The organism is Mesorhizobium sp. P3_A2, from assembly GCF_056403115.1.
Window position 1 is genome coordinate 284,721 of sequence record NZ_JBFUGC010000005.1, and the last position, 113,536, is coordinate 398,256.

At 63.0% G+C, this 113,536-nt stretch carries 106 protein-coding genes and 1 other RNA gene (2 of these 107 only partly in view); 65 read left to right on the forward strand and 42 right to left on the reverse strand.

Annotation, left to right across the window (positions count from 1 at the left end; all coding sequences use genetic code 11):
* The 7 genes from AC1DXM_RS14230 to AC1DXM_RS14260 form a co-directional block, all read right to left on the reverse strand.
* Positions 1–693 carry the 5' portion of a 2-hydroxyacid dehydrogenase gene (locus AC1DXM_RS14230; protein ID WP_477233617.1) on the reverse strand. Its footprint begins 249 nt before the window's first position, so only the first 693 of its 942 coding nucleotides appear in the window; the start codon lies at positions 691–693; its stop codon lies beyond the left edge, outside the window.
* A gap of 39 nt (positions 694–732) precedes the next feature.
* The gene (locus tag AC1DXM_RS14235) at positions 733–2,361 is read right to left on the reverse strand and encodes an ABC transporter ATP-binding protein (protein ID WP_477233618.1); all 1,629 of its coding nucleotides are present in this window, start codon (positions 2,359–2,361) and stop codon (positions 733–735) included.
* On the reverse strand, positions 2,358–3,497 hold the full coding sequence (locus AC1DXM_RS14240) for an ABC transporter permease (RefSeq protein WP_477233619.1): 1,140 nt from the start codon (positions 3,495–3,497) through the stop codon (positions 2,358–2,360). The genes AC1DXM_RS14235 and AC1DXM_RS14240 overlap by 4 nt, the downstream gene beginning before the upstream one ends.
* Positions 3,497–4,594, reverse strand: coding sequence for a microcin C ABC transporter permease YejB (locus AC1DXM_RS14245; RefSeq protein ID WP_352587065.1), 1,098 nt, complete (start codon positions 4,592–4,594; stop codon positions 3,497–3,499). Before AC1DXM_RS14245 ends, AC1DXM_RS14240 begins: the two co-directional genes overlap by 1 nt.
* A 30-nt stretch (positions 4,595–4,624) precedes the next feature.
* Positions 4,625–6,493: an extracellular solute-binding protein gene (locus AC1DXM_RS14250; RefSeq protein ID WP_477233620.1), complete on the reverse strand. Its 1,869-nt coding sequence runs from the start codon at positions 6,491–6,493 to the stop codon at positions 4,625–4,627.
* Positions 6,493–8,370 carry an extracellular solute-binding protein gene (locus tag AC1DXM_RS14255; protein WP_477233621.1) on the reverse strand — a complete coding sequence of 626 codons (1,878 nt, stop codon included), beginning with the start codon at positions 8,368–8,370 and terminating at the stop codon, positions 6,493–6,495. The genes AC1DXM_RS14250 and AC1DXM_RS14255 overlap by 1 nt, the downstream gene beginning before the upstream one ends.
* Before the next feature lie 152 nt (positions 8,371–8,522).
* A complete protein-coding gene (locus tag AC1DXM_RS14260; protein ID WP_477233622.1) occupies positions 8,523–9,182 on the reverse strand; it encodes a c-type cytochrome in 660 nt (219 codons plus the stop codon).
* Positions 9,183–9,373: 191 nt separating this feature from the next.
* Between AC1DXM_RS14260 and AC1DXM_RS14265 the strand changes: the two genes are divergently transcribed.
* Positions 9,374–10,102, forward strand: coding sequence for a 3-deoxy-manno-octulosonate cytidylyltransferase (locus AC1DXM_RS14265; protein ID WP_477233623.1), 729 nt, complete (start codon positions 9,374–9,376; stop codon positions 10,100–10,102).
* Positions 10,103–10,111: 9 nt separating this feature from the next.
* Positions 10,112–10,975 (forward strand): prephenate dehydratase, encoded by an 864-nt coding sequence (locus AC1DXM_RS14270; protein WP_112560690.1) that lies wholly within the window; start codon positions 10,112–10,114, stop codon positions 10,973–10,975.
* Here AC1DXM_RS14270 and AC1DXM_RS14275 read toward each other — a convergent pair.
* The 3 genes from AC1DXM_RS14275 to AC1DXM_RS14285 form a co-directional block, all read right to left on the reverse strand.
* Entirely contained in the window at positions 10,972–11,277 is a 306-nt protein-coding gene (locus AC1DXM_RS14275; RefSeq protein ID WP_192249856.1) for a Dabb family protein, read from the reverse strand. The two genes, AC1DXM_RS14270 and AC1DXM_RS14275, sit on opposite strands and share 4 nt — an antisense overlap.
* 22 nt (positions 11,278–11,299) lie before the next feature.
* Positions 11,300–12,241, reverse strand: coding sequence for an NAD(+) diphosphatase (nudC, locus tag AC1DXM_RS14280; RefSeq protein WP_477233624.1), 942 nt, complete (start codon positions 12,239–12,241; stop codon positions 11,300–11,302).
* A gap of 149 nt (positions 12,242–12,390) precedes the next feature.
* Positions 12,391–12,810 carry an HIT domain-containing protein gene (locus tag AC1DXM_RS14285; protein WP_477233625.1) on the reverse strand — a complete coding sequence of 140 codons (420 nt, stop codon included), beginning with the start codon at positions 12,808–12,810 and terminating at the stop codon, positions 12,391–12,393.
* Between the two features lie 158 nt (positions 12,811–12,968).
* Between AC1DXM_RS14285 and ffs the strand changes: the two genes are divergently transcribed.
* The 12 genes from ffs (at position 12,969) to AC1DXM_RS14345 (ending at position 24,515) form a co-directional block, all read left to right on the forward strand.
* An RNA gene (gene ffs, locus AC1DXM_RS14290) (signal recognition particle sRNA small type) lies at positions 12,969–13,065 on the forward strand.
* Between the two features lie 205 nt (positions 13,066–13,270).
* Positions 13,271–15,088, forward strand: coding sequence for a DNA polymerase III subunit gamma/tau (locus AC1DXM_RS14295; protein WP_477233626.1), 1,818 nt, complete (start codon positions 13,271–13,273; stop codon positions 15,086–15,088).
* Between the two features lie 30 nt (positions 15,089–15,118).
* On the forward strand, positions 15,119–15,442 hold the full coding sequence (locus tag AC1DXM_RS14300) for a YbaB/EbfC family nucleoid-associated protein (RefSeq protein WP_112560695.1): 324 nt from the start codon (positions 15,119–15,121) through the stop codon (positions 15,440–15,442).
* 216 nt (positions 15,443–15,658) lie between these two features.
* Positions 15,659–16,627: a cell wall hydrolase gene (locus tag AC1DXM_RS14305; RefSeq protein ID WP_477233627.1), complete on the forward strand. Its 969-nt coding sequence runs from the start codon at positions 15,659–15,661 to the stop codon at positions 16,625–16,627.
* Positions 16,628–16,724: 97 nt separating this feature from the next.
* Positions 16,725–17,330, forward strand: coding sequence for a recombination mediator RecR (gene recR / locus AC1DXM_RS14310; RefSeq protein ID WP_477233628.1), 606 nt, complete (start codon positions 16,725–16,727; stop codon positions 17,328–17,330).
* Between the two features lie 28 nt (positions 17,331–17,358).
* Positions 17,359–18,636 carry a lytic murein transglycosylase gene (locus AC1DXM_RS14315; protein WP_477233629.1) on the forward strand — a complete coding sequence of 426 codons (1,278 nt, stop codon included), beginning with the start codon at positions 17,359–17,361 and terminating at the stop codon, positions 18,634–18,636.
* Positions 18,637–18,915: 279 nt separating this feature from the next.
* Entirely contained in the window at positions 18,916–20,553 is a 1,638-nt protein-coding gene (locus tag AC1DXM_RS14320; RefSeq protein WP_477233630.1) for an ABC transporter substrate-binding protein, read from the forward strand.
* A gap of 18 nt (positions 20,554–20,571) precedes the next feature.
* The gene (locus tag AC1DXM_RS14325) at positions 20,572–21,633 is read left to right on the forward strand and encodes an ABC transporter permease (RefSeq protein ID WP_477233631.1); all 1,062 of its coding nucleotides are present in this window, start codon (positions 20,572–20,574) and stop codon (positions 21,631–21,633) included.
* On the forward strand, positions 21,630–22,550 hold the full coding sequence (nikC, locus tag AC1DXM_RS14330; protein WP_477233632.1) for a nickel transporter permease: 921 nt from the start codon (positions 21,630–21,632) through the stop codon (positions 22,548–22,550). Before AC1DXM_RS14325 ends, nikC begins: the two co-directional genes overlap by 4 nt.
* Entirely contained in the window at positions 22,547–23,392 is an 846-nt protein-coding gene (locus AC1DXM_RS14335) for an ABC transporter ATP-binding protein (protein ID WP_477233633.1), read from the forward strand. The genes nikC and AC1DXM_RS14335 overlap by 4 nt, the downstream gene beginning before the upstream one ends.
* The gene (locus AC1DXM_RS14340) at positions 23,389–24,138 is read left to right on the forward strand and encodes an ABC transporter ATP-binding protein (protein WP_477233634.1); all 750 of its coding nucleotides are present in this window, start codon (positions 23,389–23,391) and stop codon (positions 24,136–24,138) included. Before AC1DXM_RS14335 ends, AC1DXM_RS14340 begins: the two co-directional genes overlap by 4 nt.
* A 134-nt stretch (positions 24,139–24,272) precedes the next feature.
* Positions 24,273–24,515, forward strand: coding sequence for a hypothetical protein (locus tag AC1DXM_RS14345; RefSeq protein WP_477233635.1), 243 nt, complete (start codon positions 24,273–24,275; stop codon positions 24,513–24,515).
* 11 nt (positions 24,516–24,526) lie between these two features.
* Here the strand turns inward: AC1DXM_RS14345 and AC1DXM_RS14350 are convergent, their stop codons facing one another.
* Genes AC1DXM_RS14350 through AC1DXM_RS14360 form a run of 3 tightly spaced genes read right to left on the reverse strand, consistent with a single transcriptional unit; the run spans position 24,527 to position 29,828 of the window.
* Positions 24,527–27,622, reverse strand: coding sequence for an efflux RND transporter permease subunit (locus AC1DXM_RS14350; RefSeq protein WP_477233636.1), 3,096 nt, complete (start codon positions 27,620–27,622; stop codon positions 24,527–24,529).
* The gene (locus AC1DXM_RS14355; RefSeq protein ID WP_477233637.1) at positions 27,619–28,704 is read right to left on the reverse strand and encodes an efflux RND transporter periplasmic adaptor subunit; all 1,086 of its coding nucleotides are present in this window, start codon (positions 28,702–28,704) and stop codon (positions 27,619–27,621) included. The genes AC1DXM_RS14350 and AC1DXM_RS14355 overlap by 4 nt, the downstream gene beginning before the upstream one ends.
* The gene (locus AC1DXM_RS14360) at positions 28,701–29,828 is read right to left on the reverse strand and encodes an efflux RND transporter periplasmic adaptor subunit (RefSeq protein ID WP_477233638.1); all 1,128 of its coding nucleotides are present in this window, start codon (positions 29,826–29,828) and stop codon (positions 28,701–28,703) included. The genes AC1DXM_RS14355 and AC1DXM_RS14360 overlap by 4 nt, the downstream gene beginning before the upstream one ends.
* Positions 29,829–30,084: 256 nt before the next feature.
* On the opposite strand from AC1DXM_RS14360, the gene AC1DXM_RS14365 reads away from it, so the two are divergent.
* The gene (locus tag AC1DXM_RS14365) at positions 30,085–31,362 is read left to right on the forward strand and encodes a 4-aminobutyrate--2-oxoglutarate transaminase (RefSeq protein WP_142868528.1); all 1,278 of its coding nucleotides are present in this window, start codon (positions 30,085–30,087) and stop codon (positions 31,360–31,362) included.
* 118 nt (positions 31,363–31,480) lie between these two features.
* Here the strand turns inward: AC1DXM_RS14365 and AC1DXM_RS14370 are convergent, their stop codons facing one another.
* Positions 31,481–32,734: an NAD(P)/FAD-dependent oxidoreductase gene (locus AC1DXM_RS14370; RefSeq protein WP_477233639.1), complete on the reverse strand. Its 1,254-nt coding sequence runs from the start codon at positions 32,732–32,734 to the stop codon at positions 31,481–31,483.
* A gap of 494 nt (positions 32,735–33,228) precedes the next feature.
* Here AC1DXM_RS14370 and AC1DXM_RS14375 point away from each other — a divergent pair, with 494 nt between their 5' ends.
* From AC1DXM_RS14375 to trmB, 18 genes are all read left to right on the forward strand, one after another.
* Positions 33,229–34,521 (forward strand): imelysin family protein, encoded by a 1,293-nt coding sequence (locus AC1DXM_RS14375; RefSeq protein WP_477233640.1) that lies wholly within the window; start codon positions 33,229–33,231, stop codon positions 34,519–34,521.
* Positions 34,522–34,581: 60 nt separating this feature from the next.
* Positions 34,582–34,893 (forward strand): (2Fe-2S)-binding protein, encoded by a 312-nt coding sequence (locus AC1DXM_RS14380; protein ID WP_477233641.1) that lies wholly within the window; start codon positions 34,582–34,584, stop codon positions 34,891–34,893.
* Complete coding sequence (bfr, locus tag AC1DXM_RS14385; RefSeq protein ID WP_142868533.1) at positions 34,859–35,344, forward strand: bacterioferritin; 486 nt, start codon at positions 34,859–34,861, stop codon at positions 35,342–35,344. The genes AC1DXM_RS14380 and bfr overlap by 35 nt, the downstream gene beginning before the upstream one ends.
* A 12-nt stretch (positions 35,345–35,356) precedes the next feature.
* Positions 35,357–36,958 carry a di-heme oxidoreductase family protein gene (locus tag AC1DXM_RS14390; RefSeq protein WP_477233642.1) on the forward strand — a complete coding sequence of 534 codons (1,602 nt, stop codon included), beginning with the start codon at positions 35,357–35,359 and terminating at the stop codon, positions 36,956–36,958.
* Positions 36,958–38,031 (forward strand): imelysin family protein, encoded by a 1,074-nt coding sequence (locus AC1DXM_RS14395; RefSeq protein WP_477233643.1) that lies wholly within the window; start codon positions 36,958–36,960, stop codon positions 38,029–38,031. The genes AC1DXM_RS14390 and AC1DXM_RS14395 overlap by 1 nt, the downstream gene beginning before the upstream one ends.
* A gap of 2 nt (positions 38,032–38,033) precedes the next feature.
* Positions 38,034–39,140: a DUF1513 domain-containing protein gene (locus tag AC1DXM_RS14400; protein ID WP_477233644.1), complete on the forward strand. Its 1,107-nt coding sequence runs from the start codon at positions 38,034–38,036 to the stop codon at positions 39,138–39,140.
* 106 nt (positions 39,141–39,246) lie between these two features.
* Positions 39,247–39,924: a tRNA (adenosine(37)-N6)-threonylcarbamoyltransferase complex dimerization subunit type 1 TsaB gene (gene tsaB / locus AC1DXM_RS14405; RefSeq protein WP_477233645.1), complete on the forward strand. Its 678-nt coding sequence runs from the start codon at positions 39,247–39,249 to the stop codon at positions 39,922–39,924.
* Positions 39,924–40,418, forward strand: coding sequence for a ribosomal protein S18-alanine N-acetyltransferase (gene rimI, locus AC1DXM_RS14410; RefSeq protein ID WP_477233646.1), 495 nt, complete (start codon positions 39,924–39,926; stop codon positions 40,416–40,418). Before tsaB ends, rimI begins: the two co-directional genes overlap by 1 nt.
* A gap of 27 nt (positions 40,419–40,445) precedes the next feature.
* The gene (gene olsA, locus AC1DXM_RS14415; protein ID WP_477233647.1) at positions 40,446–41,246 is read left to right on the forward strand and encodes a lyso-ornithine lipid O-acyltransferase; all 801 of its coding nucleotides are present in this window, start codon (positions 40,446–40,448) and stop codon (positions 41,244–41,246) included.
* A gap of 62 nt (positions 41,247–41,308) precedes the next feature.
* Positions 41,309–42,718: a tRNA (N6-isopentenyl adenosine(37)-C2)-methylthiotransferase MiaB gene (gene miaB, locus AC1DXM_RS14420; protein WP_477233648.1), complete on the forward strand. Its 1,410-nt coding sequence runs from the start codon at positions 41,309–41,311 to the stop codon at positions 42,716–42,718.
* Positions 42,719–42,801: 83 nt separating this feature from the next.
* The gene (locus AC1DXM_RS14425) at positions 42,802–43,794 is read left to right on the forward strand and encodes a PhoH family protein (protein WP_477233649.1); all 993 of its coding nucleotides are present in this window, start codon (positions 42,802–42,804) and stop codon (positions 43,792–43,794) included.
* An 18-nt stretch (positions 43,795–43,812) separates the two neighbouring features.
* On the forward strand, positions 43,813–44,319 hold the full coding sequence (gene ybeY / locus AC1DXM_RS14430; RefSeq protein ID WP_477233650.1) for an rRNA maturation RNase YbeY: 507 nt from the start codon (positions 43,813–43,815) through the stop codon (positions 44,317–44,319).
* A gap of 28 nt (positions 44,320–44,347) precedes the next feature.
* Positions 44,348–45,439, forward strand: a complete 1,092-nt coding sequence (locus AC1DXM_RS14435) for a hemolysin family protein (RefSeq protein WP_477233651.1) — start codon at positions 44,348–44,350, stop codon at positions 45,437–45,439.
* A gap of 10 nt (positions 45,440–45,449) precedes the next feature.
* A complete protein-coding gene (locus tag AC1DXM_RS14440; RefSeq protein WP_477233652.1) occupies positions 45,450–45,920 on the forward strand; it encodes a VOC family protein in 471 nt (156 codons plus the stop codon).
* Between the two features lie 86 nt (positions 45,921–46,006).
* Positions 46,007–47,599, forward strand: a complete 1,593-nt coding sequence (lnt, locus tag AC1DXM_RS14445) for an apolipoprotein N-acyltransferase (RefSeq protein WP_477233653.1) — start codon at positions 46,007–46,009, stop codon at positions 47,597–47,599.
* A gap of 137 nt (positions 47,600–47,736) precedes the next feature.
* Positions 47,737–48,156: a helix-turn-helix domain-containing protein gene (locus AC1DXM_RS14450; RefSeq protein ID WP_477233654.1), complete on the forward strand. Its 420-nt coding sequence runs from the start codon at positions 47,737–47,739 to the stop codon at positions 48,154–48,156.
* 204 nt (positions 48,157–48,360) lie between these two features.
* Positions 48,361–49,626, forward strand: a complete 1,266-nt coding sequence (gene metK / locus AC1DXM_RS14455) for a methionine adenosyltransferase (RefSeq protein ID WP_112566418.1) — start codon at positions 48,361–48,363, stop codon at positions 49,624–49,626.
* Positions 49,627–49,646: 20 nt separating this feature from the next.
* Positions 49,647–50,348, forward strand: a complete 702-nt coding sequence (trmB, locus tag AC1DXM_RS14460; protein ID WP_477233655.1) for a tRNA (guanine(46)-N(7))-methyltransferase TrmB — start codon at positions 49,647–49,649, stop codon at positions 50,346–50,348.
* 38 nt (positions 50,349–50,386) lie between these two features.
* On the opposite strand, the gene AC1DXM_RS14465 is transcribed toward trmB, so the two are convergent.
* On the reverse strand, positions 50,387–50,551 hold the full coding sequence (locus AC1DXM_RS14465; RefSeq protein ID WP_436246063.1) for a hypothetical protein: 165 nt from the start codon (positions 50,549–50,551) through the stop codon (positions 50,387–50,389).
* A 206-nt stretch (positions 50,552–50,757) separates the two neighbouring features.
* On the opposite strand from AC1DXM_RS14465, the gene AC1DXM_RS14470 reads away from it, so the two are divergent.
* From AC1DXM_RS14470 to AC1DXM_RS14525, 12 genes are all read left to right on the forward strand, one after another.
* Entirely contained in the window at positions 50,758–51,003 is a 246-nt protein-coding gene (locus AC1DXM_RS14470; protein ID WP_352555318.1) for a CopG family ribbon-helix-helix protein, read from the forward strand.
* Positions 51,000–51,287: a type II toxin-antitoxin system RelE/ParE family toxin gene (locus AC1DXM_RS14475; RefSeq protein WP_436257950.1), complete on the forward strand. Its 288-nt coding sequence runs from the start codon at positions 51,000–51,002 to the stop codon at positions 51,285–51,287. The genes AC1DXM_RS14470 and AC1DXM_RS14475 overlap by 4 nt, the downstream gene beginning before the upstream one ends.
* A 251-nt stretch (positions 51,288–51,538) precedes the next feature.
* Positions 51,539–52,171: a ribosome maturation factor RimP gene (gene rimP, locus AC1DXM_RS14480; protein WP_477233656.1), complete on the forward strand. Its 633-nt coding sequence runs from the start codon at positions 51,539–51,541 to the stop codon at positions 52,169–52,171.
* A 51-nt stretch (positions 52,172–52,222) separates the two neighbouring features.
* Positions 52,223–53,818 (forward strand): transcription termination factor NusA, encoded by a 1,596-nt coding sequence (gene nusA, locus AC1DXM_RS14485; RefSeq protein ID WP_477233657.1) that lies wholly within the window; start codon positions 52,223–52,225, stop codon positions 53,816–53,818.
* 38 nt (positions 53,819–53,856) lie between these two features.
* Positions 53,857–54,507, forward strand: a complete 651-nt coding sequence (locus tag AC1DXM_RS14490; protein ID WP_477233658.1) for an RNA-binding protein — start codon at positions 53,857–53,859, stop codon at positions 54,505–54,507.
* The gene (infB, locus tag AC1DXM_RS14495; protein WP_112566400.1) at positions 54,504–57,068 is read left to right on the forward strand and encodes a translation initiation factor IF-2; all 2,565 of its coding nucleotides are present in this window, start codon (positions 54,504–54,506) and stop codon (positions 57,066–57,068) included. Before AC1DXM_RS14490 ends, infB begins: the two co-directional genes overlap by 4 nt.
* A 171-nt stretch (positions 57,069–57,239) precedes the next feature.
* Positions 57,240–57,659: a 30S ribosome-binding factor RbfA gene (gene rbfA, locus AC1DXM_RS14500; protein ID WP_352555306.1), complete on the forward strand. Its 420-nt coding sequence runs from the start codon at positions 57,240–57,242 to the stop codon at positions 57,657–57,659.
* Positions 57,659–58,630 (forward strand): tRNA pseudouridine(55) synthase TruB, encoded by a 972-nt coding sequence (gene truB / locus AC1DXM_RS14505; RefSeq protein ID WP_477233659.1) that lies wholly within the window; start codon positions 57,659–57,661, stop codon positions 58,628–58,630. The genes rbfA and truB overlap by 1 nt, the downstream gene beginning before the upstream one ends.
* 44 nt (positions 58,631–58,674) lie before the next feature.
* The gene (gene corA / locus AC1DXM_RS14510; protein ID WP_477233660.1) at positions 58,675–59,769 is read left to right on the forward strand and encodes a magnesium/cobalt transporter CorA; all 1,095 of its coding nucleotides are present in this window, start codon (positions 58,675–58,677) and stop codon (positions 59,767–59,769) included.
* A 96-nt stretch (positions 59,770–59,865) separates the two neighbouring features.
* On the forward strand, positions 59,866–60,240 hold the full coding sequence (rpsO, locus tag AC1DXM_RS14515; RefSeq protein WP_477233661.1) for a 30S ribosomal protein S15: 375 nt from the start codon (positions 59,866–59,868) through the stop codon (positions 60,238–60,240).
* Between the two features lie 278 nt (positions 60,241–60,518).
* Positions 60,519–62,666 carry a polyribonucleotide nucleotidyltransferase gene (gene pnp, locus AC1DXM_RS14520; protein ID WP_477233662.1) on the forward strand — a complete coding sequence of 716 codons (2,148 nt, stop codon included), beginning with the start codon at positions 60,519–60,521 and terminating at the stop codon, positions 62,664–62,666.
* A 74-nt stretch (positions 62,667–62,740) separates the two neighbouring features.
* Entirely contained in the window at positions 62,741–63,754 is a 1,014-nt protein-coding gene (locus tag AC1DXM_RS14525) for a class I SAM-dependent methyltransferase (RefSeq protein WP_477233663.1), read from the forward strand.
* Between the two features lie 33 nt (positions 63,755–63,787).
* On the opposite strand, the gene AC1DXM_RS14530 is transcribed toward AC1DXM_RS14525, so the two are convergent.
* The 4 genes from AC1DXM_RS14530 to fabA form a co-directional block, all read right to left on the reverse strand.
* The gene (locus AC1DXM_RS14530; protein ID WP_477233664.1) at positions 63,788–65,341 is read right to left on the reverse strand and encodes a putative bifunctional diguanylate cyclase/phosphodiesterase; all 1,554 of its coding nucleotides are present in this window, start codon (positions 65,339–65,341) and stop codon (positions 63,788–63,790) included.
* 305 nt (positions 65,342–65,646) lie between these two features.
* The gene (gene fabI, locus AC1DXM_RS14535; RefSeq protein ID WP_203277812.1) at positions 65,647–66,459 is read right to left on the reverse strand and encodes an enoyl-ACP reductase FabI; all 813 of its coding nucleotides are present in this window, start codon (positions 66,457–66,459) and stop codon (positions 65,647–65,649) included.
* Between the two features lie 31 nt (positions 66,460–66,490).
* Positions 66,491–67,711, reverse strand: a complete 1,221-nt coding sequence (fabB, locus tag AC1DXM_RS14540) for a beta-ketoacyl-ACP synthase I (protein ID WP_477233665.1) — start codon at positions 67,709–67,711, stop codon at positions 66,491–66,493.
* Between the two features lie 123 nt (positions 67,712–67,834).
* A complete protein-coding gene (gene fabA / locus AC1DXM_RS14545; protein ID WP_023669566.1) occupies positions 67,835–68,350 on the reverse strand; it encodes a 3-hydroxyacyl-[acyl-carrier-protein] dehydratase FabA in 516 nt (171 codons plus the stop codon).
* A 242-nt stretch (positions 68,351–68,592) separates the two neighbouring features.
* Between fabA and irrA the strand changes: the two genes are divergently transcribed.
* Positions 68,593–69,024, forward strand: a complete 432-nt coding sequence (gene irrA, locus AC1DXM_RS14550; protein WP_477233666.1) for an iron response transcriptional regulator IrrA — start codon at positions 68,593–68,595, stop codon at positions 69,022–69,024.
* Positions 69,025–69,094: 70 nt separating this feature from the next.
* Positions 69,095–69,454: a DUF4260 domain-containing protein gene (locus AC1DXM_RS14555; protein ID WP_477233667.1), complete on the forward strand. Its 360-nt coding sequence runs from the start codon at positions 69,095–69,097 to the stop codon at positions 69,452–69,454.
* 18 nt (positions 69,455–69,472) lie between these two features.
* On the opposite strand, the gene AC1DXM_RS14560 is transcribed toward AC1DXM_RS14555, so the two are convergent.
* The gene (locus tag AC1DXM_RS14560) at positions 69,473–70,030 is read right to left on the reverse strand and encodes an SH3 domain-containing protein (RefSeq protein ID WP_112560553.1); all 558 of its coding nucleotides are present in this window, start codon (positions 70,028–70,030) and stop codon (positions 69,473–69,475) included.
* Between the two features lie 157 nt (positions 70,031–70,187).
* Here AC1DXM_RS14560 and AC1DXM_RS14565 point away from each other — a divergent pair, with 157 nt between their 5' ends.
* On the forward strand, positions 70,188–71,189 hold the full coding sequence (locus AC1DXM_RS14565; protein WP_112560544.1) for a 2-hydroxyacid dehydrogenase: 1,002 nt from the start codon (positions 70,188–70,190) through the stop codon (positions 71,187–71,189).
* A 12-nt stretch (positions 71,190–71,201) separates the two neighbouring features.
* Here AC1DXM_RS14565 and AC1DXM_RS14570 read toward each other — a convergent pair whose 3' ends face one another.
* The 11 genes from AC1DXM_RS14570 to AC1DXM_RS14620 form a co-directional block, all read right to left on the reverse strand.
* Positions 71,202–71,615, reverse strand: a complete 414-nt coding sequence (locus tag AC1DXM_RS14570) for an aconitase X swivel domain-containing protein (protein ID WP_477233668.1) — start codon at positions 71,613–71,615, stop codon at positions 71,202–71,204.
* Positions 71,612–72,865, reverse strand: coding sequence for an aconitase X (locus AC1DXM_RS14575; protein WP_477233669.1), 1,254 nt, complete (start codon positions 72,863–72,865; stop codon positions 71,612–71,614). The genes AC1DXM_RS14570 and AC1DXM_RS14575 overlap by 4 nt, the downstream gene beginning before the upstream one ends.
* The gene (locus AC1DXM_RS14580) at positions 72,862–73,350 is read right to left on the reverse strand and encodes a GNAT family N-acetyltransferase (RefSeq protein ID WP_477233670.1); all 489 of its coding nucleotides are present in this window, start codon (positions 73,348–73,350) and stop codon (positions 72,862–72,864) included. The genes AC1DXM_RS14575 and AC1DXM_RS14580 overlap by 4 nt, the downstream gene beginning before the upstream one ends.
* Before the next feature lie 4 nt (positions 73,351–73,354).
* The gene (locus AC1DXM_RS14585; protein WP_477233671.1) at positions 73,355–74,110 is read right to left on the reverse strand and encodes a molybdopterin-synthase adenylyltransferase MoeB; all 756 of its coding nucleotides are present in this window, start codon (positions 74,108–74,110) and stop codon (positions 73,355–73,357) included.
* A gap of 31 nt (positions 74,111–74,141) precedes the next feature.
* A complete protein-coding gene (gene recF, locus AC1DXM_RS14590) occupies positions 74,142–75,287 on the reverse strand; it encodes a DNA replication/repair protein RecF (protein ID WP_477233672.1) in 1,146 nt (381 codons plus the stop codon).
* 60 nt (positions 75,288–75,347) lie between these two features.
* The gene (dnaN, locus tag AC1DXM_RS14595; protein WP_023669575.1) at positions 75,348–76,466 is read right to left on the reverse strand and encodes a DNA polymerase III subunit beta; all 1,119 of its coding nucleotides are present in this window, start codon (positions 76,464–76,466) and stop codon (positions 75,348–75,350) included.
* A gap of 357 nt (positions 76,467–76,823) precedes the next feature.
* Positions 76,824–78,368, reverse strand: a complete 1,545-nt coding sequence (dnaA, locus tag AC1DXM_RS14600; protein ID WP_477233673.1) for a chromosomal replication initiator protein DnaA — start codon at positions 78,366–78,368, stop codon at positions 76,824–76,826.
* An 847-nt stretch (positions 78,369–79,215) separates the two neighbouring features.
* Positions 79,216–79,482: a 30S ribosomal protein S20 gene (gene rpsT / locus AC1DXM_RS14605; RefSeq protein WP_023681995.1), complete on the reverse strand. Its 267-nt coding sequence runs from the start codon at positions 79,480–79,482 to the stop codon at positions 79,216–79,218.
* Positions 79,483–79,721: 239 nt separating this feature from the next.
* Positions 79,722–80,495 carry an enoyl-CoA hydratase gene (locus AC1DXM_RS14610; RefSeq protein WP_477233674.1) on the reverse strand — a complete coding sequence of 258 codons (774 nt, stop codon included), beginning with the start codon at positions 80,493–80,495 and terminating at the stop codon, positions 79,722–79,724.
* 142 nt (positions 80,496–80,637) lie between these two features.
* Positions 80,638–81,528, reverse strand: coding sequence for a bifunctional DNA-formamidopyrimidine glycosylase/DNA-(apurinic or apyrimidinic site) lyase (mutM, locus tag AC1DXM_RS14615; protein ID WP_477233675.1), 891 nt, complete (start codon positions 81,526–81,528; stop codon positions 80,638–80,640).
* On the reverse strand, positions 81,521–82,762 hold the full coding sequence (locus AC1DXM_RS14620) for a phosphopentomutase (protein ID WP_477233743.1): 1,242 nt from the start codon (positions 82,760–82,762) through the stop codon (positions 81,521–81,523). The genes mutM and AC1DXM_RS14620 overlap by 8 nt, the downstream gene beginning before the upstream one ends.
* Positions 82,763–82,938: 176 nt before the next feature.
* Between AC1DXM_RS14620 and AC1DXM_RS14625 the strand changes: the two genes are divergently transcribed.
* A complete protein-coding gene (locus tag AC1DXM_RS14625; RefSeq protein ID WP_477233676.1) occupies positions 82,939–83,895 on the forward strand; it encodes a phosphate/phosphite/phosphonate ABC transporter substrate-binding protein in 957 nt (318 codons plus the stop codon).
* A gap of 10 nt (positions 83,896–83,905) precedes the next feature.
* Here the strand turns inward: AC1DXM_RS14625 and AC1DXM_RS14630 are convergent, their stop codons facing one another.
* The 3 genes from AC1DXM_RS14630 to AC1DXM_RS14640 all read right to left on the reverse strand — a co-directional run bounded on the left by AC1DXM_RS14630 (position 83,906) and on the right by AC1DXM_RS14640 (position 85,753).
* Complete coding sequence (locus AC1DXM_RS14630) at positions 83,906–84,526, reverse strand: TadE/TadG family type IV pilus assembly protein (protein ID WP_477233677.1); 621 nt, start codon at positions 84,524–84,526, stop codon at positions 83,906–83,908.
* Positions 84,527–84,562: 36 nt separating this feature from the next.
* Positions 84,563–85,177: a TadE/TadG family type IV pilus assembly protein gene (locus AC1DXM_RS14635; RefSeq protein ID WP_246501494.1), complete on the reverse strand. Its 615-nt coding sequence runs from the start codon at positions 85,175–85,177 to the stop codon at positions 84,563–84,565.
* Positions 85,178–85,330: 153 nt separating this feature from the next.
* Positions 85,331–85,753: a pilus assembly protein N-terminal domain-containing protein gene (locus AC1DXM_RS14640; RefSeq protein WP_352555265.1), complete on the reverse strand. Its 423-nt coding sequence runs from the start codon at positions 85,751–85,753 to the stop codon at positions 85,331–85,333.
* A gap of 354 nt (positions 85,754–86,107) precedes the next feature.
* Here AC1DXM_RS14640 and AC1DXM_RS14645 point away from each other — a divergent pair, with 354 nt between their 5' ends.
* The 9 genes from AC1DXM_RS14645 (at position 86,108) to AC1DXM_RS14685 (ending at position 95,227) form a co-directional block, all read left to right on the forward strand.
* Positions 86,108–86,278, forward strand: coding sequence for a Flp family type IVb pilin (locus AC1DXM_RS14645; RefSeq protein WP_477233678.1), 171 nt, complete (start codon positions 86,108–86,110; stop codon positions 86,276–86,278).
* Positions 86,279–86,427: 149 nt separating this feature from the next.
* Entirely contained in the window at positions 86,428–86,946 is a 519-nt protein-coding gene (locus AC1DXM_RS14650) for an A24 family peptidase (protein WP_112560528.1), read from the forward strand.
* A 197-nt stretch (positions 86,947–87,143) separates the two neighbouring features.
* The gene (cpaB, locus tag AC1DXM_RS14655) at positions 87,144–87,959 is read left to right on the forward strand and encodes a Flp pilus assembly protein CpaB (RefSeq protein ID WP_477233679.1); all 816 of its coding nucleotides are present in this window, start codon (positions 87,144–87,146) and stop codon (positions 87,957–87,959) included.
* The gene (locus AC1DXM_RS14660) at positions 87,956–89,500 is read left to right on the forward strand and encodes a type II and III secretion system protein family protein (protein ID WP_477233680.1); all 1,545 of its coding nucleotides are present in this window, start codon (positions 87,956–87,958) and stop codon (positions 89,498–89,500) included. Before cpaB ends, AC1DXM_RS14660 begins: the two co-directional genes overlap by 4 nt.
* A gap of 13 nt (positions 89,501–89,513) precedes the next feature.
* A complete protein-coding gene (locus AC1DXM_RS14665) occupies positions 89,514–90,251 on the forward strand; it encodes a CpaD family pilus assembly protein (protein WP_477233681.1) in 738 nt (245 codons plus the stop codon).
* A 51-nt stretch (positions 90,252–90,302) separates the two neighbouring features.
* Positions 90,303–91,586: a CpaE/TadZ family protein gene (locus tag AC1DXM_RS14670; protein ID WP_376775146.1), complete on the forward strand. Its 1,284-nt coding sequence runs from the start codon at positions 90,303–90,305 to the stop codon at positions 91,584–91,586.
* 29 nt (positions 91,587–91,615) lie between these two features.
* Positions 91,616–93,127: a CpaF family protein gene (locus AC1DXM_RS14675; RefSeq protein WP_477233682.1), complete on the forward strand. Its 1,512-nt coding sequence runs from the start codon at positions 91,616–91,618 to the stop codon at positions 93,125–93,127.
* A 29-nt stretch (positions 93,128–93,156) separates the two neighbouring features.
* Positions 93,157–94,170, forward strand: coding sequence for a type II secretion system F family protein (locus AC1DXM_RS14680; RefSeq protein WP_192256891.1), 1,014 nt, complete (start codon positions 93,157–93,159; stop codon positions 94,168–94,170).
* 40 nt (positions 94,171–94,210) lie between these two features.
* The gene (locus AC1DXM_RS14685) at positions 94,211–95,227 is read left to right on the forward strand and encodes a type II secretion system F family protein (RefSeq protein ID WP_192256893.1); all 1,017 of its coding nucleotides are present in this window, start codon (positions 94,211–94,213) and stop codon (positions 95,225–95,227) included.
* A 107-nt stretch (positions 95,228–95,334) separates the two neighbouring features.
* On the opposite strand, the gene AC1DXM_RS14690 is transcribed toward AC1DXM_RS14685, so the two are convergent.
* Positions 95,335–96,156, reverse strand: coding sequence for a tetratricopeptide repeat protein (locus AC1DXM_RS14690; RefSeq protein ID WP_192256917.1), 822 nt, complete (start codon positions 96,154–96,156; stop codon positions 95,335–95,337).
* A gap of 242 nt (positions 96,157–96,398) precedes the next feature.
* On the opposite strand from AC1DXM_RS14690, the gene AC1DXM_RS14695 reads away from it, so the two are divergent.
* From AC1DXM_RS14695 to pdeM, 5 genes are all read left to right on the forward strand, one after another.
* On the forward strand, positions 96,399–97,760 hold the full coding sequence (locus AC1DXM_RS14695) for a leucyl aminopeptidase family protein (RefSeq protein WP_477233683.1): 1,362 nt from the start codon (positions 96,399–96,401) through the stop codon (positions 97,758–97,760).
* A gap of 70 nt (positions 97,761–97,830) precedes the next feature.
* Positions 97,831–98,181: a MarR family winged helix-turn-helix transcriptional regulator gene (locus AC1DXM_RS14700; RefSeq protein ID WP_142868371.1), complete on the forward strand. Its 351-nt coding sequence runs from the start codon at positions 97,831–97,833 to the stop codon at positions 98,179–98,181.
* Between the two features lie 26 nt (positions 98,182–98,207).
* A complete protein-coding gene (locus tag AC1DXM_RS14705; protein ID WP_477233684.1) occupies positions 98,208–99,068 on the forward strand; it encodes a C40 family peptidase in 861 nt (286 codons plus the stop codon).
* 241 nt (positions 99,069–99,309) lie between these two features.
* Positions 99,310–101,856, forward strand: a complete 2,547-nt coding sequence (locus tag AC1DXM_RS14710) for a ligase-associated DNA damage response DEXH box helicase (RefSeq protein ID WP_477233685.1) — start codon at positions 99,310–99,312, stop codon at positions 101,854–101,856.
* 1 nt (position 101,857) lies between these two features.
* The gene (gene pdeM / locus AC1DXM_RS14715; protein ID WP_477233686.1) at positions 101,858–102,574 is read left to right on the forward strand and encodes a ligase-associated DNA damage response endonuclease PdeM; all 717 of its coding nucleotides are present in this window, start codon (positions 101,858–101,860) and stop codon (positions 102,572–102,574) included.
* 3 nt (positions 102,575–102,577) lie between these two features.
* Here the strand turns inward: pdeM and AC1DXM_RS14720 are convergent, their stop codons facing one another.
* Positions 102,578–103,549: a quinone oxidoreductase family protein gene (locus AC1DXM_RS14720; RefSeq protein ID WP_477233687.1), complete on the reverse strand. Its 972-nt coding sequence runs from the start codon at positions 103,547–103,549 to the stop codon at positions 102,578–102,580.
* Positions 103,550–103,643: 94 nt separating this feature from the next.
* Here AC1DXM_RS14720 and AC1DXM_RS14725 point away from each other — a divergent pair, with 94 nt between their 5' ends.
* The gene (locus AC1DXM_RS14725) at positions 103,644–104,516 is read left to right on the forward strand and encodes a LysR substrate-binding domain-containing protein (protein WP_477233688.1); all 873 of its coding nucleotides are present in this window, start codon (positions 103,644–103,646) and stop codon (positions 104,514–104,516) included.
* A 7-nt stretch (positions 104,517–104,523) separates the two neighbouring features.
* Here the strand turns inward: AC1DXM_RS14725 and AC1DXM_RS14730 are convergent, their stop codons facing one another.
* The 3 genes from AC1DXM_RS14730 to AC1DXM_RS14740 are packed head-to-tail and all read right to left on the reverse strand — an operon-like array spanning position 104,524 to position 109,129.
* Positions 104,524–105,462 carry a dimethyl sulfoxide reductase anchor subunit family protein gene (locus AC1DXM_RS14730; protein ID WP_477233689.1) on the reverse strand — a complete coding sequence of 313 codons (939 nt, stop codon included), beginning with the start codon at positions 105,460–105,462 and terminating at the stop codon, positions 104,524–104,526.
* Between the two features lie 5 nt (positions 105,463–105,467).
* Entirely contained in the window at positions 105,468–106,202 is a 735-nt protein-coding gene (locus tag AC1DXM_RS14735) for a 4Fe-4S dicluster domain-containing protein (protein ID WP_477233690.1), read from the reverse strand.
* Positions 106,199–109,129 (reverse strand): molybdopterin oxidoreductase family protein, encoded by a 2,931-nt coding sequence (locus tag AC1DXM_RS14740; RefSeq protein WP_477233691.1) that lies wholly within the window; start codon positions 109,127–109,129, stop codon positions 106,199–106,201. Before AC1DXM_RS14740 ends, AC1DXM_RS14735 begins: the two co-directional genes overlap by 4 nt.
* Before the next feature lie 278 nt (positions 109,130–109,407).
* Between AC1DXM_RS14740 and AC1DXM_RS14745 the strand changes: the two genes are divergently transcribed.
* The gene (locus tag AC1DXM_RS14745) at positions 109,408–110,310 is read left to right on the forward strand and encodes a LysR substrate-binding domain-containing protein (protein WP_477233692.1); all 903 of its coding nucleotides are present in this window, start codon (positions 109,408–109,410) and stop codon (positions 110,308–110,310) included.
* 80 nt (positions 110,311–110,390) lie between these two features.
* On the opposite strand, the gene AC1DXM_RS14750 is transcribed toward AC1DXM_RS14745, so the two are convergent.
* From AC1DXM_RS14750 to AC1DXM_RS14760, 3 genes are all read right to left on the reverse strand, one after another.
* A complete protein-coding gene (locus AC1DXM_RS14750) occupies positions 110,391–110,894 on the reverse strand; it encodes a hypothetical protein (RefSeq protein WP_477233693.1) in 504 nt (167 codons plus the stop codon).
* 456 nt (positions 110,895–111,350) lie between these two features.
* A complete protein-coding gene (locus AC1DXM_RS14755; RefSeq protein ID WP_477233694.1) occupies positions 111,351–112,607 on the reverse strand; it encodes an Hsp70 family protein in 1,257 nt (418 codons plus the stop codon).
* Between the two features lie 175 nt (positions 112,608–112,782).
* Positions 112,783–113,536, reverse strand: partial view of a TIGR02186 family protein gene (locus AC1DXM_RS14760; protein WP_477233695.1) — the 3' portion only. Its footprint extends 38 nt past the window's final position; the window shows 754 of its 792 coding nt (coding positions 39–792); the start codon falls outside the window, past its right edge — the gene reads right to left on this strand; it ends in the stop codon at positions 112,783–112,785.

A 113,536-nucleotide genomic window follows, 5' to 3' on the forward strand; every position in this document is an offset into this window, starting at 1 on the left:
CAACCGGCCGCGCCCGGCATTGATCAGCACCGAGCCGCCAAGGCCATTGCGCTTGCGAAGTTCCTTCAGCACCCCGTGATTGATGATGCCTTGCGTGTCCGGTGTCAGCGGCAACAGCACCACCAATATGTCGGTGGCGTTGAGGAAGGGGATCAGCCCGGCCTCGCCGGCATAGGTCGAGACGCCTTTCATGGTTTTGTCGTTGCGCGACCAGCCATTGACGGCAAAGCCGAGCGACAACAGTACCGACGCGGCCGCACGGCCGAGATTGCCGAGGCCCATAATGCCGACCGAGATGTCGCCGGCCGGCCGTTGCGGCGGTTCGTGCCAGATCTTCTTCGGCTGCTGCGCGCGATAGAGCATGCCCTGGCGGTGATGGTCGAGCACACGCCAGACGACATATTCAGTCATGTATTGGGTAAGATTGTCGGCGACCACCTTGACGATCGGCACGTCGGGCAGGCCGGGATCGGCGAAGATGTGATCGACGCCGGCGCCGATCGAGAAGATGGCACGCAGATTGGGCAGCGACTTCAGGAGGTTCGGCTTCTGCTTCCACACCACCGCATAGGTGATCGACGGGTCCGAAGCACCCTCCGGCTCCAGGACCACCTCGCGTTCCGCCGACAGCAACTCGCGCCAGCGCTGCGGATGAAAGCCGGTGACGGCAAGCAGGATTTTGCCTTTTTCCATTTGCGGATTTTTCTTCCCTGTTAGTCCAGCCTGAACCCGTTATTCGCTGACGATGCCGACCGGCGCCGTCTCGATCCTGAACGCGGCCGAGATCAGCGCCTTGGTATAGTCGGTCTGCGGCCGCTCGAAAATCTGTTCGGACGGGCCAGCCTCGACGATCTTGCCATTGCGCATGACGATGACGTCGTTGGCAAGGGCGCGAATGACTTTCAGATCGTGGCTGATGAACAGATAGGCAAGGTCGAGCTTGGCCTGCAGATTGCGCAACAGGTCGACCACTTGCGCCTGCACGCTCATGTCGAGCGCCGAGGTTGGCTCGTCCAGCATGACGAAGCGCGGATTGAGCACCATGGCGCGCGCAATGGCGACGCGCTGGCGCTGGCCGCCGGAGAATTCATGCGGATAGCGGTTCCTGGTCGCGGGATCGAGCCCGACCTCCTTCAGTACGGCGACAACCTTGTCGTCGCGCTGGTCGGGCGAGAGTTTCGGCTCGTGGATCTTCAACCCTTCCTCGATGATTTCCGACACCGACATGCGCGGGCTGAGCGAGCCGAACGGGTCCTGGAAGACGATCTGCAATTCGCGTCGCAGCGGCCGCATGGCGTTGAACGACAACTGGTTGATATCGCTGCCGTTGAACTGGATGGTGCCGGTCGACGAGATCATCCGTGCCAGCGCCAGGCCGAGCGTCGTCTTGCCGGAGCCGGATTCGCCGACGACGCCAAGCGTCTGGCCGGCGCGCACGGTGACATCGATGCCGTCCACCGCCTTCACATTGTCGACGGTGGTGCGGAAGAAACCCTTCTTGATGGGGAACCAGACCTTGATGTCCTTGCCGGTCATGACAGGCTTGGCGGCATCGTTGGCGGCCGGCGGCTTGCCTTTCGGCTCGGCCGCCAGGAGGTGCTTGGTGTAGGCGTGCTGCGGGTTGGCGAAGATCTCCTTCGTCGGCCCGGTCTCGACGATCTTGCCCTTGGTCATCACGCAGACGCGGTCGGCGATCTTCCGGACGATGCCGAGATCATGGGTGATGAACAGCATCGACATGCCCTTGCGGCTCTTCAGCCCCGCCAGCAATTCGAGGATCTGCGCCTGCACGGTGACGTCGAGCGCCGTCGTCGGCTCGTCGGCGATCAGCAGTTCCGGCTCGTTAGCCAGCGCCATGGCGATCATGACGCGCTGGCGCTGGCCGCCGGACAGCTGATGCGGATAGGCGTCGAGGCGTTTTTCCGGCTCGCGGATGCCGACCTCGTTGAGCAACGCCAGCGTCCGCGCCTTGGCTTGGCGGTCGCCCATGCCCTGATGCAGCGCCAGGATCTCGACGATCTGCTGCTCGATCGTGTGCAGCGGATTGAGCGAGGTCATCGGCTCCTGGAAGATCATGGTGATCTTGTTGCCGCGCACGCTGCGCAACTGCTTTTCGTTCATCGCCAGCAGGTCGGCGCCCTGGAACAGGATCTTGCCCGAGGGATGGCTGGCGGTCGGATAAGGCAAGAGCTTCAGCACCGACAGCGCCGAGACCGATTTGCCGGAACCGGATTCGCCGACCAGCGCCACCGTCTCGCCCTTGGCGAGATCGAAGGAAATGTGATCGACAGCGATCGACTCGTTGCCGCCTTGGGTGAAGGCAACGCTGAGATCGCGGACGGAGAGCAGGACCTCGCTCATCGGAACGCCTTGCGCGGATCGAACGCGTCGCGCGTCGCTTCACCGATGAACACCAGCAGCGAGAGCATCAGCGAGATGACCACAAAGCCGGATATGCCAAGCCAGGGGGCATTGAGGTTGCTCTGCGCCTGTTTTAGGAGTTCGCCGAGCGAAGCGGTGCCTGGCGGCAGGCCGAAGCCGAGATAGTCGAGCGAGGTCAGCGTTGAGATTGAGGCGCTGACCAGGAAAGGCATGAAGGTCAGCGTCGCCACCATGGCGTTGGGCAGAAGATGTCGCAGCATGATGGTCCGGTTGGACACGCCGAGCGCGCGGGCCGCATTGACATATTCGAAGTTGCGGGCGCGCAGGAATTCGGCGCGCACCACGCTGACCAGCGACGTCCAGGAAAACAGCAGCATCAGCCCAAGCAGGATGAAGAAGCCGGGCGGCAGGATGGCGGCAACGATGAGCAGCAGATAGAGCAGCGGTATCGCTGACCAGATTTCTATGAAGCGTTGAAACAGAAGGTCGGTCCAGCCGCCGAAATAGCCTTGCAGCGCGCCGGCCGCGACGCCGATCACCGACGAGCCCGCAGTCAGGATCAGTCCGAACAGAACGGAAATCCTGAACCCGTAGATGATGCGCGCCAGCACGTCGCGCGCCTGGTCGTCGGTACCCAGCCAGTTCCAGTTGCCGACAATGCAGTCGGGATCGGCAGCGCCCTGCGGATACTGGCTGCATCGCTTTTGCGCGTCGTATTCCCACGACGGTTTTGCCGGTGCGGCGTCGGGGATCGCATTGTTGACAGTGCGGTAGGAATAGCGGATCGGCGGCCAGATCATCCAGCCATTGGCGTTGATCTCGTCGCGGATGACCGGGTCGCGATAGTCGGTGACGGCGTAGAAGCCGCCGAATTTTTCTTCCGGGTAGGCGACCGCCACCGGGAACAGGATCTCGCCCTTGTAGTAGGCGACGATCGGCCTGTCGTTGGCGATCAGTTCGGCAGACAGCGACAGCACGAACAGAGCGAGGAATATCCACAACGACCAGTAGCCGCGCCTGTTGGCCTTGAAGTTCTGCCAGCGCCGCCGGTTGAGCGGTGACAGCCAGGGTCGCGCGATCCTTGTCCGTGTCGTCTCGGCTGCGGCCTGCGTCATCAGACGTCTCTCCGCTCGAAATCGATGCGCGGATCGACCCATGTGTAGATCAGGTCGGACAGCAGCGTCACGAACAGGCCAAGCAGCGAAAATATATAGAGGTTGGCGAACACCACCGGATAATCGCGCGCCAACACGGACCTGAAGCCGAGCAGCCCGAGACCGTCGAGGGAAAAGATGTTCTCGATCAAAAGCGATCCGGTGAAGAAGGCCGAGATGAAGGCAGCGGGAAAGCCGGCAATGACGATCAGCATGGCGTTGCGGAACACATGTCCGTAGAGCACCCGTCGCTCCGACAGGCCCTTGGCGCGCGCCGTCACCACATACTGTTTGCGGATCTCTTCCAGGAAGGAGTTCTTGGTCAGCAGCGTCGTCGTGGCGAAGGCCGACAGCACCAGCGCCGTCAGAGGCAAGGTCATGTGCCAGAAATAATCGACGATCTTGTCCGGCCACGACAATTGGTCCCAATTGTCGGAGACGATGCCGCGCAGCGGGAACCAGTCCCAGAACGAGCCGCCCGCGAAAAGCACCATCAGCAATATGCCGAACAGGAAGGCCGGTATGGCATAGCCGATGATGATCACGCCGCTGGTCCAGACGTCGAAGGCGGAGCCGTCCTTGACCGCCTTGCGGATGCCGAGCGGTATCGAGATCAGATAGGACAAAAGTGTGATCCACAATCCGAGCGAGATCGATACCGGCATTTTCTCCAGGATCAGGTTGAGCACCGAGATGTCACGGAAATAGCTGTCGCCGAAATCGAAGCGCGCATAGTTCCACAGCATCATGCCGAAGCGTTCGAGAGGCGGTTTGTCAAAGCCGAACTGCTTTTCCAGCTTCTTGATGAATTCCGGGTCGAGCCCTTGCGCGCCGCGGTACTTCGAGCCGACATCGCCGGCAACATCGAAATTACCGCCACCTCCTGCATCGCCACCGCCGCTGCCGAGACGGTCGCTGCCGCCCTGGTTGGTCAGGCTGGCGATGACCTGCTCGACCGGTCCGCCCGGTGCGAATTGAGTGACGACGAAAGCGACCGCCATGATGCCGAACAGGGTCGGGATCATCAGCAGGATGCGTCGCAGTATGTAGGCGCCCATCAGGCCGCCAGTCCTGCGCGAACGGTCATGTCAGGCTTTGCCAATTTTTGCCGCCTTGCCCTTGTCGACCCACCACAGCGCTTCGACCGGAAAGCCGAAATCGGGTTTCCGGTCGGGAAAACCGAACATATCCCAATAGGCGCTTCGGTGATTCGCCAGGAACCAACTTGGAATCCAATCGCGTCGTGCACGCAAGACCCGGTCGAGCGCGCGCATGGCAATTGTCAGGCTTTCGCGATCCTCGGCGGCGCCTGTGGCGTCGACCAGGGCGTCGATCGCCGGGCTCGACGTTCCCGGCAGATTGCGTGTGCCCGACAGGGTGGCGGCTCGCGAATGAAAAAACAGTTCCAGATCGTCACGGGTTGGCGTGGCGCCGAAAATGAAGGCAGCCGAAATGAGGTCGTACTCGAACGAATTCTGTCGCAGCTGATACTGCGCCGCATCGACTAGCCGGATCGAGGCATCGATGCCGACCGCCTTCATGTTTTCGATCCAGGGAGAGTAGACCTGTTCGAAAACCTGGTCGTCGACCAGGAACTCTGCCGATAGCCGCCCGCCCTTGTCGTTCACGACGAAATCGCCGGAGCGTTTCCAGCCGGCCTCGGTTAAAAGCTTGGCCGCCTTGCCAAGCAATCGGCGGTCACGGCCGGAGCCGTTCGATACGTCTTGGATCACGGCTTCACCAAAAGCCTCAGCGGGGATCTGATCTCGCAGCGGTTCGAGAAGAGCCAGCTCTTGCGGAGACGGCAAGCCTTCGGCACGAAAATCGGATTGCTCGAAGCAGGATTGCGAGCGCTCATAGGAGCCGTAAAAGAAATTGCGCCGTGTCCATTCGAAGTCGAAGCAGAGGCCGATCGCCTGGCGCACGCGCGAATCGCGGAACTGCTCGCGCCGCTGGTTGACGGCAGTGGCCTGCATGGAGGGCATGGTTTCAGCCGGGAATTCGTGCTTCACCACCTTGCCGGCAATGAAAGCGGGGAAGTCGTAGCCAGTCGCCCAAATGCGGGAGACGGCTTCCTCCTTGTAGAGGATTTCTCCCTTCTTGAACGCCTCGAAGGAAGCGTTGCGGTCCTGATAGAACTCGACGCGGATGCGACCGAAATTGTTCTGGCCGCGATTGACCGGCAGGTCGTTGCCCCAATAGTCGGCCACGCGCTCATATTCGATCCACGCCCCCGCCGACCAGCGACCGACCTTGTAGGCGCCTGACCCCAGCGGCGGGTTCATCTGCGAGGAATCGAACGGGTTGGCAGTATAGAAAGCCTTTGACAGGATCGGGAATGCGACGACGTTGAGGATGGTGCGGCTTGTCTGCTTGCCGGAAAATTTGAGCTGCAGCGTGTGGGTATCCACGGCAATCGCGTCATCCAGATGCGTCAGTGTCAGCGAAAAGTCCGGATGCCCCTTGTCCTTGAGTAGCTTGAAGGTGAAGGCGGCGTCTTCAGCGGTAAGCGGCGTGCCGTCATGGAAACGGGCTTGCGGGCGCAGCGAGAAGGTGAAACCGTTCCGGTCGTCGGAGATCGTCACGCCGTCGGCGATCAGCCCGTAGACGGCGTCAGGCTCGTCATATGCCCTCACCATCAGCGCGTCGAAGCACATCTCCATGCGCTGCGGCGAATCGCCCTTGGGCACGAAACAATTCAGCGTGTTGAAGGTCAGCGGCGTCTGGTTCCAGCCCCAGGTGCGTGGCAGGAAATTGAAGGTGCCACCTTGCGGCGCATCGACATTGACATAGTCGAAGTGGGTGAAGTCCGGCTTGTACTTGAGGTCGCCGAAGGCCGACAGCCCGTGCAGTTTCACGCCGGTCGGGCTGGCGGCGAAAGCCTTGCCCGGAAGCAACGCAGCAGCGGCCGCGGCGCCACCGAGGGCCAGAAAGTCGCGGCGAGGAAGCACCGCCATCAATTGCCGCCCTTGTACTTGGCGGCCAGCGCTTTTTCCTTGTCCGCATCGATCCACCAGGAATCGATGTCGGCGCCACGGTAGCCGGGCTGCTTTTCCGGGATGCCGAACTTGTTCCAGTAAGCGAGCCATACCACCGCGCGATAGTATTGCGGCACGACATAGTAATTCCACAGCAACACGCGATCGAGCGCATGCGTGGTGGCGACGAGGTCATCGCGGTCCGTGGCAAAAATGATACGGTCGACAAGGTCATCGACGACCGGGTTCTTGATGCCGGAATAGTTGCGCGATCCCGGTGTGTCGGCTGCTTTCGAACTCCAGAAATCGCGCTGCTCGTTGCCGGGCGATTCCGACTGCTGAAGCTGCCCTGTGATGACGTCATAATCGAAATTTCTGACGCGGTTCGTGTACTGGCTCGGGTCGACGATGCGCAATGTCGCATCGACGCCGATCTTGCGCAGATTGGCGATCCAGGGGCTGGAGATGACCTGGTCGGTTTCACCCGAGCCGAGGATTTCAAACTTGAATGGCTCGCCGGTCTTGGCGTTGACCATCTTGCCGCCCTTGATCAGCCAGCCGGCCTGGGCGAACAGGTCGACCGCCTGCTTCAGATACTTGCGCTCGGCCTGCGGCGAATCGTAGACCGGCAGCTTGAATTCCTGGGTGAACAGTTCGGGCGGCAGCTTGTCGCGGTACTTCTCCAGGATTTCCAGTTCCTTGCCTTGCGGCAGGCCGCTCGAGGCCAGTTCCGTGCCCTGGAAATAGCTGTGGGTCCGGCTGTTGAAACCGAAGAACAGCGTGCGGTTCATCGATTCGAAATCGAAGGGGTAAGTGAGCGCAGCCCTGACCAGACGATCGGCAAACAGCTTATGTCTCTGGTTGAGCATGAAAGCCTGCATCGGCTCGGGCGAGGTGGTCTTGAATTCTTGCTTGATCACGTCGCCGGCCTTGATCGCTGCGAAATCGTAAAACGTCGCCCAGCGCTTCGAGCTGTTTTCCGGCTTGATGTCGTCAAGCCCCCCCTTCTTGAACGCCTCCCAGGAGGCGTTGTCGTCAAGAATGTAGGTGAAATGCTGGGTGTCGAAATTCTCACGGCCGATTTTCACCGCCAGCTTGGCGCCCCAATAATCGGGCACGCGCTGCCAGACGATCTCCGAGCCGGCTTTGAAGCTGGCGATCTTGTAGGCCGCCGAGCCTAGCGGCGGTTCCAGAGTCCCCTTGGTGATGTCTCGCTTCTTGCCGTTGGCGTCGGTGCCTTCCCACCAACGCTTGGGCAGCACGACGAGGTCGCCAAGGATCTTGGGCAGCTCGCGATTGCCCTTCTGGTCGAAATGAAACTCGACCTCACGGTCCGAGACCGCGACGGCGTCGGTGACGTTTTCGAAATAACGACTGTACATCGGGCTGTTGGCCTTCAGCACATGGAACGACCAGATCACGTCCTCGGTGGTTATCGGCTGCCCGTCATGCCATTTCGCGCGTGGGTCGAGCCGGTAGATGGCCGAGGAATAGTCGGTCGGGTATTTGTAGGCATCGGCGATGAGCGGGTGGCTGACGCTGCCTTCGTCAGTCGCCTGATCCATCAGCGTGTCGTAGAGCAGGCCGCCGCCAAATGGCTGCAGGCCGGCCGCCGGCGAGCCCTGCACGATGTAGGGATTGAAGCTGTCAAATGTGCCGGAAACGACTGAATTGTAGGTTCCGCCCTTCGGCGCGTCCGGGTTCACATAATCGTAGCGTTGGAAATTCTCGCCATATTTGGAGGGACCGATCAGCGAAGAGGTGGTGTGCCATTCATCCGGGAAGGCTGCCTGCAGGCCGCCTGCGAGGGTGGCCACAACCAGAAAGGATCTCAGAAGCGTACGGCCAACCGTCATGCGTTCTCCTCTTCGCGATGCCCGGCAATCCTAGATGATTTGACGCCGGAGAAAACCGCCATGAGCCGGCTTTGTCGCCGCATATGCGATTTTCCTAACAGAAAAGCCGGGCTGAACCCGGCTTTTCTGAGGTCATCGAGATGACAATTCGGTTATTTGGCAGGCGCCGGAGCCGGTGCTGCGGGAGCGGCACCTTCAGCCGGCTTCGCCGGAGCGGCACCCTCGGCGGGCTTGGCCGGCGCCGTCGCATCAGCGGCGGCACCTGGGGTCGGCAGCGGCTTCGGGCTGTCCGACAGCGTGCGCAGATAGGCGATGACGTTAGCGCGGTCCTCGTCCTTCGGCAGGCCGGCAAAGCCCATCGCCGTACCCTTCACGAATTTCTTCGGCGAGGTGATGAAGTGGTTGAGGTTGTCATAGGTCCACTTCTCGGCGCCGCCCTTGGAAAAGTCCTTCATGCCGGCCGAATAGCCAAAACCCTCATGCTCGGCGACGGGGCGGTCGACGATGTCCCAGAGGTCCGGGCCGACCTTGTTCGGGCCGCCCTTTTCGCCGGAATGGCAGGCCTGGCATTTCTTGAACACGGCCGCACCCTGCTCGACATTGGCGGTGGCCAGCAGGTCGGCGATCGGCTTGGCCTCCACGGCAGGTCCGGCGCCACCGCCCTCAGCGGGCTCGGTCGCCTCGATGGCGTAGCCGGGCTTCTCGGGCGTGGGCGAGGCAAACAGCGCGTCAGACACCAGGCCGACCGAGAAAACGACGAAACAAGTTCCGAGCAATCCGGCGAGCAGCTTGTTGACTTCGTTGGAATCCATGCGCCCCTTGCTCCCTTTTCCGGCGGACCGATCGTCCACTCCGTCCGTCGGTATCGTGACCCGCCCCGTCGAGCCGGTCAAATCGGGCGGAAACTAGGTCTTTTGCTCCAGCGTTGCAACACCTATAAGGGCGCTTCCAGTGAGACCTTTTGCCACTTTTCCCATCGTCTTTTCAAACGCCAGCAGCCCCGATGTCCACGCTCATCCTGATCCCGGCCCGCATGGCCTCGACGCGCCTGCCGGGCAAGCCGCTGGCCGATATAGCCGGCGCGCCGATGATCGTGCATGTCGCCCGCCGCGCCGCCGAGGCCGGGCTTGGCCGGGTGGTGGTGGCAACCGACACGCAAAGCGTGGCCGAGGCGGTGCGCGCGCACGGTTTCGAGGCGGTGATGACGCGCATCGACCACGAATCCGGCTCCGACCGCATTTTCGAGGCGCTGACCGCGCTCGATCCCGGCCGCAAGGTCGAAACCATCGTCAATGTACAGGGCGACCTGCCGACCATCGATCCCGCAATCATCGGCGCGTCGCTGCGCCCGTTCGAGAACAAGGCGGTCGATATCGCCACGCTCGGCGTCGAGATCGTGCGCGACGAGGAAAAGACCAATCCCAATGTCGTCAAGATTGTCGGTTCACCGCTGTCGGCGACGCGGCTGAAGGCGCTCTATTTTACCCGCGCCACCGCGCCCTGGGGCGAGGGGCCGCTCTATCACCATGTCGGTCTCTACGCCTATCGGCGCGCCGCACTCGAACGCTTCGTGGCGCTGAAACCGTCGCCGCTGGAGCGGCGCGAGCGGCTGGAGCAGCTGCGGGCGCTGGAGGCCGGCATGCGCATCGACGCCGAGATCGTGCAATCGCTGCCGCTTGGCGTCGACACGCCGGAAGACCTCGAACGCGCCAGAACCATCCTTTCAACCTGAGACATCGGCATGCCTGAAAAGACCAACAGAATATCCTTCCAGGGCGAGCCCGGTGCCAATTCCGACACCGCCAGCCGCAACATGTTCCCGTCGATGGAACCGTTGCCGTGCCCGACCTTCGAGGATGCCTTCAACGCGGTCGAGACCAACAAGGCCGACCTCGCCATGATCCCGATCGAAAACACCATCGCCGGCCGCGTCGCCGACATCCACCATCTGTTGCCGGAATCGAAACTGCACATCGTCGGCGAATATTTCCTGCCGATCCATTTCCAGCTGATGGTGCTGCCGGGCGTCAAGCGCGAAGAGATCAAGACGGTGCACAGCCACATCCATGCGCTGGGGCAGTGCCGCAAATACATCCGCAAGAACGGCTGGAAGCCGGTGGTCGCCGGCGACACCGCGGGTTCGGCCAAGCTGGTTTCCGAGCTCAAGGACCGCACCATGGCCTCGCTCGCGCCCGCACTTGCCGCCGAGCTCTACGGCCTCGACATTATCGAGAAGAATGTCGAGGACACCGACTCGAATGTCACCCGTTTCGTCGTGCTGACCAAGAACAAGCAGTGGGCCGAGCGTCCCTCGGCCGACACCAAGATGATGACGACTTTCATCTTCCGCGTCCGCAACGTGCCGGCTGCGCTCTACAAGGCCATGGGCGGCTTCGCCACCAACGGCATCAACATGACCAAGCTGGAGAGCTACCAGCTGGGCGCTTTCACCGCGACGCTGTTTTACGCCGACATCGAAGGCCATCCCGACGATCCGCTGGTCAAGCTGGCGCTCGACGAACTGCGCTTCTTCTCGCGTGAAGTGCGCATCCTGGGTGTCTATCCCGCGAGCGAGTCGCGCGAGCAGTGGAAGGTCGCGGACTAGACCAAAAGTGCCAGCGGCACGTAGTCGATTTCCATGAAGGTCGCGACTTCCGGCACCCAGCGGTCGCGCACGAAGGCGACGTGGTCGGGATGCTCATTGTATCTGGTGTAGGCCGCCTGATCCGCGAACTCCATCGAGAAGCCGAAGTGATAGTCGTTCTTGGGACTGACCTGCCGCAGCGGCTCGAAATGGGTAACGCCCTTGATCGCGCTGAGAATGCGCTTGGCGTCGGAGAGGAACCGTTTTTCCTCCAGCGAGTACTGCGGGTGCTTCAGGGTGAAAACCACGGTGTGACGGATCATTTCTTGCTCCCGTTATCCCTATTTACTCGCTGTCGACCCAGGCGCGGATCAAATGATGCGCGATGGCGCCTTTCGGCGGCGTCACCAGATTGTCCTTGTGCGTCCTCTCCAGCATAGAACGCACCTCGTCGCGGAAAAACCAGCGGCAGTCCTCCAGCTCGTTGAGGTCGGCCTGGATGTCCTCGTTGAGCGGTTCGCCGAAACAGCCGATCATCAGCGAATAGGGGAATGGCCAGGGCTGGCTGGCATGGTAGACGACGCGGCCGAGCCTGATGCCGGCTTCCTCCAGCGTCTCGCGGCGCACCGCGGCCTCGATCGTCTCGCCCGGCTCGATGAAGCCGGCAAGCGCCGAATACATTCCCGGCCCGAAATGCCGGCCACGGCCGAGCAGGCATTTCTCCCGTGTCGCCGTCAGCATGATCGCCACCGGATCGGTGCGCGGAAAATGCTCGGTGCCGCAGTTGGGGCAGTGTCGCTTGTAGCCGCCGGCACGCATTTCGGATTCATGGCCGCATTTGCTGCAGAAGCGATGGCTGGCATGCCAGGCAAGCAGCGCCGCCCCTTGCGCCAGCGCGCCCGCCGCCGCTTCATCGATCAGCCCCTGCATGTAGACCGAGCGATAGTCGATGGCCTTGATGGTCTCCGGCAGCTGTTCAGGATCGAGGCCGACCGGCACGGCAAGCACCGGGTTGCTCTCGGCAAAGCCGAGCAGCACGCCTTGCGCGAAGGACGGCTGCAGCAACTCGCTGTCGGCGACATCGAACCAAGGGTCGAAGTTGCCGTCGCTGAGTTTCAGATAAAGCCGGCCGCCATGCATCGGCAAAAGCCGTGCCGTCGGGTCGGCCAGCGCCTTTTCGACGGAATCATCGGCGCGGGTCTCGGATTGCCGGTCGATAGTGTTGCCGGCAAAACCGACGAACTGGCTCGGCTCGCGCAAGGGCGCGTCAAACAGGCGAAAGGTCATGGAGGCTCGAAGGTCTAGAGCATGATGCCGAAAAGTGTGAAACGGTTTTCGGACGACATCATGCTCTCTTTCTTTGATTAGAGGCGGATTCAGATTTCAGGCCGAACAGACCTGAAATCATCCGCCTCAGGGATGGACACGAGCGCAGTTTATAGCGCCGCCTTTATCTGTTGCGCAAACCGGCGGATTTCGGAGCGTTGATAGGGTTCGCGCATGCCGTGCCCCCATACTGGACCCGGCCAGCCCGGATCGCCTTCCGAGCGGGCGATGACATGGACATGCAGTTGCCGCACGACGTTGCCGAGCGCGCCGGTGTTGATCTTCGTGCAGCCGGTGGTCCTTTTCAGCGCCTGCGCCACCATATTGGTCTCGAAGGTCAGCATCGCCTGGTCGAGCGGCGTCATGTCGTGGATTTCCTCGATGCCGGGCCGCTGCGGCACCAGGACAAGCCATGGCCAGCGGCGGTCGTTCATCACTCTGAGTTCGCACAGGCCGAGCCACATCAGCTGCTCGCTGTCCGCCTCCAGCCTGGAGTCGAGCGTGAATCCGGCCTTGAGGCCCGGCAGCATTGGCGTTTCCCTTGCGTTTCTCGCATTATTTCCCAAACTCAGAACGCTAGAGCGGCTGCACGGGGGCTGCAAGCGATTCATTGAGCGGCGGAGCTCAAGGGTGCCCGATTCTCAATGCACCCTTGCATTTCATCGCTGAATTGCCGATATGGAATGCGGGAGGTTGGTGGTGGACGATCCACTCGCCAACCGGGTCAGGTCCGGAAGGAAGCAGCCCTAACGAGCCCGGAACGGGTCATTGTTCCAGCCTCCCACCTCATCGGCCACTCTCGCGACATTGACGACGCATTGCAGCGCGGGCGAGACTATTGGAGCAATTCCAGGGAAAGTGTGAGCGGTTTCCCGTCCGGAATTGCGTTAAAGCAAGGGGATAGAGCGGTCTGCCGTTTTCAGAAAACGGTGAAACGCTCTAGCAGGAATCGGCCACCTCCGACGCGGCCTTTTGGAGCTTTACGGGCGAATGAGCGAAGCCGGAAATTCGGGCCCAGAAAACCTGGATAAGCAAAAGGCCGCCGCCTATCGTGTGCTGGCGCGCAAGTACCGTCCGGCGAATTTCTCCGAACTGATCGGCCAGGAGCCGATGGTCCGCACCCTGACCAACGCTTTCTCCACCGGCCGCATCGCCCAAGCCTGGATGCTGACCGGCGTGCGCGGCGTCGGCAAGACGACCACGGCGCGTATCCTGGCGCGGGCGCTCAACTACAAGACGCCGACAGTCGACCAGCCATCGGTCGACCTTGCCGTCCTGGGCGAGCATTGCCAGGCGATCATGGAAGGCCGCCATGTCGACGTCATCGAGATGGACGCCGCCTCCCATACCGGCATTGACGACATCAGGGACATTATCGAGCGCGTGCGCTATGCCCCGGTGTCGGCGCGCTACAAGGTCTACATCATCGACGAAGTGCATATGCTCTCCACCCAGGCCTTCAACGGCCTGTTGAAGACGCTGGAAGAGCCGCCGCCGCACGTCAAATTCATCTTCGCCACCACCGAAATCCGCAAGGTGCCGATCACCGTCCTGTCGCGCTGTCAGCGCTTCGATTTGAGGCGCATCGATGCCAGCGCGCTGGTCGCGCATCTGTCGTCCATTGCCGGCAAGGAAGGCATATCGGTCGACGACGACGCGCTGGCGATGATCGCGCGCGCCGCCGAAGGCTCGGCCCGCGATTCGCTGTCCATCCTCGACCAGGCGATCGCCCATGGCGGCGGCGCCGTCAGTGCCGAGGCGGTACGCGCCATGCTGGGGCTCGCCGACCGCGCTCGCATCGTCGACCTGTTCGAACATGTGATGAAGGGCGATGTGGCAGCCGCCCTTGCCGAATTCCGCAACCAGTACGATACGGGCGCCGATCCGGCCGCGGTGCTCACCGATCTGGCCGAATTCAACCACCTCGTCACCCGGCTGCGCTTCGTGCCGACGGCTGCCGATGACGCCTCCCTTTCCGAGGACGAGCGCCGGCGCGGCGCCGACTTCGCGAGCACGCTGTCGGTCAAGGTGTTGTCGCGGACCTGGCAGATGCTGTTGAAAGGCATCCCAGAGGTGCAGTCTTCCAACCGCCCAGTCAGCGCTGGCGAAATGGTGCTGATCCGGCTGGCGCATGCCGCCGACCTGCCAACCCTGGACGAGGCGCTGAAATCGCTGGAGAGCGGCGCTTCCGTCTCGAGTGGCACGCCGCGTCCGAACGGTGCGCCGACGAGCCCAGGCAATGGCGGCGGCGCAAGTGCCGTGGCGCAGACGCGGATGCCGTCGCCCGGCAGCGGCGCGCAGACGATGCGCCTGGTCGAGCCCGAACCGCTGCCGGCCAGCTTCGTTGCGCCCCCGGAGCCGGTCGTTGAGACGCCCCCTGTGCCGGTGAAATCGCTGGCCGACATCGTCGCCCTTGCCGACCAGCAGCGCGACATGGCGTTCAAGGTGCAGGTCAAGCGCTGCGTGCGACTGGTGCGCATCGAACCCGGCCGCATCGACGTCAGCCTGACCGACGATGCGCCGAAGATGCTGCTCAACGAGCTGACCGCCAAGCTGCGCGCCTGGACCGGCCGCAACTGGCTGGTGTCGCTGTCGAAGGAAGAAGGCGGCCAGACGCTGGCCGAGATGGAATCGACAAAGCGCGAGACCGCTTTCTCCGATGCGAAAAGCGATCCGGCGGTCGCCGCCATCCTGGCGCGCTTTCCCGGCGCCAAGATCATCGACGTGCGCATTCCCGACGCGCCGGAAGTCGACACGGACAAGGCCGAAGTGCCGGTCGAGCCACCGGGCGACGACGACGAAACCTGACCACAGCACAAATCCGAAAAGGACCCGACCATGAAAGATCTTCTCGGCCTGATGGGCAAGGCGAAGGAAATGCAGGCCAAGTTCCAGGCCATGCAGGACGAGATCGCCACGCTTGAAGCGAGCGGGCAGGCCGGCGGCGGCCTGGTCAGCGTCACCCTGACCGGCAAGTTCGAAATGAAGTCGCTGAAGATTGATCCGTCGCTGTTCAAGGAGGACGATGTCGAGATCCTCGAAGACCTGCTTCTGGCCGCCCACAATGACGCCAAAAATAAGGTCGAGCAGATCATGCAGGAGAAGACCAAGGCGCTGACGGCAGGCTTGCCGATCCCGCCCGGAATGAAATTGCCGTTCTGAGCCGGCTTCACCAGTTAATTGATTATGAACGGAAATCGGCTGCCGAGGCTATTGTTAAGACTTTCCCCGGCTTTGCTCACGCGGACATATCGGGCCATTTATAAAGTTTTACCTATGCTGCACGAATGCTAATCCTTTAGCCATCTTTTTGCCTTTAAGAGTCTCATTCTTGCCACATCCTGGGACGGGCGGCATCTGGAAAATGAGGCACTTTTGTTGATCGCCACGCGATGGAAGACGCCGCTGTTGCTCGGCATCATCTTCTCCCCTTTGTTCCTGGCGGGTTGCAGCCAGACCACTTCTTCTCACGGAATGTCGGTCGCCAGCCTGACCGACGCCATCACGCCCAGCTTCCTCTCAACGCGCGCCTACCGCAACACGCCGAAGGAGAAGGAATGCCTGGAGCGGGCGATGTTCTTCGAGTCCAACCGGTCGAGCCGCGACGGCATGATCGCCGTCGGCACGGTGGTGATGAACCGGCTGCGCTCCGGCAACCATGGCAGCACCATTTGCCAGGTGGTGGGCGAACCGGGCCAGTTCGCGCCCGGCGTGATGACGCGGCCGATGAATTCCAAGGCAATGCCTGATGTCGAGGAAGCTGCCGACGCCGTGCTCAAGGGCGAGCGCAAGGCCAAGCTGAAGAACACGATGTACTTCCACACCGCCGGCCTGAAGTTCCCCTACAAGAACATGCACTACACCATGGTCGCCGGCGGCAATGCTTTCTACGAGAAGCGCGGCCGCAACTGGCAGCCGCTGCCGGATGAACCGACGACCATGGTTGCTTCAGTGACGCCGCGCGCGCCCGTGGCTGAAGCGCCGGTGCAGGTGGCTTACGCCGAGCCGGTGGTCAAGACTATTGTCCGTCCCGATCCGGCCAAGCAGGCCGCAGCTTCTCGCACGGCCAAGGCAATCGCCGCTCCGGCCGAGCAGACCTATGTGACGGCTGCCGTAGCCCCAGCGAAGGGCGGTCGCGTCGCGATAAAGCAGACCGAAGTGGCGATGCAGGAGCCGATGGCCGAGCCCGATGCCTCGCGGTTCGGTGGCACGCTGAACGCCCGCTACATCACCACGGTACCTTCGGCGACGCAGGAAGCGTCGATGGGCTTCCAGTCGACGCCTGAGAACACCGACGCCATCGGCGCGATGATTGCCGACCAGACCCGGCCGCTCTCGGCATATTGAGGCCAGCTGCATTTTCAGAGCCCGCCATGGCAGCATGGCGGGCTCTGTGCGTATGCGGCATGTTTCAAAGCGCGCCGAAAAATCCTAGATCAGTGCGATGTCCAAGCGAATCGCCGGTCCCGAGATCGAACGCCTGATCCAGCTCCTGGCCAAGGTGCCGGGGCTCGGGCCGCGTTCGGCCAGGCGCGCGGCACTGCACCTCATCAAGAAGAAGGAGCAGCTTTTGTCACCGCTCGCCGCCGCCATGGCCGAGGCGGCCGACAAGGTGCGCATCTGCACGACCTGCGGCAATGTCGATACGTCAGACCCCTGCATGATCTGCACCGATCCGCGCCGCGATGCCTCAACGCTGATCGTCGTCGAGGATGTCTCGGATCTCTGGGCGTTGGAGCGGGCGGCGGCGATGAACGTGCGCTATCACGTGCTCGGCGGCACGCTGTCGCCGCTCGACGGCATCGGTCCAGAACAGCTCAACATCCGCTCGCTGGTCGACCGCGTCGCCGGCGGCGAGGTCAAGGAGGTCATTCTCGCCGTCAACGCCACGGTCGAGGGCCAGACGACGGCGCATTACCTGACCGACCAGCTCTCGGGTTTCGAGGTCAAGGTGACACGGCTCGCCCATGGTGTGCCCGTTGGCGGCGAGTTGGACTATCTCGATGAGGGTACACTGGCCGCGGCGTTGCGATCGCGGACGGCGTTTTGACGCAATTGGGCGGGAGGGTGCTGCTGAGATGACTGCATTCCTTCGCGCCCGCGCGACAGAGCGCGGATCTTTCAGATTGGCGCTTGTTACGCTTCTCGCATCCGTTATCGCCCTGCTTTTTGTAGCTCCCGCCTCCGCCGCCAAAATCGACGACCAGTTCCGCGCCTGGCTGCAGACCGACCTCTGGCCCGAAGCAAAAGCCAAAGGCATCTCCAAATCTACCTTCGATGCCGCCTTCGACGGCGTGAAGCCGAACCTCAAATTGCCCGACCTCGTCCTACCCGGAGAAAAGCCCAAAACCCCGCAAAAGCAGCATCAGGCCGAGTTCGGCTCGCCCGGTGCCTATTTCGCCGAAAAAACGGTGCGCGCCGTCACGTCAGGTGGGCGAACGCGCGAAGCGGCCAATGCCAAGACGCTGGCTGCTATCGAGAAACGCTACGGCGTGCCGGGCGAGGTGCTGCTGGCGATCTGGGGTCGCGAGACCGGCTTCGGCGCCGCGAAAATGCCTTACGACGCGTTCGAGGTGCTCGGCACCAAGGCGTTTATGTCGACCAAAAAAGACTTCTTCCGCACTGAAGTGCTGGCCGCACTCGAAATCGTCGAGCGCGGTCTGGCCCCTGTCGGCGCCATGAAATCGTCATGGGCCGGCGCGCTCGGCCAGCCGCAATTCATGCCGACATCGTTCCTGAAGCATGCCGTCGATTTCGACGGTGATGGCCACCCCGACATCTGGAATTCGACCCCGGACGTGCTGGCCTCGATCGCCAACTATCTCGTCCATTATGGCTGGGTGAAGGGTCGCGGTTGGGGTTTCGAGGTCACGGTTCCGGCAAGCGTTTCCTGCTCGCTCGAAGGTCCCGATCAGGGCAAGAAGATCTCAGCCTGGGCGGCGCTGGGAATCAGCCGCGTCGGCGGCAAACCGTTTCCGGGCAGCGAACTGAAAGCCGAAGGTTTTCTGCTGATGCCGGCCGGGCGCAGCGGCCCGGCCTTCATCGCGACGCCCAACTTCTACGTACTGAAGGAATACAACACCAGCGACCTCTACGCCCTGTTCATCGGCCATGGCGCCGACCGCATTGCTCACGGTGATGCCGACTTCGCCGGCAAATGGGGTCCGGTCGGTGGCCTGCACCGTTCCGACATCGCCGCCTTGCAGCGGGCGCTGGAGGCCAAGGGCTACGATGTCGGCAGCGCCGACGGTCTGCCCGGCTTCAAGACCCGCCGCTCGATCGGCAGCTGGCAGGAAAAGAACGGCCGCGCCGCCACCTGCTTTCCCAACGCCGATCTGGTCGCCGCGATAAAATAGCACTCAATAAAATAGCACTGACAAGAGCAGTTTTTTCCGGATCGGGCGCTGCAATTGGCCGGGCCATGCTTCGACGTCCGTCGCTCATTCCGCTCCAATATGCCGGCTCATAAAATGCCCGTTGCCGGTTGGAGAGCTGCCGGATAGGGTGTTGACCAACTGGACAAAAACCAACACGGTAAGAGGTCGAACGGCCGTTCTTCGGCCTCGAAAAAAGAACACTGCAGCCCTGAGCCGGGAACTCGGGGTCAACAATCAACAAACCAGGGAACAATCATCATGATGCTCGAAAAATTTGCTCTGCGCTCTCGTACCTTGCTCGCGGGCGCGGCGTTGTCGGCCTTGCTCGTAGCGCCGGCCTTTGCCGTGACGCCCGCCGACACGCTGGTCGAAGGTTTTGCCATCGATGACATCATTTCGATGGATCCGGGCGAGGCGTTCGAGCTGTCGACCGCCGAGGTCACCGGCAACACCTATGATCTGCTGGTCCGTCTCGATCTCAGTGACACCTCCAAGGTCAAGGGCGACCTCGCCGAGAGCTGGACCGTTTCCGACGATGGCCTGGTCTATACGTTCAAGCTCAAGCCCGGCCTGAAATTCGCCTCCGGCAATCCGATCACGGCGGCCGACGTCGCCTACTCCTTTGAGCGCGCCGTCAAGCTGGACAAAAGCCCGGCCTTCATCATCGGCCAGTTCGGCATCAGTGGCGACAACGTCACCGACAAGGCCAAGGCGGTCGACGATGCGACGTTCCAGTTCACCGTCGACAAGGCCTATGCGCCGAGCTTCGTCCTGAACTGCCTGTCGGCAACGGTTGCTTCCGTGGTCGATGCCAAGCTGGTCAAGGAACATGTCGCTGCGGTCACGCCGAGCGCCGACTACAAATATGACAACGACTTCGGCAACGCCTGGCTGAAGACCGGCTATGCCGGCTCCGGCGTCTTCAAGCTGCGTGAGTGGCGGGCCAACGAGGTCGTCGTTATGGAGCGCAACGACAACTACTATGGCGAGAAAGCCAAGCTTGCCCGCGTTATCTACCGCAACATGAAGGAAAGCTCCGCGCAGCGCCTGGCGCTTGAAGCCGGTGACATCGACGTCGCCCGCAATCTCGAGCCGAACGATCTCGACGCCATCGCCAAGAACGCCGATATAACGACCACCGCCGCGCCGAAAGGCACGGTCTACTACATCAGCCTCAACCAGAAGAACCCGAACCTGGCCAAGCCCGAAGTGCGCCAGGCGTTCAAATATTTGGTCGACTACGATGCGCTGAGCACGACCATCCTCAAGGGTATCGGCGAGATTCACCAGTCCTTCCTGCCCAAAGGTGACCTGGGCGCCGTGGACGAAAATCCCTTCAAGCTCGACGTCGCCAAGGCCAAGGAATTGCTGGCCAAGGCCGGCCTGCCGGACGGTTTCAGCGTCACCATGGACGTACGCACGGGACAGCCGACCACCGGCATGGCGGAATCGATCCAGCAGACGCTGGGCCAGGCCGGCATCAAGCTGGAGATCATCCCCGGCGACGGCAAGCAGACGCTGACCAAATACCGCGCCCGCAATCACGACATCTATATCGGCAATTGGGGCCAGGATTATTTCGATCCGAATTCCAACGCCCAGACCTTTGCGTCGAACCCCGACAATTCGGATGCCGGCAAGTCGCATACGCTCGCCTGGCGCAACTCCTGGGACATTCCGGAGCTGACCAAGGAAACGGAAGCTGCACTGCTGGAGAAGGACGCGGGCAAGCGTGCCGATATGTACAAGGATCTGCAGCAGAAAATCCTCGACACCAGCCCCTTCGTGATCATTCACCAGCAGCTCGAAGTGGCCGGCCTGCGTAAGAACCTCAAGGGCTTCGCGCTCGGCCCGAGCTTCGATAGCAACTTCGTCGGCCCGGTCTCGAAAGAGTAATGCCCACGGGCGCGCCGTATGAGCGCGATTGAAAACCAAAGCGGGCGCGGCAGCGCCCGCGCCTTCGCTATTGCATCGGCGATCGGCCGTTTCCTGGTCATCGCGGTCACGACCTATCTTGGCCTGCTCGCCGTGACCTTCTTCATTGGCCGCGTCATCCCGATCGACCCGGTGCTGGCGGTGCTGGGTGACAGGGCTCCTCTCAATGTGGTCGAGCGCACCCGCCGCGAGATGGGCCTCGACCTGCCGCTGATCGAGCAGTTCTACATCTATGTGAAGAATGCGCTGAACGGGAATTTCGGCACCTCGGTGTTGACCACCAATCCGGTGATGACCGACATCCGTCGCGCCTTTCCGGCAACCATCGAACTGGCGACTTTGGGAACGCTGATAGGCTCGTTGATCGGCGTGCCGCTCGGCGTACTGGCAGCGGTAAAACGCGGCAGCCTTATCGACCAGATCGTACGCGTCATCGGCCTGATCGGCTATTCCGTGCCGATCTTCTGGATCGGGCTTCTGGGACTCGTCCTGTTCTACGCCAAGCTGCAATGGGTGGCTTTCCCGGCCCGCCTCGACGTCGTCTACGAATACACCTTCACGCCGATCACCGGCTTCTATCTGCTCGACGCCGCGATGCAGGGGCAATGGGATGTCTTCTACGACGCCTACCGCCACATCATCCTGCCGGCCTCGCTGCTCGGCTATTTTTCGCTCGCCTATATCAGCCGCATGACGCGCTCCTTTATGCTGAACGAGCTGTCGCAGGAATACATCGTCGCCGCGCGCGCCAAGGGCCTGTCGGAAACGCGCATCATCTGGGGCCATGCACTGCGCAACGCGGCAGTGCCGATGGTCACGGTTATCGCACTCTCCTATGCCGGGCTGCTCGAAGGTTCGGTGTTGACAGAGACGGTGTTCTCCTGGCCCGGCATCGGCCTCTACATCACCAATTCGCTGCAGAACGCCGACATGAACGCCGTGCTTGGCGGCACCATCGTCATTGGTTCGGTGTTCATCGGCATCAATCTCCTGTCCGACGTGCTCTACAAGGTGCTTGATCCGAGGACGAAGGTCCGATGAGCGCCGAGGTAATCCAGACCCGACGTGACTGGCTGCTCAGCGAGCGGCCGGCCTCACGCATGCAGGCAAGGCTCGGCCGTGCCTATGTCGCCTGGCGGCGCTTTTCCGCCAACCGGCTGGCGTTTCTCGGCCTGTTGATCATCATCGCGCTGCTGGTCGTCGCCGCCTTCGCCGATGTGCTGGCGCCCTATTCGCCGACCGTTGGCGATTTGAAGAACGCGCGTCTTTTGGCGCCGAGCGCGGCGCACTGGTTCGGCACCGACGATCTCGGGCGCGATATCTATTCGCGCATCCTCTATGGCTCGCGCTGGACGCTCTATGTCGTCATCCTCGTTGCCATCATCGCCGCGCCCATCGGCCTGCTGGTCGGCACCGTCGCCGGCTATGCTGGCGGCTGGACCGATGCGATCCTGATGCGCATCACCGACATCTTCCTCGCCTTCCCCAAGCTGATCCTGGCGCTGGCCTTTGTCGCCGCACTTGGTCCCGGCATCGAGAACGCGGTGCTGGCCATCGCCATCACCTCGTGGCCGCCTTACGCCCGAATCGCCCGCGCGGAAACGCTGACCGTGCGCAACTCCGATTACATCAAGGCGGTGCAATTGATGGGTGCCTCGCCCTTCCGCATCGTGCTGCGCCACATCATGCCGCTCTGCATCTCCTCGCTGATCATCCGGGTGACGCTCGACATGGCCGGCATCATCCTCACCGCCGCCGGCCTCGGCTTCCTTGGCCTCGGCGCGCAGCCGCCGCTGCCGGAATGGGGCACCATGATCGCATCGGGCCGCCGCTTCGTGCTCGACCAGTGGTGGGTGGCCGGCGCGCCGGGCTTCGCCATCCTGATCGTCAGCCTCGGCTTCAACTTGCTTGGCGACGGTTTGCGCGACGCGCTCGATCCAAGGAGCGGGGACCAATGAGCGGCGCGACAGGCACATTGCTGGAGGTCGACGACCTGCGCGTCGATTTCCCGACCCGCACCGGCCTTGTCCAGGCGGTGCGCGGTGTCTCCTTCTCGCTCGGCCGCGAGCGGCTCGGCATCGTTGGCGAAAGCGGTTCCGGCAAGTCGCAGACCGGCCGCGCCATCATGGGTCTGACCCCGCCGCAGGCCCTTGTTTCGGCGACGAAGCTCGCCCTCGACGGCATCGACCTTCTGGCCATGCCGGCCCGCCAGCGCCGGGCGCTGCGCGGCAAGCGCATCGCCATGATCCTGCAGGATCCGAAATATTCGCTCGACCCGGTGATGAGCATCGGCCGCCAGATCGTCGAGACGCTGCGCACGCATGAGAAGGTCTCCAAGGCCGAGGCCCGCGAGCGGGCGCTGGCCATGCTCGAAGCCGTTCAGATCCGCGATCCCTCGCGTGTCTTCGACCTGCATCCACACGAGGTCTCCGGCGGCATGGGCCAGCGCGCCATGATCGCCATGATGCTGATCGCCGGGCCGGAACTGATGATCGCCGATGAGCCGACCTCGGCGCTCGACGTCACCGTGCAGCTTGACGTGCTCGGCATCCTCGACCGCCTGGTCAGCGAGCGTGGCATGGGCCTGATCTTCATCTCGCACGATCTGCGGCTTGTTGCGTCTTTCTGCGACCGCGTCATCGTCATGTATGCCGGCAAGGTGGTCGAACAGCTCAAGGCCTCGGAATTGCGCGACGCCCAGCATCCCTACACGCGCGGCCTGCTCAACTGCATGCCCAGGATCGGCTACGAACGCCATCCGCTGCCGGTGCTCGACCGCAAGCCGGAGTGGGCCGCATGACTCCAGCCATTTCCATCGACGGGCTGGAGGTGGTGTTCGACCGTTTTCGCGCGCTGAAGGGTGTCAGCCTCGAAGTGCAATCCGGTGATTCCTTCGGGCTGGTCGGCGAGAGCGGTTCCGGCAAGTCGACGCTGCTGAAAGCCATCGCCGGTCTCGTGCAGGCTAAATCCGGCACCATCACCGTCAACGGCAAGACGCTGGGAGCGCGTCGTGACAAGGCGTTCTACCGCGAGGTGCAGATGGTCTTCCAGGACCCCTATGGTTCGCTGCATCCGCGCCAGACCGTCGACCGCTTGTTGCAGGAGCCGCTCGCCATTCACGGCTTTGCCGACGGCGAGCAGCGCATCCAGCGCGCGTTGGATGAGGTCGGCCTCGGCAACGGCTTCCGTTTCCGCTACGCGCACCAATTGTCAGGCGGCCAGCGCCAGCGCGTCGCCATTGCCCGCGCCTTGATTCTCGAACCTTCGATCCTGCTGCTCGACGAGCCGACCTCGGCGCTCGACGCTTCGGTGCAGGCCGAAGTGCTCAACCTTCTGGAAGAGGTCCGTCGTCGACGGAAGCTGACCTTCCTGATGGTCAGCCACGACCTCGCCATAATCACCCATATGTGCGAGCGGCTGATGGTGATGCAGAGCGGCGAGGCGGTAGAGAATCTCACCGCGAGCCAGTTGATCGGGCATCGCGTGACCAAGGATTATACGCGCAACCTGTTGAGGGCCTCAGAGGGGTTTGTGAGAACCGCTTGAATTCACTCCTTCCTGCGCATGGCCAACGGCATTCAGGGGTTCCTATGGAGGATTGGAAATTCGAAGACCCACCCAATGTCGCGGTGTTGTCGGACAAGAGCATATTCAAACGTGGCGACTGAATCGCATACGTTGTGCATGAAGCTGATGACGACGATAACTACAACGATGAAGGTGGCAGTTGGCAATTTCATAGCAGCGACAAGCAAAATCGGGATGAACGCGAGATAATGCTCGTCAGCCTCCAGAATGTGGTTCAGCGGGATGAGAGCATCCTGGAATTGGCCGATTTGCCAAAAGGCTGGCATGCTTGGCGTACTTCAAAATTGTCCCCCTGGCAGCGCGCCAGATCAGTACCCTCCAACGACAACGAGTGATGCAGCGAGCCTTAAGTCGAGCTTTGCGCCAGTTCGCCGTTCTCCAGAACGGATGGCTCGTCCCCCACCTTAGGCTCCTTGATCCGGAACCAGGTCACATAGAGCGCCGGCAGGAACAGCAGTGTGATCGCGGTGCCTGCGATGATGCCGCCCATCATGGCGTAGGCCATCGGCCCCCAGAACACTTCGCGCGCGATCGGTATCAGCGCCAGGCTGGCGGCTGCCGCCGTCAGCGCGATCGGCCGCATCCGGTGCTCGGTCGCCTCGATCACCGCCGCCCAGCGGTCCTTGCCCTCGGCGACCAGATCCTCGATCTGCACGATCAGGATGACCGAGTTGCGGATCAGGATGCCGATCAGCGCCAGCACGCCGAGGATGGCGACGAAGCCGAGCGGCGCGCCGCTCGGCACCAGGGCCGCGACCACGCCGATCAGCCCCAGCGGCGCCACCGCCACGACCAGGAACAGGCGCTGGAAGCTTTGCAGCTGGATCATCAGGATGGTCGCCATGACGAACAGCATCAGCGGCACGACGGCGGCGATCGGTCCCTGGCTCTTGGCGCTTTCCTCGACCGAGCCGGCAGTTGCGACCGAATAGCCGGGCGGCAGCTTGGCGATGAAGGCGTCGACCGACGGCTTCAATTCGTTGACGACGGTTGCCGGCAGCACGTCGCCGACCAGGCCGGCGCGCACGGTGATGGTCGGAATGCGGTTGCGCCGCCACACCGTCGGCTGTTCGAGGTCGTAGCGGAAGTTTGCCACCGCCGCGAGCGGGATCGCCTCGCCATTGCCGGTCGGCAGCTGCATGTTCTGCAGCGTGTCGATCGAACCGCGTTCGGCCTCGCGTGAGCGGGCGATGACATTGATCAGATAGGTGGCGTCGCGCACCTGGGTGATGGTGGCGCCACCGACCGTGCTGTTCAGCGCACTGGCGATGTCGGAGGAGGTGATGCCGAGCTGGCGCGCCTTGTCCTGCAGCACATCGACCCTCAGCACGCGCTGCGGCTCATTCCAGTCGAAAGTCGGCGCCGCCAGCTTGGTATTGACCGAGATCAGGCCGGCAAATTGCTGCGCCAGATCGCGCACCTTCTGGATGTCGGGTCCGCCGATGCGGTATTGCACCGGGCGCCCGACCGGCGGCCCGAGTTCGAGCGGCTTGACGAAAGCGTCGGTGCCGACGAACTCCTCGCGCAGCAGCTTCTCCAGCTGCGGCTTGATCCGGTTGCGCGCCTCGATGCTCTTGGTGACGATGACCGTCTGGCCGAAATAGGGATTGGCCGGCTGCACGTCGAAGGCAAGCAGGAAGCGCACCGCGCCCTGGCCGATATAGGACGAGAAATGGTCGACGTCGGGATTGCCGGCCAGCGCCCGGCCTTCGAAGCGCTCGATCTGGTCGCGCGTCTCGGTGACCGACGAGTTCTGCGGCAGATTCCAGTCGACAATCAGCTCAGGCCGGTCCGAAGGCGGGAAGAACTGCTGCTGGACAAGGCCGAAGCCGGCGATTGAGCCGGCAAACAACAATACCGTGACGAAGATCGTCAGCCAGTGGTGTCGCACCGAGCCCACGAGCACGCGCCGGAACAGGCTGGTGAAGCGTCCCGGTTGCTCGTGCTTTTGCTTCATCGTCGCCGGCAGGATGGTAACGCCGAGCAGCGGTGCGAACAGCACCGCCACGATCCATGACACCAAAAGCGAGACCGCGATAACGACGAACAGCGTAAACGTGTATTCGCCGGCGGCGCTGTTGTTGAGGCCGATCGGGATGAAGCCGGCGACCGTCACCAGCGTGCCGGTCAGCATCGGGAAGGCGGTCGATGTGTAGACATAGGTCGCCGCCTTGCGCAGATTGTCGCCGACCTCCAGCCGCGCCACCATCATCTCGACCGCAATCATGGCGTCGTCGACCAAAAGGCCGAGTGCGATGATCAGCGCCCCGAGCGAAATGCGCTGCAGCGAGATGCCGAGATAGGCCATGACCGTGAAGGTGATGGCCAGCACCAGCGGGATCGACAGTGCTACGACGAAGCCGGCGCGCATGCCGAGGCTGATGAAGGACACGGCAAGCACGATGGCGACGGCCTCGGCCAGCGCCCGGGTAAAGCCCGAAACGGCTTCCTCCACGATCACCGGCTGGTCGGCGACCAGATGCACGCCGACGCCAACCGGCAGGTCGGCCAGCACCTCGTCCATCTTCTTCTCAAGCGCCGCGCCGAATTCGAGCAGATTGGCATTGGGCTTCATGCCGATGGCGAGCCCGATGGCATCCTGGCCGTTGAAGCGGAAAAGTGCCGTCGGCGGGTCTTCATAGCTGCGCCGGATCGTTGCCACATCGCTCAGCCGGAAGAAGCGGTCATTGACGCGCAGATTGATGCCGCGCAGGCTCTCCTCGGAGGTGAACTGGCCACCGACGCGCACGCTGACGCGCTCGGGTCCGGATTCGACGACGCCCGACGGGGTGATGGCGTTCTGCGCTTGCAGACTGGCCACGATCGCCTGCTGGTTGAGGCCGAGGGCTGCGATCTGGCGGGTCGAGAATTCGAGATAGATGGCTTCGTCCTGGGCGCCGACCAGATCGACCTTGCCGGCATTGGGCACAGTCAGGATCTGGGTCCTGACATCCTCGACATAGTCGCGCAACTGGCGCGGCGTCAGCCCGTCCGAGGTGAAGGCGTAGATATTGCCGAAGACGTCGCCGAAGCGGTCGTTGAAGAACGGCCCCTGCACGCCTTGCGGAAATTGGGGCGCGATGTCGTTGACCATGTTGCGCACCTGGGTCCAGTTCGGCACAACATCGCGCGCCTTGGTGGTGTCCTTCAGGTTGACGAAGATGACGGTCTTGCCGGCGGTGGTGACCGAGCGGGTGAAGTCGAGGCTGTCCAGTTCCTCGAGCTTCTTTTCGATGCGGTCGGTGACCTGCCGCACCGTCTCGTTGACCGAGGCGCCCGGCCAATTGGCCTGGACGATCATGGTCTTGATGGTGAAGTTCGGATCTTCCTCGCGGCCGAGATTGAGGTAGGCGAAGATGCCGGCGACGACGAAGACCAGCATGAAGTACCAGACCAGCGAGCGGTGGTTGAGAGCCCAGTCGGAGAGGTTGAACCCCTTCATGACGCCCCTCCTTGTGGAGTCTTGACCTTCTGGCCCTCCACCAGGCTGTGGACGCCGGCGGTGACGACGCGCATCCCGGCCTCAAGTCCTTCGGCGACGATGAAGCTGGCGGCGCCCTTCGAGGCGATCTTGATGTCGCGCGTCGAGACGCTCGACGTCTTTTCATCGACGATCCAGACCTTGTCGCCGCCATTCTTCTGCAGCAGCGCCGACAGCGGCAGCTCGATCGTCGGCGCCACCTTAGCCACCCGTGTCGCCGTCACCGTCGAGCCGAGCCGGAAGGCCTGCGGCGGATCGGTGAGCGTCAGCTTGACGCGGCGGCTGCGGGTCGAACTATCGGCCTGCGGCGCGATCTCGCGCAGCGTGGCCTCGGTCTGGATCGACGGCAGCGATTGCAGGATGACGCCGAACGGCGTGCCGACAGCCAGATCGCCGATCAATTGGTCGGGAATGTCGACCACCGCTTCGCGCAAATCCGAGCGCGCCACGGTGACGATGGTCTGGCCCGCCGAAACCGTCTGGCCGACCTCGGCGCCGGTGGCGGTGACGACGCCGTCGAAGTCCGAGAACAGCCTTGCATAGCCAAGCTGCTCCTGCGATTTGGCAAGCGCTGCCTTGGCCCGCTCGACGCCGGCTTCGGCCGCTTGCCTCGCCTGCTGCGCGGCATCGAAGACGGCCTGCGAGGTGTTAGCCGCGGCGAGCAACTGGCGCTGGCGGTCCTCGCTGGCGGCGGCGTTGGCGAATTGCGCCTCGGCATTGGAGAGTTCGGCCTTTGCCGCCTGTACGGCAAGCTCGAGCGCCGTCGGATCGAGCGTGGCGATCGTCGTGCCCTTGCTGACGATGTCGCCGACCTTGACGTCGCGCGAGACGACGCGGCCGAGCAGGCGGAAGGCGAGGTCGGCGCTGACCTGCGGCTCGATGGAGCCGGCAAAGCCGAAGGTCTGCGTCGTCTGCGGCTCGATCACCATCGACAGCACCGGCCGGATGATCTCGGGCGGCCTTTCCTCTGACTTCGAACAGGCTACGAGCATCGCAACTGAAAACAGAGCGGGCACGAGAAGCAGGATGCGCAGCCGCCTCATTGTGCTGCTCCCGAGATTTCAACCGTCTGCCCGGGACTGAGCAGCTGGCCGCCCGCGGTGACGACGCTTTGTCCGGCCTCCAGCCCCTTGTCGACGACAACCACGCCGGAATCGAAGGCCAGCACATTGACCAGGGCTGTTGTCACCGCCTTGGTCGAGGGATCGACAATCCAGACAGCCGGCTTGCCCTCGATCGAGGTCAGCGCCTGCCAGGGCAGGATGACGGCCTTCGCCGACCTGGCGTTGACCGAGCCGATGACCGTGGCGCCGAGCGGCATGCCTGCCGGCGTGTCGGCAATGCCGACCTTGACCCGGACCGACCCCGAAGCCGGATCGACCGCGGGGGAGACTTCGCGCACCTTGCCCAAGGCCTTCACCTGCGGGTCGGCAAGCAGCGTGATCGTCACCGAGGGCGATGGCGCCGTTTTGGCGACCAGCGTTTCCTGGACATTGAACACCGCATCGCGGTCACCGTCCTCGGCGACGGTGAAGACCGTCTGTGCCGCCTGCACCACTTGCCCGGATTCGACCTGCCGAGCGGTGATGACGCCGGCAGCGCCCGCCTTGAGCTCGGTGAAGGACAGGTTCTCTTTGGCGTTGGAAAGCGCGCTCTGCGCCTGGTCGACACTGCCTTGCGCCACCTTCTGCGCCTGGTCAGCGGCATCATAGTCCCGCCTGGTGGTAAAACCCTGGGCAAGCAGGGTTTTCTGCCGTTCGAAGGTGGCGGCCGCCTGGGTCAGTTGCGCCTGCGCGGCGTCGAGATCGGCTTGCGCCGAGCGCAAATCGGATTCCTGTTCTTGCGGATCGATGCGGGCGAGCACGGCGTCCTTGTCGACATGCTGGCCGACATCGACAAGCCGTTCGGCGACGCGGCCGCCGACACGGAACGACAGATTGTTCAGCGTGCGCGCCGCGATCACGCCTGTCAGCGAGCTCCTCGGCGCATAATCGGCCATCGCCACCGTCTCGGTGCGCACCATGATCGGCAGTTTCTTGGCCGCCTCCTGCTTCTGGCAGCCGGCCAGCAGCAGCGGCACCATCGCACAGGCGAGAAGGATCGGAGAAAACGAAAGAAGGCCTGAGGCCGGGCGCTGCGGGGCGGACGATGTCGCGTTTCTGCTCATAGGGTCCCTCACCGATCCGGAACGTTCATAACGGGTGAGCTGTCCCAGACATCGGGAGGATAATCGATCCGAAGGAAAAGGAAACCGATCTCGTACGCGTATCGGTCAGCGGATCAGGACCTGTCGACGTGCCGCGCACCGACGGCAGGCCCAATCGCCGGACGACGGTGCCGACTTGAGGAAAACGTGAAATAAGGCCAGAAGAGGCTCGAGACCTGTCAAGCAAGAGCGGGCGCCAGCCCGGCGAGGGATGACCATGAAGAACGCAGCCATTTCCGAACGCAAGAACCAGTCGATTTCCCGCGGCGTCGGCATGACGACGCAAATCTATGCCGATCGCGCGGAAAATTCTGAGATCTGGGACGTCGAAGGCCGCCGCTACATCGATTTCTCCTCCGGGATCGCCGTCGTCAACACTGGCCATCGCCACCCCAAGGTGATCGAGGCGGTCAAGGCGCAACTCGACCGCTTCACCCACACCTGCCACCAGGTGGTGCCCTATGAGAGCTATGTCAGGCTGGCCGAACGGCTGAACGCCATGCTGCCCGGCAAGTTCGAAAAGAAGACCATCTTCGTCACCACCGGCGCCGAGGCGGTGGAGAACGCCATCAAGATCGCCCGCAACGCCACCGGCCGCCAGGCCGTCATCGCCTTTGCCGGCGGCTTCCATGGCCGCACCTTCATGGGTATGGCGCTGACCGGCAAGGTCGTGCCTTACAAGGTCGGTTTCGGCGCCATGCCGGGCGACGTCTACCATGCGCCGTTCCCGGTTCCGCTGCACGGCGTGTCGGTCGCGGATTCGCTTGCCGCACTCGACAGGCTGTTCAAGGCCGATGTCGATCCGGCCCGCGTGGCCGCCATCATCATCGAGCCGGTGCAGGGCGAGGGCGGCTTCTATGACGCGCCGCGCGAGTTCCTGACGGCGCTGCGCAAACTCTGCGACCAGCACGGCATGCTGCTGATCGCCGACGAGGTGCAGACCGGCTTTGCCCGCACCGGCAAGATGTTCGCGATGGATCATCACGAGGTCGCGGCCGACATCACCACCATGGCCAAGAGCCTGGCCGGCGGCTTCCCGCTGGCGGCGGTCACCGGCCGCGCCGAAATCATGGATGCGCCCGGCCCCGGGGGCCTCGGCGGCACCTATGGCGGCAGCCCGATCGGTGTCGCTGCAGCACACGCCGTGCTCGACGTCATCGAGGACGAGAAGCTGTGCGACCGCGCCAACACGCTCGGCGCCCGGCTGAAGCAACGGCTGCAGGCGATCCGTGACGACGTGCCCGAGATTGTCGATATAAGGGGCCTCGGCTTCATGAACGCGGTCGAATTCAACGACGTCAAGAAAGGCCTGCCGTCGGCTGAGATCGCCAACGCCATTCGGCTGAAGGCGCTCGACAAGGGCCTGATCCTGCTGACCTGCGGCGTCTACGGCAACGTCATCCGTTTCCTCGCCCCGATCACCATCCAGGACAACGTCATGAACGAGGCGCTCGACATCCTGGAAAGCTCGATCCGCGAAGTCTGCGCGGCCTAGCGCTTACCCTCCCCCTCGTGGGGAGGGTCGCTGCGAAGCAGCGGGGCGGGGGGGCGGCGCCACGCCCCCAACCCGGACCTACCGTCCGACCTCCCCACAAGGGGGAGGTAAAGAGGCGTCAGCCCGCAGCCCTTGCCGGCTCATCCTGCTGGAACGCCGCCAGCGCAGCCTTCAGCCCATCAGGCCCTTCCGCCACCGTCTGCGGCGTTGGCGAAAATCCCGCGCCGAGCATCTTGCGGCCGAGCATGTGGTCGCCGGGGCGATTGACCGATTCGATGCCGAGTAGCCGTTTGCCGGCATAATGGTAGATTGAGAATTTGTTGTCGGCGAGGTTGCCCAGCACGACATGGCTGTCGCCGCCCGATGTCAGTCCGACCATCTGCAATTTCATGTCGCCGATGTCCGACCAGAACCACGGCACGGCCGAATAGCTCTCGGCATGGCCGGTGACGGTGCGCGCGGCAAGCCGCGCCTGGTCGGTGGCGTTCTGGACCGATTCCAGCCGCACGTCGCCGCCGGTCGACCAGTGGCGGTAGGAGGCAGCGTCGCCGACGGCGAGAATGTCTGGCACTGAGCTGCGCATCTGCTGGTCGACGCGGATGCCATTGGCGACAGTCAGGCCGGCGGCCCCAGCCAGCTCGACATTCGGCACTGCGCCGATGCCGACAATCACCATGCGTGCCGGCAGCCTTTCGCCGGTCGAAGTGACGGCGGTTGAGACATGGCCGTTTTCGCCCTCCAGCCTGGCAATCGTGGTGCCGGTGAGGATGCGCACGCCCAGCGCCTCCAGCCGCTGGCGGACATGGCTCGCCACCACCGGCGCCACCGCCCGGCCGAGCAATCGGTCGACGGCTTCGACCACGGTGACGTTGCGACCGGCGGCCCTCAGCGTCGCCGCGATCTCCAGTCCGATGAAGCCGCCGCCGAGAATGACGACATCGTCGCTCTGCGCACTGAGTTCGCGGATCAGCCGCGCATCGGCGATCGAGCGCAGCGACAGCACACCCGAGAGGTCCGCGCCCGGCAGCGGCAGAAGCCGCGGCCGCGAACCGGTGGCCAGGATAAGGCGGTCGAAGGCAAGCACGCCACCGCCTGCTATGTCCAACCTGCAGCCGGCCGTATCGATACTGTCGATTCGGATGCCCGGCCTGAAGTCGATGGCGCTGCCGGTATAAAAAGCCTCGCCGCGCAAGGGCTGCGGCTTGGCCTCGGCATCCTTGATGAAGGTCTTCGACAAAGGCGGCTTGTGGTAGGGCAGTTCGTTCTCGTCGCCGATCAGCACGACCGGTCCGTCATAGCCTTCCTCGCGCAGGCTGGCGGCCGCTTGCACGCCCGCATGACCCGCACCGACAATGACGATACCATTCTTCATCGCAACCCGAATTCCTGTTTCAAATCTAGAGCATGATGCCGAAAAGTGTGAAGCGGTTTGCGGACGACATCATGCTCTTTGATTGTGAGCCGTTCCGCCAGATGGCGATTGTCTGCCGCCGTCGCAAGAGCCCAGCTCCGGGTCGCACCCGGAATGGTCGTCTGTCAATCTCGGTGTCTCTCACCTTGGCTGCTGGCGATACGATTTAAAGTTGATAATCCTAGTTTAGAATAATTCTAAACTGTTGTTTCAATTGAATTTTCTGGGGTTAGCCAGTTGACTTCCGGCGCCGCCATCGTTTTATGGAGGCTCGCGCGTCAGCGCATCCCTTTGATGTTTGGGCCTTGAACCCGTTCGATTGGAGGCATTTGGTGTCTTTCTTCCGTGAGCCGCGCAGCGGTGCGGCATCCGTTGTGTCCTATGGCATGCCTATGTCCGGGCACCGCCTGGCACGCGCGCCTTTTACCGAATTCCCTTTGAATTGGAGAATGATGATGACAGCACGATATGGCGGCAGGCTGGCTGCGATCGGTGCCACGGCAATGTTGACGGCGGCGGTTTTCATCCTGCCGGCCAAGGCGGCGGAGACCGACGCCAAGGCGGTCATCAAAACCTATTCCGACATCGCGCTGGCCAAATACGAGGATTCGCTGACCACCGCCCAGGCGCTCGACAAGGCTGTCGACGCGCTGCTCGCCAACCCGTCGGCCGATACGCTCAACGCCGCCCGCGATGCCTGGAAGGCGTCGCGCGTGCCTTACCAGCAGACCGAGGTGTACCGCTTCGGCAACAAGATCGTCGACGACTGGGAAGGCAAGGTGAACTCCTGGCCGCTGGACGAAGGCCTGATCGATTATGTCGCCAAGAGCTATGGCACCGAGTCCGATGCCAACGCGCTCTACACCGCCAATGTGATCGCCAACAAGGAAATCGAGATCAACGGCAAGAAGGTCGACGCGTCGAAGCTGACGCCGGAATTCCTCTCCGGCACGCTGCAGGAAGCCGGCGGCATCGAAGCCAATGTCGCCACCGGCTATCACGCCATCGAGTTCCTGCTCTGGGGCCAGGACCTGCACGGCACCGGCCCGGGCGCCGGCGAGCGGCCCTACACCGACTATGACCTGAAGAACTGCACCGGCGGCAATTGCGACCGCCGGGCGCAGTATCTGAAGTCGGCCAGCGACCTGCTGGTCTCCGACCTGCAGGAGATGGTCAGCAACTGGAAGGAAGACGGCGCGGCCCGCAAGAACCTCGTCGACGGCCAGCCGAACGCCGCCATCTCGGTGATCTTCACCGGCATGGGCTCGCTGTCCTACGGCGAACTGGCCGGCGAGCGCATGAAGCTCGGCCTGTTGCTGCATGATCCGGAAGAGGAGCACGACTGCTTCTCCGACAACACCTACAACTCGCATCTCTATGACGCGATCGGCATCCGCGCCGCCTATCTCGCCAGCTACACGCGCCTCGACGGCACCGTCGTTTCAGGCCCATCGGTGCACGACATGGTGAAGGCAGCCGATCCGGCGATCGACAAGGAGCTGTCCGACAAGCTCGATGTTTCCGTCGCCAAGATGGAGGCGATCAAGGCGCGGGCCGTGGCCGGCGAGGCCTATGACCAGCAGATCGCCGAGGGCAACACCGAAGGCAACGCCACGGTGCAGGCGGCAATCGACGCGCTGGTCGACCAGACCAAGTCGATCGAACGCGCCGTTGGTGCCTTGAAGCTCAACAACATTGCTTTCGAAGGTTCCGACAGCCTTGATGCACCGGAGAAGGTGTTCAAGTAGCACCTCAACCAACCACTAGCCAAACGGCGCGGAGGAGGCGCCGTCAGCCAGAGCCAATCGATGCTGATCTGCCATTGCAACATCATCACCGAAAAGGAGATTGAGCAGACGATCGTCGATCTGCTGGATCAGGATCCCTGGCAGCTCATCGTGCCGGCGAAAGTCTATCACACGATGCAAAAGCGCGGTCGCTGTTGCGGCTGCTTCCCAAATGTGGTCGAAACGATCATTCGGGTCACCGAAAATTACCACGCCCGCTCGGAGGCGAGCGGTGCCGACATCGTTTCACATCTGGATCGCGTTAGAGGCCTGCGCGTCCAATACGGGAGCAGAACCCATGAAAGGCGAAAAGCAGATCATAGAGCGGCTTAACGAGGCTCTTTTTCTGGAGCTCGGCGCCGTCAATCAATACTGGGTGCATTTCCGTCTGCTGGAGGATTGGGGATACGCCAAGCTGGCAAAGAAGGAACGCGCCGAATCGATCGAGGAAATGCACCATGCCGACCGGCTGGTGGCCCGTATCATCTTCCTCGAAGGCCACCCCAATCTGCAGTCCGTGGCGCCTTTGCGCATTGGCCAGAACGTCAAGGAAGTGCTCGAATCCGATCTTGCCGGCGAATATGACGCGCGCACCGCCTACAAGCGTTCGCGCGAGATCTGTGAAGAAGCAGGCGACTACGTGACGATGAAGCTGTTCGAGGAATTGCTGGCCGACGAGGAAGGTCATATCGACTTCCTCGAAACGCAGCTCGACCTGCTGGCCTCGATCGGCGAGGAAAAGTACGGCCAGCTCAACGCCGCATCGGCGGACGAGGCGGAGTAGGATCATGCGGGAATGCGGCGTCTCCTAGATTTTCCGCGCCGCTTGCGGCGGGCTAACGGCTCGCTGCTCCTCAAAAATCCGCGATACCAGCCGTTTCGCGGGCTTTCGGTTGCCATCCTTGCGATTGTTTCGGCCCCGGCGCTGGCTGGTGCTGTGGACCCGGACGGCCTCGCCACCAGCCGCACCGATCTGACGCCGAAGGATCAGGCGCGTGTCCTTGCGGTTACACGGCCGACCACGGACTTCTCCAAGCCAGAATCCTTCGAAACGATGCAAGGCGGCGCCGGCACCTCGCGCAAGCAGGTCGCCCGCGACGCCTTCTCTCAACCCTCAGAAAACATCACCTTCGAGGAAGAGGGCAATTTCAAGCTCGGCAATGCGCTTTTTCGCAAGAACTGGGTGTCGTCGCCGTCTTCGACCCAGGCGTCGGATGGTCTCGGGCCGCTGTTCAACGAGCGTGCCTGCCAGAATTGCCATCTGAAGGATGGCCGCGGCCGCCCGCCAGCAGCCGACAGCCGCACCACCTCGATGTTCCTGCGGCTGGCGCGCGACGCGAGCACGGCTGAGGAGAATGCCGAGATCGCCGGATACAAGGTGCTGAACTTCCCCGACCCGGTCTATGGCACGCAGTTGCAGGAACTGGCGGTCCCTGGCCTCAAGGGCGAAGGCCGCATGCATGTCGACTATGGCGATGAAAAGGTTGCGCTTGGCGACGGCACCGTCGTTTCGCTGCGCAAACCGAGTTATGCCATCGATGGTCTTGGCTACGGCCCGCTCGACCCCCACACCACACTGTCGCCGCGGCTGACCCCGCCGATGATCGGCCTTGGCCTGATCGAACAGATCGCACCGGCGGATATTCTTGCCCACGCCGATCCGGACGACCGCGATGGCGACGGCATTTCCGGCAAACCCAACATCGTGCGCGACGTCAGCAACGGCGAACTGACACTCGGCCGCTTCGGCTGGAAGGCGCAAACCGCCTCGATCCGCCAGCAGGCGGCGGATGCCTTTGACGGCGATATCGGCATTTCGACGCCGGAAGAGCCCAACCATTGGGGCGATTGCACCACGGCCGAAAAGGCCTGCCTCGCCATGCCGAACGGTGTCCAGAAGCGGCTCGGTACTGTCGAGGCGCCGTCGCCGGTGATGGACCTTGTCACTTTCTATTCGCAGAACCTTGCCGTGCCAGCGCGGCGCGATGTCGGCGATCCCGCAGTGCTCGCCGGCAAGAAACTGTTCTATGACATGGGCTGCATCTCCTGCCACACGCCGAAATTCGTCACCAAGCGCGGCACGCCCAACAAAGCGCAAGCCTTCCAGCTGGTCTGGCCTTATTCCGACTTCCTGCTACACGACATGGGTCCCGGTCTCGCCGATGGCCAGGTCGTTGGCGAGGCGACGGGCAGCGAATGGCGCACACCGCCGCTCTGGGGCATCGGGCTCACCAAGACGGTCAACGGCAACAGCTTCTTCTTGCATGACGGGCGTGCGCGTACGCTTACCGAAGCTATCCTCTGGCACGGCGGCGAGGGGCAGAAGGCGCGCGACCGCTTTGCCGCTACCGATGCGGCCGACCGCGATGCTCTCATCAAATTCCTGGAGTCACTCTGATGCTGAAGCGCTTTTTGCCTGCTCTCGCTCTTGCGCTGGTCGTGTCTTCCCCGGCGTCAGCGTCGGTAAAAGCCTCCGACGTCATCCAGCGCGCGATCGACGGCTTTGTCCGTCCCACCTATGCCGGCCTGCATGACCATACCAGTAGCCTGGCCAAGGCCATGGACACGCTTTGTCAGGCGCCCTCGCAGGGCAATCTCGACGCCGCGCATGCCGAATTCTCGGGCACGGTCGCAGCCTGGTCGTCGGCCGAAATCATCGGCTTCGGGCCGATCAAGGAGAACAACCGGCTGGAGCGCATGCTCTACTGGCCGGACCGCAAGAGCATCGGCCTGAAGCAGGTGCAGGCCGCTCTGGCCGCCAAGGACCCGACCGCCCGCGACCCGGCGCAGCTGGCAGGCAAGAGCGTCGCCATGCAGGGGTTAGGGGCGCTGGAGTTCGTGCTCTATGGCGATGGCTCCGAGGCACTCGCCGGCGAGGACGATCCCTATCGCTGTGCCTATGGCGCGGCGATTGCCAACAATATCGAGACGATGGCCGCCGACGTCGACGCAGCCTGGAAAAAGCCGGACGGCTTTGCGGCGCTGTGGGCCAATCCGGGACCTGACAACGCGCTCTATCGCGACGGCACCGAAGCGGTGACCGAACTGGTCGGCGTCTTCATCAATGAGCTGGAGATGGTCCGAGACGTGCGCCTCAAGGGCTTTCTCGGCGCCAAGCCGGATGCAGACAAGCCTAGGCAGGCGATCTTCTGGCGCTCGCAGAACACCGGCCTGTCATTAGCCGGCAATCTCTCAGGCATCGACACGCTGTTTGAGGCCTCGAAACTCGGCGACGCGCTGCCGGAGGATGCACGCTGGATGGCGGAATCGATCCATATCCAGCTGGTCAACGGCGTCGCCACCGCGAAGTCGGTTCAGGGCCCGATCGACAAGGCGCTCGCCGATCCGGTTGAGCGCGAAAAGCTCGAGCATTTCGCGCTGATCACCTCCAGCCTGTCAGGCTTGATCGGCACCAGGTTGACGGCCGAATTCGGCCTGACCGCCGGCTTCTCCTCGCTCGACGGAGACTGATCATGAGGACGCCACTGATCGATCGCCGCGATTTTCTGAAGGCCGCCGGCGCTGGCTTCGTGGCGGCAATGGCGCCGCCGGCCTGGGCAAATACGCTCAGCACGGATGCGGTCTTTGCCACCGCCTTCGTCAAGCGCGATGGCAGTTTTGGTGCGGCTGTGCTGTCGGAAGCCGGCAAGCTACTGCATGCGATCGACCTGCCCGACCGTGGCCACGACGTCACCTTCGATCCGGTATCGAAGCGCTCCGTGGTCTTCGCCAGGCAGCCCGGCACCTTCGCCGTGGTCTTCGACCACACCGGCCGCGAAGCGCCGCAGACCATTGCCAGCATCACCGGTCGGCACTTCTTCGGCCATGGCGCGTTCTCGGCCGATGGGGCGCTGCTCTACGCCACCGAGAATGATTTCGACAATGCCGCCGGCGTCGTCGGGATCTACGACGCACGCGCCAAATTCAGCCGCATCGGCGAGTTCCCGACCTATGGCATGGGGCCGCACGAGCTTCTGCTGCTTGGCGACGGCAGGACGATCGCCATCGCCAATGGCGGCATCGAGACCCATCCGGACTATGGCCGCGCCGAACTCAACATTGCGACGATGAAGCCGTCTTATGTGCTGGTCGACCGCATCACCGGCGACCTCATCGAAAAACACGAACTGCCGGCTTCCCTGCACCAACTGTCGATCCGCCACATGGATGCCGATGCGTCCGGCACCATCTGGTTCGGCTGCCAGTATCGTGGTCCAGGCACCGACCGTCCGTTGCTGGTCGGCCGCGCTGCCCGTGGCAAGGACCTGCAGCTGATCGACATGCCGCAGGACGTGCTGTCCGGCTTCAAGAACTATATCGGCTCGGTCGCGGCCAATCCGGTTGCCGGAACGGTCGCGGTGTCGTCACCGGAAGGCAATTCGCTGGCCGTGATCGACGCCGCCAGCGGCAAGATCGTCGCCACCAAGGTGCTGGTCGAGGTCTGCGGCCTGGCACCCGACGGCCCGGGCTTCATGGCGACGACAGGTGCTGGCGAAATCATCGAAGGCAGCGGCACGACGCGCTCCGAGCCCGATTATGTCTGGGACAACCACATGCTGCGCATCGCGCCGGCGGCGTAAGCCGTCCGGCCTACGCCGAAGCGAAGCCGCTTAACAATTTATGCGCTGGCTCTTGCGGCGGCGCGCCATGGCGGGCAGAGGGAGACTGTTTTTCGAACCGGTGCCCATGAAACTGCTCGCCATCGACTGTGCCGCCAATCTCTGCGCCGCCTGCGTCTACGATGCAGTGGCTGGCAAGGAACTCGGCCGCTCGGTACTCGATCTCGGCAAGGGCCATGCCGAACACCTGATGGCCGTCATCGACCAGGCGCTGAAGGCAGGCGGAACCGGCTATGCCGGCCTTGGCGCTGTCGCCGTCTCGGTCGGCCCGGGCTCGTTTACTGGCCTGCGTGTCGGTGTGTCGGCGGCGCGCGGCCTGGCGCTGGCGCTGAAAATCCCGGCGATCGGCGTGACGACGCTGGAAGCGTTGGCGGCAGAAGCAAGCGCGGCATTCCCCGGCCGCCCGGTCCTGGCCGCGCTTGATGCCGGCCGCGAGGAGATCCATGCCGCATTTTACGATGCGGAAGCGATTTTGCGCTATGGTCCTGCGGTGACCACACTTGCGCAAGCTGCGGAAATGGCGGCGGACAATCGTCCGGTGCTTGCCGGCACGGCGGCTGAGCAGATCGCCGCGGCGGTCGGACGCACCTTCGATATCGGCCCGACATCGGCCACTGCCGACATTGCGATCTACGCCCGGTTGGCGGCTGCCAAGCCTGAGGGGGAAAGGCCGAAACCGCTTTATTTGCGCGGCGCCGACGCCAAGCCGCAGGCGGGGTTCATTTTATCGCGGCAGGACAAATAATGCGCATTCCCTTCCTCCAGCCGCGCCGCAGGGACTATGCGCTCGAACCGCTGACCATCGCCGACAGCCCATCGGTGTCGGCGCTGCATCGCGAGGATTTCGTCCGGCCGTGGACCGATGGTGAGTTCGCCGCGCTGCTCGAGCAGGACACCGTGTTCGGCTATGCCGCGCGTGAGATCGGCCAGGGCGCCAAGCCGCCGGTCGGCTTCGTGCTGGCCAGGCTTGCTGCCGGCGAAGGCGAGATCCTGACCGTGGCGGTGGAGCGCTCGCATCGCCGCCAGGGGCTCGGCTGGCAGTTGATGGACGCGGTGCTGCGCGAACTGCATGCGCAGCGCGCCGAGGCGCTGTTCCTTGAAGTCGACGAGACCAATGTCGCCGCCATCGCACTGTACCGCCGGCTCGGCTTCCGCCAGGTAGGCCACCGCGCCAATTATTACCGGTCGACCGAACATGGCCCGACCGGCGCGCTTGTCATGCGCCGCGATCTCCGCTAGCGCAGAACGCGGGACAAGGTCAGGCGCATGATTGGAAAAATCAGGATTTTCCTGGCGCTGAGCCTCGTTGTCGTCGGCTCGCTGGTCCTTGTGCCGCTGCAACTGCTGTCGATGAAGACCGGCATCTGGCGCGAAACCGTCATTCTGAAGGTCTGGCACAGACTTATTGTGCGGACGCTCGGCCTGCGCATCCACGTCAAAGGCGCATTGTCCAGCCAGCGCCCGCTGCTGGTCGCCTCGAACCATATCTCCTGGACCGACATCATGGTGCTCGGCTCTTTTGCCGATGTGACGTTCATCGCCAGGGCGGACATGGAAGGCTGGCCGCTGATCGGCTGGCTGTCGAAACTGCAGCGCACCGTCTTCATCGAGCGCGAGCGCAAGCGCACAGCGGGCGACCAGGCCAGCGAAATTGCCAGCCGCATGGCCAAGGGCGATGCCATGGTGCTGTTTGCCGAGGGTTCGACCGGAGATGGCAACACCATCCTGCCGTTCAAGAGCACCTTGTTCGGTGCCGCCTCGATGGCCATTTCGGAAGGTGCGGCCGAACAGGTCTTCATCCAGCCGCTGGCGATCGCTTATACACGGGTGCACGGCGTGCCGCTCGGCCGCCGTCATAGGTCGATCGCCGCCTGGATCGGCGATCAGGACCTGATGCCGCATCTCAAGGTGCTGATGGCTGAGGGCGCGCTCGACGTCGAAGTGCATTTCGGCGAGCCAATCGTCTTTTCCAAGGGCTCGAACCGCAAGGAAACGTCCAGGCTGATGGAACGCCAGGTGCGCGCGATGATGCAGGCGGCACTCGCCGACCCCCACCCGAGCCGCTAGGCGGTAGAGCCCCGGCCAGAATCGTCTGTTTTTTGTCACGGAAAGGCGTTAGAAGCCGCCAGATGGATTTGAACACGATAGAGCGGAACGACGCTGACATCGCCGCACAAAGCGCTGATGCAGCGTCCGCCCCGGCCAAAAAGGTCTTCGTCAAGACCTATGGCTGCCAGATGAATGTCTATGATTCACAGCGCATGACCGATGCGCTGGCCGCCGACGGCTATACCGCGACCGACACCCTCGCCGAGGCCGACCTGGTGCTGCTCAACACCTGCCACATCAGGGAGAAGGCGGCCGAAAAGGTCTATTCCGAACTCGGCCGCATTCGCGACATGAAGGCCGAACGCGCGGCAGCAGGGCGCGAAATGCTGATCGGCGTCGCTGGCTGCGTGGCGCAGGCCGAGGGCGCGGAAATCATCCGCCGTTCGCCCGCCGTCGACCTTGTCATTGGCCCGCAGACCTATCACCGGTTGCCCGACGTGCTGGCGCGGGTGCGCGGCGGCGAGAAGATCGTCGAGACCGAATACGCCATCGAGGACAAGTTCGAGCACCTGCCGCAGCCGAAGCGCGCCGAAGTCATCAAGCGCGGCGTCACCGCCTTCCTCACCGTTCAGGAAGGCTGCGACAAGTTCTGCACCTTCTGCGTCGTGCCCTACACCAGGGGCTCGGAAGTGTCGCGGCCGGTGGCGCAGATCGTCGCCGAAGCCGAGCGGCTGGCCGAAGCCGGCGTACGCGAGGTGACGCTGCTTGGCCAGAACGTCAACGCCTGGCACGGCAAGGGCGAGGACGGCTCGGAATGGGGCCTTGGCCGCCTGCTGTTCCGGCTGGCAGAGATCCCCGGCCTGGCGCGGCTGCGCTACACCACCAGCCATCCGCGCGACATGGACGACGAACTGATGGCCGCCCACCGCGACCTGCCGGCGCTGATGCCCTATCTGCATCTGCCGGTGCAGTCGGGGTCCGACCGCATCCTCAAGGCGATGAACCGCAGGCATACGGCAAGCCACTATCTGGCGCTGCTCGAGCGCATTCGCGCCGCCCGCGGCGATATCGCGCTGTCCGGCGACTTCATCGTCGGCTTCCCCGGCGAGACCGACGCCGATTTCGAGGCGACAATGGAACTGGTGCGCCAGGTGAACTACGCCTCGGCCTTTTCGTTCAAATATTCGCCGCGCCCCGGCACGCCTGGCGCCGATATGCCCGATCATGTGCCGGAAGCGGTCAAGGATGAGCGCTTGCAACGGCTGCAGGCCCTCTTGCTGAAACAGCAGCAAGATTTCGGCCTGAGCCTGGTCGGCAGCACCATCGATACGCTGATCGAGAAGCCCGGCCGTCAGGCCGGCCAGAAGGTCGGCCGCTCGCCCTGGCTGCAGCCGGTTATTGTTGATGAAAAGGCCGGCGAAATCGGTGACATTATCCGGGTGCGAATCACGAAGACGGGCTACAATAGCCTGTTCGCCGAATTGGCCTGATGGCCTCGGCAGATGAGGAGAGACGGTTGAGCGCTGCTGAAGTGAAGACTCTGCCCCAGAACCAGACATCCGGGGCCTCTGACATGGCGCACATCGTTCTGACTTTCGACAACAACAAGCTTGCCAGCGCCCTGTACGGCCAGTTTGACGAGAACCTGGCCAGGCTCGAGCAGAAGCTCGGCGTCGACATCCGCTCACGCGGCAACCAGTTGACCATCAAGGGTTCGGCCTCGGCGGCCGAGCAGGCGCGCCGCGCGCTCGACAATCTCTATGGCATTCTCCAGAAAGGCACCGATATTGGCCAGTCCGACGTCGACGGCGCTGTGCGCATGGCCATTGCCGCCGACGACCAACTGACGCTGCCGACGCTGGAGCGCAAGGGCAAGGTCTCGGCCGCTCAGATATCCACCCGCAAGAAGACCATCTATGCCCGTTCGCTCAACCAGGACGCGTATATGCGGGCGCTGGAGCGCTCGGAACTGGTGTTCGGCATCGGCCCCGCCGGCACCGGCAAGACCTATCTGGCGGTGGCGCATGCGGCGATGCTGCTCGAACGCGGCATGGTCGAGCGCATCATCCTGTCGCGCCCGGCGGTCGAGGCCGGCGAGCGGCTGGGCTTCCTGCCCGGCGACATGAAGGAAAAGGTCGATCCATATCTGCGGCCGCTTTATGATGCGCTGTACGACATGATGCCGGCCGACAAGGTTGAGCGTGCCATTGCTGCCGAAGTCATCGAAATCGCGCCGCTCGCCTTTATGCGTGGCCGCACGCTGGCGCATGCCGCCGTCATCCTCGACGAGGCGCAGAACACCACGCCGATGCAGATGAAGATGTTTCTGACCCGCCTCGGCGAGAATTCGCGCATGATCGTCACCGGCGATCCGACGCAGATCGATCTGCCTCCAAGCACCAAATCGGGCCTCGTCGAAGCCTTGCGTGTCCTTGACGGCGTGGCCGGTGCGGTAACCGTGCGCTTCAACGATGTTGACGTCGTTCGCCATCCGTTGGTGGCGGAAATCGTTAGGGCCTATGACCGCGACGCCAAGCTGTCGCGCGGCCTCGGCGCCGAGAGCTGATCATGACGATGCGGGCTCATGCCTGAAGATATAAAGACTGGCGGCGGGGACAGTTCGGTCCCCGTCGAGATCGATCTGTCGGTCGAGGCAGGCGATTGGCCCGGCGAGGCGGCGCTGACCCTGCTGGTCGACCGCGCCGTCTTGGCTGCCTTTGCCGAAACTGGTGCCGCCGGTCATTCCGAGCTCAGCATCGTCTTTTCCGACGATGCCCATATCCGCACCCTTAATGCCGGCTGGCGCGGCAAGGACGAGGCGACCAACGTCTTGTCTTTCCCGGCTTTTCCGTTCCCCAAGGGCGGCAAGCTGCCGCCGATGCTGGGCGATATCGTGCTAGCGTCCGAGACGGTGACGCGCGAAGCGGCTCTGGAAGAGAAGCCCTTCGAGAACCATATCACCCATCTCGTCATCCATGGCCTTCTGCATTTGCTGGGCTACGATCACGAGACCGATGCAGAGGCCGAGGAGATGGAAGCCATCGAGCGCGCAGCGCTTGCAAGGCTTGCCATTCCCGATCCCTACACGTAATGACAAAAGACCAATTGACCGGACGACGATGAACGACAAACCAGAAACTGCCGCCCGCCCCGAGGCTGGCAGTGCGACCAAGCCTTCCGATACAACGGAAGAGGGATCGAGTCCGAGTACCATCACCGGCGGCCCCGCTTCTGGTAGCATTGCCAGCGAGCCATCGCCTGCCGGTCCGTCTCTGTTCGACCGCGTTTTGGGCCTGTTCCGGCAGCGCAACGGCACCAGCCTGCGCGAGGAAATCGCCGGCGCGCTTGCCGAAACGACAAGCGATGCCGAGTCTTTTTCGCCCGGCGAACGCGCAATGCTCAACAACATCCTGCGCCTGCGCGAAGTGCGCGTTGAGGACGTTATGGTGCCGCGCGCCGACATCGAGGCGGTCGAGATCACCACGACTTTGGGCGATCTGCTCGGCCTGTTCGAGCAATCCGGCCATTCGCGCATGCCGGTCTATTCCGAGACGCTCGACGACCCGCGCGGCATGGTTCACATCCGTGACGTGCTGGCGCACATCACCAAGGTCGCCCGCGTCAAGAAGGGCAGGACATCGAGGAAGACGCCGGCAACGACGCTTCTCGACCTCGCCCAGGTCGATCTCCGACGCACCATCGGCGACCTCAATCTGATCCGCCCGGTGCTGTTTGTGCCGCCCTCCATGCTTGCCTCCGATTTGATGGGTCGCATGCAGACAACGCGCACCCAGATGGCGCTGGTCATCGACGAATATGGCGGCACGGATGGCCTGGCCTCGCTGGAAGACATCGTCGAAATGGTCGTCGGCGATATCGAGGACGAGCATGACGAAGACGAGCCGCTGATCACCCAGACCGGCGAGGGCGTCTTCGTCGTCGACGGCAAGGCTGAGATCGACGAGGTCGCCAAGATGATCGGCGAGGACTTTACCGCCGGCGAACATGGCGAATATGTCGACACCATTGGCGGCATGATCTTCAACACGCTGGGCCGCGTGCCGGCGCGTGGCGAAGTAGTCCAGGCGATACCCGGCTTCGAGTTCCACGTGCTCGATGCCGATCCGCGCCGCGTCAAGCGGGTGCGCATCGTCCAGAACCAGAAAGGCGAGCGCCGCCGCCGCGCCACCGCTCGCACCGAGCAGGCCTGATTCGCGCCGCATGACGGTCGAAGACCCGTTCAAGCACACCACGTTCGGTTCCGGGGTTTTCTATAGGGATCCAAGGGCTGCACTGATCTGGCTTGAAGCCGCTTTCGGTTTCGAACCGAGCATGGTGGTCAGCGACGCCGACGGAAGGCTGGTCCATGCCGAAATGCGCTTCGGCGACGGCTACATCATCGTCGATTCAGAATGGACCGATCACGTCGCCAGCCCGGCTTCGGTCGGCGGCAAGAACACCCAGTCGGTCCGTGTGCGCCTGAAAGACGGCCTGGACGCGCATTGCGAACGGGCGAGGGCGGCCGGAGCCGAGATAGTCGAGGCGCCTGCCGACCAGTTCTACGGCGAGCGCCAGTATCGCGCCCGCGACCGCGAAGGCCATGTCTGGACCTTCACCCAGACCTTGCGCGCCGTTTCGCGCGAGGAGGCCGAGCAACTGAGCGGCTTCAGCATAGAAGGCTGGCACCGGTAACATCAGATCGCGCTTATCGATGTTTGGAGCACGGCGCGCAGCCTGATAAATCTTGGCTCCTGATTCGCACGACCTGGGAAGTCTGCATGGAGCGCCTAGCCGGCCGGATAATTCTGCTTTGGGGCTGGCGGCGTGCGCTTGTGGCGTTTCTCGCCGGCGCGCTGGCGGTGCTCGCCCAGGCGCCTTACGATTTCTTCGCCGTCTGTTTCGTCTCGTTTCCGCTGCTGGTCTGGCTGCTCGACGGCGCCACCGGCGAGGCTTCCGACAGCTGGCTCAGGCGGCTGCGACCAGCCTTTGCCATCGGCTGGTGGTTCGGCTTCGGTTATTTCCTCGCCGGCCTGTGGTGGATCGGCGAAGCGCTTCTGGTCGAGGCTGACAGTTTCGCCTGGGCCTTGCCCTTCGCGGTCGTCGGCATTCCTTTGGCGCTGGCGTTTTTCTACGGTTTCGCCACCGTCGTCGCGCGGCTGTTATGGACCAACGACATCGGCCGCATCGCCGCCCTTGCCTTTGCTTTCGGCCTGACCGAATGGCTGCGCGGCTTTCTGTTCACCGGCTTTCCCTGGAATGCCGTTGGCTATGCGGCGATGCCCGTACCGTTGTTGATGCAAAGCGTGTCGGTGACCGGCATGATCGGCATGAACGCGCTGGCGGTCTTTGTCTTTGCAATGCCGGCTCTGCTCGCCGCACGCCGGCATGTGCGCCTCGGACTGATATTGCTTGCCGCTCTCGTCGCCGCCCATGCCGGCTTCGGCTATTTCAGGCTGGCGGCTCCCGACAAGCCGGCAACGCACAATCTCGATGTCCGCATTGTGCAGCCGGATGTCGATCTCAGCGAGAAGTGGGACGCTTCGGTGCGCGACCGCATCTTCGCGACCATGATGGGCCTGTCGGCCGCAGCGCCGGATCCCGGTCACAACAAGCCGCAGCTGATCCTGTGGCCGGAGACCTCGGTGCCGTTCCTGTTCACCGAGCGCCCTGATGCGCTGACCGCGCTCGGCGACATGCTGCAGCCCGGGCAGATGCTGATTGCCGGCGTCGTGCGCGAGGAGGGCGGATCGGGGGCCGAGACCGGCAGCCGCTACTACAATTCAGTGGTGGCGATCGACGACAAGGGCGAGATTGCCGACGCCGTCGACAAGGTCCATCTGGTGCCCTTCGGCGAGTATCTGCCGTTCTCCGGTCTGCTCAGCCGCTTCGGCATCGAACAATTGGTCGCCGGGCCGATGAACTTTGCCGCCGGCAATGAGCGCCACCCGATCGTCTTGCCCGGCGGCATAAGCGCCTTGCCGTTTATTTGCTACGAGGTGATCTTTCCCGATCTGGTGGCGGTTGACGCTACGTCATCCCAGCTTATTGTGAATGTCACCAACGACGCCTGGTTCGGCGACACGCCCGGGCCGTACCAGCATTTCAGGCAGGCGCAGATTCGTACGGTGGAAAATGGATTGCCCCTGTTGCGCGCAGCCAACAACGGCATTTCGGCCGTTGTCGATACGCGCGGACGCATCGTCGACGCCCTGGCGGTCGATGCGCGCGGCGCCATCGACGTGCGGGTGCCCATCTCCGGGCAGGCCTTCATCTCCGCCGGTCAACGGCGCATTAACGGAATGCTGATCATGTTCCTGTTTGCCGTGATCGCCCTCGGCTTGAACGTAAGGCAACGGCTACGGGTGAATTGACAGTCGACACATTAGAAACTCATACTGTTCCCGCCTAATTTTCTCGAAGTCGGTTGGTGTTTCTGTTGGGGCAGTTGGCTCCGGCTTCGTTTGGGCGAGAAAAATAGAAAAAGCCGGAAAAATTCGGCGAGGAAAAAATGACAGAAGAAAACAAGAAAAAACCGAATCCGATCGACATCCATGTCGGAAGTCGCGTCCGGCTTCGGCGCAATATGCTTGGAATGAGCCAGGAAAAGCTGGGTGAAAATCTCGGTATTACGTTTCAGCAGATCCAAAAATATGAAAAGGGAACGAATCGCGTCGGCGCCAGCCGTCTGCAGGCAATAGCCTCGATACTCAGCGTGCCTGTCGCCTTCTTTTTCGAGGATGCGCCAGGGCAGGAGCCGGTGGGTAACAGAGGATTTGCCGAGGACGCTTCGATGGCTTTCGCCGTCGAATTCTGCGGCAGTCCGGAAGGACTTCAGCTCAACCGCGCCTTCGTCAAGATAGCGGATGCGAAGGTGCGCCGCCGGATCATTGATCTGGTGAAATCCCTTTCTGCCGAAGATGCCGAGTGATCCGGTGCGTCGATTGACCCATTGGCCGGAGTAGCCCAAGGGCTCGACTGCCGGCGGCGCCAAGCCGCCGGTGGTACAAGATATATTGCTGCGACATTCATGCCAGAACCGCGGCACCGCTTGACGAGCGGCGCCCGGCACCGTTAACACGTGGCGCGCCAAAATCGGCAGCCCTGCCGATCGTTTTTTCAAGAGGGGACACCCGTGACGCGGCAGAACTACTTCTTCACCTCGGAATCCGTTGCCGAGGGTCATCCCGACAAGGTTTGCGACCGCATCTCCGACGAGATCGTCGATCTGGTCTATCGCGAGGCCAAGAAGACCGGCATGGACCCGTGGAAAGTCCGCGTCGCCTGCGAGACTCTGGCCACCACCAACCGTGTTGTCATCGCCGGCGAGGTCCGGGTTCCCGAGACGCTGCTGAAGAAGGACAAGCAAGGCAACATCCTGATGGATTCCGCCGGCCACCCGGTCGTCAATCCGGCCAAGTTCAAGTCGGTCGCCCGCAAGGCGATCCGCGAAATCGGCTACGAGCAGGCCGGCTTCCACTGGAAAACGGCAAAGATCGAGGTTCTGCTGCACGGCCAGTCGCCTGACATCGGCCAGGGCGTCGACAACGCCGCCGACCGCCAGGGCGAGGAAGGTGCCGGCGACCAGGGCATCATGTTCGGCTATGCCTGCCGCGAAACGCCGGACCTGATGCCGGCGCCGATCTATTACAGCCACAAGATCCTCGAATTGCTCGCAGCCGCCCGTCACGAAAACAATGGCGAGGCCGGCAAGCTCGGTCCAGACGCCAAGAGCCAGGTCACCGTCCGCTACATCGACGGCAAGGCGGCGGAAGCGACGCAGATCGTGCTGTCGACCCAGCATCTCGATGCGAGCTGGGATTCCAAGAAGGTCCGCAAGGTCGTCGAACCTTATATCCGCGAGGCGCTCGGCGACCTCAAGATCGCCGACGATTGCATGTGGTACATCAACCCGACCGGCAAGTTCGTCATCGGCGGCCCGGATGGCGACGCTGGCCTGACCGGCCGCAAGATCATCGTCGACACTTATGGCGGCGCGGCCCCGCATGGCGGCGGCGCTTTCTCCGGCAAGGACACCACCAAGGTCGACCGTTCCGCTGCCTATGCGGCGCGTTACCTCGCCAAGAATGTCGTGGCGGCCAAGCTCGCCGATCGCTGCACCATCCAGCTTTCCTACGCCATCGGCGTTGCCCAGCCGCTGTCGGTCTATGTCGACCTGCACGGCACCGGCAAGGTCGACGAGGCCAAGCTCGAGGAAGCGCTGCGTACCGTGATGGACTTGTCGCCGTCCGGCATTCGCAGGCATCTCGACCTCAACAAGCCGATCTACGCCAAGACCTCGTCCTACGGCCATTTCGGCCGCAAGGCCGGTCGTGACGGGTCCTTCTCCTGGGAGAAGACCGATCTGGCCAAGGCGCTCAAGGACGCGGTCGCCGCCTGAGGGCGGCGCGCGACCCAGCCATGGATACAAAGGAAAGGCGGAGCCGGGCGACCGAAGGGTTCTTCGGCCGCCGGCACGGCAAGACCATTCGCCCGCAGCAGGCGGCCGCGCTGGAAAGCGGTCTTGGCGCCTATGGCCTCGACCTCTCCGCCGATGCGCCGGCAGAGCTGCGCACGCTGTTCGCAGCGGATGTTTCAACGGTTGGGCTGGAAATCGGCTTCGGCGGTGGCGAGCATCTGCTGTATCGGGCCACGGAGGCCCCGGCGACAGGCTTCATCGGCGTCGAGCCGTTCGTCAACGGCATGGCCAAGCTGATGATGGCGGTGCGGGAAAAGCCGCTCGCCAATCTTCGCGTTCACAATGACGACGCCACACGGCTGCTCGATTGGTTGCCTCAGGACTCGCTCGACGGCATCGACCTGCTCTACCCCGATCCCTGGCCGAAGAAAAAGCACTGGAAGCGGCGCTTTGTCAGCCCGCTCAATCTCGATCGGTTCGCGCGCGTCCTGAAGCCGGGCGGAAAATTCCGCTTCGCGTCCGACATCGACACCTATGTCAACTGGACCTTGTTGCACTGCCGGGCGCATGGCGCGCTCCTGTGGCAGGCTGAGGACGCGGCCGACTGGCATCGGCCCTATGAGGGCTGGCCGGGAACACGCTACGAGGCAAAAGCCATTCGCGAGGGCCGGCGGCCCGCCTATCTCACTTTCGTCAGGAAATAGTCCGAGGCGGGACCAACGGTCCCGCATCCGCTTCAGACTTAAAAACGGCCGATCTTGTCGAACGCGGTCGGGTCCATGCCGAGCCGGCGCAAATCGTTGGCGCGCGGCTTGCGGCCGGCTTCGACGGCCCGCGAGGCGGCAACGGCGCTGCCGAAGAGGGCAAAAGCGTCGCCGATGGCGGAAAACACAGTGCGGTTGTTCATTGTCTTGACCTTTCGCGCGCCACCGCGCGCCATCTCGGTTTGTGCAGTGCAACATAGATAGGGATGCGGCGTCTGAAATCACAGGGCCGTTACCGCATAGGCGGCATGCGCCCCGCGCAATGCGACCGTCTATAGCAATTGACGAACCGGATTGGTTCCATCACATTCAATGTGAACCAGATTGGGTTCATGAAATGGAGGCGCCGATGGCTGCTTTTACGGTACGACTCTCTGATGAGACGGCAGCCAAGCTTGACCAACTGGCGGGTAAAGTTGACCGCTCCCGCTCCTACGTCGCGGCTCAGGCGATCGAAGACTACGTTGCCAGGGAAGAATGGCAACTTGCAGAGATCGAGGCTGGGTTGGGCGAGGCCGACCGCGGTGAATTTGCAAGCGAACAAGAGCTGGCCGACGTGGTGGCGAAATACGTCAAGCCGTCTCTCGACCGATGAGCCGGGTCCGCTGGACGATCCGCGCACTGCGACGGCTCGATCAAATCGGCGCCTTTATAGCAAAGGACAACCCCAACGCCGCCGCACGGGTCGTTGCCCGCATCGTCTCTGCGGCGGACAATCTTGCCGAACAACCGGCAATGGGACGCATCGGGCGAATAAGGGGCACGCGAGAGCTTGTGCTGACCGATATCCCGTACCTCGTTCCGTATCGGGTGGTCGGTCGCGAGATCGAGATCATCACGGTCATGCATGCATCCCAGAAATGGCCGCGGCAGCTATAAGCAGCCGCCGTCACGATCAGCGCTGGCATCAAGACTTGAAACACCGGCCGGGATCGTCTATATCAGCCTCAAATTCTTGGTCGGTATGACGAAGAGTGGGTCCACCCGGTCCCGCTCTTTTTTATTACCTGCCGGTCAGTATCAGAGCATGATCCCGAAAAGTGGGACCCGGTTTTCGGACAAGATCATGCTCCAGCAAAGCGAAAGATCAGGATGACGATCATCCTGATCTGTAGAACGACAGGAACCGCATGACTGCAACGGCGAGCGAAGCCGACGACCGCATCATCCGCGAAAGCGGCATCGATGCGCGCATCGCGCTGATCGTTCAGCCGGTGTTGCGCGGCATCGGTTTCCGCCTCGTGCGGGTGCATTTGTCGGGCCAGAACGGGCTGACGCTGCAGATCATGGCCGAACGCGAGGATGGCACCATGACCGTCGAGGATTGCGAAGAGGTCAGCCGCGCTGTGTCTCCGGCCCTCGACGTCGACGATCCGATCGAGAAGGCCTATCATCTCGAAGTGTCGTCGCCGGGCATCGACCGGCCGCTGGTGCGCAAGTCGGATTTCGTCACCTGGACCGGCCATCTGGTTAAGATGGAAACCTCGGTGCTGGTCGCCGACCGCAAGCGCTTCAAAGGCAAGATCGCCGAAGCCGCTGAAGACGATGTGCTGATCGAGCGCGACAAGGCTGCTTATGGCGAAGAGCCGACGGTGCGGGTTCCCTATGACGCGATCGCCGATGTGCGGCTGATCCTCACCGACGACCTCATCCGCGACGCCCTGTCGAAGGATAACAGGGAACGCAAGGAAGCCAAGAAACGCCGCGGCGAGCCGGAAGACGATGTTTCCGAAGGCGCCACGGAAGAACACGAACAGGAATAACGATTGAGCTGCCGGGCCAAAGCTCCGGCACCCAGTTCGGGAGATAAAGACATGGTTGTAAGCGCCAACAGACTTGAACTGCTGCAGATCGCCGATGCGGTCGCGCGTGAAAAGTCGATCGACAAGTCGATCGTCATCGCCGCAATGGCCGATGCGATCCAGAAGGCTGCGCGCTCGCGCTACGGCCAGGAAACCAACATCCGCGCCGATATCAACGCCACCACCGGCGAGATGAAGCTGCAGCGGTTGATGGAAGTGGTCGAGAAGGTCGACGACTACGCCACCCAGATCGCCATCTCCTCGGCGCGCGAGCGCAATCCCGACGCCCAGCTCGGCGACTTCATCGCCGAACAGCTGCCGCCGATGGATTTCGGCCGCATCGCCGCCCAGTCGGCCAAGCAGGTCATCGTGCAGAAGGTGCGCGAAGCCGAACGTGACCGCCAGTATGACGAATACAAGGACCGCATCGGCGAGATCGTCAACGGCACCGTCAAGCGCGTCGAATATGGCAACGTCATCGTCGATCTCGGCCGTGGCGAGGCGATTATCCGCCGCGACGAGCTGATCCCGCGCGAAAACTACAAGTATGGCGACCGCGTCCGCGCCTATGTCTACGACGTGCGCCGCGAACAGCGCGGCCCGCAGATCTTCCTGTCGCGTACCCATCCGCAGTTCATGGCCAAGCTCTTCACCATGGAAGTGCCGGAAATCTACGACGGCATCATCGAGATCAAGTCGGTCGCCCGCGATCCGGGCTCGCGCGCCAAGATCGCCGTCATTTCGCGTGACTCGTCCATCGATCCGGTCGGCGCCTGCGTCGGTATGCGCGGCAGCCGCGTCCAGGCGGTGGTCGGCGAATTGCAGGGCGAAAAGATCGACATCATTCCGTGGTCGCCTTCGGCCGCCTCTTTCATCGTCAATGCGCTGCAGCCGGCGGAAGTCGCCAAGGTCGTGCTCGACGAAGATGCCGAGCGCATCGAGGTGGTGGTGCCGGACGACCAGCTGTCGCTGGCCATTGGCCGCCGCGGCCAGAACGTGCGTCTTGCTTCGCAGCTCACCGGCTGGGATATCGACATCCTGACCGAGGCCGAGGAATCCGAACGCCGCCAGAAGGAATTCGTCGAACGTTCGTCGCTGTTCATGGAAGCGCTCGATGTCGACGAGATGGTCGGCCAGGTGCTGGCCTCCGAAGGCTTCACCAGCGTCGAGGAAGTTGCCTATGTCGATTCGGGCGAGATCGCTTCGATCGACGGCTTCGACGAAGACACCGCTTCGGAGATCCAGACCCGCGCCCGCGAATATCTGGAGAAAATCGAAGCCGAGCACGACGAGAAGCGCAAGGCGTTGGGCGTCGCCGACGAACTGCGCGAAATCCCCGGCGTCACCACCGCCATGATGGTGACGCTCGGCGAGGATGGCGTGAAGACGATCGAGGATTTCGCCGGCTATGCCGCCGACGACCTCACCGGCTGGAAGGAACGCAAGGACGGCGAGACCAAGATCTATCCGGGCGTTCTCGCCAATCACGGCGTGTCGCGCGCCGATGCCGAGCAGATGGTTCTGGCGGCCCGCCTCAAGGCCGGCTGGATTACCGAAGACGAGCTTGCAGCCGAACAGGTCCCGGCTGACGAAGCTGTTGGTGCGTGAGGTGAAACCGCATCGCACACAACCCGCCCCAGGACGAGATGAACGATCGCACCTGCATCGTTACCCGCAGGCAAGCCGAGCCGGATGAACTGATCCGTTTCGTCGTCGGCCCGGATTCGGCCGTCGTTCCGGACATCAAGAGAAACCTGCCCGGCCGTGGTTGTTGGGTGAGCGCCGACCGCCTACATATCGACAAGGCGGCGGCGAAGAACCTGTTTGCCCGCGCCTTCAAGGCGCAAGTGACTGTGCCGCCCGATCTCGGTGGCATGGTCGACGGACTGCTTGCACGATCCGCTCTGGGCGTGCTCGGCCTTGCTCGCAAGGCCGGCGCGATCGCTCTCGGCGCCACCAAGGTCGAGAGCGCGGTGCGCAGTGGACTGGCGCTTTTCGTGCTCCACGCGACCGAAGCATCCGACGACGGCGTGCGCAAGATCAGCCAGGCGCGGCGGGCAACTGTCCACCTCGGCGGGCCTGCAGTCCTTGCCTACAAACTTTTCTCCGAGGCCGAGTTGAGCTTGGCATTGGGGGGCACAAATGTGATACATGCTGCCGTTCTCGCGGGAGACGCGGGCAAGGCGGTTGAGAAGCGCATGGTTGCGCTCGACCGATATCGGGGCGGAACCCCCGACGATCTGGCAATGCTTGCGGCCGTTGCTGACGAAGATGATGCTGCAGAGGATATGGAATGAGCGATACGAAATCGGGCGACGACAAGACGTTGAGTGTTACACCGAAGAAGACCTTGACGCTGAAGCGCCCCGGTACCGAGCAGAGCGTCGTGCGCCAGAATTTCTCGCATGGCCGCACCAAGCAGGTCCAGGTCGAGATCAAGAAGCGCAAATTCTCCATGCCCGGCGACAAGCCGGAGCCGGTGGCTGCACCCGTTTTGACGCCCAAGCCCGCGGTTGTGGCAGCCCCCGTGGTGCAGGAAGCGCCCAAGGCGCCGCCCCCGCCGCCGCCGGTCGAACGCAGCGGCATGGTGCTGAACGAATTGTCGCGTGGCGAAATGGAAGCCCGGCGCAGGGCGCTGGAAGGTTCCAAGGTTCGCGAAGTCGAGGATCGCCAGCGCGCCGCCGAAGACGCCAAGCGCCGCGCCGAGGACGAGGAGCGCCGCAAGCGCGAGCGCGAGGAATCCGCGCGCCGTCAGGCCGAGGAAGAAGCTCGTCTGCAGACCGAGGCCGAGTCCCGCCGCCGTGCCGAGGAAGAGGCGCGCCGTCGCGCGCCGCTGGCCGCCGAACTGGCGACGGTCGATGACGAGGAAGAGGTCAAGCCGAAACGCACCGGCGTCGGGGCACCGGTGCGCCGTCCGGTCACGCCCGAAGTGGCGCGTCCGGCCAAGCCGACCAAGGCCGAGGAAGACCGTCGTCGCGGCAAGCTGACCCTCAATACGGCGCTCTCCGATGAGGATGCGCGCGCCCGCTCGCTGTCGTCGATGCGTCGCCGCCAGGAAAAATTCAAGCGCGCGATGCACAATGAGCCGCGCGAGAAGGTTATGCGCGAAGTGATCCTGCCCGAAACCATCACCATCCAGGAACTGGCGCAGCGCATGTCCGAGCGCGCCGTCGATGTGGTCAAGTACTTCATGAAGCAGGGCCAGATCCTGAAGCCGGGCGACATTATCGACGCCGACACGGCTGAACTGGTCGCCACCGAATTCGGCCACACGGTCCGCCGCGTCGCCGAGTCCGACATCGAGGAAGGCCTGTTCAACATCGCCGACAATGCCGAGGACCTGGTGTCGCGGCCGCCGGTCGTGACCATCATGGGCCACGTCGACCATGGCAAGACCTCGCTGCTCGACGCCATCCGCAACGCCAATGTCGTCTCCGGCGAGGCCGGCGGCATCACCCAGCATATCGGCGCCTACCAGGTCGAGAAGAACGGTCAGAAGATCACCTTCATCGACACGCCCGGCCACGCCGCCTTCACTGCGATGCGCGCCCGCGGCGCCCAGGCCACGGACATCGCCATCCTGGTGGTGGCGGCCGACGACAGCGTCATGCCGCAGACGATCGAATCGATCAGCCATGCCAAGGCGGCGGGCGTTCCGATCATCGTGGCGATCAACAAGATCGACAAGCACGGCGCCGATCCGCAGAAGGTGCGTTCGGAATTGCTGCGCCATGAGGTGTTCGTCGAATCGATGGGCGGTGAAGTTCTGGACGTCGAAGTCTCGGCGACCAAGGGCACCAATCTCGACAAGCTGCTCGAGGCGATCCTGCTGCAGGCCGAAATTCTCGACCTCAAGGCCAATCCGGACCGCACCGCCGAGGGCGTCGTCATCGAAGCCCAGCTCGACAAGGGCCGCGGTCCCGTCGCCACCGTGCTGGTGCAGACCGGCACCTTGATGCCGGGCGACATTCTCGTCGCCGGCAACGAATGGGGCAGGGTGCGCGCGCTGGTCAACGACCGTGGCGAACAGGTCAAGGAAGCCCCGCCGGCTATGCCGGTCGAGGTGCTTGGTCTCCAAGGCACGCCGCAGGCCGGTGACCGCTTCGCCGTCGTCAACAACGAGGCCCGTGCCCGCGAGATCACCGAGTATCGTCAGCGTCTGGCCCGTGAGAAGGCGGTGGCCAAGCATGCCGGCCAGCGTGGCTCGCTCGAACAGATGATGTCGCAGTTGCAGACGAGCGGGTTGAAGGAATTCCCGCTGGTCATCAAGGGCGACGTGCAGGGTTCGATCGAGGCGATCAGCGCTGCTCTGGACAAGCTCGGCACCGACGAGGTGCGTGCGCGCATCGTTCATGCCGGCGCCGGCGCCATCACCGAGAGTGACGTGTCGCTGGCGGAGACTTCGGGCGCCGCTATCATCGGCTTCAATGTCCGCGCCAACGCGCAGGCACGTGCTGCCGCTGTCGCTGCCGGTATCGAGATCCGCTACTACTCGATCATCTATAACCTCGTCGATGACGTGAAGGCGGCGCTTTCGGGCCTGCTTTCGCCGGAACGTCGCGAGACCTTCATCGGCAATGCCGAGATCCTCGAGATCTTCGACATCACCAAGGTCGGCAAGATTGCCGGCTGCCGTGTCACCGAAGGCAAGGTCGAGCGCGGTGCGGGCGTACGCCTGATCCGCGACAACGTCGTCATCCACGAAGGCACGCTGAAGACGCTCAAGCGCTTCAAGGACGAAGTTGCGGAAGTCCCGGGCGGCCAGGAGTGCGGCATGGCCTTCCAGAACTACGAGGACATGCGCGTCGGCGACATCATCGAGTGCTTCCGCGTCGAGATGGTGACCCGGACGCTCTGAGTTCGTATACTGTCGATACGACCGGGCGGTGGTCGAAAGACCGCCGCCCTAACTTTAATGCCTGTCGCCCAAAAGTGCGTAGCGGTTTTGGAATAAACGACATGCATAGAACAAGTATGAGACGTGCGGCACGGTCCTATCCCGCGCCTCACGCTTTCAGGATTGAGAAAAATGCCCCGTCCAACCGTCTCCAGCCCATCCCAGCGCATGTTGCGCGTCGCCGAACAGGTGCGCCATGCACTCTCCGAAACCTTGCAGCGCGGCGAGATCATCGATCCGCTGATCGAGAATACCGTGGTGTCGGTCTCGGAAGTGCGCATGTCGCCCGACTTGAGGGTTGCCACTGCTTTTGTCTCGCCACTCGGCGCCAAGGATACCGGTGCGGTGATCGACGCGCTCAACAAGCACGCGAAATTCGTCCGTGGCCGCGTCTCCGGCGCGCTGCGGCAGATGAAGTTCATGCCTGAGTTCCGCTTCAAGCTCGACACGTCCTTCGACAATTTTGCCAGGATCAACGATCTCTTGAAGTCGCCCGAAGTCGCGCGAGACTTGGGTGCCGATGGCGAAGACAACGACAAGGACCAGAAATAGTGGGGCGCCGCGGCAAGAAGAAGGGCCGGCCGATCTCGGGCTGGGTGGTGCTGGACAAGCCGGTCGGCATGGGCTCGACCGAAGCCGTCTCCAAGATCAAATGGCTGTTCCAGGCCGAAAAGGCCGGCCATGCCGGCACGCTCGACCCGCTGGCCTCCGGCATGCTGCCGATCGCGCTCGGCGAGGCGACCAAGACCGTGCCCTATGTCCAGGACGGCGCCAAGATCTATCGGTTCACCGTCGCCTGGGGCGAGGAGCGCTCGACCGACGATCTTGAGGGTCCGGTGACGCAAAACTCCGACCGGCGTCCGACCGAGGCCGACGTCAGGGCGCTGCTGCCGAAATACACCGGCGTCATCATGCAGACGCCGCCGCAATTCTCGGCCATCAAGATAGCAGGCGAGCGCGCCTACGACCTCGCCCGCGAGGGCGAGACGGTCGACATACCCGCGCGTGAGATCGAAATCGGCCGCCTCGATATTGTGGAGCACGCTGCCGACCGCACCCTTTTCGAGGTCGAATGCGGCAAGGGCACCTATGTGCGCTCGCTGGCCCGCGACATTGGCCGCGACCTTGGCTGCTTCGGTCATATCGCCGAGTTGCGCCGAGTCGAGGTCGAGCCGTTCACCCAGGAGGACTTCGTCACCGTCGCTGAACTGGAGGCCGCCCGCTTTGGCGAACAGCAAGAAGCCGCCAGCGATGGCAACGCCGACGCTGCCGATGCGCCGATCGACTTCGGCGCCATCGATGCGCTGCTTGTCGACACGGCAGCCGCGCTCGACTGCCTGCCGCAGATCGCCATCAGCGACGAAGCGGCGACCAAGATCCGGCTTGGCAATCCGGTCATCATCCGCGGCCGCGACGCGCCCGTGGAAGCCGAGGAAGCATGCGCCACCGCGCGTGGCAAGCTGGTTGCCATCGGCGCCATCGAGCAAGGCATGTTCAAGCCGAAGCGGGTCTTTGCCGGTTGATTCCTGTCGTCTAATCTCAATCGGACGTTACACCCGAGGGGCACATGGCAAAGGCTGATACGGTGAAGAAGCGGGCGCCGGTGAAAACGCGGCGGCCGCCGGTCGGCGCTTCGCCAGGTACGCTGATCGCTGATCCGGCGGCGCGCCGCTCCGAGCTCCGCCTGACGCTGATCTCACCGGACAAATTCAAGACCATCGACAAGGCCAGCATCGATGATCTCAACACCCATTGCGACAACTGGCCGGTCGTCTGGCTGGACTGCACGGGTCTCGCCAACATCCAGCTGATCGAGGAGATCGGCCGGATTTTCAACCTGCATCCGCTGGCTCTGGAAGACGTGGTCAACACCGGCCAGCGGCCGAAGGTCGACTTCTTCGAGGACCACGCTTTCGTCGTGATGCGCATGATCGACGACGTCAAGGTGCATCGCTACGAGCAGATCGCGGTGTTCTTCGGCAGGAATTTCGTCGTCACCTTCCAGGAGCGCGAAGGCGATCCGTTCGACCCCGTACGCAAGCGCATTGCCGCCTCCCTGCCCAACCGGTTGCGGATGCGCGGCGCCGACTATCTGGCCTATGCGCTCATCGATGCCATCGTCGATAGCTATTTCCCGCCGATTGAGGCCGCCAGCGAGGAGGTCGACGGCATCGAGGACGAGATGCTCAACACCCCGCACAAGCATCAGATGCGGCAGCTGCACGAGTTGCGGCGCGACGCCAATGTGCTCAAGGGCGTGCTATGGCCGATGCGCGATGCACTGGCGACGTTGATCCGCAACGACGTGCCCTATGTGAAGCCTGAGACGAAGATCTTCTTCAACGACACGCTCGATCACGCACTGCGGCTGATCGAACTGGTCGAGAACCAGCGCGACATGCTGACCGGCCTGATCGAAATGCATCTGTCGCTGAGCCAGGCGCGCACCAACGATGTCATCTCTTATCTGACCATCGTCTCGGTGATTTTCATGCCGTTAACCTTCCTGGTTGGAATCTGGGGGATGAATTTCGACCCCGAAAGCTCGCCATGGAATATGCCGGAACTGAAAGCCTATTATGGCTACCCGGCTTCGCTGCTGTTCATGCTGGCTGTCGCTGTCGGCCTGATCGTCTTCTTCAAAAGCAAGAAGTGGCTATAGACTGCTTGCGTCCGGGAAATCTTGGCTTCGCCAGCAAAAGGCTGCGACAAGCCGGCTTTATGAATTGGGCTGGTGTTTTCCGGGGAATTGCCCTATATGCGCCGCAGCATCGCGCCATGTCGCGTTGCTTGCACCGGCCCCTGCTGGACGACATCCCGGCTGTGGGCGACCCGTTTCCTCAAACAGATAAGGAAAAACACGATGTCGATTACTGCCGAGCGCAAAAAGGAATTGATGGGTGAATTTGCAACCGCCAAGGGCGATACCGGGTCTCCGGAAGTCCAGGTGGCCATCCTTTCCGAGCGCATCAAGAACCTGACCGACCACTTCAAGGACCACAAGAAGGATAACCATTCCCGCCGTGGTCTGCTCGCTCTCGTCTCCCAGCGCCGCAGCCTGCTTGATTATCTCAAGCGCAAGGATGACGCGCGCTATCAGACGCTGATCGAGAAGCTCGGTCTGCGCCGTTGACGAATTGACCGGCGGGCTTTCTTCGGAGAGCCCGCCGGTCGCGCATTCTGCCAGTCGTATCGATTGGCCAGACCCGGTTTCGAGCATGCAGAGGGCCACTCGAAACCGCCCATGGACGGTCATGGGGCAGGATTGCAGGACGCTCGTGCGCTGACCAGCGCCGAAATTTACCCGAGCTTCCCGTTGTCTTGCCCGTGGCTGCCCGAGAAAGGAAGCCAGGGAAGGGCATCCGCGCACCGTGAAACGGCGCGGCCCTTTCCGCTTATTAAGGACAAGACATGTTCAATCACCACAAAGTGGAAATCGAATGGGGCGGCCGTCCGCTCATCCTGGAAACCGGCAAGATCGCGCGTCAGGCTGACGGCGCGGTGCTCGCGACCTACGGCGAAACCAAGGTTCTCGCCACCGTCGTTTCGATGAAGGAGCCGAAGCCGGGTCTCGATTTCTTCCCGCTGACCGTCAACTACCAGGAAAAGACCTACGCCGCCGGCAAGATCCCAGGCGGCTACTTCAAGCGCGAAGGCCGTCCGAGCGAAAAGGAAACGCTGGTTTCCCGCCTGATCGACCGCCCGATCCGCCCGCTCTTCGCCGACGGCTACAAGAACGACACCCAGATCGTCGTCACCGTCGTCCAGCATGACCTCGAAAACGATCCGGACATCCTGTCGATCGTTGCCACCTCGGCCGCTCTGACGCTCTCGGGCGTTCCCTTCATGGGCCCGGTCGGCGGCGCTCGCGTCGGTTACATCAACGGCGAATATGTGCTCAACCCGCATGTCGACGAGATGCAGGAATCCAAGCTCGACCTCGTTGTCGCCGGCACCGCCGACGCCGTTCTGATGGTCGAGTCCGAAGCCAAGGAACTTGGCGAAGAGCTGATGCTCGGCGCCGTCATGTTCGGCCACAAGGGCTTCCAGCCGGTGATCGACGCCATCATCAAGCTGGCCGAAGTTGCCGCCAAGGAGCCGCGCGATTTCACGGCGCCGGATTACTCCGCGCTTGAAGCCGAGATGTTGAAGATCGTTGGCGACGAGCTCAGCAATGCCTACAAGAACGTCGACAAGCAGAAGCGCTACGCCGCCGTCGACGCCGTCAAGGCCAAGGTCAAGGCAGCGTTTGCCCCGGCCGAAGGCGAAGACGCCAAGTACACGTCCGAGCAGATCGGCTCGGTGTTCAAGGAACTTCAGGCCAAGGTCGTGCGCTGGAACATCCTCGACACCGGCTCGCGCATCGACGGCCGTGACCTCAAGACGGTCCGCAAGATCGTCTCCGAAGTTGGCGTCCTGCCGCGCACCCACGGTTCGGCGCTGTTTACCCGCGGCGAGACCCAGGCGCTGGTCGTTGCCACGCTCGGCACCGGCGAGGACGAGCAGTATGTCGATTCGCTGACCGGCATGTACAAGGAGAAGTTCCTCCTTCACTACAACTTCCCTCCCTACTCGGTCGGTGAGACCGGCCGCATGGGTTCGCCGGGTCGCCGCGAAATCGGCCACGGCAAGCTCGCATGGCGCGCCATCCGACCGATGCTGCCGAGCGCTGACCAGTTCCCCTACACGCTGCGCGTCGTCTCCGAGATCACCGAGTCCAACGGCTCGTCGTCGATGGCGACCGTCTGCGGCACCTCGCTGGCGCTGATGGATGCCGGTGTTCCGCTGGCAAAGCCGGTCGCCGGTATCGCCATGGGGCTGATCAAGGAAGGCGAGCGCTTCGCGGTTCTCTCCGACATCCTGGGTGACGAAGATCACCTCGGCGACATGGACTTCAAGGTCGCCGGCACCGCCAACGGCATCACCTCGCTGCAGATGGATATCAAGATCGAGGGTATCACCGAGGAGATCATGAAGATCGCGCTGGACCAGGCCAAGGATGGCCGCCAGCATATCCTCGGCGAGATGGCGCATGCTCTGACCGGCGCCCGTCCCGAACTCGGTGAGTTCGCGCCGCGCATCGAGGTCATGCACATCCCGACCGACAAGATCCGCGACGTCATCGGCTCCGGCGGCAAGGTCATCCGCGAGATCGTCGAGAAGACCGGCGCCAAGATCAACATCGAGGATGACGGCACGGTCAAGATCGCTTCGTCGAACGCCAAGGAAATCGAGGCGGCCAAGAAGTGGATCCACACCATCGTCGCCGAGCCGGAAGTCGGCGAGATCTACGAAGGCACGGTCGTCAAGACCGCCGACTTCGGCGCTTTCGTCAACTTCTTCGGCCCGCGTGACGGCCTCGTCCACATCTCGCAGCTTGCCAACGACCGGGTCGCCAAGACCTCGGACGTCGTCAAGGAAGGCGACAAGGTCTGGGTCAAGCTGATGGGCTTCGACGAGCGCGGCAAGGTCCGCCTGTCGATGAAGGTCGTCGACCAGGCCACCGGCAAGGAAATCGCCCGCGACAAGAAGACCGAAGGCGAAGAAAACGCCGCCTGAGCGGTCTGATAGTGAAATTGAAACGGGCGCGGCATAGGTCGCGCCCGTTTTCGTTTAAGGCGTGAGATCGAAGAATGGCCGCTGAGCCGCTGAAGACACTCTTCCATCCCTTCGAGGCCGAGGCGCTGCCTCTGCCGCAAAAGGGCGGGCGTGTGCTGTTCCTGGGCGCCGAACCCGGTTTTCGTTTGCCTGAAGGCTTCGATGCAGAACTCCATCTCGTGCAGGGCTTCCGGCCGCATTTCCGCGTGCTGGAGCGTGCCGGCCACACGGTGACGCCGCGCCCGGAAGGCGATGCATTCGGTGCGGCCCTCGTCCTCGTCGGCCGCCATCGCGGCCAGAACGAGATGCGCATAGCCGAGGCGGTCGCACGCGTTGCACCTGGGGGGCTGATCGTTGTCGCCGGCGGCAAGGAAGACGGCATCGACAGCCTGCGCAAGCGCATCGACGAGCTTGTCCCGGTCGAAGGCCATCTGCCGAAACATCACGGCATTGCCTTCTGGCTTCGCCGTCCTGTCGATCTGGCCATCGCGGAAAAACTCCGGGCCGCCAACCCTGTCGCGCTGATCGATGGCCGCTTCCGCACCGCGCCTGGCATGTTCTCCTTCGATCGGATCGACGCCGGTTCAAAACTTCTGGTCGATAACCTGCCCAAAGACCTGCGCGGCAACATCGCCGATTTTTGTGCCGGCTGGGGCTATGTCGCCGCCGAGGTGGCGGCAAGTTCACCCGGCATAACCGGGCTCGACCTCTATGAGGCGGATTTCGACGCACTGGAGGCGGCAAAGGGCAATATCGGTGTGACCAGCATCGAGCCGGGCTTCTTCTGGATCGATCTGCTGAGCGAGCCGGTCGAGCGGCGCTATGACGTGATCGTCATGAACCCACCCTTTCATCGCAGCCGGGCGGCCGAGCCGGAAATCGGCGCTGGCATGATCCAGACGGCGGGCAAGGCGCTGAAGCCGGGCGGGCGGCTGTTCATGGTGGCAAACCGCCAGCTGCCTTACGAGCCTGTCCTGAAGGCTGTCTTCTCCAGCCATTCCGAACTCGCCCGCGACGGCATGTTCAAGGTCTTTGCAGCGCGTCGATAGGACAACTTCCGGAAAAAGGCGCGTAGCGCCGCCTCAATGCATGCTGACGATGCGCGCCGGCTCGTGGACGGGAATGGTCGCTCTGATCTCGCCGGGCTTGATCTTGAGCGGCGCCGGCCTGCCGAACAGATAGCCTTGCACCATCTCGCAGCCGGCTGCTCTCAAGAGCGTCGCCTGGTTCTCGGTCTCGACGCCTTCGGCGATAATGCCGACACCGAGCGCCCGTGACAGGCCGACGATGGTCGAGACGACGGCACCCGAATTGGAATCGGTGTCCATGCGGCTGATGAAGGAGCGGTCGATCTTCAGCTTCCCGAAGGCGAAGTCGATCAGATAACTCAGATTGGAATAGCCGGTACCGAAATCGTCGACGGCCACCGAAATGCCCATGTCGGCAAGCTGCTGCAGGATGATGGCGGCGCGGTCGCGGTCCTGCATCATCGCCGTCTCGGTCAGTTCGAGCTCCAGCCGTGACGGCTTGATGCCTGTGCTGGCCATCGTGTCGCGCACGATACCAACGAAATCCTTGGTCATGAACTGGACCGGCGAGATGTTGACGGCAACAAAGCAGTCCTCGGGCAAATGGCGGGCGTCGCTGCAGGCCTTGTGCAGCACCCAATTGCCGATCGGGTGGATCATGCCGGTCTCTTCGGCGATCGGAATGAACTCCATCGGCGGGATCATGCCGCGTTCGGGATGCTTCCAGCGGATCAGCGCCTCGTAGCCGACGATGCGGCCGCTCGGCAGGTCGAGCTGCGGCTGGTAGTGGAGGTCGAAATCGCCGCGGTCGAAGGCAATGTGCAGCTCGGATTCGATCCAATGGCGGTAATCGGCTACCTGGCCCATGTCGGAATGGAAGACCGCCCAGTTGCCCACCCCGCCGGCTCGAGCATTCTGCAGCGCTAGGTTGGAGCGGCGCAGGACGAGGACCGGATCGACGCCGTCCTTCGGCATCGCCACGATGCCTACCGACAGGCCGACCGATTGCAGGTGGGAATCAAGCTGGTAGGGCTTCAGCATCTCCTCAATCAGGGTTTCGACAGTGGCTTCCATCGATCCCTGCATCTCATGTTCCGAGACGAGGATGGCGAACTCGCCGGCACCGATGCGCCCCATCACCGTGCCTTCAGGCATGCAGGCCCTCAGTCGTTTGGTAAAGGCGCGGATCAGTTCGTCGCCATGGCTGTAGCCGATCGCGTCGTTGATCTGTTTGAAGCGGTCGATGTCGATGTCGATGAGGAACACCGGCTCGCCGGTCTTGATCGTCGCCGACGCAGCATCGGCAACCTTGCCGACCATGGCCGGCCGCGCCAAAAGCCCGGTCAGCTTGTCGAACTGGGTTTCGTTGAAGACGTAGTCCACCGATTCGTCAACGCCGGCGAAGAAGGACAGGGACGCACCGGCGGCGGCCAGCGCGCACAAAGCCGACGCGATGCCGACCATGGTTCCTGCCTGCATGCCGGCAAAGCCGTCACCGAAACCGAACTGGAGACCCCAGAGCCCGAGAACGAAACTGCCAAGGCCCGACGCGGCGACGGTGAGCAGCCGGAACACAGGCGTTCGCTTCGGATTGCTGACAGCAGGCATTACTCAGTCCCTGTCGCATGATCTCGAAAATCAACTCGAATTTCCGGAAAGATCACATGCAAATTCATAAATCGTAAAGCATCCCTTTGCGCCCAGAAAGAACGCGCAGTGCTCTAGCCATAGGACTTATAGCGGATATCTCCTTAAAATGAGTTTCCGCCAATGCATCTAATTTTACTGGAAGAACTGGAGCATGATCGCAAAAAGTGATCCCAGCTTTTCTCGGGTAAACGGGAACCGTTTGTCCAGAGACCATGCTTAACCAAAAGAGATAGAGCCCCGATTTCATCGGGATGGAACAGGCTCTAATCGCGTCCGCTGTCGGTCTGCTTCAATTCATCCAGTGTTGGCATGGACACGATGTGATAGCCGGAATCGACATAATGAATCTCGCCGGTGACGCCTGACGAGAGGTCGGACAAAAGATAGAGCGCCGAGCCGCCGACCTCATCGATGGTCACTGTGCGGCGCAGCGGCGAGTTGCGCTGCTGGTAGGAATACATGTGCCGCGCGTCCGAAATCCCGGCACCTGCCAGCGTACGCACCGGCCCCGCCGATATGCCGTTCACCCTGATGCCGCGCGGGCCGTAATCATTGGCGAGATAACGCACGCTAGCCTCGAGCCCGGCCTTGGCGACGCCCATGACGTTGTAGTTCGGCATCACGCGGACGGAGCCGGCATAGGTCAGCGTGATCATCGCGCCGCCATCGCTCATCAGCGGGGCGGCATGGCGGGCAATCTCGGTGAACGAATAGCAGGAGATGACCATGGTGCGGACGAAATTGTCGCGGCTGGTATCGGCGTAGAGCCCCTTGAGCTCGTTCTTGTCGGAAAAGCCGATGGCGTGGACGACGAAGTCGAGCCCGCCCCATTCCTTGCCGAGCGTCTCGAAGGTGGCCGCAACCGAGGCGCTGTCCTCGACGTCACAGGGCACGACCAGCGACGCCCCGAGCTTTTCGGCGAGCGGCTTGACGCGGCGTCCGAAGGCATCGCCCTGATAGGTAAAGGCGAGCTCCGCCCCATGCTCGGACAATTTCTTGGCGATGCCCCAGGCGATCGAATGATCGTTGGCGACGCCCATGACAAGCCCGCGCTTGCCCTTCATCAGTCCGTCCATGGCCGGCAATCCTTATATAAAAGCGCTGGCCTTATGCGGAATAGCGCTGGAAAACGAGCGTTGCGTTGGTTCCACCGAAACCGAACGAATTGGACAAAACCGTGTCGATCCTGGCGTCGTCGATACGCTTGCGCACGATCGGCATGCCCTCGAATTCCGGATCGAGGTTTTCGATGTGGGCGCTTTCGCCGATGAAGCCGCCCTGCATCATCAGGATCGAATAGATCGATTCCTGCACGCCGGCCGCACCCAGCGAATGGCCGGTCAGCGACTTGGTCGAGGTGATGAAGGGCATCTTGTCGCCGAACACCTCGCGGATGGCGCCCATCTCCTTGGAATCGCCGACCGGCGTCGAGGTGCCGTGGGTGTTGATGTAGTCGACCGGCGTCGACACCGTCGCCAGCGCCTGGCGCATGCAGCGCACCGCGCCTTCGCCGGACGGCGCCACCATGTCGTAGCCATCCGACGTCGCGCCGTAGCCGACGATCTCGGCATAGATCTTGGCGCCGCGAGCCTTGGCGTGTTCGAGTTCCTCCAGGATGAGGACGCCCGCGCCGCCGGCGATGACGAAACCGTCGCGATTGGCGTCGTACGCGCGGGACGCCGTTGACGCCTTGTCGTTATACTTCGACGACATCGCGCCCATGGCGTCGAACAGGTCCGACATCGTCCAGTCGAGGTCTTCATGGCCGCCGGCAAACATCACATCCTGCTTGCCCCACTGGATCAGCTCGTAGGCATTGCCGATGCAATGCGCGGAGGTCGAGCACGCCGACGAGATCGAATAATTGACACCGTGGATCTTGAACCAGGTGGCGAGCGTCGCCGATGCGGTTGACGACATCGCCTTCGGCACCGCGAAAGGACCGATGCGCTTGGGGCTGTTGTTCTTGAGCGTGATCTCGGCCGCCTCGACGATGGTGCGGGTGGACGGACCGCCCGATCCCATGACGATGCCGGTGCGCTCATTGGTGATGTCGCTTTCGCCAAGGCCGGCGTCGGCGATGGCCTGGTCCATGGCGACATGATTCCAGGCTGCACCCTGGCTCAGGAAGCGCATGGCGCGACGGTCGATCATGGCTGACGGGTCGAGCGTCGGTGCGCCCCAGACCTGGCAGCGGAAGCCGTGTTCGGCGAAGGAATCGGAGAAGCTGATGCCGGATTTGGCATCGTAGAGCGAGGATTGCACCTCGTTGGCATTGTTGCCGATCGACGATACGATGCCGAGGCCTGTGACGACGACCCTTCTCATTCGCAACTCCTTCCAGCGGATGATCCCGAAACGTAGCCGGTTTTGGCCAGCGATCATACGCAAAATCAAAATGCTGCAGCGTCATTGCGCGTTCCGGGAAACGCCCTGCTGCAGTGGCGCCGGTCAGGCGGCCGATTGCTTGGACAGCCCCACCTTGAGGTCTGTCGCCGCGTATATGGGTTCGCCGTCGGCCTTAAGCCAGCCATCGGCAATGCCGAGTACCAGGCGCCCGCGCATGACGCGCTTGAAATCAATGCCGTATTCGACCTTCTTGACCGATGGCGTCACCATGCCCTTGAACTTCACTTCGCCGGTCGACAGCGCCATGCCCTTGCCCGGTTCGCCGAGCCAGCCGAGGTAGAACCCCGTCAATTGCCACATGGCGTCGAGGCCGAGGCAACCCGGCATGATCGGATTGCCGATGAAATGGCAGGCGAAGAACCACAGGTCCGGCTTGATGTCGAATTCGGCGCGGATGAAGCCCTTGTCGTGGGCGCCGCCGGTCTCGCTGATCTCGGTGATGCGGTCGAACATCAGCATCGGCGGGTAGGGCAACTGGGCGTTGCCGGGCCCGAACAGCTCGCCGCGGGCACAGGCCAGCAATTCCTCATAACCGTAGCTGGATTTCGAACCCGCCATCAATCTCGTCCCCATAATAGTCCCGGGCGGTGGGCGCCCTTGTCGTTGGTTTCCTAACACAATCCATTTCGAGCCGGAAACCGGCGTTTGCGCTTAACCCGCCCGTCTGCCCGGGTCAATGCGCGCTATTGATCGCATTCGGCCAACAGAATATATGTCGAGAGGTGTCCAGTTTCGGCCGATGACGTTTTTTCGCCACTCTGGGGGTGTCTTGAGGCGGAACTGTGGGCTTGGACGAATAGATGGATCTGGGCTGCCGGAAGGAAAATGTCGCTGTGGACAAGCGGGTTCGCGAAGCCGGCCTAAGGCCGACGCGCCAGCGCATTGCGCTGGCCGATCTGCTTTTTGCCAAAGGCGACCGCCACCTTTCGGCCGAGGAACTGCATGAGGAGGCGATCGCCGCCGGCGTGCCGGTCTCGCTTGCCACCGTCTACAACGCCCTTCACCAGTTCACCCAGGCCGGCCTGCTGCGCATCCTCGCGGTCGAGGGGTCGAAGACCTATTTCGACACCAACACCTCCGATCACCATCATTTCTACATCGAAGGCGAAAACCGGATTTTCGACATCGAAAGCGGTCCGGTGACCGTCTCCAACCTGCCGGAGCCACCCGCGGGCATGGAGATCGCCAATGTCGACATCGTGGTGCGGCTGCGCCCGAAGCGCGGCATCTGAGCAATTCCAGGAAAAGTGTGAAACGGTTTTCCGTCCGGAATTGCGTAGAACAGAATAGAATAGCACATCAATGAAACCGGTCGATCTGGTGATCCGGCTCGAATGGGCCGCCGTCGCGGTGGTGGGCATCGTCCTTTACGCGCTGTCGGGTACTTCCTGGTGGCTGTTTGCCCTGCTCATCCTGGCGCCTGACCTGTCGATGCTGGGCTATCTCGCCGGGCCGCGCGTTGGCGCTGTCGCTTACAACGCTTTGCATATCCTGATTGTCCCGCTTTTCCTGGCGCTCGCCGGATACGTCCTGGCCAATTCCATGGCAACGGCAATCGGGCTGATCTGGATCACCCACATCGCGGTCGACCGTGCACTCGGCTATGGCCTCAAGCTGTCGAGCGGCTTCCAGGACACCCATCTCGGCCGCATCGGCCGCTAGCCGGCCTTTCCAGCAATCTCAGTTCTTGACGTGCTCGCCGGGATAGGCGCCCCAGACCTGCGACTGGGCGATCCAGCCGGTGTGGCCGTCGAAGGTCATCTCGCACCACTGGCCATCGCAGGTTTTGATCGTGCCAGTCACGCCCGGCTCGATGATGGCGACGACGCTGGCGTCCTTGTCCGCATCGTCGAGCAGATTGATTCGGCCACCTTTGCTTCGCTGCCAGGGTGCGACGATCGCGGTGCGGCGGCCTGACAACAGCGACTGGTTGATCCAGCCCTCCGAGCCATCGGCGTCGCGCACGCGCCTCCAAGTGTCGAATTCCTGGATGATTTCCATAGGCAGGCCGGCCTTGGTATACATCCAGTCGACGGAATAGTTGGCGCCCGGGCCGACGCGTGAGTTGACGCGGGCCGATTTCAGGCTGACGAAACGCGGCAGCGGCAGGCCGCTCGGCCCAAGCGTCACCGTCTGCGCAGGTGCGGCAGCACCTTGCGCCGCGGCTTGCGGGGAATGCAGGAGAGCGCCGAGAAGCGCTGCGCTGAGGACCAGGCGAAGCGACGCGAAACCAGACACTTTCGTTCCTTTCGGCGCCTGCCCTTTGGTCACGGCGCCCCTTTTTCTTTGTCTTCGGCGGCACCGCTTGTTACAGGAGTGGCAGGCACCGCGACCGGTATTCAGTTTCGCCTGTCTTGGTTAAAGAGGTCTCAACGAGATCGGGTTCGAGGAAACAATGGCAGGCAAAAAACGGCCTCTCGTCGTCATCACGCGCAAGCTCCCTGATCCGGTCGAGACCCGCATGCGCGAACTCTTCGACGCCAGGCTGAATGTCGAGGACAGGCCGATGACGCAGCCGGAGCTGGTTGCGGCGGTCAAGGAAGCGGACGTGCTGGTGCCGACCATAACTGACCAGATCGACGCCGCGCTGATTGCCCAGGCCGGCGACAATCTCAAGCTGATCGCCAATTTCGGCAATGGTGTCGACAAGATCGACGTGGAGGCGGCAGCCAAGAAAGGCATCACCGTCACCAACACGCCGAACGTGCTGACCGAAGACACCGCCGATATGACCATGGCGCTGATGCTGGCGGTGCCGCGGCGGCTGGCGGAAGGCGCCAATGTCCTGACCAGCGACAAGAAGTGGGCCGGTTGGTCGCCGACCTGGATGCTCGGGCGGCGCATCTGGGGCAAGCGCCTCGGCATTGTCGGCATGGGCCGCATCGGCACCGCGGTCGCCCGGCGCGCCAAGGCTTTCGGCCTGTCGATCCACTATCACAACCGCCATCGCGTACTGCCGGCGGTCGAGGAAGGGCTGGAGGCCACCTATTGGGAAAGCCTCGACCAGATGCTTGCCCGCATGGACATTATCTCGGTCAATTGCCCGTCGACGCCAGCCACCTTTCATTTGCTGTCAGCGCGGCGGCTGGCGCTGCTGCAACCCACCGCTTACATCGTGAACACCGCGCGCGGCGACATCATCGACGAGGAGTCTCTGGTCAAGCTGATCCAGGACGGCAAGATCGCCGGCGCCGGCCTCGACGTCTACGAGCACGAGCCGGCGCTGAACTCGAAGCTGCTGAAGCTCGCCGCCAAGAACAAGGTGGTGCTGTTGCCGCATATGGGCTCGGCGACACTCGAAGGCCGCATCGACATGGGCGAGAGGGTGATCATCAATATACGCGCCTTCTTCGACGGCCACCGTCCGCCGGACCGCGTGCTGCCGCTCAGGACCTGAAGTCGACGGCGTTCAGATGGTGATTGTAAGAGCGCCGTCGTCAGCGACGCTCACCCGCTTTCCACGGTAGGCCGCGAACGCACCGCGCTCCAGCCTGAGCGCCACCGGCGTCCGCCAGCCCATTTCCCTGGCCACGATCAACCCGAGCAGCAGGATCGCGTCCGGCTCGTGCAGCACGAGTGCTGCCGGCGCATTGCCGTTGTGGACGAGCTCCATCAGCACGGCGGAGGCGGAGGACGAACCGATCGTACCGGGCAGGAACAGCACGCGGCCGGCAATGGTCTCGCCATGCTGCGGGTGGCGGACATCGGCGATGCGGCCGCTCTTCGGATCGACGCCGCCCCAGAAGCTGATCGGCGCGGTCAGCACCAGTGCCTCGCCTTCGCCGGCTCGACCCGGCACCAGGATTTCGGCCAAGGCGCTCATGCGGCAATATCCGTAAAGCACGGCTTACCGATGACGGCGCTTTCCACGCAGTCGGCCAGCGATGCGTAAAGCACGGCGTAGCCGGTATTGCCCGGCGCATATTGCGCGAATTTTCCCGAATTGGTCATCAGCACGCCGCCGGCAAGATCCGGCAGGATCGGCGTCACCACAACACAAGTGTCGGCGACGATGACCACGCCGCTCGCCTCGAGCGTCTTGCGCCGGCCGCTTTGTTCGAGCGTCGTGAGCACATGGCGGCCGGTGCAGGCGTAAATCGGCACGTGAAGCCGCCGCCCAGCGATCAACTGCTCCAGCGCATCGAATTCGGCCGAAGACAAATGCGGACTGCCGATCGCCACCGCATCGATGGCGGTTTGAGTGATTGCGGTGGACAGGCCGGCGCGGGCCTTCGCGGCCATGTCCGGCGTGACGTGGATCACCGTTTCCGGCCTGCCGCCGGCCAGGATGGTCTCGGCGTCGGGTGCCTCAGGCGTGACGCCGGCAATGTGGAAGAGACCGACTGCGCCTGACGATGCCGCCGCCGCGCCGAAGGCTTTCATCGCGTCCTCACCGGGATGGCGGGATACGCCGGTGACGACGCCGACGGCATTGCCGGCCTCGCGGCCATAGAGGCTGCCCAGCACCGGCCAGGCGATTTCCGAGCCAAGGAAGGAGGCGGAGAGGCCTGAAACATCGAACACCAGCCGCGCCTGCCGGTTCTCGACGCGGTGCAGGCCGTAATCCGGCGCCCGTCCCGATATGGCGCAAGCAATGTCCAAAAAGTCGCCATAACGGTTGGTGCGCGCGCCGAGCACCGAATTGCAGAACACCACGGCGTTGGATTCACCCCAGGCGACGTCAGTGCCCTGGGCTGGCCTGTGGCCGGCCTGATAGGGTGCGCAGGTCCAGCTCTGCTCGCAGCCCAGCTTGCGGTAGGCCTCCATCATCCGCCGCGCCATGCCGCGCGCCGGCTCTTCGAGGCGCACGCGCGAGCAGCCCATCAAATCGAGGGCGCCGACATTGAGCGTCGAGCGCACGGCAACGCGCGCGCCGCCCTCGACCAGCCTTTCGGCGAACAGCGTGCCGGAATCACCGTGATAGAGCGCGCCGTCTATATGCGCTGAGGCGATCGGGATCAGCCGCGGCGCGCCAAGCAGCGCAGCGCTTTCGGCAACGATGCGCATCGCCATCGCCGCCCCATCATGGCCGGAGGCGATTGCCTGCTCCTGCGCACTGAGGGCGAGGCTCACTTGAGCTCCTTGCGCATGGTGATCGAAGTCGGCCGGTCATAGCCCTGATGCGCGGTGCGCGCGATTTCGTAAAAGCCGAGACGGGCAAAGGTCGCGTGATTTGCCGTAAGTTCGATCCGTGTCTGAAGTTCGATGGCTGGCTTGTTGCGGCTGCGGGCAAAATCCTCGACAGCCTGCATCAATTGCCTGCCGATGCCTTGTCCCTGAAGCTCAGCCTCGACTGCGAGTTTGCCGACATAGAAATCGGCAGTCCTCTCCAGCGCGAAGATGCAGCCGGCAATCCGAACGCCCTGTAGAGCCAGGAATACCGTTTCCAGGTCAGCCTTGTCCCTGAGGCTTTCGACGCTCAGCAGATGCGCCGAGGATGGCGGGTCGATGACGCCGTCCATCGACGCAAAGGCCCGCATGATCAGGCTGAGCAGCTCGTCCCAGCGATCGAAGCCCGGAGCAAGCTGCGTGACCAAAACGCCGGCGGACTGATCCATGCGCTCAGTTTCTCTTGTAGCGGATGGTGTCGAAGCGCGCCGACAGCGCATCGTAGAGCAGCAGCCGGCCGACCAGCGGCTCGCCGATGCCGGTGATCAGCTTGATCGCTTCCATCGCCTGCAGCGTGCCGATGACGCCGGTCAGCGCGCCGATGACGCCGGCCACCGCGCAGGACGGCACCAACCCTTCCGGCGGCGCCTCGGGAAAGAGGTCGCGATAGCTTGGGTTCGGTTTGCCGTCGGCGCCGGTCTCGAACGGTATGAGCACCGTCACCGAGCCGTCGAAGCGGCCGACGGCGGCGTGCACCAGCGGCCGCTTTTCCGCCGCGCAGGCATCGGCCACGACATAGCGCGTCTCGAAATTGTCGGAGCCATCGACGACGATGTCGTAGCGCGCGATGAGCGCAGCGGCGTTCTCGGCCGTCAGCCTGAATTCGTGCTGTTCGACAGCGACATGGGGATTGATACGGGCGATCGCCGCCTTGGCGCTTCCGGTCTTTGCGGTGCCGACCGTGTCGGTGGCATGGATCACCTGCCGCTGCAAATTTGACAGCGAGACGATGTCGTCGTCGACAATACCGAGCGTGCCGACGCCGGCGGCAGCAAGATACTCCAGCACCGGCGCGCCGAGCCCGCCGGCGCCGATGACCAGCACCCGGGCCCGCTTCAGCCTCTGCTGGCCGGCGCCGCCGATCTCAGGCAGCACGATGTGGCGGGCGTAACGCTCGAGTTCTTCGTCGGTGAGGGCGGCAGGGGTCATTGCCGAACCTTATAGCGAGCAAAAAACCTTGTCAGGTGTCTTTGGTTGGCCCAACCGTGCCGTGATCAACGGTGAGGAACTGTGCGCGGCCTTTCAGGCTGGAAAACAGCGCGGCGTCGGTCCCGGTCATGAAGGCCTGGCAGTTCAATTCTTCCAGGATCGAGAACAGCGCGGCGCGCCGGCCGGCGTCGAGATGGGCGGCGATCTCGTCGAGCAGCAGGATCGGCGTCATTCCCGACATTTCGCCGGTCAGCCTTGCATGCGACAAAACGATGCCGACCAGCAGCGCCTTCTGCTCGCCGGTCGAGCAGAGTTCGGCCGGCATCGCCTTGGGGCGGTGGCGCACGAGAAGATCCGAACGGTGCGGACCGTCCAGCGTGCGTCCGGCAGCGCGGTCGCGCTCGCGGCCTTCGGCGAGGGCGGCGCGATAGCGTTCCTCGACGTCGACCGCTGGCGAAGTGGCCACATCGCTTTCCAGGTCGCCGAACAGGCTGATATCGGCTTGCGGAAACGGCCCGCTGGACGGCAGCCTGTCGATCATGGCGGCGAGCAGGCGCACCAGTTCGGCGCGCGCCGCGGCGATCGCCACGCCGGTCTCGGCCATCTGCATCTCGATGGCATCGAACCAGGCGCTGTCGCGCGAGCCTTCCGTAAGCAATCGGTTACGTCCGCGCATCGCCTTCTCATAGTCGTGCGCGCGCTGGCCGTGGCCGGGATCGATCGCCAGCACCAGCCGGTCGAGAAAGCGCCGGCGGTCGGAGGCGGGTCCCGGGAACAGGCCGTCCATGGCCGGCGTCAGCCAGACGACGCGCAGCCATTCGAGCATGGCATCGGCCGAACGCGCCGGCGCGCCATTGATGCGCACCTTGCGGCCGCCCTCACCGGCCGCTTCGCCCCCGGTGATGCCGGTGCCGATCTCGACCTGGCCCTCCGGTCCGTCGAGCCTTGCATGCAGCGCAAAGCCACCATCGCCGCCTTCGCGGGCCACGTCGGCATAGGGCGCGCGGCGCAGGCCGCGGCCGGGCGTCAAGAGGGAGATGGCTTCCAGGAGATTGGTCTTGCCGGCGCCATTGTCGCCGGAAAACACCACGGCGCCTGGGGAAAGGCCGATCGACAACGCCGCATAGTTGCGGAAGTTCGTAAGTGTAAGCTTACTTATATGGCTTTGCTGGGGCAACCGCTATCCGCCTGTAGAAGTCGCCGCAATCGTCACGCCGAAAGGTTTGCCGCAGCGCAGCTACACCCGCATCGGCATCAGCACGTAGAGCGCGGTTTCGTCGGCCATGTCGTGGATCAGCGTCGGCGAACCGGCATCGGCCAGCATGAATTTCGCTTCCGTGCCGGTCAGTTGAGCAGCGACGTCGAGCAGATATTTGGCGTTGAAGCCGATCTCGATCGGATCGGACGAGTAATCGGCGGCCAATTCCTCGGTGGCGCTGCCCGAATCCGGATTGTTGACGGCTAGCGTCACCTGGCCTTCGGTGATCGAAAGCTTCACCGCGCGGCCACGCTCGGAGGAAATGGTCGAGACACGGTCGACGGCGGCGGCAAAGCTCTGGCGATCAATGATCAGCTTCTTGTCGTTGCCGGTCGGAATGACCCGCTGATAGTCCGGGAAGGTGCCGTCGATCAGCTTCGAGGTCAAAACCACGCTGCCGATGGTGAAGCGGATCTTGGTGTCGGACAATTCGGTGGTGACAGCGACATCCGGATCATCGACCAGCTTCTGCAGCTCGCTGACCGTCTTGCGCGGAATGATGATGCCCGGCATGCCTTCGGAACCCGCTGGGGCGTCGATCTCTGCGCGCGCCAGGCGGTGGCCGTCGGTCGCCACGGAGCGCAGCTTCAGCTTGCCGCCGGTCTCATGCGTGTGCAGGTAGATGCCGTTCAGATAGTAGCGCGTCTCCTCGGTGGAAATGGCGAACTGCGTCTTCTCGATCAGGCCTCTCAAGGCGACGGAATCGAGCCGGAAGATGTGCGAAAACGACCCGGCCGAAAGCTCGGGGAAATCGGACTGTGGCAGGCACTGCAGACGAAAGCTCGAGCGCCCCGACGTCACCGTCATGGCATTGCCGTCCTCGTCGGTCTTCAGCATTACCTCGGCGCCGTCGGCGAGCTTGCGCACGATGTCGTAGAGCAGGTGCGCCGGAACCGTCGTCGCCCCGCCGCGCTCCACCTTTGCGGGTGTCGCTTCGGTCACTTCGAGGTCGAGGTCGGTGGCTTTCATTTCAAGGCTGGCGCCCTCGGCGCTGAGCAGCACGTTCGACAGGATCGGTATGGTGTTGCGCCGTTCGACCACGCGATGAACATGGTTGAGCGACTTCAGGAGATTTGACCGTTCCAGGATAACACGCATGACGAAACAGGCTCGCTTGAATGAATGAACGGGTCACCAGTGGGCGGCGTCCCGCGAAAGGTCTGAACAGGCTCAGAATCTATGCAAACTGACAGGAAAAAGCCGTTAAACGCAAGCCCGCGCCACCGGTTCGCGCCGGTTACGCGGGCTTTCTGGGGATAAAGCGGGCAATGGCCGCCAACCTATGCATGTCGCCCAAAAGTGCGCAGCGGTTTTGGGACAACGACATGCATCAAAAAGGACTATGTCGCCCAAAAGTGCGCAGCGGTTTTGGGACAACGACATGCATCAAAACAAGAAATTTAAAGCGCGCCGACCGAATATTCCAAACCCGGCGCGCTCCGTTTGCCTCGCCGCTCAGGCCTGGTCGTTGATCAGCCTGCGCAACAGTTCCAGCTCCTGCGCCAGCGTATTGTCGACGCCGGAAAGGTCCTCGATCTTTCGCACGGCATGCAGCACCGTGGTGTGATCGCGACCGCCGAAACGCCTGCCGATCTCCGGCAGCGAACGCGGCGTCATCACCTTCGACAGGTACATGGCGACCTGCCGCGGCTTGACGATGGTGCGCGTGCGCCGGTTCGACAGAAGCTCTGTCTTCGACACATTGTAGTGGCGCGCCACGATGCGCTGGATGTCCTCGATGCGCACCCGCTTCGGCTCGCCCGAGCGATAGATGTGGCCGAGGATCTCGTCGATGCGGTCGATGGTGATCGCCGGCTCGAACGACTGACGGAACAGAAGCTGGTTGAACGCACCTTCCAGTTCACGCCCGCTCCCGGTCACGGTGCGGGCGACGTGGTTGAGGATTTCCTCCGAAATATCGAGCGACGCATCGTCGACCTTGGCCGTGGCAAGCCGCAGCTTGAGCATGCCGATGCGCATGGCGAAGTCCGGCGCCGACATTTCGAGCGCGACGCCGCCATTGAGGCGCGAGCGCACGCGCGGCTCCAGCGATTCCAGTTCCGACGGCGGCCTGTCGGCGGCAACCACCACCTGCTTGGCGCTGTCGAGCAGCATGTTGATGAGATGGCAGAATTCATGCTGGATCGACTTGCCCTGCAGGAACTGCATGTCGTCGATGATCAACAGGTCGATGTCGCGCAGCTGTTCCTTCAGCGTCAGCGCATTGTTGTCGCGGATCGCGGTGGCGAAGCGCCACATGAAATATTCGGCCGTCAGGTAGACGACGCGCGACTTCGGGTTCTGTTTGAGCGACTCGGCCGCGATCGCCTGCAAAAGGTGGGTCTTGCCGAGGCCGACGGTGGCATGGAGGAACAGCGGGTTGAAGCGCACCGCGCTCGACTGCGATTCCGCCACGGCTTTGGCGGCAGCGAAGGCCACCCGGTTCGACGGGCCTTCAATAAAGGAGCCGAACGTGTAGCGCGGATCGAGCGGCGACCCCAGCACATTGTGCCGGAACTCGGCCTCGATCGGCGTGCCGGGGCGAGGGGCGGGCGCCCGCTCCACCCGGCCTGGACCCGCCGTGCCGGCCGCCAGTGCGGTCTGGGTCTGCTTGGTCATCTTGCGCGCAGGCACGGCTTCGGGCTCGACACCATTGCGGGCCGGACGGGTCGCGGTGCGCACGACGATCTCGATCTTCAGGACCTCGGGGTCTTCGTGCTTCCACAGGTCGGCGATGAGATCGAGATAGTGACCATTGATCCACGAGCGCAGGAAGGCCGTGGGCACAGAGATGCGTACAATGCCCCGGGAAGCCTCCGCCACCTTCATCCGACCGAACCAGCTCGAATAGACCTCGGTTCCCAGACGCGCCTTCAACTGGGCCTTGACCCGGTCGAACTTCTGTTCCGCGTCGCTGGAAGCCGCCACGTCGTGCGCTCCGACCAATGTTCCAGGAAATGGCAGGTCGCCCGAAAGCTCCCGCTCGATGCCGCTCTGCATGATGATTGCGTCCCTTTTCCTCTGTACCTTTTTCCGCCGGGAGTGCGCCTCCTGCACCCATGTTTCCGACGACCGTATCTTCGCTACAACACCACCGCCGCCGCCGGCGTTGACGTTGCCTCATCAGCAAGGGATCGGTCCCGGCTGCTTAAAGCCAGTCCGTCTGACATGTTCGGGCAAAGCAACACCACCCGGCGAAAACGCCGGTGCGCCATCGACCTGCCATGTACAAATTACGCCAGTCCCCTACCGCATCGAAAAGACAAACCATACCCGTTCACGGAATTGATCCGCGTCATGAATTCTGCCGCTGTGAGCTGGCCGATTCAGGCTGAGTTATGGGCTAACGGCCCGTCCCTTTCGATAGATCGACATTACCGAAATCGCTGTGGATAGGGCAAGGCCACGTCTAACGGATTTTTAAGGAATCTGGTTACTGATGAAGGGTTCGGGTCCCGTCCTGGAACCATAGATTTTGACAAAGCCATTGTGATTCAAACCCTTTTGCCGCGAATATGAAAATGGCTGTGCGGTTTGAAATTTTCTGAAATAATTCGCTTGACACCAACTTGCCGCCTGTCGCCCACAGGCGATGTGAACAAGCTGTGGATCACCGACTGCAAGTCATTGAAAAATATCAGTAATTTGTGACAGTCAAATTTATTGGCGCGGGCCGTTTCGGCGGATTGGAATATAAGTGGGAGTGTATGTGCCGGCAAAGCATTCCGAACTCTGGAATGCGGGCCGGGCACGCTTTGCGGGCGTTCTTTTTAAGTGCTTGCCGGCAAACGAAAAAACCCGGCGCGATCGGCCGGGTTTAAAAGAACGACAGTTCAGGAACGGTCGATCAGGCCGACAGCACCTTGAGGCGGTGAGCCAGACGCGACACCTTGCGCGATGCCGTATTCTTGTGGATCACGCCCTTGGTCGCGGCGCGCATCAATTCCGGCTCTGCGGTCTTGAAGGCTTCCAGCGCGGCTGCCTTGTCGCCGGCAGCCAGTGCCTCTTCGACCTGGCGGACATAGGTACGCACGCGCGAGCGGCGGTTCTTGTTGATCGCTGCGCGGCGGGCGATCTTGCGCGTTGCCTTTTTGGCCGAGGAGGTATTGGCCATGGTGCCTCTCTTCTGATCTGGTGAGCGCATGCGGCATGCCGCAGGGCGCAAAAAACAAACGGGCAGCCAACGGCCGCCTCGGTTGGAGCGGCTTATAGTTCAGCTTTCCCGGCACGTCAACGCCGCTTTGGCTTCTTTTTGGCCTCCGCCGCCAGAGCCTGATGCCGAAAGGTGTGAAGCCGTTTTTCTCGGACGAACGGAAACCGTTTGTCGCGGCATCATGCTCTAACGCGTTGACGCTAGCGGTTGGTGAAATTCGGCTTCCGTTTCTCGGCAAAGGCCGCCATGCCTTCCTTCTGGTCGTCGAGCGCAAACAGCGAGTGAAACAGCCGGCGTTCGAAGCGTAACCCCTCGGCCAGCGTCGTCTCGTAGGCGCGGTTGACGGCCTCCTTGGCCATCATCACCGAGGGCAGCGAAAATTCAGCGATCCTGGCTGCGGTCTTCAGCGCTTCGTCGACCAGTTCCCCAGCCGGCACGACGCGCGACGCCAGGCCGCTCCGCTCGGCCTCCGCGGCATCCATCATCCGTCCGGTAAGGCACATGTCCATCGCCTTCGACTTGCCGACAAAGCGGGTTAGCCGTTGCGATCCGCCCATGCCGGGAATGACGCCGAGCGTTATTTCCGGCTGGCCGAATTTTGCCGTGTCGGCGGCAATGATGAAATCGCACATCATCGCCAGCTCACAGCCGCCGCCCAGCGCATAGCCGGCGACCGCCGCGATCATCGGCTTGCGCGTGCGTGTGAATTCCTCCCAGCCGACGAAAAGATCCCGGACATAGGCGTCGGCGTAGGCGATGGTCTGCATTTCCTTGATGTCGGCGCCCGCCGCAAAGGCCCTCTCGGAACCGGTGATGACCATGGCGCCGATGCCCGGATCGGCATCGAACCCCTTTGCTGCCACCAATATGTCCGCCAGCACCTGGGCATTCAGCGCGTTGAGCGCCTTGGGCCGGTTCAGCGTGATCAGGCCGACCTTGCCGCGCGTCTCCACGATGATGGTTTCATAGCTCATGGGCTGGCCTCCTCGTTCCGGCATTGAAGCGATCGGTCTAGAGCAATTCCAGGAAAAGTGTGAGCGGTTTTCCCTCCGGAATTGCGTCAAAACAATAGCTAGAACGGGTCGCCGTTTCCGTGAAACGGTGAGCCGCTCTAGTTCACCGCTGACAGGTCCGGCAATAGAAGGTCGAGCGGCCGCTTTGCACGACGCGCTCGATATGGCCGCGGCAGCCGGGCGTCGGGCAGGGCTCGCCCTCGCGATCGTAGACCGCGAAGGAATGCTGGAAATAGCCCAGCGACCCGTCTGTGTGCACATAGTCGCGCAGCGACGACCCGCCGGCGGCGATCGCGTCGGCAATCACTGAACGGATCGCTTCCGCCAATCGTTCGCTCTGTTCCTTGGCCTTCTTGCCGGTCCCGGCGATGGTGCCTGCCTCGCGCAATGGCGACAGGCCGGCGCGCCACAGCGCCTCCGACACATAAATGTTGCCGAGCCCGGCGATCAGCTTCTGGTCGAGCAGCGCCGCCTTCAACGGCGATCTGCGGCCCTTCAGCCGCGAGGCGAGCAGGGCGCCGTCCAGCGCGTTGCCGGTCGGCTCGACGCCCAGCCCCGCCAGCATCGGATGCGCGTCGGCCAGCCCTTCCGCAAACAGCATGAAGCCGAAGCGGCGCGGGTCGTTGAAGACCACGCGAGATGGGACGCCGGCTGGCGATACGAGGTGGAACACGACATGGTCGTGCTTGGCATCCTTCGAGCGCTCGTGGTGGAACTTGCCTGGCGTCGCGCTGTCATCAGCGGTTTCGATACGGAACGAGCCCGACATGCCGAGATGGCAGATCAGAACCGGACCGCCGTCCAGATGCATGGTCAGATATTTGGCGCGGCGGCCAAGCGCGGTGATGGTCTTGCCGGTCAGCCGCTGCGCAAATTTCGCCGGAAACGGAAATCTGAGATCGGGCCGGCGTGCCTCGACGCGCACGATGCGCGCGCCTTCCAGAACCGGCTGAAGGCCACGCCGGACCGTTTCGACCTCGGGCAACTCAGGCATGGCTGCCTATCGTCGCATGGAAGGAGGTACCGTGTCGGCCTTGCCCCAGCGCGAGGTGTTCGGCCACGGTTTCACCGATATCGGCGAAGGTGGTCCTGAGCCCGATGTCGCCGCCCGCGAGACCCGGTGCGGTGCCGATGACCGGAATGCGTTCACGCGTGTGGTCGGTGCCGCGCCATGTCGGGTCGTTGCCGTGGTCGGCGGTGAGGATGAGCAGATCGCCCGGCTTCAGTTTCACCAGCGCCTCGGGCAGCCGGCGGTCGAAGGCTTCGAGCGCCGCCGCATAGCCGGCGACGTCGCGACGGTGGCCGAATTCGGTGTCGAAGTCGACGAAATTGGCGAACACCAGGTCGCCGTCGCCGGCATCGTCCATCGCGCCCAGCGCCTTGTCGAACATTGCCATGTTACCGGGCGCCTTGCGCACTTCCGAGATGCCGCGGTGGGCGAAGATGTCGCCGATCTTGCCGACCGCGATCACCCGGCTGCCGCGCCCGGTCAAGCGATCGAGCAGCGTCGGCTCAGGCGGCGGCACGGCGTAGTCATGGCGGTTGTAGGTGCGCTCGAAGGTGGCGGATGTTTCGCCAAGGAAGGGCCGCGCGATCACCCGTCCGATTTTCAGCGGGTCGACCAGCCGGCGCACCGTCTTGCAGAACTCGTAGAGACGCTCCAAGCCGAAATGCACCTCGTGCGCTGCTATCTGCAGGACGGAATCGACCGAGGTGTAGCAGATCGGCTTGCCGGTGCGGATATGCTCCTCGCCGAAGCGCTCGATGATCTCAGTGCCCGGCGCATGGCAATTGCCGAGAATGCCCGGCACCTTGCCCTCGCGGATCATCGCTTCGGTCAGTTCGGCAGGGAAGGCGGGCGCCGTATCGGGGAAATAGCCCCAGTCGAAGCGCACCGGCAGGCCGGCGATTTCCCAGTGGCCCGACGGCGTATCCTTGCCGCTCGAGATCTCCTGCGCGGCGCCGTGGAAGGCGGAGGCCGAAACAGCGTCGGCCGTGCTGTCGAACCGGAAGCCGGTCGCAGTGTGCGCGGCGCGGGCTAGACCGAGTGAAACCATGTTGGGCACCAGAAGCGGTCCCTTGCGCAGGCCTTCGCGATCGGCGCGGCCTTCCGCGCAGGCCTGGGCGATATGTCCGAATGTGTTCGACCCGGCGTCGCCATAGCGTTCGGCATCGGCGGCGCCGCCAATGCCGAAAGAATCGAGAACGAAGAGGAAAGCGCGCGCCATCGGTGCCGTCATTGCCAGTCTGGGGGACCAGACATAAGGTCCCGTCGCGGCATTGGCAAATCGGAAACCAGGCGGCAACGGCTTGGCGCAATAGTCGCGACGGCGGGTAGGCACGGTGCACGCATCCTTGCGAGATGCGGCGCGCTTCGAGGAACGGCGGTACGAGGCATGAAACGATGACACGGGCGGATCTCGCCATAGGGCCGGGTTGGAGGGCATTGGCGACCACCATGGCGTTGCTGGCCTTGCCGCACGCCGCGCACGCCGACTGGCGCGACCAGATCGGGACGTTTCGGATCGGCATCGTTGCCGAGCCGGGCGCAGGCAACACGGTTCCGGGTCTGGCCCGGCTGACAGACGCCTACGGCAAGGCGCTCGGCATGAAGGTGGAATTCGTCGTCGCGCATGACTATGCCGCGCTGATCGAGGCACAGGCCAATGCCCGGATTCAGTACGCGGTCTATTCGGCGACCGCCTACGCCACCGCCTTGGAGCGCTGCGGCTGCGTCGAACCTCTGGTGGCGCCGGTCGATGCCGACGGCGCAACCGGCATCCGCTCCGTGCTTTTGACGCGCGACAGCAAGCTTCCCGATCTTGCAGCCATGCAAACGCACCACATCGCCATGGCGCCTTCCGATAATGTCGGCGGTTCTCTTCTACCGCTCGCCGGGCTGGCCGCCGATGGCATCAAGATCAGCCAGGATGCGCCATTCCTCACTCATGCCGGCTCGGCCGCCGCTGCCGAAGCGATGCTGGTCGATGGCCAGGCCGATGCCGTGTTCGGCTGGGAGCGGGCCGCGGCGGAAAACCGGACGGCAATTGCCGGCGATCAGCCGGCTGATCCGGGCGGCACGGCGGCGCGGCTGGAGGCAGCGGGAATTCCAAAAGCCGCGCTCCAGATCATCTGGACCTCCGGTATGCTGCGATACGGTCCCCACGCCGTCCGCAGCGATCTCGACCCCGAAGCCAAGCGCCGGCTGACCGTCTTGCTTACCAATCTCCGATCGCAGTCGCCGGAAGTCTACGATTTCGTGGAATCGAAACATTCCGGCGGCTTCATATCAGCCGCGGCCGGCGACTATGCGATGGCAACAGCCATCGTGCGCCTGCTGTCGGACAGCAGCGGCCAATAGATCCGGCACTTCAGCAGTTGCTGCAGGGGACGGTCGGGCCCCGGCGCGGCCTGAGGTAATAGGTCTCGCCCATCGTTATCGAGTCGAAGGCCGAGGTCAGACCAAGTCGCTTTTCGCTGTCGGCAGACCAGGTGATGATGGGTTTGTAACCGAGTCTGCTTTCGACGCGGATGAGGAACGTGTCAGCGATCTTGAGCGTGGAGGGAACTGTCGTGATGGTGTCCTTGGCGGCGTCGACGCTATAGGCGCCCTCGACCAGCTTGCGCGACCACACGACCTTTACCTTCGGCGGCGTCTCGGTCGTGACCTGTATCGCCGTGACGATGATCGTCGGCGTTGAGCGGTTGTAGGGCTGCAGGGTCGAGGTACCGATCTTCATGATCGCATCGAGGTCTGCTTGCGTGACCGACGTCTGCTGCGTCACGAGATCCGCAACCATGGAGCCGATGCGGCTGACCTTCTTGCTGGTCTCGATGGCCTGCGACGCCTCCATGGTCACGAAATACATGATGAGCAGCACAGGCACGATGAAGGCGAACTCGATGGCCGCGACGCCGCGGCGATCCGAGCAGAATCGCATCGCTCTTGCCCAGATACTCGAAAACCCCTGATGTGCCCCCGCACGATACATGCCTGTTTCCCTTTAAGCCAAAATAACGCTGCGTTCTCAGTCGTCGAACGGTTCGTTCTGCCAGGTCACCGATGCGAAATGCAGCGTGTTGCCGTCTTTCAGATTGGCCATCGATTTGGCCATGAAATCGGTCATGACCGGCCATTTGTAGAAGACCCGCAGCATGTTCTTCGTTTCCGCCAGGCCCGGCGTCACGGCGAAGCTCATCGAATTCGTGCCTTGCGTCAGCACGATCTCGCCATTGACGATCTTGAAGCCAGCCGTGGCGGCATCGGCAAAGGTCGGATATTCGCGCAGATCCACCAGCAGTCCGGGACAGGTCTTGGCGACCATGATCTCCAGTCTGGTGCAGATGAGGTCCCGGAGCTTGGTTCCGGTCAGGTCGGCCGGCTTCAGCTGGCCGGTGCGCACCTGGCGGGCGACGTCGTCGGTGATGTTGGCCATCACCTCCTGTCCGGCAAATGAAATGCAGCTCTCGAGGATGGCGAAGACGAGAAGCGCAAACGGGATCGCCAGCATGGCGAATTCCATCGCCGTGCTGCCGCGACGATCGCCAAGGAAGCGGCGGGTAAACGTTACGCGTCCTGCCTTGCCCTTCGCGATCTCGCGTCCTGAATCCTCGTCTAAACGCCCGTCCAAAACGTCGCCCATGTCACGTCCCTGCCGATCCTGATGCGGTACCGTCAGCAACATTAGCGAGAACCCATTGAGGTCCGGTTTGGATGACCGTTAAATTCGATGGGAAGGCATTAACCCGCCGCTAACCGAAGCAAAATTTCGGGAAACTGCTAGCAGCCCAGGCGCTTACTGGCCGGCGCTCATTTCGGCTTCGGAGGCCTTCTCCGACTCGCTCTTGAACGAGCTCTCGCAATAGGGCGTGCAGGACATGGTCTGTACCGAAGCGCGCCTGTATATACGCACCGACGACGCGTCCTGGCGCACCACCGTCACCTGCTCGTCGATGATTGGGCTGCCCTCCTGGTCGAGGACAACCAGATTGGTGACACCGAACCCCTTGCCCGTCAGCACGATCGTCGATGCATCCTGGACGGAGGCGTCGGCAATCGCCGGATTGCCGACAACGATAGTGTCGGCTGGGCGTGTCAGTTTGACGATCTTGGCCTGGTTCATCGTCACTTCGATGCCGGCTCCGGCCTTGGCCGGCAGCACAAAAGCCGGAACGGCGAGAAGCGCGGCAAGCAGGAATGACGATTTCATGGCGGTCATCGAGGCGCTCCACGGCAAACTTGTTCAACGGAACATGAAGGAGATTGGTGAACCAACGGTTAAGCCGATGACCGGGCCTGGGATATCCGCGGGCATTTTGCCACTGGCTAATATAAAGAGCGTCCTGCCGATAGCCTTGAAGCTCCAGCTTTCGCGGCCTTTTCACGGGTAGGCGAGCCGCTGTTCGGCGTTTAGTTTACGGTTAACCACGCAAGCTGTTCGAGGCGCGAAAGGAATCGGTAAGGCTGTTTATTAAGCCGATTGAAAGAGCTTCTCCCTAGATTGGCAGCATCCGATCAACCACCACACAGAAGTTGACGGAAGTGCTGTAACACGTGGAGTAGGAGCTCTCGAATGTCTAATCTCATCGCACGTTTCGTGAAGGACGAGTCCGGCGCGACCGCTATCGAATACGGTCTGATCGCCGCTCTCATCGCGCTTGCCATCATGGTCGGTGCTGGTTCGCTCGGCAACGCCCTGAACAACAAGTTCACCGAGATCGCCGGCAAGGTGAGTGGTTCGTAATACCCCTGGTTGCTTTAGAGATAAGGGCCGCCTGATTGGCGGCCCCTATTTCATCGCGTCGGGCGATTTCGAGTACCCAGTCTCATCGATCGTTAATCGTATATGTCTAGGCTGAGGCTGGATACAGTTGGCAACAGGGTGCCGCACCCATGCTCGAAGCGTTGATCTTCGTCGTCTTTCCTTTTTGCATGCTCTTCGCCGCGATCTCCGACATGCTGTCGATGACGATCGCCAACCGCGTACCGGTGTTGCTGCTGGCGGTGTTTGCCCTGGTTGCGCCGTTGACGGGCATGGACTGGGCAACCTATGGCTGGCATTTCGCTGCCGGCGCCCTGGTGCTGGCTGTGACATTCGGTCTGTTTGCGCTTGGCGGCATGGGGGGCGGCGACGCCAAGCTGCTCGCCGGCACCGCCGTCTGGATGGGGTTCAACCCTCACCTTGTCGAGTATCTCGTGATCTCGACGTTCATCGGTGGTCTGCTGACGCTCGCCATCCTTCTCTATCGGAAATCGCCGCTGGCGACTTATACCAGCCACAATCCGTTCCTGCGCCATTTCGCCGACGACACGACTGGCGTTCCCTACGGCATTGCACTCGGCATTGGCGGGTTGCTGACCTATCCGGATTCACCTTTGATGGTCTGGGCATTGGCAAGGCTGGCGACCTGATACAGCGAACCTCTCCGGCATCGATGAAAAGAGGCGGCTTGGCCGCCTTTTTGTTTGTCGCAGCGTTGGATGTGTCCAATTTATGTAAACCTTAAATTAATCACGATCGTAAGCATTACATTAACCTTGTTTTGACGATTGCCGCTGCAAAGTCCGGCCTGGATAGGTGGTTTGCCTAAAGGCGAGGGTTCGGACAGATGCCAGCATCCCGACTGATCATTCTGGGCGTGGCGGTGGCTGCGGCGGGTGGTGCAGGTTACGTTGCCAAGAACATGGTGGCGGTCTCGCCGCCCCAACAGGTCGTCGTCGACGCGCCTCAGGCGCCTGCAATCGCCTTGCAGGATGTCCTCGTGCTTTCCGGCGACGTCGCCATGGGCAGTCCGCTTGAGAACAACATCAGCTGGGAGTCCTGGCCGGCCGAAGGGATCAACGCGAATTTCATCACCCGCGCCGTCGAACCCGACGCGCTGGAGAAGCTGAAAGGCTCTGTTGCCCGCGTCGCAATGTACACCGGCGAGCCGTTGCGGCGCTCCAAGCTGATCGGCGAGGGGCAGAGCTTCATGTCGTCGATCCTGCCCACCGGCATGCGCGCCGTCGCCACCGCGATCTCGGCCGATACGTCGGCAGGCGGCTTTATCCTGCCCAACGATTTTGTCGACGTCATCATGACCCGCAGATCCGACACCGGCAACGCCGGCAGCGGATTCACCACAGAAACCATCCTCAAGAACATCCGCGTCCTGGCGATCGACCAGACCATCCAGGAGGACGAGGAAGGCAAGAAGACCAGGGTCGGACAGACGGCGACGCTGGAGCTGACGCCGCAGCAGGCCGAGATCATCACTGTCGCCCAGCAGATGGCCGATCGTCTGACGCTGGCACTGCGTTCGATCACCGACAACAAGGAAAAACATACGGATGAGGCCGACTACCTCGTTTCCGGCAATGGGCGGCGCGGAACGGTGCGGTTGATCAAATCGGGCGAAGTTTCCGAAGTAGGGGCAAGGAAATGAGGTTAATCGCTAAACTGCCGGTCACCATGGCTGCGGCAATCGGCCTGCTTTTCCTCGGAGCCCATGCAAGTGGCCTCCTCGAGGCCAAGGCCGCCGGCAAGAGGGCCGGGGTCACGGCTTCGACTGCCACGCAACGCGTCAAGCTCGGCCTCAACAAATCGGTGGTCATCGACCTGCCAAGCGACGCCTACGACATTCTTGTCGCCAACCCCGCGGTCGCCGATGCGGTGACACGCACGGCAAGGCGCATCTATCTGTTCGGCAAGGCAGTGGGCGAAACCAACATCTTCGTCTTCGGTCCCAATGGCGAGCAGATCGTCAGTCTGGACCTGGCCGTCGAACGCGACGTCGCCGGGTTGGACGACTATCTCAAGCGCTTTCTGCCGACGGCCGACATCAAGGTCGAGTTGCTGAACGACAACGTCGTCCTGACCGGCACGGTGGATACGCCGCTCGATGCCAAACGCGCCGTCGATCTGGCAACCATCTTCGTGTCCGGCGGTGAAGCGACGACCGGCCAGTATTCGCAGACCGCGGCCGGTGGCAATGCCAATGGCGGCGTCGACATCAACAATCCGGATGCCGAGCGCCGGGTCTCGAAGATCGTCAACCTGCTGCAGATCATCGGCGACGACCAGGTGACGCTGAAGGTGACCGTGGCCGAAGTCAGCCGCTCGGTGATGAAGCAGCTCGGCGTCAATATGGTCGGCAACGGCAGCATCGACGGCATTTCCTACGGTGCGCTGAGTTCGCCCAGCTACGGGCTGGGCAAACCGCTTTCGCAGAATTCGGGGCTGAATCTGCTGGGTGACGGGAAAGGCAATGGCCTTCAAGCCTACATCAACGCCATGGAGCAAAGCGGCGTCATGAAGACGCTTGCCGAACCGACCCTCACGGCGGTTTCGGGCGAGAAGGCAACGTTCAGGGCCGGCGGCGAATTCAATCTTATCACCGCACGTACGAACAACGTTTCGACCGACAACCAGACCGGCCAGGTAACCTACACCAACGAAAAGCTCGAATACGGCATAGGCCTCGAGTTCCAGCCCGTTGTGCTGTCGGCGGGCCGGATCAGCCTCAAGGTCAGGACCTCCGTGTCGGAGCCGACCATGGAAGGTGCGACCACCCTGGAGGGCGCCGCCAACTTGCCCGGCACGACGCTCCTGTCGATCCGCAAGAGGCTTGCCGACACCACCGTCGAATTGCCGTCAGGCGGCTCGATGATGATCGCCGGCCTGGTTCGCGACGACGTCCGCCAGGCGGTCTCGGGTCTGCCCGGCCTTGCCAAGATCCCGGTGCTCGGCACGTTGTTCCGCAGCCGCGATTTCGTCCGCAACGAAAGCGAGCTGGTGATCATCATCACGCCCTATCTGGCGCGGCCGGTGGCGCGCAACGACCTGGCCAAGCCGGACGACAATTTCAACGCCGCCGGCGATGGCCCGGCCATGTTCCTTGGCCGCGTCAACCGCGTCTACGGCACCATGCAGACCGACAAGCCCAACGGCCGCTATCACGGCGTTGTCGGCTTCATCTACAAGTAAGCGGGGAGCGGACATGTCTCAGTCAGCATCGAAGGCAATGGCGGTCGCCGCAACAGTGCGGTCCGATGGTGCCCGGATCCGCCGATCGGCAATACCGATCCTGGCGATCGCGATCGCGGCCTCGCTCGCCGGTTGCGCCAAGCGCGACAGCATCACGGTTGGGGCAATCCCCGATGACTATCGCACCACGCATCCGATCGTCATTGCCGAGAAGAACCAGAAGATCGACCTTCCGGTCGGCGCCGGTGATCGCGGCATGACCGGCTCGCAGCGCGATACGCTTCTCGGCTTCCTCGACGGCTACGACAAGAGCGCTGCCCCGGCGCTGACGATCGCAACCCCGATCGGCTCGGCCAACGAGGTGGCAGCGACTGCCGCGGCGCGCGATTTCGCCAGGCTGGCGGTTGCCAGCGGCATCAAGCGAAACCGGATCGTCGTTACCTCCTATCAGTCGGTTTCCCCGGAAGCCTCGGCGCCTATCCGCGTCTCCTATATTTCGGTGAGGGCCCAGACCGACAAATGCGGGCGCTGGCCCGGGGACTTGTTCGAGACCTCGGAAAACAAGCACTACGCCGATTACGGCTGCTCGTCTCAGAACAACCTCGCCGCACAGCTCGCCAATCCGACCGATCTGCTGGGGCCAAGAAAGTCGACCGATATCGACGCCGAGAACCGCGGTGCGGTGATCGACGTCTATCGCGGTAGGGGTATTTCGGACGAGTTCCTCGGCAATTCGGAAGTGACGTACTAGGAGCGCCAGTCCCGCGAGACCGGAAAGAGAAGTCACGGAAAGAGCATGACGATGAGCAATCTTGCCTATGACGCGCCCGTAGACGGCGGCGACAGCTCGCAATCAGATATTGCCGCGATGCAGGCGCTGCGGCCGGTCCCACGTATTTCGATCCAGGCATTTTGCGAGACCGAAGGTGTCGCGCATCCGGTGGAGCGGGCCGGCGAGGACCGCCGCATGGCGAAGGCGCATCTGAAAGTGCATATGGGCGGCATCGCCACGGCAATCGAATTCTACCAGTCGGCGCCCACGCCGAACCTGATCCTGCTGGAATCACGCAGCGAACCGAAGCAATTGCTGGAGCAGCTTGCCCAGCTTTCCGAATATTGCGATCCCTCCTCGAAAGTCGTGGTGATCGGCCACTACAACGATGTCGGGCTTTACCGCGAACTTATCCGCTTCGGTATTTCCGAATATGTCATCGCGCCGGTGTCGATGGCCGATGTCGTCTCCGTGGTGTCGTCGATCTTCGTCGATCCGGAGGCCGAGCCGATCGGCCGCTCGATTGCCTTCATCGGCGCCAAGGGCGGCGTCGGCTCCTCGACCATCGCCCACAATGTGGCGTGGGCGATGTCATCACTGTTCAAGTCGGAAGTGGTCGTCGCCGATCTCGACCTGGCTTTCGGGACGGCCAACATAAATTTCGACCAGGACCCGGCGCAAGGCATCGCCGAAGCCGTGTTTTCGCCCGAACGCGTCGACGAGGTCTATCTCGACCGGTTGCTTGCCCAGTGCGCCGAGCATCTGTCGTTGCTTGCTGCGCCCTCCACTCTGGAGCGGGTCTACGACTTCGATCCCGAGGCCTTCACACAACTCATCGACACCGCGCAGCGCAGCGTGCCGCTGCTGGTGCTCGACGTCCCCCATGTCTGGACTGGCTGGACCAAGAACACACTGATGAAGGCCGACGAGATCGTCATCACGGCGACACCGGAACTGGCCAATCTGCGCAACACCAAGAATATGGTCGATATGCTGACGCGGCTTCGCCCGAACGATGCGCCGCCGAAGCTCATCATCAATCAGGCCGGGGTGCCGAAACGACCCGAAATATCAGCTTCCGACTTCGCCGAGCCGCTCGGCATCACGCCGATGTCGGTGATCGCCTTCGACCCGTTGCTGTTTGGAAACGCCGCCAACAACGGTCGCATGCTGGGCGAGATGGATGCCAAGAGCCCGGTCGTCGGGATGATCAATGAAATCGCGCATGTGCTGACCGGTCGCAGCGAAATCAAGGCCAAGAAGAAGGCAGGCCTTGGCGGCCTGCTCGGCAAGCTCTCGCGTAACAAGAAATGACGCTTCTCAAGCGGAATTGGTAGTCGATCATGTTTGGTAAAAGAGGCTCCGACGACGGTAGCCGGTCCACCCCGGAATTCCGTCATCCAGCACCGCCGCCAGCGGCGCCGGCGGCTGCAAAGCCCGCGGACACGGCCGTTCTTTCCCGGCCCGCCGCAGCGTCGCCGTCTGCTGCGCCGGCAATGCCGCCCGCTCGCCGTGCTGTTGAGGCGCCGCCAATAGCGCCGGAGCCGGTAAGAAAGGTCCAGCGCGAACGCAGCGAGACCTACTACGACACCAAGAGTCAGGTCTTCTCCGCGCTTATCGACACCATCGACCTGTCGCAGCTCGCCAAGCTCGATCCCGAGAGCGCGCGCGAGGAAATCCGCGATATCGTCAACGACATCATCGCCATCAAAAATTTCGCAATGTCGATTGCCGAGCAGGAAGAGCTGCTCGAAGACATCTGCAACGACGTGCTGGGCTACGGCCCGCTGGAGCCGTTGCTTGCCCGCGACGATATCGCCGACATCATGGTCAACGGCTCCAAGAACGTCTACATCGAAGTCAACGGCAAGGTCGAACAGACCGGCATCCGCTTCCGCGACAATCAGCAACTGCTCAACATCTGCCAGCGCATCGTCAGCCAGGTTGGCCGCCGCGTCGACGAATCGAGCCCGATCTGCGACGCCCGCCTGCCCGACGGTTCCCGCGTCAATGTCATCGCCCCGCCGCTGTCCATCGACGGCACCGCGCTCACCATCCGCAAGTTCAAGAAGGACAAGCTGACGCTCGATCAGCTGGTCAAGTTCGGCGCCATCTCGCCGCAGGGCGCCGAGATCCTCAAGATCATCGGCCGCGTCCGCTGCAACATCGTCATCTCCGGCGGTACCGGCTCCGGCAAGACGACGCTGCTCAACTGCCTGACCAACTATATCGACCGCGAGGAACGCGTCATCACCTGCGAGGACTCGGCCGAGCTGCAACTGCAGCAGCCGCATGTGGTGCGTCTCGAAACCCGCCCGCCCAATCTCGAGGGCGAAGGCGAGGTGACCATGCGCGACCTAGTCAAGAACTGCCTGCGCATGCGGCCCGAACGCATCATCGTCGGCGAAGTGCGCGGACCGGAGGTTTTCGACCTGCTACAGGCGATGAACACCGGCCATGACGGTTCGATGGGAACGATCCACTCCAACAGCCCGCGCGAATGCCTGAACCGTATCGAATCGATGATCGCCATGGGAGGCTATTCATTGCCACAGAAGACTGTGCGCGAAATCGTCGTCGGCTCCATCGATGTCATCATCCAGGCAGCACGCCTTCGCGACGGGTCGCGCCGCATCACCCACATCACCGAGGTGATCGGCATGGAAGGCGACGTCATCATCACGCAGGATCTCGTGCTCTATAACATCAAGGGCGAGGACTCGAACGGCAGGCTGCTGGGCGAGCATGTGTCGACCGGCATTGGCCGTCCGCATTTTTGGGATCGTGCCCGCTACTATGGCGAGGAACAGCGCCTCGCCAATGCGCTGGAATCGATGGAGAAACGCGCTGACTGACGCATCTGGAGGCGTGGGGACCAAGGTTGATGTTCGGAATTGACACCACCGTACTGGCGTTCATCGTGCTCGCCGGCTTCAGCGCCGGCGCGGTCGCCTATGCCTTCCTGTTCACCCAGATGAACAACGAGAAGCAGGCCGGCAAGCGGCTCGAGACGATCAAAGCCGCCGAGACCGATCGTTCGGTCGTCAAGGCTTCACGCGACCGTGTCGCGGAGGCGGCCAAGCGGCGCAAATCCGTCCAGGATTCACTGAAACAGCTCGACGAAAAGCAGAAGACCACCGAACGCGTTGTCAAGAAGCCGCCGCTGAAGGCCCTGCTCCGTCAGGCCGGCATGCAGGTCTCGATTGAGCGTTTCTATCTCTACTCCCTCTTTTGCGGCATCGCGCTGACGGCGCTTGCCTATTTCGCAGGCGCGCCGCTGCTGGTCTTGCCAGGCGCGCTGCTGGCCGGCGCGCTCGGCCTGCCCCGCTGGTTCGTCTCGTTTCGCCGCGCGCGCCGGGTCAAGGCGTTCCTCAACGAATTTCCCAACGCCCTCGACATCATAGTGCGCGCCGTCAAGTCCGGCCTGCCGCTCAACGACGCCATTCGCCTGATCGCCAATGAATCGCCGGAGCCGGTCAAGACCGAGTTCCGCCGCATCGTCGATTCACAGCAGGTTGGCATGTCCATCCCCGATGCCACCTTGCGCATGGCCGAAACCATGCCATGCAGCGAGGCAAGCTTTTTTGGCATCGTCATCCAGATCCAGTCGCAGGCCGGCGGCAATCTCTCCGAGGCGCTGGGCAACCTTTCGCGCGTGCTTCGCGACCGCAAGAAGATGAAGGCCAAGGTCCAGGCGCTGTCGATGGAAGCGAAGGCGTCGGCCGTCATCATCGGCGCTCTGCCTTTCGTCGTCGCCCTTCTCGTCTACCTGTCGAGCCCGAATTACATCATGCCGCTGTTCACCACCAGCACCGGCAATCTGATCCTCGGCTGTTCCGGCGTCTGGATGTCTATCGGCATTCTGGTGATGCGCAAGATGATGAACTTTGAGGTTTAGGCCCGACTTCGGAAAGCTCGAACGAAAAGACTGAAAACGAATGACCGACCAAGTCGTCAAATCGCTGACCGATCCCGCCTTCCTGATCGCATTGTTGGTCGGCATCGCGGTGTTCGCGACCGTCTTCACGGTGCTGCCGGCCCTGGGTGGCAACCAGCTCAAGGCACGCATGAAATCGGTGGCGCTGGAGCGGGACGAGCTGCGCGCCAAGCAGCGCGCGCGGCTGGCCAACGAAGCCGATCGGCGCCGCAAGGGCCTGCGCGAGGAACAGTCTATCGGCATGCGCAACATCGTCGACAGGCTGGACCTCCGGCGTGCGCTGGCCGATGAAGGCACGCTGCAGAAGCTCAAAGTGGCGGGCTTTCGTGGCCAGAACCCGCTGACGCGGTTCCTGTTTTTCCGCCTGGTCCTGCCTTTTGTCGGTTTCGCGCTGGCGGCGATCTATCTGTTCGTGCTCGGCGGGCTGCCGGATCGGCCGGCTTTCGTGAAGCTGTTCGTCTGCATCCTTGTCGCCTATGCCGGTTTCTACGCGCCGATCCTTTACGTCAACAACCGTGCCGCCAAACGCAAGCAGTCGATCCAGCAGGCGTGGCCGGACGCGCTCGACCTGATGCTGATCTGCGTCGAGTCGGGCATGTCGGTAGAGGCTGCAATGCGCAGGGTCGCCGATGAGATCGGCTCGCAGTCGGTGGCGTTGGCGGAGGAGTTCGTGCTGACCAATGCCGAACTCTCTTATCTGCAGGAGCGCAAGCAGGCTTATGAAAACCTCGCGGCTCGTACCGGCCTGGAATCGGTGAAGTCGGTGTCCCAGGCGCTGGTTCAGGCCGAGCGCTACGGCACGCCCGTGGCGCACGCATTACGCGTGCTGGCCTCGGAAAGTCGCGACATGCGCATGAATGCCGCCGAGAAGAAGGCCGCAGCCCTGCCGCCGAAGCTCACCGTGCCGATGATCCTGTTTTTCCTGCCGGTGTTGTTCGCCATCATTCTTGGACCAGCCGGCATTCAGGTCAGCCAGCGCGGCATCTTCGGCGACCAGCACAATTCCTCGAGCCAGTAGGCTTCGTTGCGGCCATACCAAAGAGCCGGGTTGCCGATGCAATGCGGCTCTCGGTTTTCAGCTTTGATGTGGATGGATCTTGCGCTGCGCGGAGATGTGTTCGGCGCTCAGTTGGTCGCCGGCTTGTCCTTGTCCTGATCCTTGAGCTGGCTCCAAGCGTTCTGCTGGGCAAGCATCTGGCGAAGGTAGGCCACATTGGCTTGTGCCTGTTCGGGCGAAAGCTCCTGCGAGGCGATCTTCTCGGCCTCGTCGAAACGGCCCTGAAGACCCACGACCAGCGCCAGGTTCTGGCGCACCCGGCTGTCGGCGTTCGGTTGCTGGGCGGCCGAGCGCATATAGGTCTCAGCGGTGCGCAGATCGCCTTCCAGTACATAGGACATGCCGAGATTGGAAAGGATCGAAGGCTCATTTGGCTTGAGGTCCAGCGCCTTGCGGTAATCCTGGCGCGCTTCATCCTTCTGGCCGATCTGGTCGAGGATGGCGGCCTCCGCCGACATCAGCCGCCAGTCCGGATATTCCGGCGTCTGCGCCCGGCGCACGGCGTCGAGCGCGGACTCGAACTGGCCATTGGCGGCGAGGGCCTTGCCATAAGCGGCGAGCACGTCGCGATCCTTGGGGTAGGCGATCGCGAGCTTACGCATCACGGCAAGCGACTGGTCGGCATCGCCGTCCATCTGCAACGCCGCCGCAAAATTTGTCGCCAGCCGCTTGTCGTTGGGATTCTTTGCGTAGGATTCGCCAAGTCGCGTGGTCGCGCCGTGCAACTCGTTGGCCGACATGGTTTCCAGCGGTTTGCCGCTGGTGCGCCCGATCGAGCCGGTCGTAAGCTTGCTGGTTCCGCACCCGGCAACACCGGCCGCGAGCGCCATCAGCAACGCCGTGGTGACCACCCGTTTGCCCGTGACGTTCATCCTGCGGTTGGTCGGCATCGGCACGGGGCTCTCCATTCCTGGGCGCGGCCATTGCATGGCCGTCTTCATTCCCCCAGAAATATTCTGTTAACCCTAACGGATAGTTAAAAAGCGGCCCGTTGAGATCGGTACGCGGCCCGCCGGAAGCCATTGGCTTGGCATTTTCCTATGCCTGGCCTCTGTGCATAGAGGTTGAAATCATTCGACGTCCCTGTCAGGTGACTTGGGGGCGACTTGCAAGCCTGCGCGGAGACCATCGAATGCCCGTCGAACTCGTCGAGACACTAAACACTGCCTTGCCCGTCCACCTGGTCGCGAGGGATGGCCTGGAGGCCTTGGGGCTTTCGCCTTCCACGATCACCTGGGCGGCCGCCAACGGCTTTTCCGGCGAAGCCGGCAGGACACTCACCGTGCCCGGCGAAAACGGCGTGCTTGCCGGCGCCCTTTTCGGCATCGGCGAAGGCGAGGGCGCGCTGGCCATAGGTGCGCTGGCGAGAGCCCTGCCGGAGGGCGACTGGCACCTTGGCTCGGCGCATGCCGAGCCGGAACTCTCGGCTATAGCCCTGGTTCTCGGCGGCTATGTCTTCACCCGATACGGCAAGAAGCCAGCCAAGGCATTGCGCTTTGCGCTGCCGTCCGGCGCCGATGCGGGCCGTGTCCGCCGCATCGCCGAAGGCGTCTTCCTGACGCGCGATCTCGTCAATACGCCGACCAGTGACATGGGACCGGACGAGTTGGAAAAGGCCGTGCGGACCTTGGCGGCGACACACAAGGCCGAGGTGTCGGTGATCAAGGGCGACGATCTCTTGAAGCAGAATTTTCCGATGATTCATGCGGTCGGCCGCGCCTCTGTCGGCACGCCGCGCCTGATCGACATGATTTGGGGACGGGCCGATGCGCCGAAGGTGACGCTGGTCGGCAAGGGCGTCTGTTTCGACACAGGCGGTCTCGACATCAAGCCGTCGTCTGGCATGCTGTTGATGAAGAAGGATATGGGCGGCGCCGCCAATGTGCTGGGCTTGGCCTCGATGATCATGGCCGCCAGGCTGAAGGTCCGGCTGCGCGTCCTGATCCCGGCGGTCGAGAACTCGATTGCCGGCAATGCTTTCCGGCCTGGCGATGTGCTGACCAGCCGCAAGGGCATCACCGTCGAGATCGGCAACACCGACGCCGAAGGGCGGCTGGTGCTGGCTGATGCGCTGGCGCTGGCCGATGATGAGGAGCCTGAACTGTTGATCGACATGGCGACGCTGACCGGGGCCGCGCGCGTCGCGCTCGGTCCCGACCTGCCGCCTTTCTACACCGGCGACGAAGCGCTGGCGTCCGAATTGGTGGCGGCCTCCGTTGCCGTCGAGGATCCGTTGTGGCGCATGCCGCTGTGGCGGCCCTACGATGCCAGGCTGGCCTCGAAGATCGCCGACATCAACAATGTCACCACCGACGGCTTTGCCGGTTCGGTCACCGCGGCGCTGTTCCTGAAACGCTTTGTCGAGCGGACGCCGGGCTGGGCGCATTTCGACATCTTTGCCTGGAATCCGTCCGACCGCCCCTACGGCCCTGCCGGCGGCGAGGCGCAAGGCATCCGCGCGCTGGAGCGGATCATTTCGAGGCGCTATGCCTGAGGTCGTGAGGCATAGTGCACGGCCTCCAAACTGAAACGGAACCGAAACAATTTGCCGTCATGCTCGGGCGATGTCGATTTCGATGCGTCCGAGCCAGGCGATGCGACTGTGGCAGCAGGTGATGCTGTCGCAGGTGCGCGATAACGCGCCCGATCTCACCATGCGCCAGACGGCGATCCTGTTCACCATCTATCTTGACCCGCCGCCGCACACCGTGCGCGGGTTGGCAGCCCGCCTCAACGTCACCAAGCCGGTCATCACCCGCGCGCTCGATACGATGGGCGCGCTGAAGCTTGTGTCGCGCCATCGCGACGAGCTCGACAAGCGCAACGTGCTGATCCGGCGCACGGTCGAAGGCGCGCTCTTTGTCGAGCGCTTCGGCGATGGTATCGTTGCCCGAGCGCATGAGCTGCCCATCTGACCATACCCAATAGCTGGATTGCTGATTTGACTGCCAGGGATGCCCGCCTTCACGCCTTCCGTTCCGACCTCGCCGATGCCAGGCTGAAAGGCGAGGTATCGGCCGATCGCTTCGTCACCGGCCGTCCGGCGCGCATCGCGGCCTCCGTGGCCGATATCCGCAAGGCGCCGCGCCCGGATGCCGGCGTCAACACGCAGGTGCTGTTTGGTGACGATGTGCTTGTCTTCGAGGAAGCCGAGGGTTGGGCCTGGGTCCAGGCTGAACGCGACGGCTATGTCGGCTATGTCGGCGCCACCATGTTGGGTGCTCGCGAGCATGCGCCCACCCATATTGTCGCGGCGCCGCGCACCTTCCTGTATCCCGGCGCCGATCTGCGCTTTCCGATCGCCGGCCAGCTGTCGATGGGCTCGACGGTGACGGTGACGGGCGCTGCCGAAACGCGCGGCACCCACTATGCGCTGCTGCCCTCCGGCGAGGCGCTGATCGCCGGCCATCTGCGCCCGCTTGGCGACGTGGCTCACGACTACGTCGCGGTGGCCGAGATGTTTCTCGGCACGCCCTATCTCTGGGGCGGCACCTCCGGCTTCGGCATCGACTGTTCGGGCCTTGTGCAGCTGGCCATGCGCATGGCCGGCCGCAATGTCCTGCGCGATTCCGACATGCAGGCGGCAGGCCTTGGCGAACCACTCGATCCCGGCCCGGATTATGCCGGGCTGAAGCGCGGCGACCTGGTATTCTGGAAGGGCCACGTCGCCATCATGACCGACGCCCGCGATATGATCCACGCCAACGGCCACACCATGCTGGTGTCGCGCGAAGGGCTGAAGGACGCGATCGACCGGATTGGGTATCTGTATGGCGGGCCGACGCGGTTTCGCAGGCCGTAAGCTTCTTCCTTCTCCCCGTTTTACGGGGAGAAGGTGCCCGAAGGGCGGAGGAGTGGCGGCGCTGACGTCGGCGCATGGCCCACTGCTGCCAATGTATAAGACGATAACCTGACAAGTTTGCGCTGCCCCTCACCTGCCTGCCGGCATCCTCTCCCCGTAAACGGGGCGAGGAAAGCTTGCCCGATCACCTTTTGTTCCGATTTTCCTTGGAGTTCGCGCGCGCTCGCGCTACCTCTCTCGCGTGACAGAGCAGCCGCGCCTTGCCGAACACAATGCCACCGTCGCTTTGCCCGAACCATTCGTCAGATGGTTCGGCGAGAAAGGCTGGTCGCCGCGCGCCCATCAGATCGAGCTTTTGGCGCGAGCCCAGGCCGGGCAGTCAGTGCTGCTGATCGCGCCGACCGGGGCCGGCAAGACGCTCGCCGGCTTCATGCCATCGCTCACCGAACTGGCCAACCGTCCGAGACGCAAACCCGGCCAGGCGCATCGCGGCATCCACACGCTCTACATCTCGCCGCTCAAGGCGTTGGCCGTCGACATCGAACGCAATCTCGGCAAGCCGGTGGAAGAGATCGGCCTTCCCGTCACCATCGAGACGCGCACCGGCGACACGCCCTCGCATAAGCGCCAGCGGCAGAAGCTGGTGCCTCCTGATATCCTGCTGACCACCCCGGAGCAGCTGGCGCTGCTGATCGCGGCGCCTGATGCCAGGCGCTTCTTCGAGGATCTGCGCTATGTCGTGCTCGACGAACTGCATTCGCTGGTAATTTCGAAACGCGGCCACCTTCTGGCGCTCGGCCTGGCGCGGCTGCGCACCTACGTGCCCGGCCTGCAGACCATCGGCCTGTCGGCGACGGTCGCCGAGCCCGATGAATTGCGGCGCTGGCTGGTCGGGCAAAATCCACCCGGCGACATGGCCGGGCTGATCACCGTCTCCGGTGGCGCCAGGCCCGACATCTCCATCCTCGACTCGCGCGAGCGTGTGCCGTGGTCGGGACATTCGGCGCGCTATGCCATTCCCGAGATTTATGAGGCGATCCAGAAGCATCGCATGACGCTGCTGTTCGTCAACACCCGCAGCCAGGCCGAGATGCTGTTCCAGGAACTGTGGCGGGCGAATGAGGATTCGCTGCCGATCGCGCTGCATCATGGTTCGCTCGATGTCGGCCAGCGCCGCCGCGTCGAGAAGGCGATGGCAGACAACGCGCTGCGTGCCATCGTCGCCACCTCGACGCTGGACCTTGGCATCGACTGGGGCGATGTCGATCTGGTTGTCCATGTCGGCGCGCCCAAGGGCGCCAGCCGGTTGGCGCAGCGCATCGGCCGCGCCAACCACCGCATGGACGAGCCGTCGAAGGCGATCCTCATCCCGGCGAACCGCTTCGAGGTGCTGGAATGCCGGGCGGCACTCGACGCCAACTATCTCGGCGCGCAGGACACGCCACCGCTGATCAATGGCGCGCTCGACGTGCTGTCGCAGCATGTGTTGGGCGTCGCCTGCGGCGCGCCTTTCGACGCCGACATGCTGTTCGAGGAGGTACGCAGTGCCGCCCCCTATGTCGGGCTGGCGCGCGAGACATTCGACCGTGTCGTCGACTTCGTCGCCACCGGCGGCTATGCGCTGAAAAACTATGAGCGCTACGCCCGCATCCGCCAGACCAAGGACGGGCTGTGGCGCGTCTCCAACCCTCGCATCGCGCAACAATATCGCCTGAATGTCGGCACCATCGTCGAAATGCCGGAGCTCAATGTCCGCTATGTTCGGCAAGGACGCGGCATGGCCGGACGCGGTGGGCCGGTGCTGGGCAAGATCGAGGAGTATTTCGCCGAGACGCTGCGGCCCGGCGACAACTTCCTGTTCGCCGGCAAAGTGCTGCGCTTCGAGGGCATTCGCGAGAATGAATGCGTGGTCTCGAACGGCGCCGGCGCCAACATCATCGTGCCATCCTATGCCGGCGGCAAGTTTCCGCTGTCGACCTATCTCGCCGACCAGGTGCGCGGCATGCTGGCCGATCCCCACAAATGGCAGGCATTGCCCGAGCAGGTTGCCGACTGGCTCAGACTGCAGAAGGAAAAGTCAGTGCTGCCCAAGCGGGGCGATCTTCTGGTCGAAACCTTTCCGCGCGGCAACCGCCACTACATGGTCGCCTATCCGTTCGAGGGCAGGCTGGCACACCAGACGCTCGGCATGCTTTTGACGCGCCGGCTGGAGCGGGCCAACGCCCGTCCGCTCGGCTTCGTCGCCACCGACTATTCGCTGGCCGTCTGGGCGCTCGACGACATGGCGGCCTTGTTCAAGGCGAAGAAGCCGTCGCTGGCTGCTCTGTTTGACGAGGACATGCTGGGCGACGACCTCGAAGCTTGGCTGAACGACAGCTGGATGCTGAAGCGCACCTTCCGCACCTGCGCCGTCATTGCCGGGCTGATCGAGAAGCGCTTTCCTGGACAGGAGAAGAGCGGCCGCCAGGTGACGGTCTCGGCCGACCTCATCTACGATGTGTTGCGCAGCCACGAGCCCGACCATATCCTGCTGCAGGCGACCCGCACCGATGCCTCGGCCGGATTGCTCGATGTCAGCAGACTTGCCGAGATGCTCTCGCGTGTACGCGGTCGAATCATGCATAAGCATCTCGACCAGATTTCGCCGCTGGCTCTGCCTGTGATGCTGGAGATCGGCAGGGAATCGGTCAATGGCGGCGCCAACGAGTCTCTGCTCATGGAGGCCGCCGATCTGGTTGAAGAGGCCATGGGGCCAAGGGCGAAACCTGACCACGAGGGTCTGACTTGAAATGAATTTTTCGCTGGCGCGCGCAACACTGATCGCCGAGGCCGACATGGTCGGCATCGCTGGCGAACGCGCGGTCTGCGATCCCCGCGGCGTGCTTTATTTCCCCGATCTGCGGCTGCTCGCGGTCTCCGACCTGCATCTGGAAAAAGGCTCGTCCTTCGCCAGGCGCGGCGCCCTGATCCCGCCTTACGATACCGGCGCAACCTTGCTGCGGCTGCAGGCGGTGATCGCGGACTACCAGCCTTCGATCGTCATCAGCCTGGGCGACTCCTTCCACGATGGCGGCGGCGCCGAGCGCATGCACCAATCCTTCCGCGAGCGGCTGGAGGCGCTGATGGCCGGCCGCGACTGGTTCTGGGTCGCCGGCAACCACGACCCGGAAGCGCCGGCGGATCTGCCCGGCGAAACCGTGCGCGAACTCGCCATCGGCTCGCTGCTCTTCCGCCACGAGCCGTCGAAGGTGCGAACCGAGGGCGAAGTCGCAGGCCATCTCCATCCCTGCGCGCGCATCGTCCAGCGCGGCCGCTCGGTGCGGCGGCGCTGTTTTGCCGGTGATGGCGGCCGTATGATCATGCCGGCCTTCGGCGCCTATACCGGTTCGCTCAACGTGCTCGACCGCGCCTATGCCGGCCTGTTACGGCGCGAGACGCTGATGGCCTACATGCTGGGCGCCGGGCGTATCTTCGCCATTTCCCACGCCATGCTGCGGCCGGGCTGAGTTCTACGGTATTAGCACGGTAGCGCCGGTCGTCTGCCGCGCTTCGAGACGGCGATGCGCCTCGGCCACTTGCGCGAGCGGCATGCTTGTATGCACCGGGATTTTCACCGCACCGCTCAGGACGACGCTGAAGAGTTCCTCGCTCATGGCGACAACGTCTTCGCGTCTGGTGAGATGATGGAACAGCAACTGCCAGGTGGCGAACAGCGATCCCTTTTCCATCAGCAGCATGATGTCGAAGGGCGGGATCGATCCCGACGCCGTGCCGTAGCTGACGAAGGTGCCGAACGGCCGCAGGCAATCGAGCGAGGCCGGGAAGGTGGCCTTGCCGACCCCGTCATAGACGACGTCGCAGCCTGTGCCATGGGTGATCTCATTCACCCGCGCGGCAAAATCTTGCTCGCTGTAGTCGATGACATGGTCGCAGCCATTGGCGCGCGCCAGTTCGGCCTTCTCGGGTGAGCCGACCGTGCCGATGACGGTCGCGCCGAGATGCTTCGCCCACTGCGTCAGGATGAGGCCGACACCGCCAGCCGCGGCATGCACGAGGATGGTGTGGCCGGCCTCGACGCGAAACGTGCGGCGCAACAGATATTGCGCCGTCAGCCCCTTCAGCATCATTGCCGCACCCGTCTCGAAATCGATGGCGTCGGGCAGATGCACGACGAAATGCGCCGGCACGATGCGTTCCTCGGCATAGGCGCCGAGCGTTTCGACATAGGCGACACGATCGCCCGGGGCAAAGCCGCTGACGCCTTCGCCGATCGCGACGATCTCGCCTGCGCCTTCATTGCCGGGAATGAATGGCAAGGCGGGTGGCGCATATTCGCCGGTGCGGAAATAGATATCGACGAAGTTGAGGCCGACCGCCCGGTTGCGCACGCGCACCTCGCCCGGCCCGGGCGCGCCGATGTCGACATCCTCATAGGTGAGCACGTCTGGCCCGCCATGCTGGTGAACACGGATCGCTTTCATGGTTTTCTTCCTTGCGCTGTTCTCGTGGAAGGGAGATAGCGCGTGGCGCGATATCATTGTAGACTGATATCAGTGACAACAGAGTTCAAAGAAGATGATATCTGAACAGATCGGCCTCGACCTTCTTCGCACATATGTCGCGGTCTGCCGGCAAGGCAGCCTGAGCAGGGTCGCCGCGCAGACCGGCAGAACCCAATCGTCGCTGAGCATGCAGATGCGTCGGCTCGAGGGCCTGCTCAAACGGCATCTGTTCCAGCGCACCGGCCGCGGCGTCGTGCCGACCGCGGAGGGAGAGCTGTTTCTGGGATATGCGACCCGCATCCTCGCTCTCGGCGATGAGGCGGTGGCGCGTCTGCAGCAGGCCGGCATTGGCGGCGGCGTGCGCATCGGTCTTGCCGAGGAAGTCACGACAGCGGCGCTCTCGGCCGCACTCGGGCGGCTGCATCGCACCTATCCCGACATCAGCCTTGACGCGATGGTCGAGCACAGTGTCGCACTGGGACGGCTGTGGAGTGAGGACGCGCTGGATGTCATGATTGCCCCGACATCGGTCGTCGCAGCCGATGCCGTGACGACGTGGAATGTCGAGTTGCAATGGGTCTGCGCTACGGACTATGTGCTGGATCCGGAGCGGCCGCTCGATCTCGTCGCCTTTGGCGCAACCTGCCCTTGGCGCAGGCGCATGATCGAGGCGCTGGTTGCCGCCGGCCGGCAGCACAGGATCGTTTTGTCGTGTCAGAGCGTCACCGGCCTGCAGGCGGCGATCGAGAACGGACTGGGCGTCGGTCTGCTTCCACCGGAATCCGTCCGCACCGCTTCGATGCGGGTGCTGAAGACATCGGTGCCCGAGCCGCTCACCGTCCAATACGGCCTCTACGCCCACGACCGCCGGACAGCCGTCGTCGATGCCGCGATCGAAATCCTGCTGAAGGACTTGCCGGTGGCGCCGGAAGCGCAAGCCGCCTGACGGCGTTCTACCGGCCGTAATAGAGGGTGACGGTGTGCTTCGCCTCGGCGAAAAACAGCCAGCGCTCGACCAACATGCCGGCGAACTGGACACTGGCCGCAAGCACCGACAGAACCGCCGCGGCCGGCCAGGGCAAAGCGAATAGCACAGCAAGCAGAAACAGAGCAGGAAGGGCGAAGGCCAGCACCTGCGCAATCTGCCGCAGCTTGGCGGCGTGCTTGCGGGCGATGCGAAAGCCCATCTCCTTGAGTAGGTAATTCTCTTCGGTGTGCGGCCATTCCAGTGAGCGCACTGTGCCGCCGGCAAGCCCCGTCGCCGTATTGGCGGTGGTCGCGATCTCCAGCCTGTCATTGTGGCGCCAGGTCGCCAGCTTCCAGCCCCAGCCGAGCAAGGTGAGCAGCAGGGCGACGGCGGCAATGGCAGTCGAGCCGATGGCGAATGCCTGCAGCAGCGCGTTGAGCAGCACGCTGCCGGTCATCACTGAGAAGATGAGGTAACCGGGCAGCGTGTAGCGGCTGTGCCACTGCGCGATCGGCTTCAGCGACGCATAGATCATGCCGGTGGTGCAGACAGTGACGACCGCGCCGACGGTCGCGAGCAAGCCCGCAATAGCCACCCAGCCGCCGGTGCGGCCAAAAAACACCCAGCCAAGGCCGAACAGCCCGGCCGGGATGAAGGTCGCCACCGACGCCACGCCTTCGCGCGACAGCCAGGAACTGCGCCATTGCGAGAAGGCGCGCCAGGCCCGTTCGGGCCGGCCGAGATGGCCGGTTGACGACAACAGACCGGCGGCGATCAGGCCGAGCGCCAGCCCCATGCCGATGAGGCCGAGCCAGAAATCGGCCGGGATGAACCCTGGTCCGCCAAGCACGCCAAGCAGCGCCAGCAGGCCGTAACCGGCGCCTGTGGCGGTGGTGAAGAAAACGACCGAGAGGGCAGGATGCATGGATGTCAGTTCGAAAGCATGCGGTCGACCCAGCCGAGGAAACCGCCCTCGGCCTTGACCGGCTCGAGCCTTTGCGCCGGCACCGATGCGGCACGCTCAGTGTGGGCGCGCGGCGGCAGATATTTGTTGGTCGGCTTGTAGCCCATCTCCGGCATCAGGTCGACGCCACCGCGCTCCGCCACCAGTTGCGACACCGCCGATGCGGGATCGCCGAGATCGCCGAAATGCCGGGCACTTGTCGGGCAGGCGGCCACGCAGGCCGGCACGCGGTCCTCCTCGGCCAGATTGTCGTTGTAGATGCGGTCGACGCAGAGCGTGCATTTCTTCATCACGCCGACATCGGTGTCGAATTCGCGCGCGCCGTAGGGACAGGCCCAGCTGCACAGTTTGCAGCCGATGCATTTGCTTTCGTCGATCAGCACGATGCCGTCCGATGCCCGCTTGTAGGAGGCGCCGGTCGGGCAGACGGTGACGCAGGCGGGCGTCTCACAATGCAGGCAGGAGCGTGGGAAGTTGACGGTGCGCCCGCCCGCCTCCGTCGTGTGCTCGTAGCTGTGCACGCGGTTGAACCAGACGCCGTCGACATCGCCGCCATAGGGGTGGATGTCGGTCAGCGGCGCCATGTGGCCGCCGGTGTTCCACTCCTTGCAGGCGGTGACGCAGGCCTGGCAGCCGACGCAGGTGTCGAGGTCGATGACCAGCCCCAGCCTCTTGTCGGTATGGGCGGGAAGGCAGGTCATTCCACGGCTTCCCTGTTGACGCGGAATTCGGCGCCGTAGCAAAGGATGTCGGGCGATGGCGCGACATTTGGCGGTTGGCCGAAACGCTCGAATTGCGGCTCGGTGAAGCCGGCTTCCTCGGCCGCGCATTTGACGATGCGCACCCGCAAATCGAACCACGCCGCCTGTCCGGTCACCGGATCGGAATTCGAATAGCGCTTGCCGTTGGCATCGACCGAGGTCTGGTCGCCGATAATGTGGTTGAGCAGGAAGCCGCGATTGCTCTCGGCGGCATCATCCTTCAGCCCCCAGCTGCCGCGCCGTTTGCCGATGGCGTTCCAGGTCCACACCGTATCCGCATTGACCCCGTCGACCAGCTTGATCTGCCCCTTCACGCGGCCGTTAATGCTTTCGATCCACACCCAGTCGTCGTCGACAAGGCCGAGGTCAGCCGCTTTTCTGTGATGCACGAACAGCCGGTTCTGGCTGGTGATTTGCCTGAGCCACGCATTCTGCGAACCCCAGGAATGATACATGTGCATCGGCCGCTGCGTCAGCGCATGCAGCGGATATTTTTCGAGATCGACGGCGGCCTCTTCGAACGGCGTAAACCAGAACGGCAGCGGGTCCATATAGGTCTCGATACGGCCGCGCTCGGCTTCCGGCGGCTGCACGCGACCATGGCCGCGCGCGGCGAGGCGAAAGCGCTGCATCGGCTCGGAATAGAGCTGGAACACGATCGGCTCGGCCTTAGGAATGAACCCCAACTGCGCCGCGAAGTCGAGATAGGAGCGGTTGGCCATCTTGTAATAGCGCTGGTCGGCGGCAAAGTCCTGGTGCCAGAAGCCGCCATTGTCGATGTAGCGCTGCAGCTGGTCCGGATTGACTTCGCCCTTGCCGACAGACGTGCCGTCCTTGCCGCGCCAGCCGGCGAGTGGGCCGATGCCCGGCGTGCGCTCGTGATTGACGATGTAGTCGGCATAGTCGCGATATTTCGCGGACCCGTCATCATTGACGAAGCAGGGCAGGCCGAGGCGCGCGCCGAGTTCGATCAGCACCGACTGGAACGGCCTGACATCGCGGTCGGGCTCGACCACGGGATGGCGGATGGCGTCGCCCGGTCCGTCGGCATGGCTGATCGGCCGGTCGAGCAGGCTGATGCAATCATGCCGTTCGAGATAGGTGGTGTCGGGCAGCACCAGGTCGGCGAACGGCACCGTCTCCGAATAATAGGCGTCGGAATAGATGATGAAGGGGATCTTGTAGTTGCCCGCCTCATCATGGTCGGTCAGCATGGCAATGGTCTCGACGGTGTTCATCGAGGAATTCCACGCCATGTTCGACATGTACATCATCAGCGTGTCGATCGGGTACGGGTCGCCGGCCCAGGCGTTGCGGATGACCGTGTGCATCAGCCCGTGCGCGGCGAGCGGCGCGTCCCAGGAGTAGGCCTTGTCGATGCGAAGCGGCGTGCCGGCCTCATCGACCAGCAGGTCATCCGGCCCACAGACGAAGCCGAGCGGCACGCCGTCCAGCGGCATCATCGGCTTTACATTCTTGCCGCACGGCTTCGGCCCCGGCGGCGCCGAACGGGGGTAGGGCGGTTTGAAACGGAAACCACCGGGAACATCCACCGTGCCCAGCAGCACCTGCAGCAGGTGGATGGCGCGGCAGGAGTGAAAACCGTTCGAATGGGCCGAGATGCCTCGCATGGCATGCATCGACACCGGCCGTCCCTTGATCGTCTCGTGCCGACGCCCGGCCCAGTCGGTCCACGCCACCGGCAGTTCGATCGTCTGTTCGAAGGCGACATGGGCGAGTTCGGCCGCGATCCGGCGGATCGTGTCGGCCGTAATCCCGCACTGAGCCGCGACCGCGTCAGGCGCGTAGCTGTCGTCCATGTAGCGATCGGCGATGAGCTGGAACACCGGCGCACAGCGGCGGCCGGCGACGGTGTAGCTGCCGGTCAGCGCCGGCTTTGCATCTGGATCGGCGGCGTTGATGGAGGCCTTTGCCACTCGGTCCCACGCGAAGGGATTGTTGTCGCTGTCGCGCAGGAAAAGCCCGTCATCGGCCGCGCCCGGCTCCTGGATGACCAGCACATGCGCATTGGTGTAGCGGAGCAAATAGTCGAGATCGACGCGGCCGGCTTTCAGCAGATCATGGATGAGGGCAAAGACGAAGAGGGCGTCCGTGCCGGGCCTGATGCCGATCCAGTCATCGGCAATGGCGTTGTAGCCGGTGCGGCAGGGGTTGATCGACACCACCTTGGCGCCGCGCGCCTTGAGCTTGCCGAGCCCGATCTTGATCGGGTTGGAATCATGGTCCTCGGCGACACCGAACAGCATGAAGTATTTGGTGTTGTCCCAGTCGGACTCGCCGAATTCCCAGAACGAGCCGCCGATCGTGTAGAGCCCGCCCGCCGCCATATTGACCGAGCAGAAGCCGCCATGGGCGGCGAAGTTCGGCGTGCCGAACTGGCTCGCCCACCAGCCGGTCAGCGACTGCGACTGGTCGCGTCCGGTAAAGAAGGCAAGCTTCTTGGGATCGGTCCGACGGATCTTCGATAGCCGTTCGGTCGCAATCGAAAACGCTTCCTCCCACTCGATCTCGCGGAATTCACCGGAGCCGCGCGGGCCGCTGCGCAGCAGCGGCTTTTTCAGCCGCGCCGGGCTGTAATGCTGCATGATCCCCGAACTGCCTTTGCCGCAGATCACGCCGCGATTGACCGGATGGTCCTTGTTGCCGTTGATGTAGCGCACCTTGCCGTCCTTGATATGGACGTCGATGCCGCAGCGGCAGGCGCACATATAGCAGGTGGTCTTGGCGATGCTGTCGGAGACATCGGGCGAGGTGTCGACGCCGTCGCCTTCATCCGGGGCGCGCGTATCGGCAAGCGGCCGTTGCGACGGTGCGGAATTGGCCCCGCGCGGCGCTCCGTGGCTCATAGGCCAGGCGTGCTTTTGCTGCCTGAGAATTTGGCCCGCGTCTTCGGCCCGGGGCCACGCATATAGTGCTCTTCAGGGTGATAGCGGTCGCCGGCCAGCCGCCGCCTGAGGCCATGGGTCCAATGCGCAAGCAGGGATCTGAACCGCCCGATCATGTTGTTGGCTGCGATCTATTGGCGAATTTTTTCTAACTTCGACTGAAAAAGTAGAATAAAGGCATCGATCCGTCTAATCAGTTGTTCTTGTAAATTCGATCGGAATTGGTTCTTAATGCGCGCATGACCCTTGACCAATTGCGCATTTTCGTCGCTGTCGCAGAGCGTGGCCATATGACCAAGGCGGCAGAGCTTTTGGGCATTTCCCAGTCGGCCGCCTCGGCGGCCATCCGCGCGCTCGAAGAGCAGCACGGCGTTCATCTGTTCAACCGGGTCGGCCGCAACATCGAGCTGGCCCAGACCGGCCACCGCTTCCTGCCGGAGGCCAAGGCGGTGCTGGAGCGCGCGGCCGCCGCCCGCAACGTGCTGGAACATGTCTCGCAGACGGTCGCCGGCAGCCTGTCGATCGCCGCCAGCCTGACCATCGCCAGCTACTGGCTGCCGCGCCGGCTGGCGTCCTTCCACGAGGCCTACCCGGCGGTGCGCTTAAGCGTCAGCATCGGCAACACCAGGCAGGTGGAGGCCAATGTGCTGGACGGCACCGCCGATCTCGGCCTGGTCGAGGGGCGCACCGAATCCGACATCCTCCGCCGCACCAAGGTCGACGTCGACAGACTGATGCTGGTCGTCGCCGCCTCGCATCCCGAGATCGTCGAAATCGCGCCGGGCCGCCCCGACATCAGGGGGCTGCGCTGGATAATTCGCGAGGGCGGTTCGGGCACGCGTGAGGTGCTGGAGGATCTGGCCCGCCGCGAGGGGATATCGCTCGCCGACCTGCAGATATTTCTGGTGCTGCCAAGCAATGAAGCGGTTCGCCAGGCGGTCGAGGCCGGCGCCGGCGCCACCATCATCTCGGACCTCGTCGTCGGACGCGCCGTGGCCGAGGGCAGCCTGCGTTCTGTGCCGCTCGAACTGCCGAAGCGCGACTTTGCCATGATCACCCATCGCGACCGCCAGGCAAGCCTGGCGCAAATGGCGCTCAAGGCGCATCTGACGGGCAAGGCGGATGCATCGCCGACGGGCTAGAGCAATTCCAGGAAAACCGCTGCGCGCCATTCTGATTTTCCTGGCATCGCGGCATTTGCTGCGCGCTGCAGTGGATCCTTCTAAGAGTTATTCCTAGCCAAACGCTTCCTGGCAAGGTCTGCCACGGCTTGGATCACCTGTTCGCAATCTTGCTGCGGAAAACTCTTCGATAGAACAGAAGTGAGGATGACACCCATCAAGATTATGATGTCCGCAGTGCCGCCTCCAGCATCCCTAACGCGCTCAACGACCTTCGTCGAAAATGGTTCGCATTCGGTCTCCAAAAATTGTCGCATCATGGTGTAGATGACGCGTTTGCGGAGCAATTTATCGAGGCGAGGCACACCCCCTTTGACGACAGAGAAATTACGCGCATCGGCGAGTTCTTCGATGGGAATGGGTGGATCCTCTTTCAACAATCCGAGCTTTGCAAGCTCACTCCAGAATGCGTGATTGCGACTACCGGCCCATGTTGACATTGAAGCGCGGTGCGCCACCGCGCCAACAAGAACAGAGAAGTCTCCATCGCTCAACTGCATCATCATATCGATCAAACTATCGGGCGGCCATTGCTCATCCTGCATTCGAAAGGTTCCATCGGTTACTGTGCCGGGCTAGTGTTATCTCACTGCGCTCGAAAAGACATGCTACAACATCGCTGGATTGTGGGCAGAATAATATAAGACTTAATTGCGGGATTGGGCCTAATTTGTGCGAGATCTGCGGTTTGCGTTTTGGACAAGTCCGCTACGGGCTCATCGCGATATCCACGGTCTGGCGTAGCCATGCCGGGAAGGGGCTTGGCGCTGATATCCTTTCAGACACCCTGCGCCGCATCGCCGCCGCCTCGCAAGCATCAGCACTGCGGCGGTTCTCGTCCATGCCAAGGGCGGGCGGTCAAGTGATTCTACTTGGCCAGCACGGAATTCATTGGTATCCGGCCGATCGCCGATCCCTGCTTCTTCCAATCGAACCGTGGGCGCGGTCTTCAGCTAGCGGATCAGCGATTCTGTGAAAAGCTGAACCGCTCTTGGAAGGCTTCAGCCGAACTTTCTTTGAGCGTCCAGCGCCAGGCCAAGCCCGACCGAGCCGAACATGTCGCCCTCGATCACAGCTGCCTGTGGCACCAGCGACAGGATCTCTCTTCGCGCCAGCGGGATGGCGGTCGAGCCGCCGGTGAGGAACACGGCGGTGATGTCGGACGCTTTCACGCCTGCGTCGACGATCGTCTGCCGTACCGTTGTAGATACGCGGCCGATGTCGGCGGCAATCGTTTCTTCCAGTCCGGTCCGCGTAATTTCGGCCGCAAAATGCACGTCGGGCAGCGCCACCGTCACATCAGCCGAAGCCTGATCCGTCAGTGCAATCTTGGCTCGTTCGACCAGCCCGGCCAGCGCATGGCCGTAGCGATGCTCGACAATGTGGATGAAGCGCTCGACCAAGTCGGCGCGCTTGGCCTCGAAGCGGATCTGCCTGAGATCCGTCATCGCCTTGGCGGTGTAGACCAGGTTGATGCGCTGCCACGTCGCCAGGTCGATGAAATAGCTCGCCGGCAGGTTGCGCTTGCCGTCTTTCGTCGGTGAGAGATAGCCGAGCTTGGGCATGACATGGGCGATGCTGAGCAGCCGGTCGAAATCGGTGCCGCCGATGTGGACGCCGCGGTTGGCCAGGATATCATCCTTGCGATCGCCTGAGCGGGCGCGCTGCGGCGAAACCCGCACGATCGAGAAGTCGGACGTGCCGCCACCCATGTCGACGATCAGCGCCAGCTCCTCACGTGCCACACCCTGTTCGTAATCGAGTGCAGCGGCGATCGGTTCGAACTGGAAGGCGATGTGCTTGAAGCCTTGCGCGCGCGCTGCCTTTTCAAGCTCGCTTTGCGCCTTGGCATCGGCTTCCGCATCATCGTCGACGAACTGCACGGGTCGGCCGAGTACGACGCTCTCCACTGGAGCGCCGGCATCTTCCTCGAGCCGCTTCTTCAGATGGCCGACGAACATGCCGACAATGTCGATGAAGCCGATCTGGCGCGCCTTGATGCGCGTCTTCTCATGCGCCAGCGAACTGCCGAGCACGCTCTTCAGCGACCGCATCAGCCGGCCTTCGATGGCGTCTGTATAGTCGGTGATGGCGCGGCGGCCGAAATAGGTGTGGCCGTCCTCGAAGTTGAAGAACACCGCACTTGGCAATGTCGGCTGTTCCCCTTCCAGCGCCACCAGTCGTGCCTGGCCGTTCCGGATCACGCCCACCGTGGAATTGGACGTGCCGAAATCGATGCCGCCAAATGCCTGATGCATTGCAGCCTCCTGTCATTGGGTCGCGGTGGCCGGCGCTGAAAAGCACTACCATCCGGATGTCCGGACCGCTTGCCGAATTGATTGTGCGTATTTGCCCGAGGGTTGGGAGGCGGCGATCTATCGCATAAACGCGAAAAGGGGAACCCTGTTTTCCGGTAAAATGAGCTTCCAGGCGTCAATCCTTGCGGAAGATCAGCCTGCCCAGCCAGCCGGTGATCATGGCCAGCGATACGGCGAAGACGCCATAAAGGAAGGAATAGTCGTGCGCGACGCGGAAGATCGACTGTTCGAAACCCGACTTGCGGATTTCGAGCTGGGCCGAGCTTTCCTTGAGGAACAGGCCGCTCTTGAACAGGAACGCGCGGGCTTTATGCGTTCCAACCGGGACATTCGGCGCCAGCCGCACCGTGGCGCGGAACAGGTTCTGCGACAGGAATTGCACGCCGCCCACATTCTCGCTGTAGAGGCCGGTCGCCGCCTTGCGCTCGCGCAGCGCCATGGTGAATTCCTCGATCGTCGCCGGACTGTCGGTGGCGTCGGCCGGCTTCATGTAAAGGTTGGAAGGGCCGAGCGACAGCTGCTTGTAGCTGTTGGGTTCGGTGATGTCCTGCAGCGGCCGCGTCGTGGCGACGGAATAGGACACCGGCACATTCTCGAAGGTCTCGGATTCCAGATTGACCCAGACGCCGAGCACCCGGTCCTTGCGGCGCACAACCACAGGGCGCGGCGGCCCTTCGAGCACGACGATGACATCATAGCGTCCCTGCCGCGCCACCAGCGGATCGGGGTTTTCCAGCGAACCGAAAATGGTCAGGTCGGCGCCGGAAAACCCGGCCGTGATCGACACCGCGTCGGTGGAGAGACCGATCTGGATGCCTTCCGGCAGCGGGTTCGGCGCCTGTGCTGTCGCCGGCAGCGCGAGAGCGAAA

Bases quoted from the DNA above. Each gene is read 5' to 3' on its own strand.
- olsA (WP_477233647.1), top strand. From the start codon at position 40,446: ATGATTGGAAAAATCAGGATTTTCCTGGCGCTGAGCCTCGTTGTCGTC.
- AC1DXM_RS14740 (WP_477233691.1), bottom strand. From the start codon at position 109,129: ATGAGCCACGGAGCGCCGCGCGGGGCCAATTCCGCACCGTCGCAACGG.
- AC1DXM_RS14250 (WP_477233620.1), bottom strand. From the start codon at position 6,493: ATGGCGGTGCTTCCTCGCCGCGACTTTCTGGCCCTCGGTGGCGCCGCG.
- fabB (WP_477233665.1), bottom strand. From the start codon at position 67,711: ATGAGAAGGGTCGTCGTCACAGGCCTCGGCATCGTATCGTCGATCGGC.
- AC1DXM_RS14275 (WP_192249856.1), bottom strand. From the start codon at position 11,277: ATGATCCGTCACACCGTGGTTTTCACCCTGAAGCACCCGCAGTACTCG.
- AC1DXM_RS14735 (WP_477233690.1), bottom strand. From the start codon at position 106,202: ATGACCTGCCTTCCCGCCCATACCGACAAGAGGCTGGGGCTGGTCATC.
- AC1DXM_RS14645 (WP_477233678.1), top strand. From the start codon at position 86,108: ATGTCTAATCTCATCGCACGTTTCGTGAAGGACGAGTCCGGCGCGACC.
- AC1DXM_RS14475 (WP_436257950.1), top strand. From the start codon at position 51,000: ATGAGCCGGGTCCGCTGGACGATCCGCGCACTGCGACGGCTCGATCAA.
- lnt (WP_477233653.1), top strand. From the start codon at position 46,007: ATGGAGCGCCTAGCCGGCCGGATAATTCTGCTTTGGGGCTGGCGGCGT.
- AC1DXM_RS14450 (WP_477233654.1), top strand. From the start codon at position 47,737: ATGACAGAAGAAAACAAGAAAAAACCGAATCCGATCGACATCCATGTC.
- trmB (WP_477233655.1), top strand. From the start codon at position 49,647: ATGGATACAAAGGAAAGGCGGAGCCGGGCGACCGAAGGGTTCTTCGGC.
- AC1DXM_RS14755 (WP_477233694.1), bottom strand. From the start codon at position 112,607: ATGCATCAGGCATTTGGCGGCATCGATTTCGGCACGTCCAATTCCACG.
- AC1DXM_RS14745 (WP_477233692.1), top strand. From the start codon at position 109,408: ATGACCCTTGACCAATTGCGCATTTTCGTCGCTGTCGCAGAGCGTGGC.
- AC1DXM_RS14340 (WP_477233634.1), top strand. From the start codon at position 23,389: ATGACTCCAGCCATTTCCATCGACGGGCTGGAGGTGGTGTTCGACCGT.
- AC1DXM_RS14685 (WP_192256893.1), top strand. From the start codon at position 94,211: ATGACCGACCAAGTCGTCAAATCGCTGACCGATCCCGCCTTCCTGATC.
- pnp (WP_477233662.1), top strand. From the start codon at position 60,519: ATGTTCAATCACCACAAAGTGGAAATCGAATGGGGCGGCCGTCCGCTC.
- tsaB (WP_477233645.1), top strand. From the start codon at position 39,247: ATGAAACTGCTCGCCATCGACTGTGCCGCCAATCTCTGCGCCGCCTGC.
- AC1DXM_RS14295 (WP_477233626.1), top strand. From the start codon at position 13,271: ATGAGCGAAGCCGGAAATTCGGGCCCAGAAAACCTGGATAAGCAAAAG.
- AC1DXM_RS14570 (WP_477233668.1), bottom strand. From the start codon at position 71,615: ATGAGCGCCTTGGCCGAAATCCTGGTGCCGGGTCGAGCCGGCGAAGGC.
- nusA (WP_477233657.1), top strand. From the start codon at position 52,223: ATGGTTGTAAGCGCCAACAGACTTGAACTGCTGCAGATCGCCGATGCG.
- cpaB (WP_477233679.1), top strand. From the start codon at position 87,144: ATGCCAGCATCCCGACTGATCATTCTGGGCGTGGCGGTGGCTGCGGCG.
- AC1DXM_RS14555 (WP_477233667.1), top strand. From the start codon at position 69,095: ATGAAACCGGTCGATCTGGTGATCCGGCTCGAATGGGCCGCCGTCGCG.
- AC1DXM_RS14285 (WP_477233625.1), bottom strand. From the start codon at position 12,810: ATGCTGCCGGGCCTCAAGGCCGGATTCACGCTCGACTCCAGGCTGGAG.
- irrA (WP_477233666.1), top strand. From the start codon at position 68,593: ATGGATCTGGGCTGCCGGAAGGAAAATGTCGCTGTGGACAAGCGGGTT.
- infB (WP_112566400.1), top strand. From the start codon at position 54,504: ATGAGCGATACGAAATCGGGCGACGACAAGACGTTGAGTGTTACACCG.
- recR (WP_477233628.1), top strand. From the start codon at position 16,725: ATGTCCAAGCGAATCGCCGGTCCCGAGATCGAACGCCTGATCCAGCTC.
- AC1DXM_RS14635 (WP_246501494.1), bottom strand. From the start codon at position 85,177: ATGGGCGACGTTTTGGACGGGCGTTTAGACGAGGATTCAGGACGCGAG.
- fabI (WP_203277812.1), bottom strand. From the start codon at position 66,459: ATGGACGGACTGATGAAGGGCAAGCGCGGGCTTGTCATGGGCGTCGCC.
- AC1DXM_RS14660 (WP_477233680.1), top strand. From the start codon at position 87,956: ATGAGGTTAATCGCTAAACTGCCGGTCACCATGGCTGCGGCAATCGGC.
- ybeY (WP_477233650.1), top strand. From the start codon at position 43,813: ATGCCTGAAGATATAAAGACTGGCGGCGGGGACAGTTCGGTCCCCGTC.
- AC1DXM_RS14640 (WP_352555265.1), bottom strand. From the start codon at position 85,753: ATGACCGCCATGAAATCGTCATTCCTGCTTGCCGCGCTTCTCGCCGTT.
- AC1DXM_RS14365 (WP_142868528.1), top strand. From the start codon at position 30,085: ATGAAGAACGCAGCCATTTCCGAACGCAAGAACCAGTCGATTTCCCGC.
- AC1DXM_RS14355 (WP_477233637.1), bottom strand. From the start codon at position 28,704: ATGAGGCGGCTGCGCATCCTGCTTCTCGTGCCCGCTCTGTTTTCAGTT.
- AC1DXM_RS14700 (WP_142868371.1), top strand. From the start codon at position 97,831: ATGTCGATTTCGATGCGTCCGAGCCAGGCGATGCGACTGTGGCAGCAG.
- AC1DXM_RS14245 (WP_352587065.1), bottom strand. From the start codon at position 4,594: ATGGGCGCCTACATACTGCGACGCATCCTGCTGATGATCCCGACCCTG.
- AC1DXM_RS14675 (WP_477233682.1), top strand. From the start codon at position 91,616: ATGTTTGGTAAAAGAGGCTCCGACGACGGTAGCCGGTCCACCCCGGAA.
- AC1DXM_RS14490 (WP_477233658.1), top strand. From the start codon at position 53,857: ATGAACGATCGCACCTGCATCGTTACCCGCAGGCAAGCCGAGCCGGAT.
- AC1DXM_RS14370 (WP_477233639.1), bottom strand. From the start codon at position 32,734: ATGAAGAATGGTATCGTCATTGTCGGTGCGGGTCATGCGGGCGTGCAA.
- corA (WP_477233660.1), top strand. From the start codon at position 58,675: ATGGCAAAGGCTGATACGGTGAAGAAGCGGGCGCCGGTGAAAACGCGG.
- AC1DXM_RS14240 (WP_477233619.1), bottom strand. From the start codon at position 3,497: ATGACGCAGGCCGCAGCCGAGACGACACGGACAAGGATCGCGCGACCC.
- AC1DXM_RS14630 (WP_477233677.1), bottom strand. From the start codon at position 84,526: ATGTATCGTGCGGGGGCACATCAGGGGTTTTCGAGTATCTGGGCAAGA.
- miaB (WP_477233648.1), top strand. From the start codon at position 41,309: ATGGATTTGAACACGATAGAGCGGAACGACGCTGACATCGCCGCACAA.
- AC1DXM_RS14620 (WP_477233743.1), bottom strand. From the start codon at position 82,762: ATGGCGCGCGCTTTCCTCTTCGTTCTCGATTCTTTCGGCATTGGCGGC.
- AC1DXM_RS14390 (WP_477233642.1), top strand. From the start codon at position 35,357: ATGCGGCGTCTCCTAGATTTTCCGCGCCGCTTGCGGCGGGCTAACGGC.
- AC1DXM_RS14720 (WP_477233687.1), bottom strand. From the start codon at position 103,549: ATGAAAGCGATCCGTGTTCACCAGCATGGCGGGCCAGACGTGCTCACC.
- AC1DXM_RS14670 (WP_376775146.1), top strand. From the start codon at position 90,303: ATGAGCAATCTTGCCTATGACGCGCCCGTAGACGGCGGCGACAGCTCG.
- AC1DXM_RS14260 (WP_477233622.1), bottom strand. From the start codon at position 9,182: ATGGATTCCAACGAAGTCAACAAGCTGCTCGCCGGATTGCTCGGAACT.
- AC1DXM_RS14300 (WP_112560695.1), top strand. From the start codon at position 15,119: ATGAAAGATCTTCTCGGCCTGATGGGCAAGGCGAAGGAAATGCAGGCC.
- AC1DXM_RS14375 (WP_477233640.1), top strand. From the start codon at position 33,229: ATGACAGCACGATATGGCGGCAGGCTGGCTGCGATCGGTGCCACGGCA.
- AC1DXM_RS14325 (WP_477233631.1), top strand. From the start codon at position 20,572: ATGAGCGCGATTGAAAACCAAAGCGGGCGCGGCAGCGCCCGCGCCTTC.
- AC1DXM_RS14425 (WP_477233649.1), top strand. From the start codon at position 42,802: ATGGCGCACATCGTTCTGACTTTCGACAACAACAAGCTTGCCAGCGCC.
- AC1DXM_RS14315 (WP_477233629.1), top strand. From the start codon at position 17,359: ATGACTGCATTCCTTCGCGCCCGCGCGACAGAGCGCGGATCTTTCAGA.
- nikC (WP_477233632.1), top strand. From the start codon at position 21,630: ATGAGCGCCGAGGTAATCCAGACCCGACGTGACTGGCTGCTCAGCGAG.
- AC1DXM_RS14650 (WP_112560528.1), top strand. From the start codon at position 86,428: ATGCTCGAAGCGTTGATCTTCGTCGTCTTTCCTTTTTGCATGCTCTTC.
- AC1DXM_RS14580 (WP_477233670.1), bottom strand. From the start codon at position 73,350: ATGGATCAGTCCGCCGGCGTTTTGGTCACGCAGCTTGCTCCGGGCTTC.
- dnaN (WP_023669575.1), bottom strand. From the start codon at position 76,466: ATGCGTGTTATCCTGGAACGGTCAAATCTCCTGAAGTCGCTCAACCAT.
- AC1DXM_RS14380 (WP_477233641.1), top strand. From the start codon at position 34,582: ATGCTGATCTGCCATTGCAACATCATCACCGAAAAGGAGATTGAGCAG.
- AC1DXM_RS14690 (WP_192256917.1), bottom strand. From the start codon at position 96,156: ATGCCGACCAACCGCAGGATGAACGTCACGGGCAAACGGGTGGTCACC.
- AC1DXM_RS14465 (WP_436246063.1), bottom strand. From the start codon at position 50,551: ATGAACAACCGCACTGTGTTTTCCGCCATCGGCGACGCTTTTGCCCTC.
- mutM (WP_477233675.1), bottom strand. From the start codon at position 81,528: ATGCCTGAGTTGCCCGAGGTCGAAACGGTCCGGCGTGGCCTTCAGCCG.
- pdeM (WP_477233686.1), top strand. From the start codon at position 101,858: ATGAATTTTTCGCTGGCGCGCGCAACACTGATCGCCGAGGCCGACATG.
- AC1DXM_RS14730 (WP_477233689.1), bottom strand. From the start codon at position 105,462: ATGCATCCTGCCCTCTCGGTCGTTTTCTTCACCACCGCCACAGGCGCC.
- bfr (WP_142868533.1), top strand. From the start codon at position 34,859: ATGAAAGGCGAAAAGCAGATCATAGAGCGGCTTAACGAGGCTCTTTTT.
- nudC (WP_477233624.1), bottom strand. From the start codon at position 12,241: ATGACCTTTCGCCTGTTTGACGCGCCCTTGCGCGAGCCGAGCCAGTTC.
- AC1DXM_RS14255 (WP_477233621.1), bottom strand. From the start codon at position 8,370: ATGACGGTTGGCCGTACGCTTCTGAGATCCTTTCTGGTTGTGGCCACC.
- AC1DXM_RS14400 (WP_477233644.1), top strand. From the start codon at position 38,034: ATGAGGACGCCACTGATCGATCGCCGCGATTTTCTGAAGGCCGCCGGC.
- AC1DXM_RS14680 (WP_192256891.1), top strand. From the start codon at position 93,157: ATGTTCGGAATTGACACCACCGTACTGGCGTTCATCGTGCTCGCCGGC.
- AC1DXM_RS14530 (WP_477233664.1), bottom strand. From the start codon at position 65,341: ATGCCTGCTGTCAGCAATCCGAAGCGAACGCCTGTGTTCCGGCTGCTC.
- AC1DXM_RS14235 (WP_477233618.1), bottom strand. From the start codon at position 2,361: ATGAGCGAGGTCCTGCTCTCCGTCCGCGATCTCAGCGTTGCCTTCACC.
- AC1DXM_RS14395 (WP_477233643.1), top strand. From the start codon at position 36,958: ATGCTGAAGCGCTTTTTGCCTGCTCTCGCTCTTGCGCTGGTCGTGTCT.
- AC1DXM_RS14610 (WP_477233674.1), bottom strand. From the start codon at position 80,495: ATGAGCTATGAAACCATCATCGTGGAGACGCGCGGCAAGGTCGGCCTG.
- AC1DXM_RS14695 (WP_477233683.1), top strand. From the start codon at position 96,399: ATGCCCGTCGAACTCGTCGAGACACTAAACACTGCCTTGCCCGTCCAC.
- AC1DXM_RS14435 (WP_477233651.1), top strand. From the start codon at position 44,348: ATGAACGACAAACCAGAAACTGCCGCCCGCCCCGAGGCTGGCAGTGCG.
- AC1DXM_RS14565 (WP_112560544.1), top strand. From the start codon at position 70,188: ATGGCAGGCAAAAAACGGCCTCTCGTCGTCATCACGCGCAAGCTCCCT.
- AC1DXM_RS14335 (WP_477233633.1), top strand. From the start codon at position 22,547: ATGAGCGGCGCGACAGGCACATTGCTGGAGGTCGACGACCTGCGCGTC.
- AC1DXM_RS14665 (WP_477233681.1), top strand. From the start codon at position 89,514: ATGTCTCAGTCAGCATCGAAGGCAATGGCGGTCGCCGCAACAGTGCGG.
- AC1DXM_RS14525 (WP_477233663.1), top strand. From the start codon at position 62,741: ATGGCCGCTGAGCCGCTGAAGACACTCTTCCATCCCTTCGAGGCCGAG.
- rpsO (WP_477233661.1), top strand. From the start codon at position 59,866: ATGCGCCGCAGCATCGCGCCATGTCGCGTTGCTTGCACCGGCCCCTGC.
- AC1DXM_RS14320 (WP_477233630.1), top strand. From the start codon at position 18,916: ATGATGCTCGAAAAATTTGCTCTGCGCTCTCGTACCTTGCTCGCGGGC.
- AC1DXM_RS14750 (WP_477233693.1), bottom strand. From the start codon at position 110,894: ATGCAGGATGAGCAATGGCCGCCCGATAGTTTGATCGATATGATGATG.
- AC1DXM_RS14625 (WP_477233676.1), top strand. From the start codon at position 82,939: ATGACACGGGCGGATCTCGCCATAGGGCCGGGTTGGAGGGCATTGGCG.
- AC1DXM_RS14270 (WP_112560690.1), top strand. From the start codon at position 10,112: ATGCCTGAAAAGACCAACAGAATATCCTTCCAGGGCGAGCCCGGTGCC.
- AC1DXM_RS14470 (WP_352555318.1), top strand. From the start codon at position 50,758: ATGGCTGCTTTTACGGTACGACTCTCTGATGAGACGGCAGCCAAGCTT.
- AC1DXM_RS14440 (WP_477233652.1), top strand. From the start codon at position 45,450: ATGACGGTCGAAGACCCGTTCAAGCACACCACGTTCGGTTCCGGGGTT.
- fabA (WP_023669566.1), bottom strand. From the start codon at position 68,350: ATGGCGGGTTCGAAATCCAGCTACGGTTATGAGGAATTGCTGGCCTGT.
- AC1DXM_RS14265 (WP_477233623.1), top strand. From the start codon at position 9,374: ATGTCCACGCTCATCCTGATCCCGGCCCGCATGGCCTCGACGCGCCTG.
- AC1DXM_RS14725 (WP_477233688.1), top strand. From the start codon at position 103,644: ATGATATCTGAACAGATCGGCCTCGACCTTCTTCGCACATATGTCGCG.
- rbfA (WP_352555306.1), top strand. From the start codon at position 57,240: ATGCCCCGTCCAACCGTCTCCAGCCCATCCCAGCGCATGTTGCGCGTC.
- dnaA (WP_477233673.1), bottom strand. From the start codon at position 78,368: ATGCAGAGCGGCATCGAGCGGGAGCTTTCGGGCGACCTGCCATTTCCT.
- AC1DXM_RS14350 (WP_477233636.1), bottom strand. From the start codon at position 27,622: ATGAAGGGGTTCAACCTCTCCGACTGGGCTCTCAACCACCGCTCGCTG.
- AC1DXM_RS14585 (WP_477233671.1), bottom strand. From the start codon at position 74,110: ATGACCCCTGCCGCCCTCACCGACGAAGAACTCGAGCGTTACGCCCGC.
- AC1DXM_RS14360 (WP_477233638.1), bottom strand. From the start codon at position 29,828: ATGAGCAGAAACGCGACATCGTCCGCCCCGCAGCGCCCGGCCTCAGGC.
- rimP (WP_477233656.1), top strand. From the start codon at position 51,539: ATGACTGCAACGGCGAGCGAAGCCGACGACCGCATCATCCGCGAAAGC.
- rimI (WP_477233646.1), top strand. From the start codon at position 39,924: ATGCGCATTCCCTTCCTCCAGCCGCGCCGCAGGGACTATGCGCTCGAA.
- rpsT (WP_023681995.1), bottom strand. From the start codon at position 79,482: ATGGCCAATACCTCCTCGGCCAAAAAGGCAACGCGCAAGATCGCCCGC.